Annotated in this window: 76 protein-coding genes and 2 pseudogenes (1 of these 78 running past the window's edge); 28 read left to right on the forward strand and 50 right to left on the reverse strand. The window is 58.7% G+C overall.

Annotated features, from left to right (window positions below):
* Positions 1-1731, forward strand: the 3' portion of a protein-coding gene (locus C0Z16_RS15295; RefSeq protein ID WP_102632963.1) for a DUF262 domain-containing protein. It extends 177 nt beyond the left edge of the window; 1731 of the gene's 1908 nt are visible here — the last part of the coding sequence; the start codon falls outside the window, past its left edge; it ends in the stop codon at positions 1729-1731.
* 87 nt (positions 1732-1818) lie between these two features.
* Here the strand turns inward: C0Z16_RS15295 and C0Z16_RS15300 are convergent, their stop codons facing one another.
* The 8 genes and pseudogenes from C0Z16_RS15300 to imuA form a co-directional block, all read right to left on the reverse strand.
* A complete protein-coding gene (locus C0Z16_RS15300; RefSeq protein WP_102632964.1) occupies positions 1819-4905 on the reverse strand; it encodes a type I restriction endonuclease subunit R in 3087 nt (1028 codons plus the stop codon).
* A gap of 8 nt (positions 4906-4913) precedes the next feature.
* Positions 4914-6254 (reverse strand): restriction endonuclease subunit S, encoded by a 1341-nt coding sequence (locus C0Z16_RS15305; RefSeq protein ID WP_244201242.1) that lies wholly within the window; start codon positions 6252-6254, stop codon positions 4914-4916.
* Positions 6244-7803 carry a type I restriction-modification system subunit M gene (locus tag C0Z16_RS15310; RefSeq protein WP_102632966.1) on the reverse strand — a complete coding sequence of 520 codons (1560 nt, stop codon included), beginning with the start codon at positions 7801-7803 and terminating at the stop codon, positions 6244-6246. The genes C0Z16_RS15305 and C0Z16_RS15310 overlap by 11 nt, the downstream gene beginning before the upstream one ends.
* Before the next feature lie 291 nt (positions 7804-8094).
* Positions 8095-8253 (reverse strand): annotated as a pseudogene (locus tag C0Z16_RS38715) (arsenate reductase (glutaredoxin)); the annotation flags it as partial.
* A gap of 113 nt (positions 8254-8366) precedes the next feature.
* Complete coding sequence (locus tag C0Z16_RS15320; protein ID WP_102632967.1) at positions 8367-9299, reverse strand: H-NS family nucleoid-associated regulatory protein; 933 nt, start codon at positions 9297-9299, stop codon at positions 8367-8369.
* A gap of 537 nt (positions 9300-9836) precedes the next feature.
* A pseudogene (locus C0Z16_RS15325) lies at positions 9837-10143 on the reverse strand (hypothetical protein).
* A gap of 133 nt (positions 10144-10276) precedes the next feature.
* A complete protein-coding gene (locus C0Z16_RS15330; protein ID WP_102632968.1) occupies positions 10277-11239 on the reverse strand; it encodes an SOS response-associated peptidase family protein in 963 nt (320 codons plus the stop codon).
* Between the two features lie 90 nt (positions 11240-11329).
* Entirely contained in the window at positions 11330-12037 is a 708-nt protein-coding gene (gene imuA, locus C0Z16_RS15335; RefSeq protein WP_102632969.1) for a translesion DNA synthesis-associated protein ImuA, read from the reverse strand.
* Positions 12038-12175: 138 nt separating this feature from the next.
* On the opposite strand from imuA, the gene C0Z16_RS15340 reads away from it, so the two are divergent.
* Both C0Z16_RS15340 and C0Z16_RS15345 read left to right on the forward strand, forming a co-directional pair.
* The gene (locus C0Z16_RS15340) at positions 12176-12385 is read left to right on the forward strand and encodes a hypothetical protein (RefSeq protein WP_102632970.1); all 210 of its coding nucleotides are present in this window, start codon (positions 12176-12178) and stop codon (positions 12383-12385) included.
* A gap of 26 nt (positions 12386-12411) precedes the next feature.
* Positions 12412-12630, forward strand: coding sequence for a hypothetical protein (locus tag C0Z16_RS15345; RefSeq protein WP_102632971.1), 219 nt, complete (start codon positions 12412-12414; stop codon positions 12628-12630).
* Positions 12631-12651: 21 nt separating this feature from the next.
* Here the strand turns inward: C0Z16_RS15345 and C0Z16_RS37750 are convergent, their stop codons facing one another.
* From C0Z16_RS37750 to C0Z16_RS15380, 8 genes are all read right to left on the reverse strand, one after another.
* Positions 12652-12816 (reverse strand): helix-turn-helix domain-containing protein, encoded by a 165-nt coding sequence (locus tag C0Z16_RS37750; protein ID WP_158244489.1) that lies wholly within the window; start codon positions 12814-12816, stop codon positions 12652-12654.
* Positions 12817-12851: 35 nt separating this feature from the next.
* A complete protein-coding gene (locus tag C0Z16_RS15350) occupies positions 12852-13061 on the reverse strand; it encodes a hypothetical protein (protein WP_102632972.1) in 210 nt (69 codons plus the stop codon).
* Between the two features lie 392 nt (positions 13062-13453).
* Positions 13454-14296 carry a tetratricopeptide repeat protein gene (locus C0Z16_RS15355; protein ID WP_102632973.1) on the reverse strand — a complete coding sequence of 281 codons (843 nt, stop codon included), beginning with the start codon at positions 14294-14296 and terminating at the stop codon, positions 13454-13456.
* A complete protein-coding gene (ku, locus tag C0Z16_RS15360; protein ID WP_102632974.1) occupies positions 14293-15243 on the reverse strand; it encodes a non-homologous end joining protein Ku in 951 nt (316 codons plus the stop codon). Before ku ends, C0Z16_RS15355 begins: the two co-directional genes overlap by 4 nt.
* Positions 15244-15428: 185 nt before the next feature.
* Positions 15429-17936 carry a DNA ligase D gene (gene ligD / locus C0Z16_RS15365; RefSeq protein WP_102632975.1) on the reverse strand — a complete coding sequence of 836 codons (2508 nt, stop codon included), beginning with the start codon at positions 17934-17936 and terminating at the stop codon, positions 15429-15431.
* Between the two features lie 181 nt (positions 17937-18117).
* Positions 18118-18339 (reverse strand): hypothetical protein, encoded by a 222-nt coding sequence (locus C0Z16_RS15370; protein WP_102632976.1) that lies wholly within the window; start codon positions 18337-18339, stop codon positions 18118-18120.
* A 563-nt stretch (positions 18340-18902) separates the two neighbouring features.
* On the reverse strand, positions 18903-19202 hold the full coding sequence (locus C0Z16_RS15375) for a putative quinol monooxygenase (protein ID WP_102632977.1): 300 nt from the start codon (positions 19200-19202) through the stop codon (positions 18903-18905).
* A 157-nt stretch (positions 19203-19359) separates the two neighbouring features.
* On the reverse strand, positions 19360-20217 hold the full coding sequence (locus C0Z16_RS15380) for a sugar phosphate isomerase/epimerase family protein (protein WP_102632978.1): 858 nt from the start codon (positions 20215-20217) through the stop codon (positions 19360-19362).
* 159 nt (positions 20218-20376) lie between these two features.
* Between C0Z16_RS15380 and C0Z16_RS15385 the strand changes: the two genes are divergently transcribed.
* The 5 genes from C0Z16_RS15385 (at position 20377) to C0Z16_RS15405 (ending at position 26751) form a co-directional block, all read left to right on the forward strand.
* A complete protein-coding gene (locus C0Z16_RS15385) occupies positions 20377-21546 on the forward strand; it encodes a sugar ABC transporter substrate-binding protein (protein ID WP_244201243.1) in 1170 nt (389 codons plus the stop codon).
* A gap of 89 nt (positions 21547-21635) precedes the next feature.
* On the forward strand, positions 21636-22757 hold the full coding sequence (locus tag C0Z16_RS15390) for a Gfo/Idh/MocA family protein (protein WP_102632980.1): 1122 nt from the start codon (positions 21636-21638) through the stop codon (positions 22755-22757).
* Between the two features lie 499 nt (positions 22758-23256).
* Complete coding sequence (locus C0Z16_RS15395) at positions 23257-24753, forward strand: sugar ABC transporter ATP-binding protein (protein WP_244201244.1); 1497 nt, start codon at positions 23257-23259, stop codon at positions 24751-24753.
* Positions 24746-25756 (forward strand): ABC transporter permease, encoded by a 1011-nt coding sequence (locus C0Z16_RS15400; protein WP_102632982.1) that lies wholly within the window; start codon positions 24746-24748, stop codon positions 25754-25756. Before C0Z16_RS15395 ends, C0Z16_RS15400 begins: the two co-directional genes overlap by 8 nt.
* A gap of 14 nt (positions 25757-25770) precedes the next feature.
* Positions 25771-26751 carry an ABC transporter permease gene (locus C0Z16_RS15405; protein WP_102632983.1) on the forward strand — a complete coding sequence of 327 codons (981 nt, stop codon included), beginning with the start codon at positions 25771-25773 and terminating at the stop codon, positions 26749-26751.
* Positions 26752-26845: 94 nt separating this feature from the next.
* Here C0Z16_RS15405 and C0Z16_RS15410 read toward each other — a convergent pair whose 3' ends face one another.
* The gene (locus C0Z16_RS15410) at positions 26846-28423 is read right to left on the reverse strand and encodes a hypothetical protein (RefSeq protein ID WP_102632984.1); all 1578 of its coding nucleotides are present in this window, start codon (positions 28421-28423) and stop codon (positions 26846-26848) included.
* A gap of 74 nt (positions 28424-28497) precedes the next feature.
* Here C0Z16_RS15410 and C0Z16_RS15415 point away from each other — a divergent pair, with 74 nt between their 5' ends.
* Positions 28498-29706: an AbiJ-NTD4 domain-containing protein gene (locus C0Z16_RS15415; protein ID WP_244201245.1), complete on the forward strand. Its 1209-nt coding sequence runs from the start codon at positions 28498-28500 to the stop codon at positions 29704-29706.
* Positions 29707-29931: 225 nt separating this feature from the next.
* Here the strand turns inward: C0Z16_RS15415 and C0Z16_RS15420 are convergent, their stop codons facing one another.
* The 6 genes from C0Z16_RS15420 to C0Z16_RS15445 form a co-directional block, all read right to left on the reverse strand.
* Positions 29932-30651 (reverse strand): SDR family NAD(P)-dependent oxidoreductase, encoded by a 720-nt coding sequence (locus C0Z16_RS15420; protein WP_102632985.1) that lies wholly within the window; start codon positions 30649-30651, stop codon positions 29932-29934.
* Positions 30652-30723: 72 nt separating this feature from the next.
* Positions 30724-31647, reverse strand: coding sequence for an ABC transporter permease (locus C0Z16_RS15425; protein WP_244201246.1), 924 nt, complete (start codon positions 31645-31647; stop codon positions 30724-30726).
* A gap of 86 nt (positions 31648-31733) precedes the next feature.
* A complete protein-coding gene (locus C0Z16_RS15430) occupies positions 31734-33227 on the reverse strand; it encodes a sugar ABC transporter ATP-binding protein (protein WP_102632987.1) in 1494 nt (497 codons plus the stop codon).
* Positions 33228-33255: 28 nt separating this feature from the next.
* Complete coding sequence (locus C0Z16_RS15435; protein WP_102632988.1) at positions 33256-34224, reverse strand: ABC transporter substrate-binding protein; 969 nt, start codon at positions 34222-34224, stop codon at positions 33256-33258.
* A 55-nt stretch (positions 34225-34279) separates the two neighbouring features.
* Positions 34280-35350: a zinc-binding dehydrogenase gene (locus C0Z16_RS15440; protein WP_102632989.1), complete on the reverse strand. Its 1071-nt coding sequence runs from the start codon at positions 35348-35350 to the stop codon at positions 34280-34282.
* Positions 35351-35688: 338 nt separating this feature from the next.
* Positions 35689-36612, reverse strand: a complete 924-nt coding sequence (locus C0Z16_RS15445) for a LysR family transcriptional regulator (RefSeq protein ID WP_102632990.1) — start codon at positions 36610-36612, stop codon at positions 35689-35691.
* A gap of 304 nt (positions 36613-36916) precedes the next feature.
* Between C0Z16_RS15445 and C0Z16_RS15450 the strand changes: the two genes are divergently transcribed.
* From C0Z16_RS15450 to dld, 11 genes are all read left to right on the forward strand, one after another.
* Positions 36917-37798: an intradiol ring-cleavage dioxygenase gene (locus C0Z16_RS15450; RefSeq protein ID WP_102632991.1), complete on the forward strand. Its 882-nt coding sequence runs from the start codon at positions 36917-36919 to the stop codon at positions 37796-37798.
* Entirely contained in the window at positions 37795-38145 is a 351-nt protein-coding gene (locus tag C0Z16_RS15455) for a Dabb family protein (RefSeq protein ID WP_102632992.1), read from the forward strand. The genes C0Z16_RS15450 and C0Z16_RS15455 overlap by 4 nt, the downstream gene beginning before the upstream one ends.
* Positions 38132-39208: a maleylacetate reductase gene (locus tag C0Z16_RS15460; protein WP_102632993.1), complete on the forward strand. Its 1077-nt coding sequence runs from the start codon at positions 38132-38134 to the stop codon at positions 39206-39208. The genes C0Z16_RS15455 and C0Z16_RS15460 overlap by 14 nt, the downstream gene beginning before the upstream one ends.
* Positions 39209-39264: 56 nt before the next feature.
* On the forward strand, positions 39265-39549 hold the full coding sequence (locus tag C0Z16_RS15465) for a YciI family protein (RefSeq protein ID WP_086910357.1): 285 nt from the start codon (positions 39265-39267) through the stop codon (positions 39547-39549).
* A 122-nt stretch (positions 39550-39671) separates the two neighbouring features.
* Positions 39672-40475, forward strand: coding sequence for an SDR family NAD(P)-dependent oxidoreductase (locus C0Z16_RS15470; protein WP_102632994.1), 804 nt, complete (start codon positions 39672-39674; stop codon positions 40473-40475).
* A gap of 471 nt (positions 40476-40946) precedes the next feature.
* Complete coding sequence (iolG, locus tag C0Z16_RS15480; protein WP_102632995.1) at positions 40947-41939, forward strand: inositol 2-dehydrogenase; 993 nt, start codon at positions 40947-40949, stop codon at positions 41937-41939.
* Positions 41940-42034: 95 nt separating this feature from the next.
* On the forward strand, positions 42035-42943 hold the full coding sequence (locus C0Z16_RS15485; protein WP_102632996.1) for a LysR family transcriptional regulator: 909 nt from the start codon (positions 42035-42037) through the stop codon (positions 42941-42943).
* Positions 42944-43968: 1025 nt separating this feature from the next.
* Complete coding sequence (locus C0Z16_RS15495; protein WP_102632997.1) at positions 43969-44187, forward strand: hypothetical protein; 219 nt, start codon at positions 43969-43971, stop codon at positions 44185-44187.
* Between the two features lie 233 nt (positions 44188-44420).
* Positions 44421-45305: a hydroxyacylglutathione hydrolase gene (gene gloB / locus C0Z16_RS15500; protein ID WP_102633038.1), complete on the forward strand. Its 885-nt coding sequence runs from the start codon at positions 44421-44423 to the stop codon at positions 45303-45305.
* A 100-nt stretch (positions 45306-45405) separates the two neighbouring features.
* Entirely contained in the window at positions 45406-46365 is a 960-nt protein-coding gene (locus C0Z16_RS15505) for a helix-turn-helix domain-containing protein (protein ID WP_244201247.1), read from the forward strand.
* Between the two features lie 331 nt (positions 46366-46696).
* Positions 46697-48460, forward strand: coding sequence for a D-lactate dehydrogenase (dld, locus tag C0Z16_RS15510; protein WP_102632999.1), 1764 nt, complete (start codon positions 46697-46699; stop codon positions 48458-48460).
* Between the two features lie 262 nt (positions 48461-48722).
* Here the strand turns inward: dld and C0Z16_RS15515 are convergent, their stop codons facing one another.
* The 13 genes from C0Z16_RS15515 to C0Z16_RS15575 form a co-directional block, all read right to left on the reverse strand.
* Positions 48723-49118 (reverse strand): VOC family protein, encoded by a 396-nt coding sequence (locus tag C0Z16_RS15515; protein ID WP_102633039.1) that lies wholly within the window; start codon positions 49116-49118, stop codon positions 48723-48725.
* A gap of 66 nt (positions 49119-49184) precedes the next feature.
* A complete protein-coding gene (locus tag C0Z16_RS15520) occupies positions 49185-49982 on the reverse strand; it encodes an SDR family NAD(P)-dependent oxidoreductase (protein ID WP_102633000.1) in 798 nt (265 codons plus the stop codon).
* 47 nt (positions 49983-50029) lie between these two features.
* Positions 50030-50857 (reverse strand): SDR family NAD(P)-dependent oxidoreductase, encoded by an 828-nt coding sequence (locus tag C0Z16_RS15525; RefSeq protein WP_244201248.1) that lies wholly within the window; start codon positions 50855-50857, stop codon positions 50030-50032.
* A 67-nt stretch (positions 50858-50924) separates the two neighbouring features.
* Positions 50925-51278: a nuclear transport factor 2 family protein gene (locus C0Z16_RS15530; protein WP_102633002.1), complete on the reverse strand. Its 354-nt coding sequence runs from the start codon at positions 51276-51278 to the stop codon at positions 50925-50927.
* Between the two features lie 69 nt (positions 51279-51347).
* Positions 51348-51785 carry a cupin domain-containing protein gene (locus tag C0Z16_RS15535; RefSeq protein ID WP_102633003.1) on the reverse strand — a complete coding sequence of 146 codons (438 nt, stop codon included), beginning with the start codon at positions 51783-51785 and terminating at the stop codon, positions 51348-51350.
* Positions 51786-52157: 372 nt separating this feature from the next.
* A complete protein-coding gene (locus C0Z16_RS15540; RefSeq protein ID WP_102633004.1) occupies positions 52158-52949 on the reverse strand; it encodes an SDR family NAD(P)-dependent oxidoreductase in 792 nt (263 codons plus the stop codon).
* A 46-nt stretch (positions 52950-52995) separates the two neighbouring features.
* Positions 52996-54081 (reverse strand): hypothetical protein, encoded by a 1086-nt coding sequence (locus C0Z16_RS15545; protein ID WP_102633005.1) that lies wholly within the window; start codon positions 54079-54081, stop codon positions 52996-52998.
* Between the two features lie 439 nt (positions 54082-54520).
* Positions 54521-54814 (reverse strand): putative phosphothreonine lyase domain-containing protein, encoded by a 294-nt coding sequence (locus tag C0Z16_RS39550; protein WP_407070673.1) that lies wholly within the window; start codon positions 54812-54814, stop codon positions 54521-54523.
* Positions 54815-55124: 310 nt separating this feature from the next.
* Positions 55125-55748 (reverse strand): RNA 2'-phosphotransferase, encoded by a 624-nt coding sequence (locus tag C0Z16_RS15555; RefSeq protein ID WP_102633007.1) that lies wholly within the window; start codon positions 55746-55748, stop codon positions 55125-55127.
* An 81-nt stretch (positions 55749-55829) separates the two neighbouring features.
* Positions 55830-56213, reverse strand: coding sequence for a hypothetical protein (locus C0Z16_RS38720; RefSeq protein ID WP_244201249.1), 384 nt, complete (start codon positions 56211-56213; stop codon positions 55830-55832).
* A gap of 176 nt (positions 56214-56389) precedes the next feature.
* Entirely contained in the window at positions 56390-57085 is a 696-nt protein-coding gene (locus C0Z16_RS15565; protein ID WP_132376172.1) for a hypothetical protein, read from the reverse strand.
* 11 nt (positions 57086-57096) lie between these two features.
* Positions 57097-57732, reverse strand: coding sequence for a hypothetical protein (locus tag C0Z16_RS15570; RefSeq protein WP_102633009.1), 636 nt, complete (start codon positions 57730-57732; stop codon positions 57097-57099).
* 178 nt (positions 57733-57910) lie between these two features.
* On the reverse strand, positions 57911-58294 hold the full coding sequence (locus tag C0Z16_RS15575) for a hypothetical protein (protein ID WP_146014314.1): 384 nt from the start codon (positions 58292-58294) through the stop codon (positions 57911-57913).
* Between the two features lie 198 nt (positions 58295-58492).
* On the opposite strand from C0Z16_RS15575, the gene C0Z16_RS15580 reads away from it, so the two are divergent.
* The gene (locus C0Z16_RS15580) at positions 58493-58825 is read left to right on the forward strand and encodes a helix-turn-helix domain-containing protein (protein WP_244201250.1); all 333 of its coding nucleotides are present in this window, start codon (positions 58493-58495) and stop codon (positions 58823-58825) included.
* Between the two features lie 400 nt (positions 58826-59225).
* Here the strand turns inward: C0Z16_RS15580 and ychF are convergent, their stop codons facing one another.
* On the reverse strand, positions 59226-60323 hold the full coding sequence (gene ychF, locus C0Z16_RS15590) for a redox-regulated ATPase YchF (RefSeq protein WP_102633012.1): 1098 nt from the start codon (positions 60321-60323) through the stop codon (positions 59226-59228).
* A gap of 256 nt (positions 60324-60579) precedes the next feature.
* Here ychF and C0Z16_RS15595 point away from each other — a divergent pair, with 256 nt between their 5' ends.
* The 4 genes from C0Z16_RS15595 (at position 60580) to C0Z16_RS15610 (ending at position 65268) form a co-directional block, all read left to right on the forward strand.
* The gene (locus C0Z16_RS15595; protein WP_102633013.1) at positions 60580-61752 is read left to right on the forward strand and encodes a UbiH/UbiF family hydroxylase; all 1173 of its coding nucleotides are present in this window, start codon (positions 60580-60582) and stop codon (positions 61750-61752) included.
* A 151-nt stretch (positions 61753-61903) separates the two neighbouring features.
* Complete coding sequence (locus tag C0Z16_RS15600) at positions 61904-62629, forward strand: DsbC family protein (RefSeq protein WP_102633014.1); 726 nt, start codon at positions 61904-61906, stop codon at positions 62627-62629.
* A 97-nt stretch (positions 62630-62726) separates the two neighbouring features.
* Complete coding sequence (locus C0Z16_RS15605) at positions 62727-64517, forward strand: M61 family metallopeptidase (RefSeq protein ID WP_102633015.1); 1791 nt, start codon at positions 62727-62729, stop codon at positions 64515-64517.
* A gap of 154 nt (positions 64518-64671) precedes the next feature.
* Positions 64672-65268 carry an FMN-dependent NADH-azoreductase gene (locus C0Z16_RS15610; protein WP_102633016.1) on the forward strand — a complete coding sequence of 199 codons (597 nt, stop codon included), beginning with the start codon at positions 64672-64674 and terminating at the stop codon, positions 65266-65268.
* A 291-nt stretch (positions 65269-65559) separates the two neighbouring features.
* Here C0Z16_RS15610 and C0Z16_RS15615 read toward each other — a convergent pair whose 3' ends face one another.
* The 8 genes from C0Z16_RS15615 to rpe all read right to left on the reverse strand — a co-directional run bounded on the left by C0Z16_RS15615 (position 65560) and on the right by rpe (position 72920).
* Positions 65560-66393, reverse strand: a complete 834-nt coding sequence (locus C0Z16_RS15615) for a uracil-DNA glycosylase (protein WP_102633017.1) — start codon at positions 66391-66393, stop codon at positions 65560-65562.
* A gap of 85 nt (positions 66394-66478) precedes the next feature.
* The gene (locus C0Z16_RS15620; protein WP_102633018.1) at positions 66479-67105 is read right to left on the reverse strand and encodes a CYTH domain-containing protein; all 627 of its coding nucleotides are present in this window, start codon (positions 67103-67105) and stop codon (positions 66479-66481) included.
* A 44-nt stretch (positions 67106-67149) separates the two neighbouring features.
* Positions 67150-67947: an indole-3-glycerol phosphate synthase TrpC gene (gene trpC, locus C0Z16_RS15625; protein ID WP_102633019.1), complete on the reverse strand. Its 798-nt coding sequence runs from the start codon at positions 67945-67947 to the stop codon at positions 67150-67152.
* A gap of 30 nt (positions 67948-67977) precedes the next feature.
* Positions 67978-69021, reverse strand: a complete 1044-nt coding sequence (gene trpD / locus C0Z16_RS15630) for an anthranilate phosphoribosyltransferase (protein ID WP_102633042.1) — start codon at positions 69019-69021, stop codon at positions 67978-67980.
* 17 nt (positions 69022-69038) lie between these two features.
* A complete protein-coding gene (locus C0Z16_RS15635) occupies positions 69039-69632 on the reverse strand; it encodes an aminodeoxychorismate/anthranilate synthase component II (protein WP_006052781.1) in 594 nt (197 codons plus the stop codon).
* 13 nt (positions 69633-69645) lie between these two features.
* Complete coding sequence (gene trpE, locus C0Z16_RS15640) at positions 69646-71139, reverse strand: anthranilate synthase component I (protein ID WP_102633020.1); 1494 nt, start codon at positions 71137-71139, stop codon at positions 69646-69648.
* Between the two features lie 366 nt (positions 71140-71505).
* Positions 71506-72222, reverse strand: a complete 717-nt coding sequence (locus C0Z16_RS15645; RefSeq protein ID WP_102633021.1) for a phosphoglycolate phosphatase — start codon at positions 72220-72222, stop codon at positions 71506-71508.
* A 14-nt stretch (positions 72223-72236) separates the two neighbouring features.
* Entirely contained in the window at positions 72237-72920 is a 684-nt protein-coding gene (gene rpe, locus C0Z16_RS15650) for a ribulose-phosphate 3-epimerase (RefSeq protein WP_102633043.1), read from the reverse strand.
* Positions 72921-73215: 295 nt separating this feature from the next.
* Between rpe and apaG the strand changes: the two genes are divergently transcribed.
* Positions 73216-73590 carry a Co2+/Mg2+ efflux protein ApaG gene (apaG, locus tag C0Z16_RS15655; RefSeq protein ID WP_020070703.1) on the forward strand — a complete coding sequence of 125 codons (375 nt, stop codon included), beginning with the start codon at positions 73216-73218 and terminating at the stop codon, positions 73588-73590.
* A 262-nt stretch (positions 73591-73852) separates the two neighbouring features.
* Positions 73853-75007, forward strand: a complete 1155-nt coding sequence (mltA, locus tag C0Z16_RS15660) for a murein transglycosylase A (protein ID WP_244201251.1) — start codon at positions 73853-73855, stop codon at positions 75005-75007.
* A gap of 91 nt (positions 75008-75098) precedes the next feature.
* Here the strand turns inward: mltA and paaK are convergent, their stop codons facing one another.
* The 5 genes from paaK to paaN form a co-directional block, all read right to left on the reverse strand.
* Entirely contained in the window at positions 75099-76403 is a 1305-nt protein-coding gene (gene paaK, locus C0Z16_RS15665; protein WP_102633022.1) for a phenylacetate--CoA ligase PaaK, read from the reverse strand.
* Positions 76404-76676: 273 nt separating this feature from the next.
* Positions 76677-77156, reverse strand: a complete 480-nt coding sequence (gene paaI, locus C0Z16_RS15670; RefSeq protein ID WP_102633023.1) for a hydroxyphenylacetyl-CoA thioesterase PaaI — start codon at positions 77154-77156, stop codon at positions 76677-76679.
* Between the two features lies 1 nt (position 77157).
* Positions 77158-77949: a 2-(1,2-epoxy-1,2-dihydrophenyl)acetyl-CoA isomerase PaaG gene (gene paaG / locus C0Z16_RS15675; protein ID WP_102633024.1), complete on the reverse strand. Its 792-nt coding sequence runs from the start codon at positions 77947-77949 to the stop codon at positions 77158-77160.
* A gap of 55 nt (positions 77950-78004) precedes the next feature.
* Positions 78005-79207, reverse strand: coding sequence for a 3-oxoadipyl-CoA thiolase (gene pcaF, locus C0Z16_RS15680; protein ID WP_102633025.1), 1203 nt, complete (start codon positions 79205-79207; stop codon positions 78005-78007).
* 127 nt (positions 79208-79334) lie between these two features.
* Entirely contained in the window at positions 79335-81035 is a 1701-nt protein-coding gene (gene paaN / locus C0Z16_RS15685) for a phenylacetic acid degradation protein PaaN (RefSeq protein ID WP_102633026.1), read from the reverse strand.
* Positions 81036-81168: 133 nt separating this feature from the next.
* Between paaN and C0Z16_RS15690 the strand changes: the two genes are divergently transcribed.
* Positions 81169-81945, forward strand: a complete 777-nt coding sequence (locus tag C0Z16_RS15690) for an enoyl-CoA hydratase (RefSeq protein ID WP_102633027.1) — start codon at positions 81169-81171, stop codon at positions 81943-81945.
* Positions 81946-82381: the final 436 nt, after the last annotated feature.

The following is an 82381-nucleotide window of genomic DNA, read 5'->3' on the forward strand; positions in this document are numbered from 1 at the left end:
TTGGAGACGGGGGGCGATGTTGAGTTCAAGCCCAGGCCAGTTGAGGGTGCCCCGCGCTCAGCTCAGTCGGCTGTGCCGCGGGCGTTGTTGCTTGACGGTCAACAGCGAATGACGTCGCTCTACCAAGTAACACTCCGCGGAAAAGTCGTGGAGACCGTTACACCGAAGAACAAGAAGGTTAAGCGCTGGTTTTACATCGATATTAGAAAGGCGATGGACCCCTCGTGTGACCGGGAGGATGCCATTGTTGGTGTGCCGGAAGACCGGGTCATACGTACGGATTTTGGGCGTTCCGAGGTTCTTGACCTGACGACTCCGGAACGCGAGTACGAAACGCTGATGTATCCCGTTTCACAAGTGTTCGACTGGGATTCATGGCAGGATGGCTTCCAGGAACATTGGCGCGGAGATGAGCACTCAGACGCGCGGAAGTTGTTCAAAGCATTCAAGCAGGCGATTCTGGAGAATTTCAAGGATTACCGGGTCCCGGTTATCGCGCTGGACAGGTCCACATCGAAGGAAGCAGTGTGCGTTGTGTTTGAAAAGGTCAATACTGGTGGCAAGCCGCTTGACGCATTCGAACTCGTTACCGCGATGTACGCCGCCGAAGGGCATGAACTTCGAAAGGACTGGTTCGGCAGCGAAAAAGCGAAGGGTCGGCTGAGCCGCTTCGTAGAGACGTTGCGTCCCGCAGATGCTACTTCGGGCATCATCGCGAACGTTACCAATACCGATTTCTTGCAAGCAGTTTCGCTCTTCTACACTCGTGAGAAACGCCGGGAGGCGGAGCAAGCCAATAAATCTGGAAAGGATTTGCCATCGGTCAGTGGAAATCGTCAGGCGCTTCTTAATCTTCCGTTGGCTGCTTATAAGAAGTATGAGGCGCAAGTCGAAACGGGGTTCATCCATGCAGCTAAGTTTCTTCACATGCTGCACATATACCGAGTGTTCGACTTACCCTATCAGTCACAAATCGTTCCGCTTGCGGCGATTCTTGCCGACATCGGAACCGCGTGGGAGCACGATACGGTTCGCACAAAACTGGTCCAGTGGTATTGGAATGGCGTCTTTGGTGAGTTATATGGTTCGGCGGTTGACTCGCGCTTCGCGCGAGACTTCTTGGAAGTGCCGGCTTGGCTGAACGGCGGACCGGAACCGACGACAATCAGCGAAACCATCTTTCGCGCCGACCGGCTAAAGACGATGCGGATGCGCCTATCGGCCGCGTACAAGGGTGTGAACGCCCTGCTCATGAGAGACGGTGCCCGCGATTTTCGTTCCGGGCAGAAATTCGACCATACCGTGTTCTTTGGTGAGAATGTCGACATCCACCATATCTTTCCGCAAGACTGGTGTAAAACCAACGGCATCAAACCCGCCATATACGATTCGATAATCAACAAGACCCCTTTGTCCTATCGAACGAACAGGATTATCGGTGGAGTGGCACCGTCCGAGTATCTCGCGAAGCTTGAGGGCGGTAATTCGGCAACCCCACCTATCAAACGGGAACGACTGGACGAGCATCTTGAGTCGCACTTCATCAATCCGGATTTGCTTCGAAGCGATTCGTTCGAAGCCTTTATGTCAGACAGACAAAAGCAGTTGTTGGCTCTGATTGAAGATGCGATGGGTAAGCGCGCGTACACCGGGGAGATTCGTGAGGAGGGTGAGGACTATGAGTCGGACGAGGCGACATTGGAAGCCGATTTGACGATGGATGCCGCATAGCTGCGACCGCAGTTGTAGCGCAAAAACAGGGTTTGGTGGAGACGAGAGCTAAGCTGCGCGGGAAGCGGCCGCTGAAGTTGAGGTTGGCTAGCGCCACGCTTCACCGAGCGCCTGTGCCTGCTGCAGGACCAGCTCCACCGCGCCGTCTTGCTGGTCCGGCGGGTACTTGTATTTACGGAGGATGCGCTTGACCATCAGCCGGAGTCTGGCTCGCACGCTTTCTCGTTCTGACCAGTCCACTGTTATGTTCTGGCGCAGGTTTTCGGTGAGCTCGTGCGCAATCTTCTTAAGCGTCTCGTCGCTCAGCTCGCGGACGGCTGACTCATTATTGGCGAGCGCGTCGTAAAAGCGGATTTCGTCTTCCGTCAGGCCCAGTTCCTCGCCCCGGGTCGCGGCAGCGCGGAATTTCTTGGCCATGTCGATGAGTTCTTCGATGACTTGGGCAGTTTCAATCGCCCGGTTCTGGTAACGAGTCACGACGTTGGCGAGCATCTCCGAGAACTTCTTCTCCTGCACTACATTGCTTGCAAAGCGGCTCTTGATTTCGCCTTCCAGCAGCCGCTCCAGCAGTTCCACGGCGAGGTTGCGTTCGGGCAGGTTACGGACTTCAGCAAGGAAGGCTTCATCGAGAATACCAATGTTCGGTTTTTCGAGCCCGACCGCCTCGAACACATCGACAACCTTCTCAGACACCACGGCCGAACTGATGATTTGCCTGATGGCGAGTTCGCGCTCTTCGTTGGTTTTCTTCTTGTCGCTCAGTTCGCGCTTGGTGAGGATAACCTTCACAGCCTGCATGAAGGCCACTTCCTCGCGCACATCCTTGGCTTCGTCGAGCGTGCAGCACAGCGTAAAGGCCTTGCTCATGGCGAGCGCCGTGTCGGCAAATCGTTTCTTGCCATCTTCAATGCCCAATACGTGATTGGCTGCACCAGCAAGGCACTTATGACCGCCGGTTAGAAACCCGCTGTAGTCGTAACCGTGAAGCATTCCGCGCAGGATGTCGAGCTTTTCTGCCAGCAAGGAATATGCCTCGGCCGCGTCGACCGTCGGACGACCTCGCCCATTGCTGGCGGTGTACTCCTTCAGCGCGCTCTTCAGCTCGTTGGCAATGCCAATGTAGTCGACTACGAGGCCGCCTTGCTTGTCCTTGAAGACGCGGTTCACCCGGGCGATTGCCTGCATCAGGTTGTGACCTTTCATGGGCTTGTCCACGTACAACGTGTGCACGCAAGGCGCGTCAAACCCCGTTAGCCACATGTCGCGCACGATGACGATGCGCAGCGGGTCAGCGGGGTCCTTGAAACGCTTTCCGAGCCGCTTCTTGACCTGGCCGCTGTAAATGTGTGGCCGCAGGAGCGCTTTATCGCTCGCTGAGCCGGTCATGACAATTTTGATGGCGCCCTTCTCAGGGTCCGGGTCGTGCCAGTCGGGGCGCTGTTTGATGATTTCGTCGTAGAGGTGGACGCAAATCTCGCGGCTCATCGCCACGACCATGGCCTTGCCCGTCTGCGCCTTGTTACGTTCCTCGAAGTGCATCACGAGGTCGGCTGCTACAGCGGCCACACGTGGTTCTGCACCGACGACCTTTTCGAGCGCGGCCCAGCGGCTCTTGAGCTTGGCCTGCTGGCTTTCCTCTTCGTCCTCGGCGAGTTCGTCCACCTCCGCGTCGATGTGCGGCAGGTCCTCCGCCTTAAGCGACAGCTTGGCCAGGCGCGACTCGAAGTAGATGGCGACTGTGGCCCCATCCTCCTTGGCCTGCTGCATGTCGTAGACGTGGATGTATTCCCCGAACACGGCGCGCGTGTCACGGTCCTCGCTCGATACCGGCGTGCCGGTGAAGGCCACGAACGTGGCATTGGGGAGTGCGTCGCGCAGGTGCTGCGCATAGCCCACCTGGTACTTTTCCTGGCCCGGTTTGCCCTTCAGTTGTGCCTCAAACCCGTACTGGGTACGGTGCGCTTCGTCAGCGATGACCACGATGTTGGTTCGGTCCGAGAGCACCGGGAACGTGTCTTCGTCCTCGCCGGGCATGAACTTCTGGATGGTGGCAAACACGATGCCGCCGGAAGGCCGGTTGGCGAGCTTGGCGCGCAAATCCTGGCGGGTTCCGGCCTGCACCGGCTGCTCTCGCAAGAGGTCCTGCGCCAGCGAGAACACGCCGAACAACTGCCCGTCAAGGTCGTTGCGGTCGGTGATGACGACGATGGTCGGGTTCTCCATCGCCGATTCCTGCATCACGCGGGCTGCGAAGCAGGTCATGGTGATGCTCTTGCCGCTGCCCTGCGTATGCCAGACCACGCCGCCCTTGTGGCTCGCGCCTGGGCGCGATGCCGTCACTACCTGCTGGATAGCAGCGCGCACCGCGTGGAACTGATGGTAGCCAGCAATCTTCTTGACCAGTGCGCCGTCGTCCTCGAACAGCACAAAGAAGCGCAGGTAGTCCAGCAGGTAGGTCGGTGCCAGCACACCGCGAATCGATGTTTGCAGTTCGTTGAACTGGCCGAGCGGGTCAAGCGTGACGCCCTCGATGGTGCGCCATTGCATGAAGCGTTCTGCATCGGCTGAAAGCGAACCCATGCGCGCCTGCGACCCATCCGAAATCACGAGGACCTCGTTGTACTGGAAAACGTCCGGAATCTGCGCCTTGTAAGTCTGAATTTGGTCATAGGCCTTCCAGATGTCGGCATTCTGGTCGGCAGGGTTCTTCAGCTCCAGCAGTACCAGCGGCAGGCCATTGACGAACAGCATCACGTCGGGGCGCCGTGTGTGGTGCGGGCCTTTGATGGCAAATTGATTGACCGCCAGCCACTCATTGCCTGCCGGCTTGGCCCAGTCGATGAGCCGCACGCAATCGCCGCGTGTCTCACCGTCGCGTTGATATTCCACCGGTACGCCACCGACCAGCAATTGATGGAAGCGTCGGTTGGCCGAGAGCAGCGCAGGAGTGCCCAAGTCCTGCACCCGTTGCACAGCATCCTCCCGCGCCTGAAGCGGAATTCCGGGGTTGAGCCGCGCAATAGCACTGCGCAGACGTTCGACCAACAATACCTGGCGATAGTCGGCACGTTCGGCACTAACGCCGTCAGGCGCAAGGTCCGGCCCGAAAACGCGGGTGTAGCCCACATCGGCCAGCCAGCCCAGTGTTTCCTGTTCGAGTTGGTCTTCTGTCATGGTCGTTCTCAGGCGACGAGCGCTGCGGCTTCGGACAGACTGAGTTCCCCAGAATTCAGGCGGAGCAGGAGCATGTCGCGAATGGAACTGAGTGTGGTTTCCAGCTTAGAGTTCGCCGTCAACTGTGCTTCCGTCGCGGAAACCGTATCTTCAAATATCTCTAAGACCTTGGTGTCGGGGACTAGCACCGGCACGGACCCGAGGATGGAAGTGTTCAAATTTGGCATCGTTGCACCAATCGCATGACGGACAAGCCATTGCCGTGCGCGCGGAGCGTCTAGCGTCATAGAGAGAAACGACGATGACAGAAACGACGGGCCAGAACGAACAAGCAAGCAGCCGGTGCCGCACAACCAACCAACTTCACGTTCGCTAATTAAGGCGTGTCGCTCGACATCACCGCGACGACTGAACACAATATCGCCCGACTTGAGTTTATGTTTTTGGAGTCGGTCCGCATCCTCGGGGCAAATACGCGCGGCTGTGGCAGCATCGACTCTTCGCCCCTGAATATCCTTCGGCATTACTACAGGAATTCCATGTTCTACATAGTCAGAAGCATGCAGTTGGCTACCGAAAGGCCCCGTTTGAATCGTGCCGTCGCAATCCTTCATTAAGTCCCCTAAGGTTGATGCGCGCCAACCCGTCGGCACCAGCCCCAGTTTCGACTCCTCGAACTCGTCGGGAAATAGCGCGGCGACGGTTTCGACCATCCTCTCGGGCGCACGCCCTTCCTGCTTGGCGCGGATAGGCTCGAAATCGACAAACCAGGACTTGAACAACGCCCGGCCGATGGCCTCCAGCGTCGCGCTGTTTTCCCGAAGCACTCGGCATCTACGCTCTATCTCTTCGAGCAAATCGACAAGATGCGCTCGAGGAGCGGTACACGGTGGGACGGGGTATGAAAGAAAATCCTCGCGACTTAGCGCGACGACCGCACTACCCATCGCTCGCCCCGCACAATACTCGCGGTATTGTGGTGTGCGAAGCAACCAATAAATATACGTTCTTGTGGCTTCGTGGGATTCAATAAACTCTAGCTTTACGGTGTCTTGGGTCAGGCGGCCGAACGGCACATGGTCCGGCACTCTTGCCACGGAGCCAATCATCTTGCCGTCCTTGGTAGCCCCCTTGAGTGCGGCAAATAAATCGCCGGGAAATAGCATTAGCTTTTCAGGACACTCTCCGCCGTATGTCTTAAATTCCGTTTCGCGAAATCCACCACCCGGCTCGATTGCTCCAAGGCCTAACAATGCAGGCCCTGGCGCACCTACGAGACTGCCTTTATACGTTGTGCCACGTACCAAGGTTACATAGTGGCCAAGGCAACGTGATGTCTCAGAATTCATACCCCAGCCTCCCCAGCTTCTGTCGGATTCGCTGGTCCAGTTCCACGCCCGTCGCTATCTGTTCGCTTAGTTGCTCGGTAAGCTTCTGCATCTTCGCGCTAAAGGCTTCATCGTCTTCCACGACTTCGTCGGCACCCACATAGCGTCCCGGCGTCAGCACATGACCATGCTTAGCAATTTCGGCGAGCGTCACGCTACGGCAATAGCCTGGAATGTCGGCGTATTCTCCGATACCTTCTTCCGCCTCATTGCGCCAGGCAGCAACGGTCTTTGCAATTCGCTCGATTGTTTCGTCGGTCAGTTCTGCTTGGACCCGGCTAATCATGGTGCCGAGCTTGCGAGCGTCGATGAACAGCACTTCGCCTTGGCGATTAGTCTTCTGCTTGGCAAGAAACCACAGACAGGCAGGAATCTGGGTGTTGAAGAAGAGCTGCCCTGGCAGAGCCACCATGACGTCGACCACGTCGGCGTCGACCATTGCACGGCGGATGTCCCCCTCCGAGTTCTGGCTGGAACTCATCGAGCCATTGGCCAGTACGATACCCGCGCGGCCATTCGACTTTAGGTGATACAGCATGTGCTGGAGCCATGCGTAGTTGGCGTTGCCCTGCGGCGGCGTGCCATACACCCAGCGCGGGTCACCCTCGAGGCTGCCATGCCACCAGTCGCTGATATTGAAGGGTGGATTGGCCAGCACAAAGTCGGCGCGCAGGTCTGGGTGCTGGTTGCGTACGAAAGTGTCGGCCGGTTCGCGCCCGAGGTTGTAGTCGATACCCCGAATGGCGAGGTTCATCGCCGCCAACCTCCAGGTGGTAGGGTTGGACTCCTGCCCGTAGATGGACACGTCCCCCAGCTTTCCTCCGTGGGCTTCGATGAATTTCTCGGACTGCACGAACATGCCACCGGAGCCGCAGCAAGGGTCGTAGACTTTGCCGTGGTGAGGTGCGAGCACAGCCACGAGCGTCTTGACGATGGAGGCCGGCGTGTAGAACTGCCCACCCTTCTTGCCTTCGGCACTGGCGAACTGACCGAGAAAGTATTCGTACACCCGCCCGAGCACATCGCGCGCGTGGCTGGCGTCCTCGCCAAAGCCGATGGTCGAAATCAGGTCGACCAGTTCGCCCAGCTTGCCATCCGGCAACTGCGAGCGGGCGTAGCGCTTGTCCAAGATGCCCTTGAGCTTGGGGTTTTCGGCTTCGATTTCCGCCAGCGCTTCGTCAATGCGCTTGCCGATGTCGGTCTGCTTGGCCGCGCTGCGCAGGCTCTCCCAACGCGCGGTTTCCGGCACCCAGAATACGTTGACCTCGCGATAGTAGTCACGGTCTTCAAGTTCGTCGGCGAGCAGTTCGTCGTCACAGCCGTGCAGGAAGTATTCGTCGCCTTCGTCCGAGAAGCGGCGGGTCAGTTCGGCGCGCCGGGCGGCAAATGTATCGGAGATGTACTTGAGGAAAATGAGGCCGAGCACGATGTGTTTGTACTCGGCAGCGTCCATATTGGCGCGTTGCTTGTCGGCGGTTGCCCAGAGGGTCTTTTTTAAGTCATCAAGCATCAGAACTGGTTCGTCCGGTCATAGTCAGGTGTATTTCCAGGCATAAAACCCGGGCATTTCGCCACCAAGAAATTGATAGCGATTCTATCTTGAATGACATTTGGACTCGCCAACGGGCTTAAGTATGGCACCACGGGGTGTCCAGACGTACGGTGAACGCTGGATTACGCCCGTAACCATGCCTGCCCATCCTCCTCCCGAATTGCAACGTGCACCATGTACGCGGCTCCAGCTTCTCAGTGTCCGGCGTGTCGAGCAATGGCAGCGTGGCGTTGCGGAGGCCCGACGACATCAGCGAACGCTTCGGCTATCGGCATCGATTAAGCGTTCGCCGTCTTCCTTCGTGAACTCACCCGATTGCGGATTGGGCAGAATGTCGAGAACCACTTCGGATGGCCTGCACAACCGAACGCCGAGCGGCGTGACCACCACAAACGGCCGGTTGATGAGCTGTTCACGGGTTGGGGGAAACGACGCCTTATTGTGCCTGCGCTGCCTGACGGTGCGCAGCTTGCTGTTGAGCGTGCTTTTTCGCAAGGTAACCGGGCACCTGACAACTACGTTTAAGTCGTCAACTCCGGACCAGACTCGACTGTGGCCACCGGAGCGGGCACGGCCACGCTCTTGCGTGGCGCTTTTTTCGCCAGCGCTTTCTTGGCCGGCACCTTCGCGCTCACGGCCTTCTTGGCAACAGGTTTCTTCGCCGTCGGGGCTTTCTTCGCAACAGCCTTCGTGACCACCGGTTTCGCATCGGCCGCCGCGCTGACGCCAATCAAAAACTTCGTCCGGTCTTTCGCACCGGCTAGCCACGCCGGAGCCGGACCGCGTCCGCTCCAGGTCGCGCCGGACTTCGGGTCGCGATACTTAGCCAGCTGGGGACCTTTCGGCTGACCCTTGCTAGAAGTCGCACCAACTTCCTTCGGGGCCTTCGTCACCGCAACCTTCGTCTTGCTCACCACAGCTGCGTTCGTCGCAACAGTTGCTTCAACACCGCCTGCAATCAGGAACTTACTCCTGTCTTTGGCTTCGGCAATCCATGCCGGCGCACGGCCGCGTCCGCTCCACGTCGCGCCCGACTTTGGGTCCCGGTACATCGCCGGCTGCGGCCCACGGACATAGTTGCCAGCCGCCTTCGCTTTGCTGGCAGGAGCCGGCTTCGCCGTCGCTGTACTTCCGTCAATCAAGAATTTGTCTCGGTTCTTCGCGGCGGCAATCCAACTTGGTGCCCGGCCGTGTCCGGTCCAGGTTGCACCACTCTTCGGGTCGCGATACTTGACCACAGCAACACTGCCTTTGCTCATGGTCTTAACAACTGCCTTCGTGGCGCGCCGCTTGCTGCCAACGCGCGCGTCAATGTCAGCGGTCGTCAGGCCGTGCTTCGCCATCAACTCGCGAATCTTTTCGATGACGCCGGACGATTGCTTTGCAATCAGCGCATCGGCTTGGGCCTGCAATTTTTTAATCTTCGCCTGCATTGCTTCCAAAGTCGTTGCCATCTAGTGGCCTCCTCATAAATGTGGTCGCAATATGCCACGGTCGCGCTAGAAAAGGCTAGTGCATTGACTAAAGCGGTGTATCACCAAAAATCACAACACCGCGTCGCCGCCCTCCCGGCTCTTCAATGGGGCCCGCTCACGGCTTGTCCTTGCCGCGAACATTCCCTGGTGGTTCTCCGGTACTTCCACCGCTCCTCCTTCGGCGTTGGAAGAGAGCGCCGAATCCAACCGCGACAAGCAAGGCCGTCATCAGGCCGGTGCTCATGCTGGTCGCGCTATGGGATTGACTTGCGCTAGAAGAGGCAGAAGCTAATGTTGTCGTCAAGAATCCCGATGTCTCCATTCTCAGGAAGATGTGGCAAGTCGCCCAGAAACTGGGCGCTCGGGTGCAGGGCGATGATTGCTAGATTTACGGTTCTGGCGGCAGCGTCGTCGCATAATGAGCCGCGATTCCTGACTTGGGCACTACAAGACGTCTGCCGGCATTACGCGATGAGATACGTTGATGAGGTAAGCGCATCGTTAGTGCTCACACCATCAAAAACGAACAACGAATCGATGTCTTTCGCGGTTAGCCCCAAACGGGTTGCCAGTGTTTTTCACTTCGGTATTGAGATTGTATTCCGCACGCACGGCCTTGAGCACGCCCTCGATGTCGCGCTCGAAGCCGACTGCATTACCGAAGTGAGTCATGTTCCAGTTGCAGCCGGTCTTTGTCAGCCTCTTGCAACTGCGGCCGCGGCACACGAATCTTCACGCCATCTTCGACGATTTCCTGCAGTCGATGGATTCGCCGGTTGACCTCCTGCTGAAGCTGCGAGGCATTGAGCGTCTTGCGTATCATCCAGGTCTCCTTCCAGGTGCTCAATCCAGTCTAACGCAGGTGAGGCGTTCTGTGACCTTGCGCTGAAATGCAAAATGTCTGAGAGGGGCAGGCGCCTTGGTTAGCCGGGGTACGATGTCTGCGTAGCCAATCGCTATGCCGCAAGTCGGTGCTCGTAGAATGGCCGGTCCCGGTCATCAAGAATTCCGTACATCGCCACCAGGTCCTTCGGGTCTGGGTTGAGCCATGCATCTATGTTTTCCGGCTTGATAGGAATGATGCACCGGTCATGTCCTGCGGCGGCTACCTCTGGAGGAGGTTCATCCGTGATGGCGGCAAATGAAAGCAGGTCCGGCTGCCCCGGCACGCTCCATCGTGACCACAGACACGCGACATGCATCAGCTCGCCGTTGCTCGGACGAAACTCGAGAACGACATTTTCATCGCGCTCGTGAGTCTCCAGTAACGTGCCTTCGAACTTCGCCTTGCTCACATTTTCGTAGAACACTTCAACGAGAAGGACAGCATGCGTGCGTCCAAAGCAAGGCGCCCAGAAGCCTTCGAGGCTATCCCGCCGCGCGTTGTACGTGCCTGGGTATTTGACATCATAAGACGCGGGCTTTCCAGCGATGCGGCACTGGTAACGCATCGGCTTGACCACCCGCCGTCCGTTTTCCATCACCATCACCGGAGCATAGTTGCCAGGAAAGATGCGTGAGTCGCGCGGTTGGGGCTCGGTTCGCCGCAGGTCCTCGAGCTTGCCCTTCGCCCAGGCGATTTTGTCGGTGGCGATTCGCTGGCTTTCCGTTGCGGCTTTGGTGACCTTCGTTTGCAACGTGCGCTCGGCGTCGGCCAGCCGTTTCCGTTGTTTGAACAGCTCCTGCTCGAGTTTGGTAGCCTGCACTGAAGCGTACTTGGCGATGAGAGCATTGATTTCGCGCTCTGCGTCATCTTGCGGTTCAGCAAACGCGTCTTCCATGGCTTTGGGTATCTTGGATTTGCTAATGCCCTCCGCTCGCTCAAAGAACAGACGCGCGAACTCGTGGATGTCCATAATGGCGCCAAACGTGCGCACAAATTTCCTATAGTCTGCGACGACTTGAGCCGAGTAGCACATAACTGCCTCCGTTCTTTGCGAGCATGATAAGCACTTACTGGGCCGCGGCCCTGCAACGCAACGTTAATGCACGACACTACCGTAATGAGTTCAGGCAAGCACTTCTTTCCGCTGACTTCCAGTCGCAACTTCGGCAGGCGACCCGCGCGAGACACGCGCATGCCGCGACAGCAGAACGGGGGTAGGTTGAAGGGCAACAGCCAAGGGTTCCGCGCATGAGGGCCCTCGTCGTTTCACAATGTCGACGGTCAGACCATCGGCAGACGGTTTGAGCGCCAGCCGCAATAGTGCTGGCGACGCGTCCTGTGCTGCGGCGAGCGGCCGGACCATCACGAAGAAAGTTTCCGATGACTGCGCAGCAAGGTGCAGGCGTCGAAGCGATGAAGACTGCGCGTACTGGGTCCAAAAAACGAGCGCCCCGCAACTTCCTGCCCGCAGTATCTGTTCTACCGACCAAAGCGCGTCCGCTGTCTTCGGTGCCTTGACTCGAAGCATCCGGTCCAGCGACAGGCCGATGTAGCTAAGTCCCAGCCCGTCTGGAGTGTGTGGCGGCTGCACCAATGCAATGGGCCTGTCGCCTGCGGCACTCAGCGCCGGCCTCAGCAGCCTAAGTTCACCGACGCCCGGGTGCTGCACCAGCAGGTCCACCAATGCGCCCACCGGCCACCCACCGCCCGGCAGTTCTGCCGACAAGGCCGGGTAGCCAGTCTCGATTACCCGACCTCGCCCATGGGCGAGCTGAGACGCCCGCCACAGGGACGGATGTATCGCTTCAGGAGACGCCGCCGCGTTGGTCATTGCTTGAAATACCTGTATGGATGTACAGTATCCTACAGGCGAAAACGGTATGTGTGAACCGCAGATTCCTCGCGCCGTCAGCCCGGCCATTGGCCGGCCCCAGGTGTGGAGTCGCAGGCTTGTTAAAGGAGGTGCAGGATGAGAGCGGATAATTGGGTCCGGGAGGCCCAGCGAGAATCGAGGCTTGTCGATGCGCTGTTTAAAGCGCGCAATCTGATTTCCATGCACAACGGCATCACTGTGCGGTGCGACGGCGAGGAATGGGCGCTGGACTTCGGTCAGGAGCTTGAGGCGATTGACGCAGCTTTAAAGACGGCCGGAATCGACGTCACACGCCTTCGGCAGTAAGAAACACCGCATGTAGAGGTCAAGTGATGCAAGCCGATGAGTTTCGTGGATACGCGCTATGGGGGCATGCGATAGAAGCGCATGAAAACGGCCGTCACTCCACTCGGTTCGCAGCGAGCGGCACCATCACGCGCGACAAAAAGTTCGTCGAAGCGTCGGGAGTTCTTGGTCTGTTTGATGCCGCGCAGGACGCAGAAGAAGCTGGGCTAGCATGGGCGCGCGCCTGGATTGACAGCCACGGATAGCGATGCGCGAGCAAGACCGATTTAGCCGACGAGCCGACGATAAGCGCTGAGATGCCGGACGAAGCCTTGCTTGTCCGACGCACACTGCGCGGACGGCTCTGTACCCATCTTGCCTCTCTCGAAGAGACGGGCCTTGAACATCTCTTCCATTTCCTGAACGAGCTTAGTCGGGCCAGGTTGCGTCATGTTTCCGGAACAGCCGGATGCGTCGAGTGCGGCAACTACTCTTCTGCCCCGTCCTGTAAGCCCTTCATCGCATCCGGGACTATGCCGAGCATGCGAAGCGTGTCTTGTATGACGTCGACCTCAGCCAGCATGCGCTCCATGGAGCCAATCGGAAGGTCCTCCGGCATCATCTTTCCTTGCGCTTTCCGAATGGCATCGACGGTCACGCACAATGCGAAGGCCGCTAGATAATCGTTGTCCTCCACGTCTTCTCTCTGTCGATAACTACAACAAGCTAAATATCGACCGAATTTCACGTTTCTTGATGGCACCGGAACGTTTACTCAAAGAGGTTCGGGCAATCCCCGTTCGTCGGGCAATGGGCGCTTGATTTCGGCCAGGAGCTCGAGGCGATTGCTCTGAAGACGGCCGCAGTCGACGTCGCGCGCATTGGGGACATGCAATAACGCAGCGGGAGGACATCCGCCACTCCGCTCGATTCGCAGCGGACGGCGCAATCAAGCGCGACAAATGGTCGTCGAAGCGTCGGGAGTTGCCGGTCTATTTGAGGCCGTGCATGACGCAGAAGAAGCTGGACTTAGCATGGGTGCGCGCCTCGATTGACAGCCGCGGATAGCGATGCGCGAGCAAGGCCGATTTAGCCGGCGAGCCGACGATAAGCGCTGAGATGCCGGACGAGGCCTTGCTTGTCGCCACGAATCTCGCTCAGTCTCGCGAGGTTGAAATGAGCGTCGGCATGCGTCGGGTCAAGCTCTATGCACCGCAGATAGGCCCCTTCCGCAGCTTCATAGCGCTTCAGTTCTTCGAGAACGACCGCCCGGTTGAAGTGCAGTAGCGCGTCATCGGGGAAGTGCTGCAAAGCCCCGTCGAAAATGGACAACGCCTCGTCGCAGCGCGTCTCTGCCTCGCATAGCAATACGCCCAAGTTGGTGTATGCGTCGTAGTGCGGTGCTGGCGAGAGTTCAAGCACTTTCCGGTAGGCCTGCTCCGCACCGACAGCGTCGGTTTCGGTCAGCTGTTCGGCCAGTGCGAACCATTCTTCCGCCTGTTCTTCGCGGCTCTCCTGGTTTCGCGGTACCGAGTCGAGAAACGCCACGTCGCCCCGGATAGGCGCGACCTCGAAGTCAAGCAGATGCTGGCCCGAATCAGCGTCCCAGTGCGCCTGTCCCGACCTCACGGCCACGGTCTCACCCACAGACGTAATTCGAATCCCGGACAGTGGAAGCTCGTCAGGGAGTTCGGCTTTCAGCTTGGCAAGCGCCCTCAGAATTTTACGTGCGGAGACTCTGGCCGATTGCAGCTGGAACGCAGTGCGCAGCAGCACAACATCCTGGAAGGAAAATCGAAGCTCGTTCCGTCGACCTCGCGACGGGTGGACGAATCCGGCGTCAATCAGCCCGGAAAGGACCCGACGCGACACGCCCAGCAGCGATTGAAGGCTGCGCAACGAGTAATCGTTTGACTGGCTCCGTCTTGTCACTTGCGTGCTCGGACCTTTGCTGGTGGCGCCTCTTTGACGTCCGGCTTCGGCGTCGCGCGCTTGACAGGCCGGCGAGGCTTGGCGGCAAGCACTTCGACATCGGCGGGCGAAGTCTTTTTCGTCACTGGCGCCTTGGCCGCTGCTGTCTTCACAGGTGCCTCACGTTTGTCCTTGTTGGCGCTGAGACTAGCCCGAAGGGCTTCCATCAGGTCAATCACCTGTCCGCCAGACTCTTCGGCTGGCGTCTCCGGCGACACAATCTGTTTGCCCGCAATCTTCCGGTCGATGGCTTCCAGAATCCGCTTCTTTTCTTCGTCTTCGTAAGCGGTCGGGTCATAGGCGTCTTCCGACACCTGGTCGATGATTTGCAGTGCGAGTTTCAGTTCCGTATCGCTGACGGTCACCTGTTCGATATGCAAATCGCTCAACGCGCGCACCTCATCGGCGAATAGCAGTTGCTGGAACACCATCCCGTCTTCAGCAGGCCGTATCTGGACGATTCGCGTTTTCCCCTTGTACGACCATTTTGCCAGCGCGCAGCGTTCGCTTTCTCGCATGGCCCGCTGAAGCAGGCTGTAGGGTTTGCCGCCGCGTTTGTCTGGAGCGATGAAGTACGCCTTGTCGTAGTACAGCGGGTCTACCGACTTTTCGGGGACGAACGAGACAATTTCCACGACGTGGCTCGCGCCTTCTTCGAGCGCTTTCAGTTCTTCGGGGGCAAAGACGACGAACTGCCCCTTCTCGAACTCGTATCCCTTCTTCATGTCCGCGCGGGCCACGACTGCGCCGGTGGCCTCGGATATGTACTGCTGCTTCACGCGGCCACCCTCCGGCGTCAGAAGGTTAAATCCGACTCCGGCAGCGCTATCCGTCGCCGAATACAGTTTCACCGGTATGGACACCAGTCCGAAGGACAGTGTCAGCGATGCGATGGACCGTGCCGCCATGTGAGCCTCCTGTGCGCGAGTGCAAGGCTTTACTTGCGCTGCCTGATACCAGTATCTGCGGCCAACGTTAGCGAACGCGCATCTCGTGTGCCGGTGAATCGGCTCGCTTTCGGCCATGTGGGCGCTCTGCCGCGCTCCAACGCTTATCACTTGTGGTCGCTACATCTGCCAGCGCCGGCCGTCTCTCACCGGAGCCGCCTGATTGCCGACGCCAACGACTGTTTTGCAAGCCAGTACGCTTCCCAAGGGTCCTGCGTCTGGAAGCTAAGATACTCTCTCGCCGTTTGCACCGTCCACTGCGCACCGCTTTTAAGGTCAGACAGTTGCTCCCATGACACGGGCATCGAGACGCCCATTCCCGGACGGGCCCTCACGGAGAAGGCGGCAGCCGTGGTCTGCGCCTTGCCATTGCGCAGATAGTCGACATAAATTTTGCCGATTCTGTTGGCGGCCCCTGATGTTGCTGAAAAGCGGTCCGGGATGGTTTTTGCGAGATGCCGGACGAACGCCTGCGAGAACACCTTTACAGGTTTGTAGTCCAGTCTTGGCGCAAGCGGAACAACGACGTGCAGCCCTTTGCCGCCGCTGGTTTTCAACCACGCTTGCAGGTCAAGCTCTTCAAGCAACGCCCGGACAAGAAGCGCGGCCTCCCGAATTTGCTGCCATTTCACTCCGTCGCCGGGGTCCAGGTCAAAAATGACCCTGTCCGGTTTATCGATGCGCTGTATTGTTGAGTTCCACGTGTGGAACTCAACAACATTCATCTGGGCTGCAGACATAAGCGCGTCTGCCGTGTCGACGGTGAGCAGCGGCGGATGATTCATCCACAGATTGCGGTCGTGCGCCGTCAAACCGGGCATCCCGGTCTTCTCCGCGTGCTTCTGGAAGAACGTCTGACCGGCTATACCGGCCGGCGCGCGAACCAGGGCAACAGGCCGGTCCACCAGGTGCGGCAGCATCCACTGGACAACGCTTTCGTAGTACCGGACGAGTTCCAGCTTGCTAACGCCGCTCGACGGGTCAACGACACGCTCGGGGTGCGTGACCTTGACCTGCGAGACAGGAGTTGGCTTCAGCGTTTCTCCGGACTCACGGACGACGCGTCGCGCGGGTTTGTCGACCCGCAAGCCTTTCAACGACGCCTGCCGGACAACACCTTCTCCGGTCCACTCCGCGAACTCGACCTCGGCAACCAGCTCCGGGTGTACCCAACGTTCGGCGCCGGCGGCCCGCCTTGACCAGCGGCTCGGCTTCGATACCGCAACGGCGAACGGACTCGTATCGCGTTCGAGCGGCTGCAGGCGTTCCCAGAGGTCCTGGCCCCTCCGAGCGTCCCAGCCGGTGCCCACGCTACCTGCATCGTGAAGCTTGCTGCCCACGTAGTAGCCGAGCAGCAAACTGCCGACTTCGCCGTCCTTGCCGCCCCTGGCGGTGAAGCCACAGATAACGAACTCCTGCCGCAGCCTGGACTTCGCCTTCAGCCACGTCTGCGTCCTTCCAGACTCGTAGCGAGCGTCGCGATTTTTCAGCATGAGCCCTTCGAGTCCCAGGCCCGCAGCGGCTTCAAATATCTGCGCGATAGGTGCGTCGAAGTCCTGGCTGAAACGTACCCGGTCGCCATCGTTTTCAAGCAGCTGCGCCAGTCGCGCGCGCCTCGCCCATAAAGGGACGCTCGTCAGGTCATCGCCGTCGCAGTATGGAAGGTCGAACAGGAAATAGACAATGTCGTCATTCGCGGCGCCGTCTATCGCGGCTTGTAGAGCGCCGAAATCCGGTAGTCCGTCCCTGAGGACCACTATCTCACCATCAAGCCATCCACTCGTGAGGGGGAGCTTCGCGACCTCAGTGGCCAGCGTCGCGAGTTTCTTCGTCCAGTCGTGGCCACCGCTCGTGAACAGCCGTACGCGCCCCTTGTCGACCCGAGCCAGCATCCGGTAACCGTCCAGCTTCGATTCGACTATCCAGTCGCCGGTTGTCGGTAACGACGAGGCCGTGGTCGCGCGCTGCGGCTCAAGCTTTGCGGGCAGCGGCGCGCTGACTGCGGCCGACAGGTCTATCGCTGCCACAGCGTCACGCGCGGGCCGGGCGACTTTCGGCTCACGCGCTTCGATGGGACCCAGTGGCTTTGCCGTGACGCTGTCAGGAAGCGCCTTGATAACGTCGTACTCGGCTAGCGGCTGCGCCCACTCGTCGCGCTTCTTGAAAAGCATCCACTGGTCCTGCTTGTCGTCTGGCTTCGAAATTCTGACGAGCTCCCACAGACCAGCGAGCTTCTCGCCGTGCAGATGAAAGACCAGCTTGCCAGCCTTCATTGCCTTACGGGGGTCCCCAACGGGCTCCCACGTTCCGCGGTCCCACACAATGACCGTCCCCGCCCCGTACTGCTTCGGTGGAATCGTTCCTTCGAACGTCGAATATTCCACCGGATGGTCTTCCACGTGGACGGCCATCCTCTTTTCCTTCGGGTCATAGCAAGGCCCCTTCGGAACCGCCCAAGAGACCAGCACACAATCGAGTTCCAGACGAAAGTCGTAATGCAGGCGGCTAGCCCAATGTTTTTGAACGACGAAGCTCAGAGGCGCGGGCTCGCGTGTGACTGGCTTGGCGGGCGTCGGTTCAGGCGTGACAGTAAAGTCCCGCTTTCTCTGATAGCGGCCAGGAGATGGAGTCGAAGATTCACGGGCGGTTACCATAGTTCCAGCCGGCAAAGAACGGTGTAATGGCGGACGATGGCGCCGGCACTGCTGTGCAAAGTCCAGCTCCGACGCCAACTACCTGCAAGCGGCCCGATTCCTGTAGCCGCAGGCGCGAATGAGGCAGGTTGTAGGTCCGCCCCAAGGTTGCCTTCGGATTATGCCGGTACCGGACAGCGAACTAGCTTCTGGCTTCTGTACCTTTAAGCTCGCCGTGTTTGTGCGAATGGGTCGCGGCATACTTAAGCTCGAAATGCGCGCCCTTGCCGCTACGCGTTGGCGGGAAGTGTTCGCCCTCGACGCATGTCACCTCGAACGTGTCTTTGCCATCGTCATGCACGACCGAGTAGATGCCGGACACGTTGACGATTTCGCCCGGCTTGTAAGAGTTGTCGCCTGCCATTTTATCTCTCCCTCTCTTTCGCTTTGTGAATGCAACGTCGGAGCAAGACGCATACCGCTTCGTGACAAGGCTGTGCGGTTCGAATTCCTCAGCGAAGAACACGACTTCAGAATTTTTTCGTGCGCAAATCTTCCACGCACGTGGCCAGATTCCTGCACGCAGTGTGTCCCATGCAAAATCATCACCCATGTTGCACGGTATACATACTGCTGCCCGCTTTGCGGTGCAGCCGCGCGACTGGTCGGACATCAACGGCAGCGGTCGCGGGAAAACCGGTACTGTGGGATAGCCTTGAGATACCGGACAGGGTGGCGAAGTTAGCGCCCTGAGGCGAACGGCTGACGGGCGACGCTGGCTCCGAGGGGCATCTCATGATGCTTGGAACGTGTCTGAAGGCCTCGCTCAGGATAAGTCGGGGCTCAACTTCACCAAGGGGCATTCTCAAAAGCAAGAGATGCATGCTAGAGAGAATGCACAAACATAGAAAGATAGAAAGGTGTAACCAAGGGGCTTACGGGGAAGGCGCGCTTGCGGCGCGACGTTCCGCCGTGAAAGCTGAAGAGTTAGTTTTGAACCACGATGGACGCCAGAAAACGAACTTCCTTGTCGGCGACAAAGTTCTTCGTTGCATCGTTGTAGGTGGCTCGGTACGGTTTCTGAGGCTGCTCGCTGAGCCACTCTTCCTGGGAGCCGTTCCATACTTCGAACAAGACCAATTCGTCTGCGTCCGCACAGTCTTCGCTGAGCACGGCGCTCACGAAAGTCGGCTCCTCCGCCATCGTCTTCATGAGCTCTGCGAGGTGTGGTACGAACAGCGCCTTGGTCGACGGAAACAGCTTGAAGCGCACGTAGAGAGATAGCATTGGACTGCCCTGGAATTGTTGCTTCGGAAGCGTGTCAGACGACTGCGCATCTCCAGTGAGAAGCGTTTCACGAATGACCGGCGCGTCGAAGTCTCAAAAGCAAGCGGCTGCAAGCATCGAGCCGCGGCCGTTCGGCTATTTATTTCAAGCGTCGCGCTTAATTCTCGAACTGGCGAATTGTCGCGTTATACGCACGTGTGGCCATCTCCTCGAGCGGAAGTTTGCGCTCGACTTCGGACAGGATTTCTACGCCCCACGGACCGTCAAAACCAGTCGCCTGGACTGCCTTGATGAAGCCCTGCACGTCGAGTACGCCTTCACCCGGTAGGCGGCGTTTGTGGCAGGTATCCATCCACAGCGGCTCGATTGCGTATCGGTCTGCGTCGTCGAGTTCGATGCCCTTGATGAATTCGGGCTTAATCGTCGCGATTTCCTTGAAGTCGACGTTGCCACGGCTCAGGTGCCAGATGTCGAGCAAAAGGCCGGCGTTCTTCCTGTTCGCTCCTTCGACGATGGCCTTACCGGTCTCAATCGTGCGCACGTTGCTGAACGGCATGATTTCCAGCATGACTTGCGTACCACGCTTCTCGGCATCATCAGCCAGCTTGCCGAATTCTTCGACCATGAGCGGGATATTTGCGGTTTCTTCGCCAATGCCAGGGCCGACCTTCACAATGCGCGCGCGGAGTTCTTCTGCAGCTTTGAGGTAGTAGTACCGCATGCTGTCGGACGTACGGCGGCGCTCACCGGTTTGATACCAGTCGACGAGGAATTCGAACTCAACGTGCTTGATGCCATTAGCTTCGAGGATTCGGCGCATCTCGGGGAAGCCAATCTTGTCGGCGGTAGCGTAGATGTCCGAGTGAATCATACCGATACCATCCCAGCCTGCTTTGGCTGCCGCTTCGACACGGTCCTTGAAGCTGAAGGGGCTGATTTCGGTCGGGCCAAACGGAAAGACGTCGCCAGACAGAGTGAAGTAAGCAGCAACAAGTTCGACTTTAGATTTGGACATGTAAACCCTCGTGAAGGAAGTAGCGACCAGCCCGACGCGGGTGTCGCATGAAGACCATGTCCCAAACTATTACGTAGAAGTGACGGCGGATAAACAGCCCTGAAATCAACTTACCGTAGAGTAAAAATCTACAATCTAGGCCAATGCAGGTCGGCCAATGTGTCGAAGGCAGCCAAAACGACGCGCAGCATGATTGTTCGAGGGCTGCGGGCCTATCGCAGTCCCGATGGTGCAATTTTTCCGGTGAGCGGAAATAACTTTTCGTTCTGTCGCATTTTTCTTTCTCATATCAAGCCTTACTGTGCCTCCTCGAGAACACTAAATTCCGGCTCAACCATCTCAGGGCCCTTCAGGAGACACAGCATGAGCATCCGTAAATCCGCTATTTCTTGCCTCGTTGTCAGCGCTATCACCAGCGCCTTCAGCAATGGCGCTCAAGCAGCAGACAAGCCGCGTGTCGCGTTACTTATGCCGACGCAGAGCGTTGAATACTGGGCGCTATATGCGAAGGGCTTCGGGAAGGAAGCGGCCGCTCAGGGCTTGAAGCTCGACGTGAAAGTGAGCAACTACGACGCAAACGAACAGGCCACTGTGGTCGACCAGACGCTTGCTCAGAAGCCCGATGTCATCGTTCTCATCCCTGTGGACTCGAGCGCCATGGTCCCCTCGATTCGCAAGATTGACCAAGCCAAGATTCCGCTGGTCATCTCGAACTCGATGCCCGACCAGAAGTATTCCCGCTACTGGAAGGTCTTCACGGGCCCGAACGACATTAGCAATGGCGAAGTCGCCGCGAAGACCATGATTCAGGGGTTCAAGGAAAAGGGATACGGCGACAAGGGCAAGGTCATCGTCATCAACGGGCCGATGGGCACGCCGCCTCAGGTCCAGCGCTACCAAGGGTTCGTGGACGGCCTTAAGAAGAATGCGCCAGGCATCGAAGTAGTTGGCTCGCAGCCGGCCGACTGGGATGCGGTGAAGGCGGAAGCCGCAGCGTCGGCACTCTTCACGCAGTTCAAGGACGTGAAGGGCGTCTACACCGAGAACGACTCGCAACTTCGCGGTGTTGTGACTGCCGCGCAGCGGCTCGGCCTCGACCCTTCGAAGCTCGTGATTGTTGGACACGGTTGTGACTCCGGCGCGGTGGAAGCTATCTCGGCCGGCAAGGCATACGCCACGGTCGAGCAATCTCCGTTCGACGATGGAGCTTATGCCGCGAAGGCCGCGAAGGAACTCGCCTCCGGCAAGGCTCCGCAAGCTGTGCAGTACCTGCCGAACCCGGCGGCTACCAAAGCCACTCTCAATGTTTGCTATTCCCAGAAGAAGTAAATCACGCGGCGGCTACTCAGTTACTGCGTAGCTGACTCGACGTAACTGCGACCCCACGGGGTCGCTTTCGCTTTGAAACGGAGACAAGGATGAGGCGCGAAATTGGCGTTGCGGTGATTGGAACTGGCTTCATGGGCAAAGCGCACGCGCTTGCGTACCGAGCCGTGCCAAGTGCTTTTCCGAATTCGCTGAGGCCGAGACTGGTTGCAGTTGCCGACGTGAGCGAGGCCGGTGCTCATCAAGCAGCTGAGCATTTCGGCTTCGAACGCGCGACGACCGACTGGCGAACGTTGCTCGATGACCCCGACATTCACGTTGTCTCAATTACGACGCCGTGCAGTCTGCATCGGGAGATGGCCCTGGCTGCGATTGCCGCCGGGAAGCACGTCCACTGCGAAAAGCCGATTGCGCCATCGGCCGCCGACGCGTTCGATATGATGAAAGCGGCCGAGGCCGCGAAGGTCATCACGCAAGTTGGCTACAACTACATCAAAAACCCCGTTCTCAAGCTGGCGCGGGAGATGATTGCCTCTGGTGAACTGGGGGAAATTACGAGTTTTCGCGGCGTCCACGCGGAAGACTACATGGCCGACCCTGAGATTCCGTATGGCTGGCGTGTTGACCCTCGGAACGGCGCCGGCGCACTTGCCGAAATCGGCAACCACATCGTCGGGACGTCTCGATTCCTCCTCGGGCCCGTCACTCAAGTGACCGCCCAGCTCGAGACAGTCAACAAGACTCGTCCAGTGGCGCCAAGTTCTTCAGAGCGGCGTGAAGTCAAAGTCGACGACATCGCCCGACTGATGGTGACATTTGAGCGGGGATGCTCAGGCTCCATAGAAGCGAATTGGGCGGCAACCGGCCGCAAGATGCAGCTTGAGTTCGAGGTCTACGGAACCAAGGGTGCGCTGTGCTTTTCCCAGGAGCGCTTCAATGAACTCCAATATTTCAAGGCCGGCGGCGACCCTCGGACATCGGGATTCACTCGAATTGAAGCTGGACCGGCTCATCCGCCGTACGAAAACTTCACGGTGGCTGGGGGGCATCAGCTGGGTTTCAACGATTTGAAAACCATCGAGATGGCTGAGTTCATCGCGGCAATCGAACATGGGACGCCTACTTTCCCGGACTTCCGGGAAGCGTGGGAAATTCAACGGATTGTCGACGCCGCCATCCGGTCTTCGGCCGAGGCACAGCGAGTCTCCTTGTAAGAGACCACCAGGCTCCAAGGTTGACGCGCGGTTTGGCAGGCATCACGTCCTGACACCCGCGCGTTTTTTACGACTCCAGCCGGACGCAGATATTTCCGGTGACTGGAAATATCATTTCGCGGCCACGCATTTTTCTTTTCCAGGCGAACGAATAACCTTTGTCTCAACGATAACGAAGCCGCTGAAGCGAGTTTCTGCTGGAGACGACCTGCATTCCTGCGCACGCAGCGATTCTTTGCGAATTCCTCTCCTCATAGACCAAGTTACCGCGTCAGCCTTGATGCAAGGTCTCGTTATTCGAAATGTATGCGTCGCCCAGTGCGAGCAATCGCGCGGATGAGCCAGGTGACGGTGACGGGCATCAACCCGTGGTAGCGGATGACCGAAGAGTGTCCGCGTATGGAGGAAGACAATGTCGCAAGACGCTAAAACAGTCGGCGAGACGCTCGCCGCTCAGAGTCTGCTCTGCGCTCGCAATCTAACCAAGCACTATGGTGGCGTGAAGGCGCTTACCGGCGTCAGCCTCGAACTGGCACCGGGTGAGATTCACGCACTGTGTGGCGAGAACGGTGCGGGCAAAAGCACGTTTATCAAGATTCTCGGTGGCCTCGTGCAGCCGGACGACGGTGAAATTATCGTCAACGGGCATCAACTGAAACTGGGACATCGGACCGACCCCCGACTCATCTCCATCGTTCACCAGGAGCTAGCTATCGTCCCCACGCTGTCGGTGCTCGACAACATTCTTCTCGGTGGCGCGGACCAAAGCGAAATCTACCGTCGTAGCCAATATCGGGATTCCGTTCGCGAAAATCTGGATTCAGTCGGACTGTCGCATGTCAAGCTCGACGCGCCGGCCTCGCGACTGAGCCTCGCCGAATGCCAGCTCGTCGAAATCGCTCGGGGCATGTCGCGCCACGCGAAAGTCCTGCTTCTGGACGAACCTACGGCGACCTTGTCGGATGCCGAGATTATTCGGGTCTTCGACGTCGCGCGCAAGCTACGTGACCAGGGGACCGCGATGATTTTCGTCAGTCACCGACTCGATGAAGTGTTTGCACTCACGGACCGGGTAACAGTCTTCCGCAATGGACAGCATGTGCTCACGCAGCGGACTGCAGATATGACGACCGCAGAAGTGGTCAAGGCAATGATTGGCCGCGAACTGGTCCATAGCAAGGTCATGCCGCCTGAGAACCGCACCAACGTGACGCCGCGTCTCTCGATTTCCAACCTGACGGTCGCGGACAAGGTCAAGGAACTGTCAGTCGACGTCGCGCCGGGGGAAATTCTCGCCGTGGTCGGTCAGTTGGGTTCGGGAGCGGAAGTCGTTGTTGAGGCTCTTGCCGGCCTTCGCGGTGACATTTCCAATGCTGTGAAAGTGGATGGTCAAACCGTCAAGCTCGACGGCATTCGGAACTCGCTGCGAGCCGGTATCGCTTACGTGGCGGAAGACCGTGCAGACAAAGGCGTGTTCCTGGATGCGCCGATTGCCATCAACATCACCGCGTCCGTGATGGCGAAGTTCACCCGAGCGGGAATCATGCGACGAGCCGGTGAACGGGACGAGGCACGACGTTTAGCCTCAATGTTCACCATCGACCCGAAGCGCCTTCCGCACGAAGTATCCACACTAAGCGGCGGCAACCAGCAGAAGGTTTCTCTCGCGAAGGCAGTAGCACTGGCTCCTCGTTTGCTGCTCCTGAACGAACCCACGCGGGGCGTTGACATAGGTGCCCGCAGCGAAATCTACACGACGCTGCGGAAGATGGCAGATGAAGGCCTGGCGATTGTCTTCTACTCGACGGACCTCGAAGAAATCCTGGAGCTCGCGGATACGGTTCTGACGGTGTTCAGAGGCCGGATGGTCCGTCATAAGCCGCGGTTCGAGATAAGTGGCGACACGCTTCTGCATGACATCGTGGCAGGCGACGGCGATGCATCTCATGCTCACGTCTCTTTCCGAAACCAGCCTGTGGAGGTGGGTAATGCATAAGACAGCTCTTGAGCCTACCGTGCAGGTATCAACGACTGCGCTACGACGTTGGGTCGCAGCATTGTTTGGGACGACAAGCATTCACGCTGCGTCAATTCGTATCGCAACCTTTGCTCTCATCGTGGTCGCTACAGCCGTCGTTCCGCACTTCACTGAGTTCGGAAACGTGCAGTCCCTGATGTACTCAGTGGCCGCAGTCGGGATTGGCGCTATCGGGATGGCGCTCGTAACCCTCAGTGGAAATCTGTTCATGCTTTCGATGGGCGCGACAGCGGCCGTTTCCACTGTGATGTTCGCTGCGCTCATTCACCTCGGTCTCGGCGCAACGCTGCTGATTGTCGTATTGAGTGGCCTTCTGATGGGGGCTGTCCAGGGTGGAATCATCGCATTCGGTAAAGCGAATCCCATCATCACCACGATTGCCACTTCGTCAATCATCATTGGCGCTGGAGTTATCTACACCGGAGGGCTGACAGTCATCGGAAAGGGTGACGCGACGTGGCTCGGTCAAGGAAGATTGTTTGGTTGGCTGCCCAATCAAATCCTGGTGCTGGCTATCTTTGCCGCCATTGCAAGCTTCATCCTGCAGAAGTCTCGTATCGGACGGGAGATTCGACTGATTGGTATGCGAGCTGAAGTCGCACGCATCGCGGGACTCCGGTTGATGGCAGCAACGCTCGTTTGCTATGGATTCGCGGGTGCCGCAGCTGCGCTTGCCGGTTCATTGATTGCTTCGTCGTCGGCTCAAGGAAACCTGACGTACGGTATTGACCTGGACTTCAACGCAATCGCTGCCGTGCTCGTCGGTGGAATCTCGATTCGTGGCGGACGCGGACAAATCTCGGACGCGGTCACGGGCGCAATCTTCCTTGCCGTCATCAGCAACATCCTCCTGGTCAGCGGTGTGAGTTACGAGTACCAGTTGGTAGCGAAGGGCATCGTCGTTCTCGCGGCCGTCGTGTTTGGAGCGTTGCTCGCTCGACTCGGCCCGGGACGGAAATAACAGGAGCTTTGAAAATGGAACAGTCTCAACGACTTCTCAATCTGGCCATCCGCCTCGTACTGCTCGTGGGAATGCCTGTTATCTTCGGTCTCTGCGTCGACCACTATTTCTCGCAGGCGAATCTCTACGCAATTTTCCAGGCGTTTGCGTTCCTCGGCATCATCGCGCTCGGTCTTTCAGTCACGATGATTGCGGGCGAGTTCGACCTAAGCATCGCTGCAATTTCGACAGTTGCCGGCCTTATCACGGTGAAGTTCGGTGGCGATAGTGCGATGCTTGGCATACTGTATGCAATCATCTTTGGCGTGGTGGTCGGCATCGCTAACGCAGCGCTGCTTCCGTGGCTTGGCGTCTCCTCGCTGGTGACGACAGTCGGCTCCATGATGTTCCTTACCGGCGTTGGCTACTGGATTGCTGGTGGTCGCGTATTGAGTTACGCCAACCTCGATGTAAGCGACTTCCTTGACCAGAATGTCGGTGCAATCTTTTCACCTCGTAGCCTCATCACAATCGTCTGCTTCGTCGTCGTATCACTTTTCCTGCGCTATACCACTCTCGGGCGAGACATCTACGCATCGGGTGGCCATCGGAAGGCGGCAATTCAGAGCGGCGCGCGCGTGGGTAAGGCGCTGACAGTCGGCTTCGTCGTCTCCGGCGGCTTGTCTGCACTCGGTGGAGGCTTGCTCTCGCTGAGCCTGGCGACTGCATCCGCAACGATGGGAAGCAATATCCTGCTTCAGGCGGCTTCGGCGGCGATTGTTGGGGGTGTCGCGTTGGGTGGGGGTATCGGCTCGCCGCTCGGCGTAGCAATGGGCGTTCTGATTCTAACGGTGCTGAACAATGGGCTCGGCCTGTTGAATGCAACGTCTACCCAGATTCTTCTCGTCAACGGCCTGTTGCTTCTGATTGTAGTTCTGCTTGATGGGCGCCTGGGTGCAGTCTTGGCGTCGCCGCTCGAGCGACTCGTTCGGCGAAAGACGGCAACGGCGGCTTAACGAAACAATACGGTTGCAGAGCAGACGCGTGAAAAGCATCGGCCGTCTTTGGAGAGCCTCTCTGGGCAAACACGCCATCATGTGCCGCGAACCTTCACGCGACACCACCCGTAGTTGCAGAGGCTTGTTCCAAGGTCAAAAACGCTGAAGGCCTATCAACAAGACGGGGCGTCCAGTGGTTACCGTCGACGGCGCGCATCGCTAGTTCAACTGTCATCCCGGGCTCGATAGTCGCCGGGCCAACCACGTGAATACCGACTGCAGGGCATGACACCTCCAAGTCAAAGGGACCATAGCTACTGCCATAAATCTCTAGGTCGATGCGGTGCTTGAGCGTCATTGCCTCCGGCGCCTGATTTGCGAGGACCGTTTTCAACGGCATGTCCTGGTCGGACAACGCCGCGAAAAACTTTATTTCGGTTTCTCCGGAGGCGTCGAGATTAATCAAACCGAGCAGCCAAGCCACGTCGCATTGGAGGAACACTACGTCGCTGATGTCGGCAGGCAGTTCGAGGTTTAGGTCGAAGAAGTCATCAATTCGACGAATAATCGCGATTTCATCGAAAAGCGCGCTCAGTGACCGAAACGTTTCATGCCCGTCGAACAAACCCGTCCCGAATTCAGATTCGAGACCTCCGTGCATGCACAGGATTTGAACGTGAACTTTCTTCGGTGCGGCGAGAAGCTCCACAAGCTGCTGTAGGCGAGAAAAATGAGGTAGTCGGCGGACCGGCTTGCTCGCCCACTGCTGCATATCGATGTTAAATATGAATTCCGTCAAAGCGCCCGAGAAGTCGGCGGTCAGGGTTGCCGTGAGCATTCCATTGAACGCTGTGCCTTGAAGCCTGACACCTTTGTTGCCTTGGGACCCGTTGCCGACGAATTCGACATACAGCGGCGGCATTGAACTCTCCGCTAGCACAACTGTCATCGAAACCGGACGTGGGGCTGATGATAACTGCCAGCGGATGGCGCCTACCTCTTCCGTCCGAAATAGGGGGGAGCCTTCCATTCGAAGGTCCGAGCCCTCCAGCACCAACTTGCCGCCATAGTTGAAGAATTCGCGTAATGCCTGAACTTTGCGCTCTTTGTCCTTTGCGGTCACTACGAGCCGGGCTTCAACTGCCTCCTTTGCGGTAACCTCGTATGTGGGGCCATGCTCGCCCATGCGCACACCGACCTTGAAACGCGGGTCGACGCGCTCTTGACGCGCCGACTCCCGACTGCAAAACACGTCGACCGCTCGCTTGATTGCGGTGGGGTTTGACAACGATGACAACTCGCTGCCTGGTGGCTTGCCTGCTCTTATGTTTGCGACCCACTCAGCATCCGCTTTGATGCGGAGCAAGTCCACCACCGAATACGCATCTTTGTCGCGGTCGATGATGTCCGCGCAGGTGGAGCAGGCCCACAAACCATTTTCGATGGATTTGCGCTCGGCTGGCGTCTGGTATTTGTCGTAACGCGGGCCGTTCTTCGCGGCAGCTTTGATGTGTGCCGCCTTGCCGACAAAAAACCGTTTGTCCGCTGTCCCAGTTTGTGGACCGAGAGTCGGCGCGTCGCAGACCGAGCAGTGGAAGTTGACTCGCTCGGCGAGCATCTGCTTCACCGGCTTACTGAAATCGTCTCTAGCGCTGGTTCCCATCTGGCTTACGCGGCCTTTTTCGTCCATGAATATGGCAGCATTCTAGCGCTGCATGTGAGGCAATCGTTGTTGTCCCGTAGATGGTTACCGCCAGGAAGATAATGTCGGTGTCGGGTTGGTGCTTGCAAAAATTTAGAGAAGCGGAAAGCGCTTGGTTCGTGGATGGCTTAGCATTCGAATTGCCGCCTAACTTCGACGTCGATTCCACGCCGAAGCGGCTCCAAATTCAGAGGATAAAACCTGCCGATATGCTAACCGACATCTTTGCGTATAGATATTTGAGGTATCCGGTTTGGTCTCAATATACCGAAGCAGAGCGTCGCCTGCTCAATCAAACAATCGGATTAGCCAAAGAAATATATCCGGTGTTTGACAACTCGGGGAACAAGATAGAGGCGAACGAAGCCAAGTGGAAAGAAGCTCACAATCGCCTTGCTCGAGAGTTAGGTGTGAACGAACTGGCTCAGCGCTACTACTCGTTCGCAACGAAAGGACCGATGGCGCAGGACTGGCATCAGTCTGGATATTGGACGTACGACTACGTCTGCGAGCAATTCGTAAACGCGATGCCGCAGGTTGGTCTTCAAGACGCCGACGGCTACATCAAGGAGCGGGTGAGCTTCGTTGAGCTGCTTATGCGTTTGCGCCACGAGGAGGTGTCAAAGGCGAACGCGGGCCTCCCTCAGGCTCTGCTCGCAGCGAAGCTCCACCCGACTTCGCAACGGGCCCTTCGCGTCCCCGGGCTGGCAGAGGACGGAGTTCGGGCGCTGAATGCATCGCTGAATCAGACGTTCCAGAGGCAGGTCGAAGAGCTGAATGAGCGGTTCCGCAGAGCGGGCGCTCCGTTGACGTTTCACAACGGATTCATCCAGGTGGCTACTGACGAGGTCATTGAGCGTGAGATAGCTTCTCCCTTCTGGCGTCTTGTCGCGCCTGCTATGTGGGAAAACGTGAGCATCGACATGGCTGAAGCACTTGACCGTCGCGACTCCAACGACAAGGACCCGGCATTCTTCGCTGGAAAGGCGCTCGAGAGTGCCATCAAAATTGTGTCGGATAGCAAAGGCTGGAGTCGCGGCAACGAAAATGGCGCGAGTGCCTACATCGACAATCTCGTGAGCAAGGACAATGGTGCCTTTTTGACTGTGTGGGAGGGGGAAATGCTCAGAGATTACTTCCGAAAGGTAAGGAATACGGTCGGGCATGGCCCCGGCTCTGAGCCGATGCCCTCGCTTACCCCTGTTCAAACCGACTGGGCGATTGAGACAGCCATGTCGTGGGTTCGCACCTTACTGCGTCGCATGCCGTAAAAACGAACGCAAGTTGTTGGCACGCTAAACCGAACTTGGCTAACGCATCTCCAAATTATTAGGCATCGGAACCTCAGAACCGAGGCTAGGCTCTTCAATAATCGTTGAGCCGCGTATTCCAGCTATTGCGGGACTCGACGAACCAGAGTTCGGTGAGCACTTCGTAGCGCTGGGATACGCGTGCCAGTTGAACCTATGGTTCGAGACGGTTAGCGCCGCCGGTGGCTACTGAGCTAGGTACCCGCCGTCGATGACGAGTTCGCTGCCCGTCACGAACGAAGACTCATCGCTCGCAAGGAACACGCATCCCGCGGCAACTTCCTCGGGCGTGCCCATCCTGCCCATCGGCGTGCTCTTGATGATTGCGCCATTCATGTCGTCCGACTGAGCTTCAACGAGTGGCGTCCGAATAAGGCCGGGATGAACTGAGTTCACACGGATATTTTCCGGCGCATACGTCACCGCCGCGTTTTTCGACATATTTCGCACACCGCCCTTCGCTGCGTTATACGCAGCCGCGCCGGGTACACCCACATTTCCCCAGATAGACGAGAAATTGAGAATCGAGCCACGCTTTGCTGCTCGCATCGACGGCAAGACGGCTTGCATGCCCAGGAAGCTCCCAGTGAGATTCACCGCAAGGACGCGGTCCCAGCTTTCCCTGTCGGTTCCATGAACAGGCTCGTAGCACGCCACGATGCCAGCGTTATTGACGAGGACGTCAATGCGTCCGTGCTTCGCAAGAATCCCATCAACGACGCGAACCCAGTCATCGTTCAACGAGACGTCGAGCTTCAGGTGCTCAATCCCCTCCGCCTCCGCGCCGAATTTGACGTCTCCTGCGATTACCGTCGCCCCTTCACGCGAAAATACCTGTGCCACCGCCAGGCCGATACCTTGTGCGGCACCCGTGACGAGCGCTACCTTGCCTTTAAGTCTGTCCATCTTCATCTCCGATTAAGCGTCGACGGTTTCTTGTGCTGACGATGGAGGCGTCAAGCGCATTCAGTTACTGTGCTAGCGACCCCTGCGACGCATCTGGTCAAGGAACACGATGACGATAATGAGGATGCCAGTCACGATTCGTTGCCAGAACGGGTCGATGTTCAGAAGGTTCGCGCCCTGCGCCAGCGTAGTGAGAAGGGCTGCTCCGATAATTGGGCCTTGGATGTTTCCGACTGCGCCGAAGAGACTTGCCCCACCGATGACGGCCGAAGCAATCGACTGCAGTTCCCAACCCTCACCGGTGGTCGCCATGCCGATGCTGAGTCGGCTCGCTACGAGGATGCCTACGAGTGCAGCGCATACGGCGGAGACAATGTAGGCGACGTAGATGACGAGGGAGACGTTTACACCAGACAGTCGAACCGCCTCTTTATTCGAGCCGACCGCAAACAGATAGCGGCCCCACTTCGACCGATGCAGCAGGAAGTATCCTGGTACCGCAACGACCAGGACCGTCCAGAAAAGCGTTGGTACGCCTAGGAATGCGCCGCGTGCGAATGATGTGAACGCCATCGGAAGACCCGCCACCGGTTCTCCACGCGTAATCAGGAGGGTGAAGCCGCGCAGCGAAGTGAGAGTCGCAAGCGTCGTGATGAAAGGCGGGAGTCCGAGTCTGGTTGTGCAGAATCCGTGAAAGGCACCAATCACGACTCCAATCAGGAGGGTCAGGAAAATTGCGACGCTGATTGGCAAGCCACTCTTAATGAGCATCGCCACAACGACTGACGATAGCCCTACGACGGCACCGACCGAAAGGTCGATGCCAGCCGTAATCATGACGAACGTCTGGCCAATCGCGATGATGGCCCAGAACGAGACTTGCCTCATCAGATTCGTGATGTTCTCTTCCGTCAGGAAGTTCGGTGTCGATAAGGACAACGCTATCCATAGCAGAATGAGGACAAGAAATAGGGTGAGGTCGAGCAGCCAGGTCATCCGACCGAGCCTTGACACTGTTGAGTGAGATTGAAGGGTCGACATTTTCATCCTCGATTGAATCCAGAAAATCGGCTGCGAAGCCGTTATGCGCCGATTGCAGCCGCGAGAATCGCCTCGTGGGAAGTTGAACTGGGGGCCGCACTGGCCGCCACCTTTCCCTTGCGGAAGACGTGTAAGTTGTCTGCCAGGTCGTAGACTTCCGGCAGATAGGAAGAAATCAGGATGATTCCTGCGCCTTCTTCCAGCAGCTTGGCGAAGAGCTTGTAGATTTCGCTCTTTGCCCCGACATCGACGCCTACGGTCGGCTCGTCCACGATGAAAAGGTCGGCGCCCGGAATCAGCCACTTGCCGAGGACGAGCTTCTGCTGGTTTCCACCGGAAAGTGACGATGCGTTGACTTCGATACCAGTCGTACGAATTGATAGCGCCTTGACCTGGCTCCTTGCGTTCTTATGCTCGTCAGCTCGACGAAGCAGACCGCCAAACGAAATCGATGAATAGCTGGCCAGATTGAGGTTCAATCGAACCGGCAGATTGAGGCACAGTCCTTGGTCCCGGCGGCTTTCGGGTAGCAGCGCGATGCCTGCCCTGACCGCGTCTCGCTCCGACCGGATACTCAACGATTCTCCGCGCCACGTGACCGTACCCGCCGTTCGCTTGCGACGGCCGAAAAGAGTCTCGACGAATTCGCTGCGACCGGAGCCAATCAGTCCGTAGAGTCCAACGATTTCGCCACGTCGAACCGACAAAGATATGTTCTCGAATCCTTCTCCGGAAAGCCCGTCTACCTTGATGAGCTCTTCGCCAATTGGCACGTCCGCCTTGTAGTGAACGTCGGCGACCTCACGAGCGACCATGTCTTTCACCAGGCGACCCGTGAGTTGCTGAGCATCAACTCCCTTGACGTCGTGGGTCGATATAAGGCTGCCGTCTCGCATAACGCTGGCACGGTCCCCAAGCTCGAGAATCTCCTCCATCCGATGGCTGATGTACACGACGGTGACGCCGCGCCCGTTCAGCTGCCGAATGAGCTTGAAGAGTTGGTCGGTTTCGCTTCGTGTCAGATACGCAGTCGGCTCGTCGAAGATGATGAGTCGCGTGTCGCCAGCAGCAGCTCGCGCCGTCGCGACGAGTTGCTGCTGTCCTATCGTCAAATCTCCCAGCCGGCGCGAAGCGTCAATATCGAAGCCGACGCGTTTGAGCAACGCTCGGCCATCGGCAAGCATCTTTCGCCGGCGCATCATGCCGAACGTCGTTTCCTCATGGCCGAGATACAAATTTGCAGCAACGCTCAGATGTGGGCAAAGCACGACCTCTTGGTGGATGGCCGCGATACCAAGACGCAACGCGTCTAGCGGGCCGGCGAACTCGACCGGCGTACCTTCCCAGACGAGCGAGCCGGTCGTCTTCTGCACGGCACCAGTAAGTATCTTGATAAGTGTCGATTTTCCGGCTCCGTTCTCACCTACGATTGCATGAATTTCGCCTTTGCGGAGTTCAAGGTCTATAGACTTCAATGCCGTCGTACCTGGATAGACCTTGCTCAACCCGTGTAGCGTGAACAGAGGTTCGTTCATGGCGCCTCTCCTTTTTTTCCCATGGGCCTCAACGACAGCTGAGGTCCGGATTGAGTAGGCGCTTTCCTTCAGGCGTATCGAGGTCAGTCGTTCGAATGACATGCGCTCCGGTGTCGATGAACGTGTTAACCTTCTCGCCCTTGACCTTCTTGACGGCAGCTTCGATGGACAGGTAGCCCATCTGGAAAGGGTCTTGCACAATCAAGGCCTTCATGTCGCCGCTGCGGACAAGCTTGATGAGCTCGTCGGTCGAATCAACTGTGACACCCATCACTCGGTCCTTCGCCTTTGTCTCTGCGATACCTTGACCGACACCAAGCCCGCTGTAGAACGTGTCGCCGAAAATTCCGCGAAGCTGCGGAAACGTTGAGAGCACATCGAGAGTGGTGTTGAGTGCACCGGTCACAGAGCCATCGCCGATGCGTGTGGTGACCACCTTGATGCCCGGATATTTCTTGGCCATCTGGTCCTTGAAGCCGTCAACACGGTCTTGAACTGACTTCACGCCTGGTAGAAACTGGAGCACCGCAACCTGTCCCTCAGCCTTGCCGTACTTCTTCTGAATTTCTTGCGCGAGGGCGTCCGCGCCCAACCGACCTGCTGCAACGTTGTCAGTCATCACGGTTGCCGCGACTTGCTTTGAATTGGATGGCGTGTCAGCGACAACAACCGGAATCTTGGTGGCCGCTTCGTCGATGGCAGGTCCCAGTGCTTCAGCTGAGACGGGCGTGATGACGATTGCCGCTGGCTTCCCGGAAACGGCGTTTTCGAAAATGCCGATTTGACCGGACATATCGGCCTCGCTGCTGGCACCGAGTCTGGGCACCGTCACGCCATATTTCTTTCCAGCGGTGCACGCGCCGGCGAAGACGGCCTGCCAGAACGGAACGCTGGTGTTCTTCACAATGACCGGGATAGTGATGGCTGGCGCCGCTGCCAGGTTCGATGACGCGAACACCGTGGTTACAACGGCTACGCCTGCGATGAATGCTTTCATGTTTTGTCTCCTTCAGTAATAAGTCTTTTGCGACTACTTTCAGCAACAGCGTCAATCAGCGGCTTATGCTGACGAGGACCTTCAGTTTTGCGCTTCCTGGCGCAAGCAACGCGTCAAACCCTTGCTCCTTAACTTCCTGCATATCGACTTCGGCGTCGACCACTTTCTCGACCGGAAAGAGTCCGCTGCGCATCATCGAGAAGATGCGTGGCCAGATAGTGATGGGATAGTTCAGCGAACCCCTGATGGTGAGGTCCTTGACCGTCCAGCGAAACGGGTCGGCTTCAATCTTTCCAGGCATCAGGCCGACTTGAACGACCACGCCTTGCGCGCGGACGGCATCAACACAAGTGCTGAAGGCTTGACCGTTGCCGGAACATTCGATAGCCGCATCCACCCCGACGCCTTCGAGAGTCATACTGCGAACATGCGCCCCGATGTCAGTTGATAGAGGGTCAAGAACGGTGACCCCGATGTCCATACGGTGCAATCGTTCGCGCCGATTTGCGTTGGGCTCACTCACAAAGATATTCGTGACACCCGATGCGCGTGCAGCGAGCGCTGCCATTGCACCGATGGTTCCCGCCCCTGTGATTAAGATAGAGTCGCCAGGCTTGATGCCTGCACGGTCGACTGCATGCACGCCCACGGCAGCTGGTTCGACAAGTGCGCCCTGCCGGTCGGTGATGTCCGATGGCAGCACAATCGCGTTCGATTCCTGGGTGACTGCTTTTTCTGCCATCCCACCCCACGGCCAACTCAGACCGACGACTGAGGCGTTTGGGCCAAGGAAAGGCAGATTGCAGCGCCCGAAATAGTCTTGGCGAGGACCAATCTGCGGTTGTATAGAAACTCGGTCACCCGGTGCGACGCTCGTCACAGCGTTGCCGACCGCGAGGACCTCGCCAGAGAATTCATGGCCGAGAATTTGCGGAAGCGCGGCGCCGCTGTAGGGATTCGATTCCGCGGATGTCCAGGTTGGTCCGTGGTCGTACTCATGAAGGTCCGTGCCGCAGATTCCACAGAACGTTGGACCTACAAGGACCTGGTCCGGACTGAGTTCGCCTGGCTCTTCAATGTCATCAATGCGAAGGTCGTGCTTGCCATGGAATCGGACGGCTTTCATATCTATCCTCAAAATGAAGACAACAACTCACCAGACGGACAAGACCGAAATGGTCTTCCGCAACAAAAGCGTGCGCTGTAGATTTGCTACCCGACCGACTATGAGCGAAGGGGGCAGAGGGAGCGCTCGGTGCGCGAGGCGAGAAAGATTAGATAGTTCAAGGGTGTCTCCTGGGCATCATTGGCTTCGGTTCCCTGAGCGGGATTTTGTTTTTATAGGGTATGGCCGCCTTCTATCGGGAAACATGCCTGATGCCGAAATCATATTTCCACCAGGCGGAAATATCGGCACGCGTTAATGGGCTCCAAGGCGGCGAAGCCCTGAGGTCCCGGCCTGCTTCAAGTCGCAAAGGTCATCCAGCGTTCCTCGAGATTGAGATTCTTCACGCGCTCCATTAGGAAATCAGTGAAAACTCTGATTTTCGCCGGCTGGTAACGCCTGCTTTGATAAGCCAGGTTGATGGTCAGACGTGGTAGCTGCCAGTCTTCGAGTACCGGAACGAGGCGCCCCGACACGATGTCATCGTGGATGATGTAAAGGGGCTGCACGACAATTCCGAGTCCCGCACGTCCGGCCGCCACGATGACCTGGCCTTCGTTTGAGTCCAGGGCACTGGTGATGGCGATATTGCGCTCTTCCTTTCCGCGACGGAGGTGAAGCAAACAGGGGTCAACAGCAAGGTTGTAGACGAGCATGTTGTGCTGCTCCAGGTCCTCCGGGTTCTGAGGACGACCGTGAGCCGCGAGGTAAGCTGGTGACGCGGCCAGCACTCGCCGGGTCTCAGCAAGACGTCGAATGGTGATGCCCGAGTCTCCCTCGTGCTCCTTGGTGCGAATGGCGATGTCTATCCCGGCTTCGATGAAGTTCTGGTACTGATTCGCCGCGACGATTTGCACCGACAGGTTGGGATAGCGCTTGAGGAACTCGGGAAGCGATGGAGCGATGTGCATCATTGCGAATGACACGGAACCCGTCACGCGAAGAACGCCCTTCGGACTGACCGCCTCTTCGGAAGCAATCGAGTCAGCCTCGGACAGTTCAGAGATAACTGCGGTGCAGCGACGATGATATTCACGACCGGCGTCAGTGAGCCACATGCGCCGCGTCGTCCGTTCTATCAACCGGGCGCCGAGGCGCTCTTCCAACGAGCTCAGCGTTCGGCTCGCCGCAGCGTTTGACATGTCAAGTTGCTCGGCCGCCTTCGACAGGCTGCCCAAATCGGCAGTGAGCACAAACAACTGCAATTGCGTCCAGCGGTCCATCGTCTACCTCGTCACATCCTGGTGGAAAAATCGGAAGGGATTCTTCCAGCCCTTCCGAGCCAAATATGCCGTAGACGAGAGGATTGATAAACCGCCTCTGGGTATTCGATTTGTAGACTGAATTTCTACAATCGAAGGGCGCTGACGGATGCGCTCGTATGCCGTCGCCCGCTGAAATGCGCGTTTACAACTCGATTCTTCCGGAGGAAGGAAATGTCATTTCACTTCGAGGCATTTTATTTACCCGGATGACCCATTACCTTTCGTTTTCAGACGCCTTGAGCGCACAACGGAGACACGCACGATGCGCAACATCAACGAAGACACCATCACTCAAGCCGTTATCGCCTCGCTCGCAGACTGCAAGAACGCGAGACTGAGGACCGTAATGACGAGCCTGGTTCAACATCTCCACGCGTTTGCCCGCGACGTTCATCTCACTGAGGACGAGTGGTTCAAAGCAATCAAATTTCTGACGGAAGTAGGACACATCACCGATGACAAACGGCAGGAATTCATTCTGCTGTCTGACACGCTTGGCCTTTCGATGCTGGTCATGTCGCAGAACAATCGGAAGCCATCAAATTGCACCGAAGCGACCGTGTTTGGGCCGTTTTATGTGAAGGGGGCGCCTCTCTACAACAACGGTGACGACATTTCAAATGGTGCGAAAGGTGCGCCTTGTTATGTGAGTGGGCAGGTTCGCGGCGCCGGAGGTGAAAGCATCGCAAACGCGCAAATTGACGTTTGGCAATCGGACGAAGATGGTTTCTACGATGTCCAGAACCTCGACGAGGCAGGCAACGCCATCCATCGTGGTCGCGGCCGATTGAAGGCAGATGCTGAAGGGTTCTTCAACTTCCGCTCGATTCTTGCCGAGGCATATCCCATCCCGCACGACGGGCCCGTTGGACGCATGCTGGCCGCTGTCGGTCGTCATCCGTGGCGGCCAGCCCACCTGCACTTCATGATTGAAGCGCCAGGTTACGAGACGCTCATCACGCATGTGTTCCGTGACGGAGACCAGTATCTGGACTCGGACGTCGTGTTTGGAGTGCGCTCATCGCTGATTTCCGAGTGGAAACGACATGAGCCGGGTGTGGCGCCGGACGGCCGCGAAATGACGGTCCCGTGGTACTCGCTTGAATACGACTTCGTGCTTAACCCTTCGGAGGTCCACGCATGATTCGGCATATCGTTATGTGGCGTGTCAGAGGCGACTCGCCTGCGGAGCGGCTAGCCGCTTCGAACCTTGTTAAGACCAGTTTCGAAGGTTTGCGTGGCTGTATCCCCGGCATGCGGCACCTCGAGGTAGGCCTTGACTACAGCCAGGTCGATTACGCGTGCGACGCCGTTCTCATCACCGAGTTCGACTCGCAGGAAGCGTTGGAAGCATATGCGTCTCATCCCGAACATCTGCGCGTTCGTAACGAGCTCAGCGACCTTCGCACCGCGCGGTTCCAGGTCGACTACCAGTTGGAAACGGAGTTGAGTTTCGAGCGTACAACGGAGCTACTTAATGCAAAAGCGTGAGTTTGTTTATCAGGCGCGTGCCGGTCGGGTTGTCTTTGGCCCGGGCAGTTTGCAGCATCTCGAGCGCGAAGTGCTTCAACTGAATTCGGAACGAGCGCTCATTCTGTGCAGCCCAGAACAGAAAGAGACAGGCGAATCCGTCGCTGGGCGCTTGGGGTCGCGAGCCGCTGCTGTCTTCGACCGCGCGGTTATGCACGTGCCACTCGAATTGGCCAAAGAAGCTCGCGCACTGGCAAGAGAGCTGAAGGCCGATTGCGCCATTGCTGTTGGAGGTGGCTCGACAATCGGTTTGGGCAAGGCAATCGCGCTCGAATCGGACCTGCCGATTCTCGCAGTTCCGACAACTTATGCGGGCAGCGAGATGACGCCTATCTATGGCATTACCGATGCGGGCCTGAAGAAGACAGGAACGGACCTGCGCGTGTTGCCGAAGACAGTGATTTACGATGCCGACCTGACGATGTCACTTCCCGTCGCGCTATCGGTCACGAGCGGCATTAACGCAATCGCCCATGCCGCTGAGGCGCTTTACTCGCGTGACGAGAATCCCGTAACAAGCCTGATGGCGGAAGAAGGTATTGCCGCTCTGGCGCGTGCTTTACCAGTCATCGTGGCCGACGCTCAAAACGTGGAGGCTCGGGCTGAGGCCCAGTACGGTGCCTGGCTCTGCGGAACGGTGTTGGGTAGCGTGGGCATGGCGCTTCATCATAAGTTGTGTCATACGCTCGGCGGAAGTTTCAACCTCCCGCACGCTCAGACACACACCATCGTTCTGCCACACGCGCTTGCGTATAACCGACAGGCCGCTCCGAAGGCCATGCAACGGATAGCCCGTGCTCTGGGTTCGGAAGACGCGGCATCGGGTGTGTATGAGCTCGCTAAACGTTGCGGCGCCCCCCTTGCGTTGAAAGACATCGGGATGACCGCTGAAGACGTCTCAAAGGCCGCCGACATAGCCAGCTCGAACCCCTACTGGAATCCTCGTCAAATTGAGCGTGATGCTTTGCTTGGGCTTCTGCAGGATGCCTTCAATGGCGTCGCACCGCGCGCCGCAATGTCCTGATACTCAGAAGAAAAGAAACGTGGTTCAAACACCTGAATCGAAGTAAGGAGACGAAAATGAACTTCACTGTCTACTGTCTTGACCACCCGAATATGGTCGAGCGCCGTCTTGAAAACTATGACGCACACAAGGCCTATCTGCAAACTGCACCTGTGAAGACGCTTATCTCCGGGCCGCTGACGAAGGCAGATGGTCAGACGATGATTGGCAGCTTCTTTCTCTACGAAGCCGATGGCATCGAAGAAATTAAGAGTTTCGTAGAAGCTGACCCGTTCAACAAAGCCGGAATTTGGGACACGGTCGACATCAGGCCTTTCATTAAGCGGGTCGACAACCGCTGAACTGTCGTTTCACAGCGTCGTTTATTTTCTACCTCGCAACCGCGAGGTGCGGGTCGCGCTTGTTCTCGAAAAACAGACGACATTGAACGCTCGCAAAATACAGAACATCGAACGGAGACATCATGGAGACAGGCCTGGAAGGGAAGATTGTGCTCATCACGGGCGGGGCACAAGGAATCGGACGCGCAACAGCATTAGGTTTCGCACGTGAGGGCGCACGTCTTTGCGTCATCGACATCGACGCGAATGCGCTCGAGGAAACCAAGTCGGAATTGCGCTCGCTCGGCACGAACGTCACGATTGCTCAGGCAGATTTGTCCACGGCCGATGGCGTGAAAAGCGGCATCGACGCGGCCCTCAAGTCACACAACGGGCAGGTGGACATTCTCGTGAACAACGTGGGCGCGGGAAAGGTCCGCACGTTCGAAGAACTCTCGGACGAGGAATGGGATTTCACGATGAATCTCAACTTCATGAGCTACGTCCGGACGTGTCGATACCTGCTGCCTGTGCTGCGCGCTCGCGAGAAGTCGGTGATTATCAACAACGCGTCTGACCTGGCGCGCCAGCCTGAGCCTGTTCCGATTGACTATTCCGCGTCCAAGGCTGCTGTCCTCGCGTTGACAAAGGGGCTGGCCCGAGCGGAAGCGCCCAAGATTCGCGTGAACGCGGTCGCGCCGGGTCCAGTGTGGACGCCGTTCTGGACGAAGGACGGGGGATTCGCCGACACGATGGGCAAATTTCACGGCATGGCTCCGAAAGATGCCGTCGAGCACGAACTGTCTCTGCGCCAGTTGCCGCTGAAGCGGTTGGGCCAGCCGGACGAAGTGGCCAACGTGATTGTTTTCATGGCTTCCGACCTCGCGTCGTTTGTCACGTCTGCCGTCTGGGGTGTCGACGGCGGCAGTATCCGCAGCCTGATTTGACGGCGACCGGACCGAGTTGCCGCTTCGTTTCCATGAGGGACGATAGCTCGGACCGATAGACCGCGTGGGGCGTCTTTTGGCGGTCGCATTGTTCTGGGGACCAGCGTATGTCTTCTTACGACCAAGTGATTGGAGCGCATGTATCGCAGAGGGAGCGCGCTTTTCTAGTCGAAGCACTCGACCTGTTGATGCGTGAGCGCTCAAACGCGCTTCGCATCGCGACGGACGTAGCGAAAGCGCGCGGAGAGCGGGTGCCGGAAGTCCAGGAGTTTGGTCTGGACGACATCTTGCGGCTCAGCCGACAGATTTCCGAGGTACCTTCTGCTGAACCAAGCGAGAGCAATGGGACGTCTCTCCACCTGAGACGCAAATAGTCAGTGTTGGCCGACGAAATCCGTATCGACGCTTACCGAATCAAGAGTGAATAGTCGGCTCGCCAAATGGCGCGCTGACGAGAAATAGGAGACTCATATGTTGCGTATCGCTGTTCTCGGTGCCGGGCGCATCGGAAAAATCCACGCGGCCAACGTTGCCGCTGACCGTCGGGTGAAACTCGTCGCCGTGGCGGACCCCAACAAGGAAGGTGTCGAAGCGCTCGCGGCAGAGCTGGCTTGCGACTCGTCAGTCGATTGCAAGTCGGTTGTCGACCGAGAAGATGTTGACGCAGTCATTGTAGGCACGCCGACGGACACACATATCGACCTGACGCTGCAGGCTGTCCGGTTGGGCAAGCCGGTACTCTGCGAGAAGCCCATCGACTTGGACATAAACCGCGCACTCGCCGCAGTCGAAGAAATCGAGCGTCTTAACGGGCGCGTGATGCTTGCCTTCAATCGACGCTTCGACCCGGACGCCATGCGGCTTAAGCAGGCTATCGAAGACGGTGAGGTCGGCGATGTTCGCCAGGTCGTCATCACGAGTCGCGACCCGGGCCTCGCGCCCCGCGAGTATCTACGGCACTCGGGCGGAATCTTCCGTGACATGACCATCCACGATTTCGATACTGCTCGCTGGTTGCTCGGCGAGGAGCCTGTAGAAGTGATGGCGATGGGAAGCCGGCTGGTCGACCCGGGTCTGGAAGAGCTTCCAGACTACGACAGCGTGATGGTGTTGTTGCGCACGGCGTCCGGCAAGCAATGTCATATCAACGGTTCGCGCCACGCGGTCTACGGCTTCGACCAACGTGTCGAAGTCTTCGGTTCGAAGGGAATGGTGCTGAATGACAACCATCGACCGTCCAGCCTGCGCCGGTGGACGAGCGAAAGGACGGAGGCGCGTGAGCCGCTGCTTAACTTCTTCCTTGAACGACATGCTGACTCGTACAAGGTCGAGCTGGACCGCTTCCTCACGGCGCTCGAAAACAGCGCACCGATGCCCGCGACGCCTCGGGACGGCATTCGCGCTCTGCGAATCGCGAACTGTGCCCTCGAGGCGGCAAACACGGGCTGCGCAGTCAAAATTTAATCGGGGCGTTCGTCCCGTTGACCTTTGCGCTTAAGGTTGACAATGCTCGTGGCCATGCCCTATATGTAGAACAAAAGTCTTCATCGGGGCATGACATGGCGCAGGTCGACACTTTCAGCGGAATCTTGATTTTCGTGACCGCCGCGAAGTCACGCAGCTTCACAGACGCGGCCGAAGAACTTGGGCTGACCAAGTCGGCCGTCGGGAAAGCAATCGCGAAACTGGAGGACCGCCTCGGCGCGCAACTGTTCCATCGCACCACGAGAAGCATCTCGCTCACGGCCGACGGCGATGCATATTTCGCAGCGTGCGCGTCCGCACTCGATGAAATCTCTACCGCGGAAACAGCTCTAGGCCCAGGCAACCAGCGACCCGTCGGTCGCTTGCGGATTGACATGCCTGCAGCCTTCGGTCGACGTATCCTTGTTCCGATATTGCTCGACATCGCTCGAAAGCACCCCGACCTGCAGTTCACGATGACCTTCTCGGACCATCTCATTGACCCGATTGAGGAAGGCGTTGACCTCGTTATTCGCTTTGGCGAACTTGAAAGCTCAAGTGGTCTGGTGGCCCGTCGCCTGACTAGCCAGCGCATGGTGATTGCGGCATCGCCCGACTATTTGGCGCAGCGCGGCACCCCGACCCGGCTTGAAGACCTGAAAAATCATTCATGCATTCTCGGCTATCGCCGTGGCCAGCCGCTTTCATGGCGAGTCAATGTCAATGGTGAACCCCACCGGATTTCGCCGCCTGCGACCTACCAGATTAGCGACGGTGACTCGATAGTTGAGGCCGCTCTGGCGGGGCTAGGACTTTGCCAGATGCCTATGTCACTCCTACGACCCCATCTGGAGTCGGGAGCACTACTGTCAGCTCTCGAAGATATTTCGAGTGACTTCATAGATGTGCACGCCGTCTGGCCGAAGGTGGCTCACCTTCGACCCAAGGTACGTCATGTGGTCGACACTTTTATAGAACTGGCCGAACAGGGCAAGCTGGATTGAACCTGCCGGTTTGCTAACCGCGAGAGAGCCTCGAAGCTATGAAACAGCTCCTCTCTTGTCACCGAAGGCAAACGCCTACGACGAGGTGAAGCATGTTCGTAACTTCGCCGAAGCTCACGGGGTTTCGGAAAGAGGAACACGAACCATGGCGCGAGCCGCATTGCTACGGTCCTTTTCTCGAAACTGTGCAGAGCGCAACCAAGGAGTGCGTTGAAGCACTGGCGACTTCCTGTCGCATGGCCGCGAATGTGGAATGTACGGGCGGCCGACTTCAATGGGGGAGGTAACTCGCGCGCTAATCCTTCGTCCTGGTTGCCCAATCTCCGCGTTTTGAAGTGAACAGCGATTGAAGCAATCGCACGAGAGATTTGGCAGGAGCGCTATCAATTGCAAGTAGCAAGAGACGCATCGCGCAAAGATAGCGAGTTACACAGATTAACGATTATAAGATTACCGGAGCGCTCGACCGCGAAAACGCCTTGCCTGCAGCGCAGTTTTCAGATGTGGATACCCATTTTCTGTGTGTGAAGTACAAGTAAAACGTGGGTGGAGGACAAGTTGCGCGTGGGTGGGGGACAAGTAAAACGTGGGTGGAGGACAAGTCCCGTCGATGAACTTCGACAGAACAGTTGCGTCACGGGAACGATGCCTGCCGAACGCAGCATCTGCAGCTTTGTACATTCTTGCATCAGGCCGTGGCCGGACATGCCGCAGTTTCAGCGTCCTCACGTACGAGTTGATTGGTCGAACGCCGTGCTCTGAAACACACGAAGCCGAACGGGAATCAAAGCCAGTAGATGCGTTGCACGCGGCACGCAACCTGATTTCGTTGCACAACGGCATGACCGTGCGCTGCAATGGGGAAGAGTGGCCGCTCGATTTCGGTCAGGAACTGAAGGTAATCGATGCTACCTTGAAGATGGCTGGCATCGACAACGGCGCCTCAAGCTGTAGTACTTGTCGAGCGGCCCGAACTCAGGCAATCATGGATGCGAGCGGTACACAGAACCGCCAGAGGTCGACTAATGCAAACCGAGAAGTATCATGGATATACACTGTGGGGCCATGCCATTCTGCAGCAAGAAGACATCATGCGACCGGAGCGCTTCGCCGGCAGCGGCACAATCATGCGCGACTCGAAGGTTGTAGTAGCGTCTGGAGTGCTCGGCGCGTTCGATACTGATGAAGAGGCAGAATCAGCAGGCCTTTCGTGGTGTCGCGCGTGGGTCGATGGCCACGGCTAGTGGGAACCGCGGCAAATAAATCGACTGCGGCATCGCGCTGCGGAATTCCGTTGACGAATCCATTTTCTGGTGACCGTCGACGCGCCTGCAGTTGCACGGACCTTTGCGCTGCTCATCAATTGGTCCTGCGCTCTCAGTCAAACCACGAGTGGCACGCAGCAGTATGTTAAGGGGCCGCCACTTCAGAAACAGGGTTCCAAGCTTCGCGCCGACGGCAACCCTGCTACATGAGCATGTCCAACGACCTCGAATACCTCCCGATTCCTTTTTCAAAGGACAACTACGCCTGGGTAATTGCAGACGGTATTTCCGCCGTCGTTGTCGACCCTGGCGTCGCGGAGCCAGTGGTCGCCTACATTCATTCGCGCAAGCTCATCGTCACCGCAATTCTGCTGACACACCATCACGGCGACCACGTCGGCGGCGTTGAAGAATTGCTTCGTTTCTGCGGCAAGAAAGAGACGCCAGTATTTGGACCTGCGCGCGAACGCATCGCATCTGTCACCTGCAAGGTTGGCGACGGGTTCGAAGTCACGCTTCAAGAGCCGGCATTCTCGGCGAAGGTCATCGCGACTCCGGGACACACGAACGGGCACGTCACTTACTATCAGCAAGGGGTCGCTGGCCTTCCGGGCCATCTATTTTCTGGCGACACGCTGTTTGCAAGTGGATGCGGGCGCTTGTTGGAGGGCACTGCCGCGGAGATGCTCGGGTCTCTGGATACGTTGGCGTCGTTGCCGCCAGCAACGCTAGTGCATTGCGCTCACGAATATACGCTTTCCAATCTGGAGTTTGCGCGGGTCTGCGAGCCAGGAAACAAACATGTACAAGGCTGGCAGGACGTGGCTGTCAAATTGCGGGAGCGCGGCCGTCCAACGCTACCGACAACAATTGCGCATGAACTATCGGTAAATCCTTTTCTAAGGGTCCATGAGCCTGCGATTCACGATGTGCTCGTTGAACGGTTTAACGTCCCCGTGCCTCACCGCCTTGCTGCCTTCATACTCCTACGCGCATGGAAAGACCTCTTTCAAGGCGAGTTTCGGGAACTGACGGAAAAGTGGGTTGAACTAGCTGGAGCTGGAAAACCCACAATATCCGCGCAAATAGGGCCATAAGGGTACGTCCTCTTGTTGAAAGCCACCTTGCGCGGTAGTGTAAATAGTCCAAAAGTGTGTCCTAACCCAGACAGGCGAGACACCAAGCAGGAGACAAGCGGTGCTGAAACCTTCGACAGACTGGAAAAGCAGCGAAGTGGCCGGCGACGATAGAACGGACGCCTGGCAAGAAATCCTAAGCGGGAGCTATCGTGAGTGGCAGGTCCCACAGCGCCTCCCCGCGACCTTCTATGCTCACCTGAGACGGCACGATTTCGCCGGCGCTGAAATCGTCGACACGACGTGCGACCCTTGTGTCGGGCGGCGCACACGCAGTCACGTTCGGCGTGACGACGACCTTTTCATTGGCGTTCAGCTGACCACCAGCGGGCGTGAACGCTTCAAGATTGGAGACAGCGGCGTGGAAGTGTCGTCAGGCGATTTGGTCGTCTGGACAAGCGAGCAGGAAGTTCAGTTTGAAGTGATGGAGCGCCTACACAAGGTAACCCTCATGATTCCATGGTCGCTCATGCGGGAGCGGCTTCCCGAGCGTAAGCAGCCGCCTTCCGGTGGCAGGATTGAAAGCAGAACCGGCGTCGGGTCGCTGTTGGCCGTCCATCTGCTCGCGTTATCTAACGAAATATCGACGCTGGACCCTACAGTCCAAGGGTCGGTCAGCCGGTCTACGCTCGAGTTGTTGGGGATTGCATTGTCCGGTCAGCAACACGCGGCCACGTTCGATGCCAGCGCGGCGATGTTCCGGAAGGTCCAGGATTTTATACTTCTGCACCTCCACGAAGACGACCTGACGCCGGCCCGCATTGCGGAAGCAAGCGGCATCTCCTTGCGCTACCTGCATATGCTTTTTCAGCGCAGTGACATGACAGTCTCGGAGTACATCCTGCACAGCCGGTTGCAGGCCTGCAGACGAGCATTGGCGGACCCGGCGTATCAACGCTTCCAGATTGGTGAGATTGCTTATCGGTGGGGCTTTAATTCGACCAGCCACTTTTGCCGCGCATTCAAGGAAAAATTTGGCGAATCGCCAAGCGATGCCCGACGCGCGGCAGTATCAGCATAATCAGGGCGACTCGCGTAGCGGCCAACCAGCAGTTCCTTCTAGCCTAAACCTGCAGACAACGCCTCGCCCCTCAACGGCGGGGCGTTTTGCTTGGCACCCTCTCAATGTTTCGCGGCGGCTTTGCGCCAACCCAGTTCGGCATACGCTGCTAGGCAACTGCGATTGCACGCTTGTTCAAATCGGGATGCGCCACGTAAGGTACTTTGACGATATGTTGCCTTCGCGCAATGCCGAATGAGCACAGCCTACTTATTTTTCGGGCTGTTCGACCGCTGTTCACTGCCATCACTTGCGAGCAATGATGTCAGTATCCTATCGACTGAAATCCAACATGCAACCGATAACTCACCTCGTGGACGATTCGGCCGCGTCGTCGAATTTGCACGTTCACGGCGACCGTGAACTCATCCGCACCCTCGAACAGGTCGTGGGCAGGCATCACGTCCTGACCGGATACCGAGCGACGAAACGCTATCGGACCGGAATGCGGTTTGGGGAAGGTAAAGCCCTTGCTGTTGTGCGTCCCGGCTCGCTTGTTGAGCAGTGGAGAGTGCTGAAGGCCTGCGTACAAGCGTGCGCCATCGTAATTCCTCAAGCATCGAACACGGGGCTCACCGGAGGCTCTACACCCGATGGAAGTTCCTACGACCGGCCAGTTGTGATTGTCAGCACAAAGCGGATTCGAGGCATCCATTTGATTGACGGCGGAGACCAGGCGGTCTGTCTTCCCGGCTCGACGCTTAACGAACTGGAGCAGCGCCTCCGACCACTTGGTCGCGAACCCCACTCGGTCATTGGTTCTTCATGCATCGGCGCTTCGATTTTCGGCGGCGTCTGCAACAACTCAGGTGGCGCGTTGGTGCATCGCGGACCGGCATATACCGAGCTGTCTGTCTTTGCATCGGTCAGTCAGACGGGACAACTCTCGCTCCATAACAAACTGGGCATCGACCTTGGCAACGAGCCCGAAGAAATCCTGCGGCGCTTAGAAGAAGCAAACTTTCCAGAAGACACCATTCATCGTGACGCCGGCGCGGCGTCCGATGGCGAGTATGCGCGCCACGTTCGTGATGTTGATGCGACCACTCCCGCCAGATACAACGCAGACCCAAGACGACTTCACGATGCGTCTGGTTCAGCCGGCAAGGTGATGGTATTCGGACTGCGACTCGACACGTTTCCCGCTGAAGCTGGAGCGAAAGTCTTCTACATTGGGACATCGGACGCGGCCGTGCTGGAGAAGCTGAGAAGGGATTTGCTCCGCAACCTGGTCGACCTGCCCATCGCCGGTGAATACCTGCACCGGGACGCGTTCGATGTGTCCGAAAAATACGGGAAGGACATGTTCCTTCTTATCAAGAGGTTCGGAACCGACCGGCTACCGATGTTCTTCGCGGCAAAGTCATGGCTCGATGGATTATCGTCGCGCAGCAGATTGATTCCACGACATCTCCCGGACCGTTTCCTGCAATTGGTCAGTAAATGCCTGCCTGGGCATCTTCCACCGCGGTTGGTCGAGTACCGAAATCGATATGAACATCATCTCATGCTGAAGGTCAAAGCGTGTAGCGTTCAGGAAACACGTGCATTAATCGAGCGCCAGTTAGACGGAACCCGCGACAGCTATTTTTTATGCTCCGAGGAGGAAGCGAAAGACGCTTTCCTAAACCGGTTTGTGACCGCGGGGGCAGCAATCAGGTATCGAACGCTGCACACGGACACAGTCGAAGACATTGTTGCGCTGGACCTAGCTCTGCGCCGGAACGAGCTGGAGTGGCTGGAAAAGCTGCCCGATGAACTCGACCGCGCCTTCACGATGAAGCTTTACTATGGTCACTTCCTTTGTCATGTGATGCATCAGGACTACATGGTACGAAAAGGCGGCGACTGCTTAGCGCTCGAGCATGAGTTGCTGGCGCTGCAGGACTCGAGAGGCGCCGAATATCCAGCGGAACACAACGTCGGTCATCTGTACGCGGCGAAGCACGCACTGCAAGCGTTCTATAGGCAACTCGACCCGTGCAACTGCTTCAATCCTGGAATCGGCAAAACGTCGAGAAACTGGATGTATCGCGACGACGAAGAGAACCAGTGAGAAAACTTGCGGGTGAGTCTGGCGGTCGGGTCCAGCTTGACCGTCCTCTTGGTTGCCACCCAGTGACTTGAAGTCGACCGACTTCTCGCGGCCGCAACAACAGCGTCATTTTGACCTTGCAACGCGCAAAAAAGCCCGCCTTGCTGGGCGGGCTTGAATCCATGCCTGGAAACACGGAGGAGACAACCATAATTTGGTTTGCGTCGGGGCAATCGTTAAGGGGAGCCCTCGCTAGGCGCCCAGGCAGCTACATAGACGTCGCTCAGACGTAGTGCCCGGCGCTTTCGAGCACTTCAATCTTGTAGCCGTCAGGGTCCCGAATGAAAAAGAAACGAGCGAGCATTTCATCGTCACGCTTGAATTCTTTGATTGCCATCGGATTGATGCCGAGGTTGGACAAGCGAGCGTGCTCTTCTTCTAGATTCGGTACCGCAACTGCTATGTGACCGTAGCCGTCGCCATGCGTGTAAGCCGGTTCCCGGCCCTTGTTCCAGGTCAGTTCTATTTCGACGTCGTTTTCGCCGTTCTTCAAATAGACCAGCGAGAAGTCAGGGAAGTCCAGTCGATGACTGGGCGTTAACTCCAACGCGTCCTCGTAAAACTTCAGGGATTTCTCGAGGTCGTGAACTCGAATCATTGAATGAATAATCTTGGGCAATTTCACACCTCTACGTCTAAATGCAAAGCGGCGGCCCGAAAACTCCGGGCCGCCAGCAACTAGGAACTAAACTGAGAACCGACAGAGCGTCTCGCCACCATCGATTCGGATGAGGTCGCCATGGATGTAGCTCGACTCGTCCGACGCGAGGAAGATGGCCAGATTGGCGATGTCTTCGACTTCACCCCAACGCTTCAACGGAATAACGTCAGTGAACGCCTTGTCGAAGTCCTTGTCGTCGAAGAGGGCGCGCGTCAACGACGTCTTAGCATAGGTCGGGCAGATGCCGTTGACGCGAATTTTTTCGTGACCATATTCAATGGCTAGACAACGCGTCAGATTGGCTGCTGCTCCTTTCGAAATGTTATAGACCGACTGCTTCGGGTGACCTTGCAGGCCGGCCGTCGAGACGATGTTGACGATGTTGCCGCCGCGCCCCTGCTTCAGGAATTGCTTGATGGCTTCCTGGCAACCGAACCACGTACCGCGCACATTGACGTCGAAACATGCGTCAAGGTCTTCGATACCAAATTCGTGAGCGAGCTTGCCCGCACGGTAGATACCGGCATTGTTAACGATGACGTCGAGTCCGCCGTACACACGGACCGTTTCCTGAATGAGGTTGGCAACTTCGCTCTGCTTTGTGACATTGCACGACACGTAGGTCGCTTCGCCGCCGGCTTCTCTGATGGCCGCGACGGTGGTGAGCTTCGCGTCACCTTCGAAGCCACCTTGATTCGGCTCTTCGTGAATGTCGCTCACGACGACTTTCGCCCCCTCCGCTGCATACGACATGGCGATGCCACGACCGAACCCCGAGCTCGCACCAGTAACGATGGCGACTCTGCCTTTCAGCCTGTCCATTTGATGCTCTCCTTTGAGTAGGTGAAGCCGACACTTCCGCGGACTACTTACCGGGCAGTGAAGGCACCGTCAACGGTGAGCATGGACCCAGTCATCCACTCCGCATCATCGGACGCAAGGAATACGGCGGCCTTGGCGACATCTTCCGCCGCGCCGACTCGCGGCCATGGCGTAAGGTCGTGCAGCAGCTTGTTGGTGTCATCGTTCTCAAGGAACGAGCGCACCATGGCCGTTGCGAGAAAGCCCGGACAAATCGCGTTGACGTTGATGCGCTCCGGAGCGAAATCCAGGGCAAGTTCACGCGTGAGATTGACCACGGCGCCCTTCGACGCACAGTAAGCCGGTTCGAGCGCGAGGCCGACCAGGCCGCCGATTGATGCGATGTTCACGATGCGGCCGCGGAGTTGCGCGCCGCTCGAAGTGGTAATCGGCTCCTGCTTCATAAACTGCGTGATAGCGTACTTGCAGCCAAGCCAGACGCCCTTTGCATTCACATTCATCGTGAAGTCGTACTGCTCTTCGGTTTCATCAATGATGTTGTGCAGCCCCGTAAAGACACCGGCATTGTTCACGATGATGTCGATTCGGCCGAACGTACTGACCGCATGGTCGATAACATTCTGGACATCGGCGGCCTTGCTGGCATCAGCGGAAAAGAAGGTGGCTTTGCCGCCTGCTTTCGTGATGACAACATCGGTGTCTAGCTCGATGTCTTTTTCGTATCCGCCGGCCAGTGCGCTCTTTTTCAAGTCCGAACAAACCAGGCGTGCTCCCTCGTTTGCGAGCGCGATAGCAATCGCGCGACCATTACCAGAGCTGGAGCCCGTAACGACTGCAACGCGACCTTCAAGTTTTCGTGCCATGACTGTCTCCATCAATATAAGAACTTGGTCGCCAGAATCCTCTAGCGATTGCTTGTGAGAATTGACCTGTGATGAGTGATTACGCTGAGAATGCCGTGAACGTCTGGACGACAATCTTTCGGTCCTTCACCAGAAGCGTGTCGGTGGCCATCGAGACGAAAGGTTTGGCCTCCCAAGCCAGATAACCGATTTCACCTTCTGTGCTCTTGCTTGTCACCTTGAACGCTTCCCAGAACGCGGGCTTTGCGCCGTCGAGAAATGCCTTGAAGAATCCGCGAATCTCGTCCTGTCCGCGAAAGGTCTTGTCCGGCGTGACGATGACGGATTTTTCGTCATAGTCCTTCATCAGTTCGTCAAGACCCTTTGCAAATGCGCCGAGATGATGGTCGAAGACTTCATTGGTGGCATCTGCCAGAACCGCTGCTGCTGTCATGTTGTGACCCCTTCGCTTAGTAGACGCGACCGCTGCCAAGGATGTAAGCGGTCCGCTGCATTTGCACGTTCAGGCGGCGTAAGCGCGCTGGGCTTCGTCCCACGAGACGTTGACGATGGGCGAACCGTCTTCGTTAATGAAGGCGAGCGGCCCGAGGAACGTCATGTAAAACTCGGAGTCGACTGGGAAAAAGGTCTTGTCATGACGAGCATTCGCCGACTCATACCCGTATGCCGGCGCGACAACCGTGTCACCACCGTTTTCTTTGCCGCCACGCACATCCATGCGACCCTTGGTCAACAGGTATTCGCCGGGGCCGACGTGAAAGTGTGCGTTGAACGAGGAGCCTGCAGGGCACTCGAAGATGGCTGCCCAAGCGCCCATCTCTGGCGAGGCGTGAAGCATCTTCCAGCGGATGCCACCCTGCGACAACGCGTCGGGGAAGGCCTTCCACGGAATCTCGTTAATCTGAACTGCTTCTTCATGAACCTTCGGTTTGATTTCCATCTTCGTCTCCTGAAATCTGCCCGGCTCCAACTGTCGGGCTGGGTTTGTGGGTGATTCAAGAATATGCGGATGACACTGACGACGGTTGAATGGCAGCGCAGGGCGAATTGAACGAAAGTGCAGTCGAAGCGCTTTCTACTTCCGGGATGAAACGGTTCCCGCTCCCCGCGTAGCTCGTGTCCAGCTTCACGGTTTGCGTAAAGGTGTAAACCCGAACGAAGGTGGCGAAACTAGACGCTCAAAAAAAGCCAACGCGACCTTGGGCTCACGTTGGCTCAAAACGCTCTCGCGCTATTGACGATGTGTTCCGACTGCAGCCCTGCGAACATCGGTAGGACTACAGTGGTCAAGGGGCTTCGCTAACGTAGACAGCTACAGGACGGACCAGCCTCCGCTAATCAGAAGCGATATTGAACTGACGTATCTACTTTCGTCGGACGCGAGATAAACCGCGCCCATCGCGATTTCGTAGGGCGAGCCCAATTGTCCAAGCGGAATAAGCGCATTGAAGGTCGTTCGCGCCGTGTCTGTGTCTGCGTCCGCCATTTCGCCACGTCGCTCAACGCCCTTGAAAATGGAATCCATCATGGCGCCGTCACCGGTCTCGATTCGTCCAGGCATGATGGAGTTGCAGCGAATTTTGTAGGGTGCGCCGTGCGCCGCATCCGACCAACTGAGATGCCGTACCGCCGCTTTGCTGATTCCGTAGCCGACTTTGAAAGGTGTCGCGATGGCAGCCGCAATCGACGAGATATTGATAATGGAGCCGGCACCTGCGCGCTTCATCGCCGGAATCGCGGCGCGGCAGCCAAGCATGACAGACTCGACATTCACCAATTGCAGCCGCCTGAAGTCTTCCATCTGCGTCGTTTCAGGATTCACGTTGCCGCTGGAATCCAAATTTTCCGGGTTGTTCACCAGCACATCGAGCCGGCCGTGCTGCTTCTCAATTCCATCAATCACATCAGCCCACTGCGCCTCGTTTGTAACGTCCTGCAGCACGGCCTGGCACCCAATCTCCTGCTCAGACGCATCTAGCAATCGTTTGTTGATGTCCGAAATTACGACAATCGCGCCCTCGTCCTTGAAAGCCTGTGCGGTCGCACGGCCGATGGCTCCCCCAGCACCGGTAATGAGGCAAACCTTATTCGCTAATCTGTTCATGCACCTCTCCTGTAAGCACCCAGGTACAGTGAGCGATTGCCGCAAATCAGTCCGCGCTTGCGAGACTGGCTTCGTTTCCTTCCCATGTTCCTGCCGACTTTTGCCCTGCCCACAGATACGGTCGACTAGAACCAAGCCCGAAAACCAGACACAGACCGATTGACCAGTTCACCCCCATGTAGGCGAAGCTCAGTGCCTCGTTCATGCTCGAAAACACCGGTCCCACCATCCGCGAGAGGACCACCGCAATCACGGCACCCAGAGCGATGTAAAAGACACAGCCGAGCAGGCCACCCCACGGCATCGCGATATATCGGAAGGGCCAGTTTTGGGTCAGTACCGGAAGCCCGAAGTTGATGGAGCAACCGACCATGAAGAACAGCAGCCAGACGTTGTCACTGGTGTAAGTGCCTGACGCCCAGAAGCGCGAGATTGGCGAGGCGCTGAATTCCCATACGCCGAGGATGTGCGAAACGCAGGTGCATGCAAGGATGACCAGCCAGAGCAGGCACATCTGTGCAACCGATTTTCCTGGCTGCTTCATGTCCCGCGTGAGATAAGGGAGGAGCCCTGTCGATACACCGATTTGAAGAAACGGGAACCACCATGCCGGCACCCAGCGGATGGAAGACGACGTTACAGCGTATGTAAGACCAGCGATAAGTATGAGGAGAACGCCAAACTTCCGGCGTGGCGGCATTCCCGCAACTATCCAGTTCTCACCAGTGAAGCTGAAGAACGCAAGGAAGAAGTAGATGGTCCCGATGATGGGAAACAGCCAGCCTGCGCCGAGACCGCCTACGTACACGGCCTTTGCTGTCAGCCACCCCAATATCCAACCGGTTGCAATGACAGCAATTCCTCGCGTCATTCCGGAGCGTATGCCAGCGAAAGGCCAAAAGTCGCTGACTGCGATGAGAATAATCCACCATAGTGCGAACAGCTGCCAGGCTATGTTATCAAGCCAGAAGAACTGCTCAATCTGCGGACCGACCCACGGTCCAATAGGAGCTGTGCGTACAATCCAGTTGACTACAATCGCAGAAAGAATCGTTACCCCATAAACCAGAACGATGTCACGTAATACACGGGGTAGGACCGGTGCTCTCGGTGTCGCGTTGACGCTTGCCATGATGTCTCCTCCTTGTTGAACAAGTTTCGGCGCCCGAGTTTTGAATTTAATATTTTGGGACGCGCGGACTCCCGCAACTGTGCAGCGTCGCGCTACAACTATCGGTAGCGGGACCGCACACAGTTACGTTGAGTCGTCTCCAAGACTGACAAATTGGCGGTGACTTAGTCGTCGCCGCCTTTGATGTTGGGGCGATGATAGACCCTGACCTGCGCGATGCTATTGCCTCACAGCGCAGCGTGCGTTGAACTCAAGTGCAGGTGCATTGCACAATCGGAAGGAAGGTGGAAGTCTCGCAACGGCTCGGAGCGCTTTCCGAAACATACGCGGACGCCAGCCGAGAGTCGCGGCAGCGCTCAGCAATCTTGAGATGCCCCTAGGCCTCGCAAACTGCATGTCACTAGCATTTGGGCAAGCTGTTGCTTTGATGGCCTATGGGCTACGCCCGCAAATGCCACTCGCCTACGCGGTAAATCCTGTTCTGAGTAACAATGTCGCGCTTGTAGCCGAGTTCCCCCACAAAGCCCAGCGACCGCAGAACTTCACGGATTCGCAAGAGCTCCCGTGTGTCTGTCCAGTCTCGCGTGTACACGCAAATAGCGTGACCATCACGCCCCTTGCTGCGCAGAGCCGTGGATACCTTGGCAGACAAGAGCTTATTGGCCTCCACGGCACCTTTAATTTTCGCCCATGCCTGGTCGACATCGGATGAAGCCGCGAAAACGCACACCACCTTGCCTGTGGTAGCCCCGAGAAAATGATGCCGCAGCTAGGGGGATTTCCTAGTCTGCCAGCTTCGACTGAAGTCTTCGAACGGCCTCTGTCCTTCCCGAGATAGTTGCTCGCCGATGGGCCGTTCAATTGGTGTGGTCATATGCTGTTCCGCCCATCGCCGAAATTCAGCCTCGCTATATACGCGTCCGGCTTTCGCATCTTGTAGGCCAGACAAGACGTCCGCGAGTACCAACTTTTTTCGCGCTGCCGACTCAGCTCGCGTCTTGGAAACCGTTGCGCCGTGAGAGATTTGACACGGAAACGCACCTTCATGAGCTTGGCCCGCGTTTGTCCGGCGTCCACTTTGACAGATATGCTGCCGGCACAACCAGAGTGAGCCACACTCCGTTATCCGAACGAGTGAAAGCATAGCCATCTGCATGCATCTGCGCGGCATCCACGACGAGTACCAATGGCGGACCGTGGCGAGTACCGACCCGCGTTGCCGTATCGGCGTCCGTGCTCAGATGAACTGCGTGCCGAGTTTGAGCCGTCAACCCTTCCACGGCGATATGCGTCCAGTTACTCCAGGCGGTGCCGTGATAGAGAACAGCTGGCGGTTCCTTTGCGGCATATCCAAGGTCCACGCCTATCGAGTGACCCTGTGCCGCGCGTATCCGCAGGCCATCCGGTGAGAGCGAAAAGCGCTGTTTGTCGTTTGTGGCCACGACCGCCAGGATGACATCTCGCGTGATTGCTGGCAAGGTCCTCAGTCGCTTCGACGCACCCGCCTTACGTGCGGTACGTTCTATTGCGCGTATCAGCTCATCGACAGATACCCAGCCCTGACGGTCGAGACGTATGCCAACCATCTCGGGCTCGTGGCGCAGAACTTTGGAAAGAAGTCTGCTAACTGCGACATAGTTTTCCGGTGACCGCGAATCGTTGTCCATGTTTATAGAGGTTACACGCCTGCAGGGCATCCAAGATGTACGGCGAAGCTAGCTCACAGCGGCCGCGGCATTGCGTTCGTTTCAATCCGGTCTCGGCCGCGTGGCGCGCAACTGCTCCAGCTCCTTGCTGAGTGCGTCTATTTGTGCTTGCATGCCGGCCGCTCGTTTCAATAGCTGTCCGACTGCATGCCAGTAGGCATATCCTAAGTCCCCGTCCTCTAGGCCCAATTCGTGAAGCTTGCGAAGCGCAATCTCAAGGTCAATATGGTTGTCCGAGTTCATCTCTTTTTCCGCTGATTTTGAGGCGTCGTGGTCGCGCTCTGTCGCAGGCTTGCGCCTGAACAAAATCCCTTCGTTCACGTATCTCCTTTTGATGCGCACCACGAACAGGCTGAGTACGAACCCGACTGCTGGCACGACCAGAAGTGCGGGGTTATTAAGCGCGAAGGTCAGGAGTTCTTTCATGGCGAGCAGACGTAAGAAACTGCGGTCTAGTGCCTACGTGAACAGCCGCGCGTATTGCTCTGCAAAGGTCGCGGCTTCCTCAACCACCGGCTCAACATTTTGGAGCCGATGCAGTAGCGGTAAGTTTCGGAGAACGAATTCCAGAATTTCTTCCACGGCCTCGAAAGGAGCTGTGCTCAGCGCTTCGTAAATTCTTCAGCGGCTTTCAGCACAGGCTTGACCTTTTTTATCGCGAGAAATTGGAGCGGCGTGGCGCCACCAAGAGCCTCTGTCGGAGTTGTGAAAAAATCCCATCTGCTCCAACCGGATGTATCGCCCAAGCTACGTAAGACCTTCGCGAAGTCGTTGTGATGAATCATGGGGGAGAGAAAAAATCCAGGGATGTACACCTCTCCTTCGAGCTCAACGCTAAAGACTTTCCCTGAAGCGAGAGATTTGCTCAGTTTCTTCTCTGTGACTCCTGCCGCTCCAATGTAGTCTTCCATACGTAGCAACTTTCCATGGTCCACGAGAGCGTGGCGCTCGGCATTTGCCGACTCACTCTGTATCGCATCCTCGTGTGTACGCAGTTTCGATTGCCGACGAATGCGCTTGCGTAAATTCTCGCCCTCTTGATGCAACGCGGGGAGGTCTAGGTTGAGTATCGTAGACACGCCGATGACTCTCCACAGCTGATTCTTAAACATACGCCCGAGCTCCTCATCGGGGAGCTCGAGAAGTGCGTTCCAGCCTATGGGGTCACATAGGAGGGCAGCGACAACTGCACGATGAATCGCATGGTCTATCAGTGCCAGCCGTGCTTCTTCAGGCGAAAGAGCTTCTCGTTTTTGACGAGAGTGCCGCAGTACTCCATTGGTTGCAATTGGATTCATGGCGGTAGGTGTTAGTCGGAGACCGGCGTCGTTCTTGTGATACTAGAAAACGTCGCACTTAGTGCTTTGAAATCTGAAGCTGCAGCTAGTGCTCGCTCCACTTCCTCGCCCATTAGAAGCCTCAGTGGCGTGAGCCCTCCTAGAGACTCTGATGGCGTCGTAAAGAATTTCCATTTGCCCCAACCGGTTGAGTCACCCAAGCGCCGTACGACCCTCGCGAAATCCTTAGGGCTAACTAAATTCGATAAGGCGAACGTTGGGTAATACTGCGTGAACTCGAATTCCACAGCAAACACTCTGCACGACGCAACTTCTTCGCTTAGCTTCTGCTCAGTGATGCCTGCGGCTTTGCAAAAGTCCTCAGCGGGAAGCAGCCTTCCTTGTAGAACAAGGGAGTACCGCTCTATGTTCGCCGCAGAGACATTGGTCAACCCCGGAAGTTCTGAAGCTCGGCGGTTGGTCAGCCGCCCTTGCTTCTCGTCTTCCTCACGAGTTGAACTTAAATCCAAGTTCGACAACGTAGCGGTGCCGATGACTTGGATGAGGTGTGCTTTGAAGAGGCGCCCGACTTCCGCATCGGATAGGAAAAGACTTGCTTCAGCGCCTGTTGGGTCCGACAGCATCGCCGCAACGGCTGCATTTCGCATGACTTGTCGCACATCAGTGCTCGTATTACTTCCGGACCGCGGCATATCCATCCCTTTGTATTGCTACTTCAAACCTGCCGGTGCAGGACAAAGTCGAACGTCCGCGCCTAACGAATGGCGGGCCTTCTCGGATGACCTCGTTCTGGTGCTCGACGCAGATTTCGAGTCTCGCTCGTACTCAGCCGTTTTCGAAGCTCAATACTTTCACTAACCGCGGTCTCTTAACACGCCTACCGGATGCCGCAGGCGAACACCGTCTTGTCTCTCCGTCGGTGGTCGAATACCAGTAGTGCACGACGTCCGAATCTTCGGCTTGAACCTCCTGCCACAGCCCACTCACTCGACAGAGCGTGACGGAAGCGTCAGCGTCACCGCGAGCCAACAGGTGAACCGAAAAGCTGACGTCGCCAAGCTGCAGTACCAGTTCAATCAGCGCCTCGGCACCGTCCACCACCCAACCGTCCGGGCTCGCGCAGTCCTCACCGCCAGCTGAGGCAACGACAAAGAAGTTAACCGTGAGGTCCGACCATCCAACGCAGCGCCACGGAAGAAGTGGTTGCATGAGCCTCTTCTTCATGGGATGTGGCTCTTCCCAACTGCTGTCAGTAAATAGCATCACACCCACCGACGAAATGTTTAAGATTGCAACGAGTCAACCGCGAGAGTTGCTATTAGGAGCCTAGTCGATTGCCGACTGCCGACTGCCGGGGCATCCACGCCTCGCCCGTTGACCGTGTTCACGTAGAAACTGTGATATGCGATGTTCGAATATGCGATGTTGGCATATACGAATTTGGACTGCAAGCTGTTCGCCTTGTGCCAGCTCGGTCCAACCGTGGAAAAATCTATTTACACACAACAGTACGGTCTCTTTCTTGCCACTCTCCGAGCGGCAAGGGAGTCCGCAGGCATCCTGCAAAGCGAGCTAGCCGCGAGGCTTAACGTCGACCAACCGTTCGTTAGCAAATGCGAGAGCGGGCAGCGCCGGCTCGACTTTATTGAAGTTCGAGAGTGGTGCGCCGCACTAGGAATCACGCTGAACGAGCTCACCGTGAGCTTCGAGGAAACTATCGCTCGCGTACAAAAGAAGTGAGAGGGGCTTCGGCGGGCATATGTCAGCCGCGATTGACGGGGGGACGCTGGATTCGTGCGCTCGTTAGTTCTTGGGTAACGCCACCGATATGGCGGGATAATTCCTCAGCGTATTGACCAAAAAACACGTGGCCCGCCACGGCCGTAGCAACCGTTTGGTCGCGTCGAGCGAAGTGCCATGCCCCGTGTGCACAACTTCGCTGCCCACACCACGAGGGCGTGGACAGCCGCCCTACGGGCGGTTCCGAAGTTGCACACACTTGAGGCTGACGCGCCGGCAGAGCCGGCTTGCCTTGATTTTATTTATGAGAGGAAGCCGCAACGGCCGGCGGAGTTCGACGTCGCGTTGAGAAGCCTGATGTCCATAGTCATCAGGTTCTGGGGTGGGTGTCCATACCCCCTTATGTGCGGGTGAACAGAAAGTTCATCACGTCGCCGTCGTGCACGACGTACTCCTTGCCTTCCGCGCGCATCTTGCCGGCTTCCTTCGCGCCTTGCTCACCCTTGTAGGTGATGAAGTCGTTGAAGGAAATTGTCTGCGCGCGAATGAAGCCGCGCTCGAAGTCGGTATGGATCGCGCCGGCGGCTTGCGGCGCCGTGTCGCCAACATGAATCGTCCATGCGCGCACTTCCTTCACGCCGGCCGTGAAGTACGTTTGCAGGCCCAAGAGCTTGAAGCCCGCGCGAATCACGCGGTTCAGGCCCGGTTCTTCCATGCCCATGTCGGCGAGGAACACTTCCATGTCCGCTTCTTCGAGGTCGGCGATTTCCGCTTCGATTGCCGCGCACACGGCGACCACCGGCGCGTTTTCCGACGCCGCGAACTTCGCGACCGCGTCCAGATGCGGATTGTTCGCGAAGCCGTCTTCCTTCACGTTCGCGACGTACATGGTCGGCTTGGCCGTAATCAGGCAGAACGGCTTGAGCGTCGCCTTTTCTTCGTCCGACAGATCGAGCGCGCGGACCGGTTTGGCCTGGTCCAGTTGAGCGCGCACTTTTTCCAGCACAGCCGCGTTCTTGATGGCTTCCTTGTCGTTGCCCGACTTGGCGGCCTTCGAATAACGCGCGAGCGCCTTTTCGACCGTTGCGAGGTCGGCCAGCGCCAGCTCCGTATTGATCACTTCGATGTCTGACAGCGGATCGATCTTGTTCGCGACGTGAATCACGTTCTCGTCCTCGAAGCAGCGCACCACGTGCGTGATCGCGTCAGTTTCGCGGATGTTCGCGAGGAACTGGTTGCCGAGGCCTTCGCCCTTGCTCGCGCCCGCCACCAGGCCGGCGATGTCGACGAATTCCACGACCGCCGGCAAAATACGCTCGGGCTTGACGATTTCGGCGAGCGCCTTCAGGCGCGCGTCCGGCACTTCGACAATGCCGACGTTCGGCTCGATCGTGCAGAACGGATAGTTTTCGGCGGCAATGCCCGCCTTGGTCAGCGCGTTGAACAGAGTGGACTTGCCGACGTTAGGCAAGCCGACGATGCCGCATTTGAGGCTCATGGAAATCCTTCAGTGATTCAGTAAATTGCGTGATGCGCTCGACGCTGCGTGCAGGATTCGGGAAGCCTTCGCGTTTGGCGGGCGGAGGAAACGCAGCGGAGCGGGACACGGCCAGATCGGGCGTAGCTCGACGATTCTGGGCGAGTTTTGTCACGGAAACCGTAATTGTAACCCGTTCCAATCGGCTTCTTGACGTGGCTTCAGAAAGCTGTACGCCCGGTCCGTCCCCGCGAACCCCCACGGCTATAATGCGCGGATGAACGCACACCATCAGACTTTTGATGCCGCCGTGATCGGCGGCGGGCTCGTCGGCAAGACCGCGGCGCTCGCGCTGACGCAAGGCGGACTGCGCGTGGCGCTGCTCGCGCAAGCTTGCGCGCCGCTGCCCGCCGGCGCTTCGTTCGACTCGCGGGTGTATGCGTTGTCGTCGAGTTCGCAGGCGCTGCTCGAGCGCTTGCGCGTCTGGCAGGCGCTCGATCTGTCGCGGCTCGGGCCGGTGTACGACATGCGCGTCTATGGCGACGCTCACGCCGAGCTGCATTTCTCCGCGTTTCAGGCTTCGGTGCCGCAACTGGCGTGGATCGTGGAGTCGTCGGTGATCGAAGGCGCGCTCGATGCAGCGCTGCGCTTTCAGCCGAATCTCACGTGGATCGACAGCCGCGCCCAGGCGCTCGATTTCACCGTCGATAGCGCCAGCGTCGGTCTCGCGAACGGCAACGTGCTCGCGGTTGATCTCGTCGTCGGCGCGGACGGCGCGCATTCCTGGGTACGCGCGCAGATCGGCTCGAAGATGAACCGGCGCGATTACCGGCAGACCGGCGTGGTCGCGAACTTCAAGGCGGAAAAGCCGCACGGCGAGACCGCTTGTCAATGGTTCAAGGACGGCGAAATCATCGCGCTATTGCCGATGCCCGATGGCCACGTGTCGCTGGTCTGGTCGGCCCGCACCGAGCACGCCGAGCAACTAATTGCGCTCGATCCAGCCCAACTCGCCGCTGAAGTGGAACGCGTCACCGGCGGCCAGCTCGGCGGCCTCGACTGCGTGACGCCCGCGCAGGGTTTTCCGCTCGCGCTCCAAACCGTCGACCGGCTGGTCGCGCCGCGCGTCGCGCTGGTCGGCGACGCCGCCCATCTGATTCACCCGCTCGCGGGGCAGGGCATGAACCTCGGTTTGCGTGATGTCGCGGCGCTCGCCGATACGGTGGCAGGCAAGGAATCGTTCCGCGACCTCGGCGACATGGTGCTGCTGCGGCGCTATGAACGCGCGCGTCGCGAAGATATCCGCGCGCTGATGATCGCCACCGACGGCCTGCAAAAACTGTTCTCCGTGCCTGGCCCGCTGGCAAAGATCGTGCGTAATACCGGCATGGCTTTCGTCGGCGCGCAGCCGTTCATCAAGCGCTGGCTCGTCTCGGCAGCGCTGGGCTAACAGCGGGCTGACGGGGGGCTCACAAGCGGCGCCGCATGCCGAAGCCGGTGAGACAGGTATCATGAACGTACGGATACCGTTCCCTTCTAACCGGAAACGTCACCACAATGCCCAATACGCGCTCAACGCGCGATTGAACCAGGAATTCAGCATGACAAAAATCTTCCGCATGGCGGCCGCCGTGCTCGCGATCGCCGCCGTCACGATCGGCTGCTCCGCGCAGGCCGACCAGACCACCGACAAACTCAAGGCCACACTGCAAACGCGGCTCGCCGACGTGACGATCAAGAGCGTGACGAAATCGCCGATCGCCGGGCTTTACGAGGTGAACCTCGGCAGCCAGATCGTTTATAGCGACGCGAACGGCGACTATCTGCTGCTCGGCGACATGGTCGACGCGAAAAGCCGCAAGAATCTGACCGAAGCGCGTCTGTCGGAAACGAATCGTATCGATTTCGCGAGCCTGCCGTTTGCGAACGCGGTCAAGGTCGTGAAGGGCAACGGCTCGCGCAAGATTGCAGTGTTCTCCGATCCGAACTGCCCGTATTGCAAGCAACTCGAAACCTCGCTGAAGTCGATCGACAACGTGACGGTTTACACCTTCCTGTACCCGGTTTTGTCGCCGGACTCGACCGCCAAGTCGAAGTCGATCTGGTGCTCGACGGATCGCGCAAAAGCCTGGGAGTCGTGGATGCAGGACCATCAGGCGCCCACCGCCGCCGGCACCTGCGACACCGCCGCAATCGACAGGAATCTCGCGCTCGGCCACGCAATGAACGTCGAGGGCACGCCGACCGTGTTCCTCGCCGACGGCCGCCGCCTGCCGGGCGCCGTGCCGGCTGATCGGCTCGACAAGGAAATGGCCGCGGTGCACTGAGCGCACGCTGAACATCCGAAAAAGGAGGCGCGAAAGGCGCCTCCTTTCGCATCAAGCTCCCACACATCCACGCCTGAAAAAATCCAAATCGCCGCCGATGAAGCCGATCCGCTACACCATCGTTCCAAAGCAACCCGCCGCCCATCTGTTCGAAGTCACCGTAACCGTCGCCGATCCGGATCCGGCCGGCCAGCGTTTCATGCTGCCGGTGTGGATTCCGGGCAGCTACATGGTGCGCGAGTTCGCGCGCAACATCGTCACGCTGCGCGCCTTCAACGATGCGGGCCGCAAGGTGCGTGTCGAGAAAACCGACAAGCACACGTGGCACGCGGCACCGGTGAAAGGCGCGCTGACGCTGCGCTACGAGGTGTATGCGTGGGATCTGTCGGTGCGCGCGGCGCATCTGGACGACACCACGGGCTTTTTCAACGGCACTAGCGTGTTCCTGTCGCCGCTCGGTCATGAGAAAGCTCAATGCTTGGTCGATATCCAGAAGCCGGAGGGCGCGGCCTATCGCAACTGGCGTGTCGCGACTGCGCTGCCGGAAGCGCGCGGCGCGAAGCGCTACAGCTTCGGCGAATACAACGCGCAGAACTACGATGACCTGATCGATCATCCGGTGACGCTCGGCCAATTTGAATTGGCGACGTTTAACGCGCACGGCGTGCCGCACGACGTCGTGATCGCGGGGCGCGTGATTGGGCTGGACATGGCGCGGCTTTGCGCGGACCTGAAGCGCATCTGCGAAGCGCAGATCGCGCTGTTCGAGCCGAAGTCGAAAAAAGCGCCCGTGGATCGCTACGTGTTCATGACGCAAGCCGTCGCAGATGGTTATGGCGGCCTTGAGCATCGCGCTTCGACGGCGCTGATCTGCAATCGCGGCGATCTACCGGTGCAGGGCCGCGACGCGCTCACCGAAGGCTATCGGACCTATCTCGGCCTATGCAGTCACGAATACTTCCACACCTGGAACGTGAAGCGCATCAAGCCGGCGGTGTTCGCGCCGTATGACCTCCGCGTCGAAAACTACACGTCGCTGCTGTGGCTGTTCGAAGGCTTCACTTCCTACTACGACGACCTGATTCTCGTGCGCAGCGGCCTGATTTCCACCGACGATTATCTCGGCATGCTCGGCAAGGTGATCGGCGGCGTGAAGCGCGGCAGCGGCCGTCTGAAACAGACCGTCGCCGAAAGCTCGTTCGACGCGTGGGTCAAATATTATCGGCAGGACGAGAATGCGCCGAACGCGATCGTCAGCTACTACACGAAAGGCTCGCTCGTCGCACTCACGTTCGACCTGGCCATTCGCGCGCAAACCGGCAACCGCAAATCGCTCGATGATGTGATGCGTCTGCTGTGGCAGCGCTTTGGCCGCGACTTCTATCGCGGCAAGCCGGTCGGCGTCGATGAGAGCGAGATCGAGGCACTGTTTGAGCAGGCGACCGGCGTGCAACTGGGCGAACTGTTCGCGCAAGCGGTGCACGGCACGCGCGACCTGCCGCTCGAAACGCTGCTCGAACCGTTTGGCGTGTCAATCGCGCCGGAGCTCGACAAGAACGGCAAACCGTCGCTCGGCGCGCGCGTGCGCGGCGGCGCGGAGTGCACGCTCGCGGCGGTCCACGAGGGCAGCGCCGCGCAGAAAGCCGGGCTCTCGGCCGGCGACGTGCTGATTGCGCTCGACGGCCTGCGCGTGACGGGCTCGAATCTCGACGCGCTGCTCGCGCGCTATCAGCCGGGCGCCAAGGCGGAAGTCCACGCATTCCGCCGGGACGAACTGCGCACCGCGCAAATCAAGCTGGACGGGCCCGAGGTGTCGCGCTACAAGCTCACCATCGACGACAAGCGGCCGGCCGCGCGCAAGGCGCGCGAGCGCTGGCTGACAAGCTGATCGTAATCCCGGCTGACGTCAATTGACGTTGCGAAGCGGCGGATTGTTCTACCAGTGCAACAATCCGTCGCTGCGGGATGGCTTTTTCCCGGCTCGGTAAAAAACCACAATGGCTCCACTCGCGCAACACAGCGCGCCCCTACTGGAGTCAACCATGACCACGATCCTGCAAATCAACTCGGCAGCCCGCTCGCAAGGCGCGAACTCGACGCTGCTCGTCAACGAGCTGACCGAAAAGCTGCAACAGTCGAATCCGGGCGCGCAAGTCGTCGTCCGTAACCTGCAAGCCGAACCGCTGCCGCACCTGGACGACGCCGTTCTCGGCGCCTTCTTCACGCCGGCTGACCAGCGCACCGCCGAGCAAGCTGCGATTGCCGCACGCAGCGAAGCGCTGATCGCCGAACTGCAAGCCGCCGACATCATCGTGATCGGCGCGCCGATGTACAACTTCGGCATCTCGTCGCAGCTCAAGACGTATTTCGACTTCCTCGCGCGCGCCGGCATCACGTTCCGCTACACGGCGAATGGTCCGGAAGGTCTCGTGACGGGCAAGAAGGTCTACGTCGTGTCAGCACGCGGCGGCAAGTATCTCGGCACGCCGAACGACAGCCAGACGCCGTATCTGAAGAGCTTCCTGGGCTTCCTCGGCATGACCGATGTGAGCTTCATCTACGCCGAAGGCCTGAATATGGGCCCGGACGCGGCAAGCGCCGCGCTGGCCGCCGCGCGCGAAGCGATCGCGGCTGCTTGATTTGGCTGTACCGCTTGCATGGCGCGTCTTCCTGCGAGTTGCCGTGTAAAGCGTTGGACGCAGTGACGAATGGTGCGGGGAAGCATCGCAAGCGCTGCATATTGAAAACGCCACGGGCTTTGAGCCGCGTGGCGTTTTTATCTTGTGCGACTGCGATTGCGACTGCGAATGCGACTGCGAATGCGAATGCGACTGCGACTGCGACTGCGACTGCGACTGCGACTGCGACTGCGACTGCGATTGCGATTGCGATTGCTTTGCGCTTACTCAGGTGCGCGGATATGACCGCCGTTACGCAAGCATTTGCGCGTCGTCAGGCAGACGCCAGTCGATCGGTTCGCGACCGTGCTTCACCAGATACTCGTTCGCCTTCGCAAAATGCCCGCAGCCGAGAAAGCCGCGATGCGCCGACAACGGTGACGGATGCGGCGCCTCCAGAACGTAATGTGACTTGCCACCGAGCAGCGCGCGCTTCGCTTGCGCATGCGCGCCCCACAGCATGAACACGAGACCGTCGTGGCGCATCGCCAGTTCGTGGATCAGCGTGTCCGTGCACTTTTCCCAGCCGCGTTTGGCGTGACTGGCCGCTGAATCGCGCTCGACGGTCAGCACCGTGTTCAACAGCAGCACGCCTTGCTTCGCCCATGTGTCGAGGCAGCCGTGACGTGGCGGCTCGTAGCCGAGACTCGCCGCGATTTCCTTGAAGATGTTGCGCAGCGACGGCGGAGTGCGGACATTCGGCGCCACGGAAAACGCGAGTCCGTGAGCTTGCGGCGTGCCGCGGTCTTCGCCGTGATAAGGGTCCTGGCCGAGGATCACGACCTTCACGTCGTCGGGACTCGTAAGCCGCAGCGCCCGGAATACATCGGTGGGATAGACCGTTTTACCGGCCGCGCGCTCCCCGTCGACAAAACGGCAGAGCGGCGCGTACGCGTCGCTTTCAATGAAAGGCTTCAGGTGCGCACGCCATGCTGCGGGCAACGCAGCGAACTGCGCTTCGAGCGTGGGTGGCGTGCCGTTGGTTTCTGGCTGCGGCTGGGCGGACGTGGCGCTGGCAGGCGCGGCGGCGTCGCCGAATAACGATGCCTGGGACGGCGCGGAGCGGGTACGAGATGCAGAAGTCATGGCGCAGAAGTGTCGCAGCAAATGCGGTGTTACTCAAGGTGAGGCGGCGGCAGGTCCGCATGGAACGCGTGGATGCCAAGCTCCGTCAGCCGACCCGCAATTGATACCCGCGTTGCGCTTTGCTGATGTTCTCCGGAGCAAGGCCGGCGATCTGCTTGCCGAGTTCGGTCGATAGCGCGTGCAGCGCCGCTTCGTCGCCGGACTTCAGTTCGAGCTCGATCTCCGAAATTGGCGCACGGCGCAGTTCGCTGTTCACCTCGGCGAGCACATTGCCCTGGTCGATCGCCGCTTCGACTTCCGAACCGTCGACATTCACATGCCACAGCGTGCGCCTGAAGTCGGTGCGAAACAGTTCGATTAATCGCGGCGCCGCTTCACGCAGTGCTTGGGCGGCCGTGGGCTCGTCGCATTCGCGCAGCAACGCGTCAATTTCGAGTGCCTCTCCCGCGACGGGCATTTCCCATTCGTGACGGCTGTGCAAACCATTGGTCGCGCTGCCCACTGTCTTGAACGTTTGCAGCCAGCCATCCGGCGTATGACGCAAACGCAGCGCGCTTTTTGAAGCTGCCAGCGAAAGTTGCGGCGTATCGAAGTAGATGTTCGACAGCTTGATCGCGCGGCCGGCGTCGCCGGTGCGCGCAGCGAACCACTGCGTAGCTGCCTTCACTTGCGTGGCCGGCAGCAGCAACTTGATCTCGCGTTCCATGCCCATGATGTGTTCCCGCTATCTGTTCCAATACGCGCGACGACGCGTCTTCACGCCGCGCCAGGAAAAAACATGCGTGCAAGTTCCACACCTGGCTCTTCGGCGCGCATGAACGCCTCGCCGACGAGGAACGTATGCACGCCCATCTCGCGCAGCCGCTCGACGTCGGCGCGGGAAAGAATGCCCGATTCCGTCACGACGATGCGGTCGTCGGGAATCGATTCGAGCATGCCGATGGTCGTCTCGATCGACGTCTCGAACGTGCGCAGATTGCGATTGTTGATGCCAATCAGCGGCGTCTTCAGCGTGAGCGCCTGCATCAGTTCGTCGCTGTCGTGCACTTCAACCAGCACCGCGAGACCGAGCGAGTGCGCAAGCGCTTCGAGGTCCTGCATCTGCGAGGTTTCAAGCGCGGCGGCTATCAGCAGGATCGCGTCGGCGCCCATCGCGCGGGCTTCGACAATCTGATACGGATCGACAATGAAGTCCTTGCGCAGTACCGGCAGCTCGCACGCGGCGCGCGCCTGTTCGAGATACGCGACGCTGCCCTGGAAGAACTGCACGTCAGTGAGCACGGACAGGCAAGCCGCGCCGTGCTTTTCGTACGAACGCGCGATCTCGTCGGGAACGAAGTTTTCGCGCAGCACGCCTTTCGACGGACTCGCTTTCTTCACTTCGGCGATCACCGCGGCGAGACCCGCCACGTGTTTCGCGCGCAATGCGCCGACGAAATCGCGAATGTCGCGCGACGACGCTTCGAGACGCAGCTCTTCGAGCGGCGCGCTTTGTTCGGCGGCGCGGACTTCTTCGCGTTTGACCGCGATGATACGGTCGAGGATGTCGCTCATGGGTGTCTCGCTACGTTGGATTGCTACTGATCACTGCTTGAATTGCTGCTTGAATTGCTGCGTGAAGCGAATGAGCTCGTCGACTTTCGCGCGAGCCTTGCCGCTTGCGATCGCTTCGCGTGCAAGCTGAATGCCGTCCGCAATCGACGACGCGACGTTCGCCGAATACAACGCCGTGCCCGCGTTCAGCGTGACGATCTCGCGGGCGACGCCCGGCTTGTTGTCGAGCGCTTCGAGCAGCATCGCTTTCGACTCCGTGGCGTTCGCCACTTTCAACGTGCGGTTCGAAACCATCTGCATGCCGAAATCTTCCGGATGAATCTCGTACTCGTGGACCTCGCCGTCGCGCAGTTCGCCCACTTGCGTGGCCGCGCCGAGCGAGACCTCGTCCATGCCGTCCATACCGTACACCACGAGCACGTGCTTTGCGCCAAGGCGCTGCATCACGCGAACCTGAATGCCGACCAGGTCCGCATGGAACACGCCCATCAGTTGATTGGGCGCGCCGGCGGGGTTCGTCAACGGCCCGAGAATGTTGAAGATGGTTCGCACGCCGAGTTCGCGGCGCACCGGCGCAATGTTCTTCATGGCCGGATGATGATTCGGCGCGAACATGAAACCCATGCCGGTTTCGGCAATCGACGCCGCGACTTGTTCCGGCTGCAAGTCGATATTTACGCCGAGCGCTTCGAGCACGTCTGCGCTACCCGACTTGCTCGACACGCCACGATTGCCGTGCTTCGCGACTTTCGCGCCGGCCGCGGCCGACGCGAACATCGTCGCGGTGGAGATGTTGAAGGTGTGGGAACCGTCGCCGCCGGTGCCGACGATATCGACGAAGTTCGAGTTGTCCTGCACCTCGACGTGCCGGGCAAATTCACGCATCACCGTGGCGGCGGCGGTGATTTCGCCGATCGTCTCTTTCTTGACGCGCAAGCCTGTGATGATCGCGGCCGACATGACGGGCGACAGTTCGCCGCGCATGATGAGTCGCATCAGATGCAACATTTCGTCGTGGAAAATCTCGCGGTGCTCAATGGTCCGTTGCAGCGCTTCCTGCGGCGTGATTGTCATGATGTTGTCTCGCTTCATCAGGCGGTGCGTTGGGCCGTCTTCGCTTTCGACTGCTTCACGAAGTTTTCGAGCAGCGCATGGCCGTGTTCGGAAAGAATCGATTCCGGATGGAACTGCACGCCTTCGACGGCCAGCTCTTTATGACGCACGCCCATGATTTCACCGTCGTCAGTCCATGCGGATACTTCGAGGCAATCCGGCAGCGATTCGCGTTCGATCGCGAGCGAGTGGTAGCGAGTCACGACGAAATGCTTCGGCAGGTCAGCGAACACGCCTTTGCAATCGGTTTCGATCGTGCTTACCTTGCCGTGCATGATGGTTTGCGCGCGCACCACACGGCCGCCGAACGCTTCGCCGATCGCCTGATGACCCAGGCACACGCCGAGAATCGGCGTCTTGCCGGAAAACTCGCGCAGCACGTCGAGCGTAATGCCGGCGTGTTGCGGATTGCTCGGGCCGGGCGACAGGCAGATGCGCTCGGGATTGAGCTTCGCGATTTCGTCGAGCGTGATTTCGTCGTTCCGGTAGGTGCGCACATCTTCGCCGAGTTCGCCGAAGTACTGCACCAGGTTGTAGGTGAACGAGTCGTAGTTGTCGATCATGAGCAGCATGGTGTGTCTCCGGTCAGAAGTCGCTATCGAGGCCGTCTTGAACCTGCTCGGCCGCACGCAACACGGCGCGCGCCTTGTTCTCGGTCTCTTGCCATTCGGATTCCGGCACTGAATCCGCGACGACACCTGCCGCCGCCTGCACATACAGATTGCCGTTCGCGATCACGCCGGTGCGGATCGTGATCGCCAGATCCATCTCGCCGGTGAACGACAGATAGCCGACTGCGCCGCCGTACAGGCCGCGTTTGACGGGTTCGAGTTCGTCGATCAGCTCCATCGCGCGAACCTTCGGCGCGCCCGACAGCGTGCCGGCCGGGAACGTGGCGCGCAGCACGTCGAAATTGGTCGTGCCGGGCTTGAGCTTGCCTTCGACCGAACTCACTATGTGTTGCACGTGCGAGTATTTTTCGATCACCATTTTGTCGGTCACGACCACCGAGCCGATCTGCGCGATACGGCCCACGTCGTTGCGCGCGAGGTCGATCAGCATCACGTGTTCGGCGACTTCTTTCGGATCATTCAGCAGTTCAGTCGCGAGTTCCGCGTCGCGTTCCGGCGTGTTGCCGCGCGGACGCGTGCCGGCGAGCGGACGAATCGTAACGATGCGATCCTCGCCGCGCTTTTCCTGACGCACCAGAATTTCCGGCGATGCGCCGACCACGTGGAATTCGCCGAAGTTGTAGTAATACATATACGGCGACGGATTCAGTGAGCGCAACGCGCGATACAGCGACAGCGGATTGTCGCGGTACGGCTTCGTCAGACGCTGGCCGACCTGCACCTGCATCAGTTCGCCCGCGGCGATGTATTCCTTCGCCTTGCGCACGGCGGCCAGATAGTCGTCTTTCCCAAACTCGCGGTACGTCTCGGTGCGCACGCTCGCCGACGTCACCGGCGGTTCGACCGTCGCACGCAAACGCTGACGCAGTTCGCGCAGACGCTGCTTCGCCTTCGTATAGGCCTCCGGCTGCGTGGCATCGGCGTAGATCACCAGGTACAGCTTGCCCGCGAGGTTATCGATCACAGCGACCTCTTCGGTCAGCAGCAACTGGATGTCCGGCAGATTCAGATCATCTTTCGGCGCGGTGTGCGCGAGCTTTTTCTCGATGTAGCGCACCGCGTCATAACCGAAATAACCGGCAAGGCCGCCAGCGAAACGCGGCAAGCCCGGACGTTGCGCGACCTTGAAACGGCTCTGGAATTGCTGGATGAATTCGAGCGGATCGCCCTCGTGCGTCTCGACAACCTTGCCGTCGCGCACCACTTCCGAGACGCCGTTGCGAGTACGCAGCAACGTGCGCGCCGGCAGTCCGATGAACGAATAGCGGCCAAAGCGCTCGCCACCCACCACCGACTCCAGCAGGAACGAGTTGGCGCCGTTGCGCTCGGTCTGCGCGAGCTTCAGGTACAGGGAGAGCGGCGTTTCCAGGTCGGCGAGCGCTTCGGCGATCAGCGGAATACGGTTGAAACCCTCGTTGGCGAGGGACTGGAATTCGAGTTCGGTCATGTTCCGATCCTGTTCGTAGGTCCGACGGCAGCGTGCGTCGGACAAAGCGGGGCATTGCGCGGCCGGTCAGCCGTTCGTTCGATTTTTTCGATGATGAACCGACCGGCGCGATTTTCCCATCGACGCAAGCACGGAGTGTCAACGCACCAGTGTACTTTGCGGGTACACGCAGGCGGAATCAACCGATGCAGCGAAACATGACGATGGAAAACGCGTAAGCGCAGCGAAGTAAAAAACGGTTGCCGAAGACGAGCTTCAGCGTACCTCAGGCGAGGTTAGCGCGACCAGCGACGCCAGGGCCAGGCTCCCCGGTCGATGCTAATCAGACTCCGTTTTTTATTCAGAAACATGAGGATGAGGGACTTTTCAAGTCGTGGAATGGTGCGCTGCGATCGCCTTGGCGGCATCGAACAGCGAGGCAACTATACCATCGGATTTTATTGTTTGTATAGCTTGGCCATGGTTGTAGCCGTACGGCACAGTCAGCGTCGACATGCCCGCCGCGCGGCCCGCCAGTGCGTCGTTTTCCGAATCGCCGATGGCGACCGTGGCGCGCGGTTCGACGCCCAGTTGCGCCGCGGCCGTGAGCATGGGCAGCGGGTCCGGCTTCTTTTTCGGCAGACTGTCGCCGCCGAGCACGACGCTGAAATACTGCGCGAGCCCGTACTGCTCGAGCAGTTCGACCGCAAAGCGATGCGGCTTGTTGGTCACGCACGCGAGCTTCAGGCCGGCGTCGCGCATCGCGGCGAGGCCGGCTTCCACATCGGGATAAAGGCGCGTGTGCAGGCCGTTGATCTTCGCGTACTCGGCCTGATAGATGGCGAGCGCTTCGTCGAAACGGTCTTGCGCGTGTTCCGCTTCGAAGCGCGGTGCGAGCACGCTGCGGATCAGATGCTCAGAGCCTTTGCCGACATAGCCGACCACTTCTTCGCGCGACGTTTCCATCGCATCGAGTTGCGCGAGCATGCCGTTCAGGCCGGCGGTGAAATCGTCGGCGGTATCGATCATCGTGCCGTCGAGGTCGATGATCGCGGCTTGCAGGCGTGGGCTGGCGAAAGTCGGGGCAGGGAACGAAGCGGTCATCTGGTGCGCGGCTCTCAGTGCTGAATGTTGGCGAGCGCCGCGCGCATCTTGTCGATCACGACCTTGTGGTCCGGCTGGCCGAAGATCGCCGAACCGGCGACGAAGGTGTCCGCGCCAGCCGCGGCAATTTCCGCGATGTTGTCGACCTTCACGCCGCCGTCCACTTCGAGATGAATCTCGCGGCCGGTGCGCTCCGTGTAGGCGTCGATCCGCTTGCGCGCTTCACGCAGCTTGTTGAGCGCTTCAGGAATGAACGACTGGCCACCGAAGCCCGGATTCACCGACATGATCAGCACGAGGTCGAGCTTGTCCATCACGTGATCGAGGTAATTCAGTGAAGTGGCCGGGTTAAATACGAGGCCCGCCTTGCAGCCGTGATCGCGAATCAGCGACAGCGTACGGTCGATGTGATCCGAGCCTTCCGGGTGAAAGCTGATCAGATTTGCGCCGGCCTTCGCGAAGTCCGGCACGATGCGGTCGACGGGGCGCACCATCAGATGCACGTCGATGGGCACGTCCACATGCGGACGCAGGGCCTCACACACGAGCGGACCGATGGTCAGGTTCGGCACGTAGTGGTTGTCCATCACGTCGAAATGGATCCAGTCGGCGCCGGCGGCGACGACATTGCGCACTTCTTCGCCGAGGCGGGCGAAGTCGGCGGACAGAATGCTGGGAGCGATGCGGAATTGCGTCATGGCGGCGGACGGATGCAAGCGGGAAAGCGCCATTTTACCGTTTTGCGCGCGCGGCAAGCGGCTCGTCGGCGGCTGACCGAGGCGAATGGAGGCCGGGCACAGCGTCGCGTTCCGGCCGCCAGGGTGACGAAACATCCGAACCGCCCTTGGCCAAAGGATTTGTCCGGTTGCGGGCGGGTCTCGCATGACGCAGAATGCCAAACCATGGCGCCGCGTTGGCAATGGGCTTGCAAACCATTGGCATGCGGCCCTTCCAGCGATTTGTCACACCGCGTTTCACCAGATTGGAATCAGGATGAGCCAGTACGAATTCAGCGTGTCGGCGCAGGTGCAATTTCTGCCCGAAGAGTCGGACCCGGAGCGCCGCCAGTATGCGTTCGCCTATACGCTGACCATCCGGAACACCGGTCAGGTGCCCGCGCAATTGATTGCGCGGCATTGGGTGATCACGGATAGCGACAAGACCGTGCAGGAAGTAAAAGGTTTGGGCGTGGTCGGACACCAGCCGCTGCTCAAGCCCGGCGAGCAGTTCGAATATACGAGCTGGGCGGTGATCGCCACGCCGGTCGGCACGATGCGCGGGGAGTATTTCTGCGTGGCCGAGGACGGCGAGCGTTTCGATGCGCCAGTGCCGGAGTTTATTCTGCGCATGCCGCGTACGTTGCATTGAACCGTGAGCGCGTTCCGCGGTCTTTAACGGTTCAATGCCGGTTCAGTGCGGGCTAAATGCAGATTCAATGCGCGGCCGGGGAGTGGGTGAATCGGCGCGCCGTCAGTGCGGTTTTTGCGGCTTCTGCGCTTCATTGCTGCTGGCGCGCGCCGCTTTCTTTTTACCGGACGACGTCCACACGACGATGAAGACGAGCAGGAACAGCGCGAGAAGCGATTCCAGCGCGAAGATGAGCATTGGGTATTCGTCGAACAGATCAGACATGGCGGTTTCCATCAAGAACGAACATTGTAGGCGTTTTGTCCGCGCGGCCGGAGCCTGGCTCGGAGCGCTTTCCGTTGCGGTGATGCTGGCTTCCTGCGGTGGCGGCGGCGCGGTCCGGCCGGTGGTTTCTCCGCCCACGGGCGCTGCGATCATACCCGGCCAGATTGCCGCGACGCGGCTCACGGCGGTCGCATGGCAGCAGGTCCCCGGCTGGCAGGACGACTCGCTGATCGGCGCAACGGCCGCCTTGCGGCAAAACTGTATGAGGCTCGCGCGTCAACCGAACTGGGCGCGGGCATGTGCGGCAGCGGCGCAACTCGACGATCTCGACGTCACCAGTGCGCGTGCTTTCTTTGAGGCGTATTTCACGCCTTTCCAGTTAGCCAACACCGACGGCACGCTCGACGGTCTCGTCACCGGTTACTACGAGCCGTTGCTGCGCGGTTCGCGGACACGGCACGGCGTGTATCAAACGGCGTTGTATCGCTGGCCGTCGAGTTATCGTGCGGGCGCGGCGCTTCCGCCGCGAGCGCAACTGGAACGCATGGGTGTGCTCAACGGCAATGAACTCGTCTGGGTCGACGACCCGATCGAAGCATTCTTCCTGCAGGTGCAGGGCTCCGGGCGCATCGTGATGGAAGACGGCAGCGTGATGCGCCTCGGCTTTGGCGGCACCAACAACCAGCCGTACAAATCCATCGGACGGTGGCTGCTGGATCGCGGCGAACTCACGCCCGCGCAGGCGACCATGCAAGGCATCAAGGCATGGGCGCGCGCGAACCCGGCCCGCGTGGATACGCTGCTCGATACGAATCCGCGCTTCGTGTTTTTCCGCGAGATGCCGTCTGCCGAAAGTGTCCCGAGCGGCGGAGCGGACGGTCCTATCGGCGCGTTAGGCGTGCCGTTGACGCCGGAGCGCTCGATCGCCGTCGATCCGACTTCCATTCCGCTCGGCACGCCTGTGTTTTTGCAGACCACACGTCCCCTGACGAACTCGCCGATGAACCGTCTCGTATTCGCACAAGACACGGGTTCGGCGATCAAGGGTGGAGTGCGCGCCGATTACTTCTGGGGTCTCGGCGACGACGCCGGCGATCTTGCCGGCAAGATGAAGCAGGGCGGCCGGATGTGGTTGCTGCTGCCCAATTCGTGACGCTGCCGATGAGGCAGTTGTACCCGCCGGCGGCGTTCAGGCCGAAAACGCCGCCGCCGCCACGCGGCTCTCGCCGCGGGCGCCGTCCGAGTTACTGCGCCGACTTACGCTTGTCGACCACTCGCCGGGCCTTTCCCACCGAACGTTCGATCCCGTTCACCGGCAGCACGTTCACGACAGCACTCACGCCAATCAGCGCCTTGATGTCATAGGCCAGCGCCTGCTTGGCCGTGCTGAGCGCGGCAGTGTCCGGAGCAGTTTCCGGACAAGGTTCGACGTTCAACGTCATTACGTCGAGCGGGCCTTCCTTGGTCAATACGATCTGATAGTGAGGCGCGAGCGCCTGTTGCTTCAGGAGCAATTCCTCGATTTGCGTGGGGAATACGTTGACGCCCCGCACAATCATCATGTCGTCGGAGCGGCCGGTGATTTTTTCCATGCGGCGCATGGTGCGGGCGCTGCCCGGCAAGAGACGCGTGAGGTCGCGAGTCCGGTAACGGATGATCGGCAACGCTTCCTTGGTCAGCGACGTGAACACCAGTTCGCCCAGTTCGCCATCAGGAAGAACTTCACCCGTTTCGGGATCGATGATCTCGGGATAGAAATGATCTTCCCAGATGGTCGGGCCGTCTTTCGTTTCGACGCATTCCGACGCCACGCCCGGCCCCATCACTTCCGATAGACCGTAGATGTCGACAGCGTCGATGCCCATGCGCTTTTCAATCGCCTGACGCATGTCGTTGGTCCACGGTTCCGCACCGAAGATGCCGAGGCGCAGCGAGCAATTCGCCGGATCGACGCCTTGCCGTTCAAGTTCGTCGGCGATCGAGAGCATGTAGCTCGGCGTCACCATGATGATGTCCGGCCGGAAGTCCTGGATCAGTTGCACCTGCTTTTCTGTCTGACCGCCACCGAACGGGATGACGGTGAGCCCGGCGCGTTCCGCACCGTAGTGGGCGCCGAGGCCGCCGGTAAAGAGGCCATAACCGTAGCTAACATGAACCTTTTCGCCGGGCTTCGCCCCAGCGGCGCGGATCGAGCGCGCGACGAGATTCGCCCACGTGTCGATATCGCGAGCGGTGTAGCCCACCACGGTCGGCTTGCCGGTCGTACCCGATGAAGCGTGAATGCGCGAGATCCGGTCTTGCGGCACGGCAAACATTCCGAACGGATAGCTGTCGCGTAAATCCTTCTTCGTCGTGAACGGGAAGCGCGCGAGGTCCGAAAGCGTTTTGAGTTCGCTCGGATGGATGCTGGCTTCGTCGAACTTGCGCCGATAGACCGGCGAATTTTCATAAGCGTGGTTCAGCGACCATTTGAGCCGTTCAAGTTGGAGCGCGGCGAGTTCGTCGCGGCTGGCGGTCTCGATCGGATCGAGCGGAAGGGCGGTGGTCATCGAATGTCTCCTTGCTGCCTCAATGCTTGGGTCTGATGTATGTTGCGCTCGCGCGCAAAATTCGGAAGGGCGGTGCGAGCGCCGCATATACGGGCTGCCGCTAAGGTGAATCTGTTGCCGGTTCACCGCTTATATATGCTGCGGACTCGCGACTGTCTTGTGGTGTGCTTGCTGTGCGTCTCTCTATCAACCGCAAGTGTCGATCAGAGTCGTGCTTTAGCGCGTTACTCTGGTGCCGTGCAGAGCAGTCGACCGAAGTTCACGCTTTGGCACTTACTCAGATCCGACTCCAGACGGTTGCTGCGGGATCACGCTACCCCTGATTTGCGCGGATTTGCCGCGAAACATTGCAACCGTTTCCCCGGTGCGATTGGTGACGCGAATATCGTAAATGCCGGTGCGGCCGTTCAACGTCTGCTCGATGGCCTCTGCGGTTAGCACGTCGCCGCCGTGCACCGCGCGCAGGAACTCAATCGAGCAGCCGGACGCGACGGTGTTCACGTTGTAAGAGTTGCACGCGAACGCGAAGCTCGAATCGGCAAGCGTGAAGATCAGGCCGCCATGACAGATCTGATGGCCGTTCAGGAAGTCGTCGCGCACGGCCATGCGAAGAAGCGCATAGCCGGCGCGCACGTCGAGGATTTCCAGGCCGAGCGCGCGGCTGCACGCATCGTTTTCATACATGGCGGCGGCGGTCGCGCGGGCGAGCTCGTCCGGCGTCATCTCAGCGGAGTATTCCGGTTGCGTCGACATATCAGCGGCCCTCGAAGCGTGGTGCGCGCTTGTCGACAAAGGCTTGCACGCCTTCCGCGTAATCATGCGATGCGCCCAGCTCACGTTGCAGGTCGCGTTCGAGATCGAGTTGCTGATCGAGCGTTTGCGTTGCGCCTGCACGCATCGCCTGCTTGATCGCGGCGATGGCGCGCGTGGGCTGCTGCGCGAGTTGTGCCGCGAATCTGGCCGCCGTGGCTGCGAGTTCCTGATCGTCGACCGCTTGCCAGATGAGTCCCCAGCTTTCGGCTTTCTCCGCGCTGAGTTTGTCGCCTGTCATGGCAAGCCCCATCGCGCGCGCCATGCCGATGCGCTGCGGCAAGAACCACGTGCCGCCCGAATCCGGCACCAGACCGATCTTCACGAAAGCCTGGATAAAGTTGGCCGAGCGAGCCGCAAGCACAATGTCGCAAGCGAGCGCGAGGTTGGCGCCCGCACCTGCAGCGGTACCGTTTACCGCGGCTATCACCGGCAACCGTAGCGCTTGCAAACGGCGGATCAGCGGGTTGAAATACCCGTCGATCAATCCGCCAAGGTCGGTCATCGCGCCGGGCGTGAAGTCGAGGTCCGCGAGATCCTGTCCGGCGCAAAATCCGCGTCCCGCGCCGGTCAGAACCAGCGCGCGGGCGCCGGACGTTTCCACCTCACCGAGTGCCGTCGCCAATTCCTCATGCATCGCGCGCGTAAAGCTGTTGAGCTTGTCCGGGCGGTTCAGGGTGATAGTTGCTACTCGGCTCGATGTGTCGATGTCGAGGCGAATCGCTTCATATGACATTGGGTGTCTCCTGAAAGTCTTTCGGGGGACTGCAGCGTTTGCATCGGAGCGGCGCTTACAGTCGCTCGATGACCAGCGCAATACCTTGCCCCACACCGATGCACATGGTGCACAGCGCAAAGCGGCCGTTGCTGCGCTCCAGTTGATACAGTGCGGTCGTGACAAGGCGCGCGCCCGACGCACCGAGCGGATGGCCGAGCGCAATTGCTCCGCCGTTCGGATTGACGCGCGGATCGTCGTCGCGCAGACCGAGCGTGCGCAGAACCGCAAGCCCTTGCGATGCAAATGCTTCGTTCAACTCGATGACGTCGAACTGTTCCAGTGTCATGCCGAGCTGCTTCAGCAACTTTTGTGAAGCCGGCGCCGGACCAACGCCCATGATGCGCGGCTCGACGCCCGCGGTTGCCATACCCACCACCCGTGCGCGGCGGCGCAGGCCGTATTGATCGGCCGCCTGCTGATTCGCGAGCAGGAGCGCGCAGGCGCCGTCGTTCACGCCCGATGCATTGCCGGCAGTTACACTGCCGTCCGGACGAACGACGCCCTTGAGCCTGGCCAGGCTTTCGAGAGAGGTTTCACGCGGATGTTCGTCGAGCGTCACGTGAATCGGATCGCCTTTTTTCTGCGCGATTTCGACGCCGACGATTTCTTGCGCCAGCGTGCCGTCACGCTGCGCACGGGCTGCCTTTTGCTGACTGGCCAGAGCGAATGCGTCCTGGTCGGCGCGGCTGATTCCAAACTCGACAGCGACGTTTTCCGCCGTTTCGGGCATTGAATCGACGCCGTACTGACGTTTCATCAGCGGATTGATGAAGCGCCAGCCAATGGTCGTGTCGTAGACGTCGGCTTGCCGCGAGAACGCGCTAGTTGCCTTGCCCATGACGAACGGCGCGCGTGTCATGCTTTCGACTCCGCCAGCGATCATCAGTCGCGCTTCACCGGCCTTGATGGCGCGTGCGGCCGTGCCGACCGCGTCCATGCCCGAGCCGCACAGACGGTTGATGGTCGAACCGGGTGCGTTCGTAGGCAGTCCCGCTAGCAATGCCGACATGCGGGCGACGTTGCGATTGTCTTCGCCCGCCTGATTCGCGCATCCGTAAATCACGTCGTCCACGGCGCGCCAGTCGACGCCGGGATTGCGCTCGATTAACGCCTTGATCGGTACGGCGCCGAGGTCGTCGGCCCGGACGTCTTTCAGGGTGCCGCCGTAGCGGCCAATGGGGGTGCGAATCGCGTCGCAGATAAAGGCGTCGTTCATATCGGGTTCCTACTGATGCGGATCGGCGTGCGATGCCGATCCGATGTCTCATGTTAGTTGGCGCGCACAGCGTGGTCCATTCGGCCAAACGGCATAGGACGAAAGCCGTGCGTTTGTCTTATGACGTTCAGCCAGCTACCGCCGGCGCCGCTTTCGGTTCAACATGGACCCGACTTTGAACTACGCGGAAGCGATTGGCGACGAAGGCCGCATCGGCGAGTGCGGCGTTTGCTGCCGGGTTTGCACCTGTGCCGTGGAAATCCGAAAAGGCTGCCGACTGGTTGACGAACACACTGCCCGTCAGGTTGATCGACAGCGCTACGCCGCCGCGGACCGATGCCTCGTGCGCCTGTTCGAGCACGGCTTCGTCCGTGCTGTAGACCGACAGCGTGAGCGCGCCGTGCTCGGCGGCGATAGCACCGGCGAGGTCGAGAGACTGGGCGGTCGAGTCGGTCGCGATAACGAACGAGACAGGACCGAACCATTCTTTGGTGAACTGCGCGCGGTCGGTCGAGGCGTTGAGTTGGAGCACTAGCGGAGTCCGAACGCGAGCGCCGGTAAAAGCCGGATGCTCGAGCGCCTGGCTCTCCACTAGAACGCGGCCGGATTTGGCGGCTTCGTCGATGCGTTGGATGACGCCTTCGTTCTGAATGGCTCCTAGCAGTTCCACGGCACGGGCTGGGTCGGCAACAAGTTTTTGCACAGCGCCAGCAATGGCTTGAGCCACTTCGTCGAAAGTCAGTGCGCCGTCTGCGGTCTGGATGCCGCCGCGCGGCACGTAGATGTTTTGCGGCGCGGTGCACATCTGGCCGGAGTACAGCGCGAGTGAGAAGGCGATGTTGCGAGCGACGGCTTTGATGTCGTCGGTCGAGTCGATCACGATCTGATTCACGCCGGCTTTCTCGGTGTAGACCTGCGCCTGGTGCGCATTGCGTTCGAGCCACGTACCGTTTTGTGTGCTGCCCGTGAAGTCGATGAGTTTGATCTCCGGGCGCAAGGCCAGGCTCTGGACGATGGCGCCGTCGTTCGGTTCAGTGGCCAGTAGCGTGACCACGTTCGGATCGAAACCGGCTTCACGCAGTACGTCACGCGCAATTCGCACTGTGACTGCGAGCGGCAGGATTGCGCCCGGATGCGGTTTGATGATCACCGTGTTGCCGGTCGCAAGGTCGGCGAAAAGGCCGGGATAGCCGTTCCACGTCGGGAACGTGCAGCAGCCGAGGACGAGACCAGTGCCTCGCGGCACAATGGTGTAGCGCTTGTGCATGGCGAGCGGCGGGTTCTTGCCTTGGGGCTTTTCCCAGTGAGACTCGGCCGGGATGCGGCGCAGTTGGTCCCATGCGTACACGACGGCTTCGAGCGCCCGGTCTTGCGCGTGCGGGCCGCCCGCCTGGAAAGCCATCATGAAGGCCTGGCCGGTCGTATGCATCACGCTATAGCCGATTTCGAAGCTGGCGCGATTCAGCCGCGCGAGGATTTCGAGCGATACGCCGACCCAGGCCTGCGGCCCTGCGGCGAGCCAGTCGCGTTGCGCGGTCGTGGCGGCGGCGATCAGCGCGTCAGGATCAGACTTGGGGTAACGGATACCTAGCGGGAATCCAAATGGCGACGCTTCCGCGCCAACAGTTTCTCCGGTAGACGGTTGGTCCAGTTCGAACGTCGCATTCAGATGCGCTTTAAAGGCGGCTTCGCCTTCCGTGTTGGCTGTTTCCCCGTACACTTTCGGACTGGGCATTTCGACGAACGGGCTCCAGTAACCGCGCGTTTCAACCGCGGCGAGCGCCTTTTGCAGCGTGTCTTCGTGCTTGGTGAATAACGGATGTGTCATGGCAGAGGGCTTGGCTGTACGTTGGGAAAGAGCCTGTCTAATAATTGACCGACCGGTTGGTTGGTGAATGTTAGCATTATTAAGATGGCCGCGCGAAGCGTTTTTCGCGCTCGATTAACCATTTGGAGGCGGCATGGCTTACGAGAACATTCTGGTTGAAACGCGGGGACGGGTCGGCTTGGTTACCTTGAATCGTCCCAAGGCGTTGAACGCTTTGAACGATGCTCTGATGGACGAACTAGGCGCTGCTCTACGCGAGTTCGAGGCAGACGACGCCGTCGGTGCGATCGTGGTGACGGGCAGCGAGAAAGCGTTCGCCGCCGGAGCCGACATAGGCATGATGTCGACGTATACCTACATGGACGTCTACAAAGGCGACTACATTACGCGCAACTGGGAGACGGTTCGCTCCATTCGCAAGCCGATCATTGCGGCGGTGGCGGGCTTCGCGCTGGGTGGAGGGTGCGAGTTGGCGATGATGTGCGACATGATCTTTGCCGCCGACACCGCAAAGTTTGGCCAGCCGGAAATCAAACTCGGCATCATGCCGGGCGCCGGCGGCACACAGCGGCTGCCGCGAGCGGTGTCGAAGGCTAAGGCAATGGACCTTTGCCTGACTGCGCGTTTCATGGATGCCGCCGAGGCGGAGCGTGCCGGATTGGTGTCGCGTGTTATTCCGGCTGCGTCTCTAATAGACGAATCGATTGCCGCGGCAGCGACGATCGCAGAGTTCCCGCTGCCGGCGGTCATGATGGTGAAGGAATCGGTCAATAGGGCCTACGAAACGACGCTCGCAGAGGGCGTGAATTTCGAACGCCGTCTTTTCCATTCGCTCTTCGCTACAGAAGATCAAAAGGAGGGGATGGCAGCATTCGTGGAGAAGCGCAAACCGGTTTTCAAACATCGTTAATACGCTTGTCAAAATAACGCTTGCAAGGCGCGGGCCGGCTCGCTAGAATCTCGCTCTTTCGTGCTCCGGACGCCGGGGCACGGGAAGCGGGAGAGCCAGCAGTGGCAAGGCTTCCAGCGGTGGCGGCAGGTTCGGTCAGTAAGAAAAACCTGTTGACGGCGCAGCGGAAGTTCTTCATAATCCCGCTTCTCTGCTGCAGATGCAGCGACGCAGAACGAAGTGGTGCCGGACAGGGTGGTAGCGGGCAGCGCGGGGAATGCGGACCGATCTTTAAAAATTAACAGCCGATAAGTGTGGGCGCTTGATGCACGACGCGAGGTGGATCCTTCGGGGTCTGCCGTAAAGCGGAAGTATCAAGTCTCACACAGTAATGAAAGGAAGGTCAGGCCGTTGAAAGATGGCTGGACACTTCGTCAGTACGTTGAGTGAGCGACCG

The organism is Paraburkholderia rhynchosiae (assembly GCF_002879865.1).
Taxonomy (GTDB): Bacteria; Pseudomonadota; Gammaproteobacteria; order Burkholderiales; family Burkholderiaceae; genus Paraburkholderia; species Paraburkholderia rhynchosiae.

Bases quoted from the DNA above. Each gene is read 5' to 3' on its own strand.
- iolG (WP_102632995.1), top strand. From the start codon at position 40,947: ATGTTGCGTATCGCTGTTCTCGGTGCCGGGCGCATCGGAAAAATCCAC.
- trpC (WP_102633019.1), bottom strand. From the start codon at position 67,947: ATGAGCGACATCCTCGACCGTATCATCGCGGTCAAACGCGAAGAAGTC.
- C0Z16_RS15445 (WP_102632990.1), bottom strand. From the start codon at position 36,612: ATGGACCGCTGGACGCAATTGCAGTTGTTTGTGCTCACTGCCGATTTG.
- C0Z16_RS37750 (WP_158244489.1), bottom strand. From the start codon at position 12,816: ATGACGCAACCTGGCCCGACTAAGCTCGTTCAGGAAATGGAAGAGATG.
- rpe (WP_102633043.1), bottom strand. From the start codon at position 72,920: ATGACGCAATTCCGCATCGCTCCCAGCATTCTGTCCGCCGACTTCGCC.
- C0Z16_RS15525 (WP_244201248.1), bottom strand. From the start codon at position 50,857: ATGGAGACAGTCATGGCACGAAAACTTGAAGGTCGCGTTGCAGTCGTT.
- C0Z16_RS15620 (WP_102633018.1), bottom strand. From the start codon at position 67,105: ATGGGCATGGAACGCGAGATCAAGTTGCTGCTGCCGGCCACGCAAGTG.
- gloB (WP_102633038.1), top strand. From the start codon at position 44,421: ATGTCCAACGACCTCGAATACCTCCCGATTCCTTTTTCAAAGGACAAC.
- mltA (WP_244201251.1), top strand. From the start codon at position 73,853: ATGGCGGTTTCCATCAAGAACGAACATTGTAGGCGTTTTGTCCGCGCG.
- C0Z16_RS15595 (WP_102633013.1), top strand. From the start codon at position 60,580: ATGAACGCACACCATCAGACTTTTGATGCCGCCGTGATCGGCGGCGGG.
- C0Z16_RS15615 (WP_102633017.1), bottom strand. From the start codon at position 66,393: ATGACTTCTGCATCTCGTACCCGCTCCGCGCCGTCCCAGGCATCGTTA.
- dld (WP_102632999.1), top strand. From the start codon at position 46,697: ATGCAACCGATAACTCACCTCGTGGACGATTCGGCCGCGTCGTCGAAT.
- C0Z16_RS15580 (WP_244201250.1), top strand. From the start codon at position 58,493: ATGTTCGAATATGCGATGTTGGCATATACGAATTTGGACTGCAAGCTG.
- C0Z16_RS15425 (WP_244201246.1), bottom strand. From the start codon at position 31,647: ATGACCTGGCTGCTCGACCTCACCCTATTTCTTGTCCTCATTCTGCTA.
- C0Z16_RS15405 (WP_102632983.1), top strand. From the start codon at position 25,771: ATGGAACAGTCTCAACGACTTCTCAATCTGGCCATCCGCCTCGTACTG.
- ku (WP_102632974.1), bottom strand. From the start codon at position 15,243: ATGGCGGCACGGTCCATCGCATCGCTGACACTGTCCTTCGGACTGGTG.
- pcaF (WP_102633025.1), bottom strand. From the start codon at position 79,207: ATGAACGACGCCTTTATCTGCGACGCGATTCGCACCCCCATTGGCCGC.
- C0Z16_RS38720 (WP_244201249.1), bottom strand. From the start codon at position 56,213: ATGAAAGAACTCCTGACCTTCGCGCTTAATAACCCCGCACTTCTGGTC.
- C0Z16_RS15465 (WP_086910357.1), top strand. From the start codon at position 39,265: ATGAACTTCACTGTCTACTGTCTTGACCACCCGAATATGGTCGAGCGC.
- C0Z16_RS15330 (WP_102632968.1), bottom strand. From the start codon at position 11,239: ATGTGCTACTCGGCTCAAGTCGTCGCAGACTATAGGAAATTTGTGCGC.
- C0Z16_RS15345 (WP_102632971.1), top strand. From the start codon at position 12,412: ATGCAAGCCGATGAGTTTCGTGGATACGCGCTATGGGGGCATGCGATA.
- C0Z16_RS15605 (WP_102633015.1), top strand. From the start codon at position 62,727: ATGAAGCCGATCCGCTACACCATCGTTCCAAAGCAACCCGCCGCCCAT.
- C0Z16_RS15565 (WP_132376172.1), bottom strand. From the start codon at position 57,085: ATGAATCCAATTGCAACCAATGGAGTACTGCGGCACTCTCGTCAAAAA.
- ligD (WP_102632975.1), bottom strand. From the start codon at position 17,936: ATGGTAACCGCCCGTGAATCTTCGACTCCATCTCCTGGCCGCTATCAG.
- C0Z16_RS15540 (WP_102633004.1), bottom strand. From the start codon at position 52,949: ATGAACAGATTAGCGAATAAGGTTTGCCTCATTACCGGTGCTGGGGGA.
- C0Z16_RS15380 (WP_102632978.1), bottom strand. From the start codon at position 20,217: ATGTCCAAATCTAAAGTCGAACTTGTTGCTGCTTACTTCACTCTGTCT.
- C0Z16_RS15470 (WP_102632994.1), top strand. From the start codon at position 39,672: ATGGAGACAGGCCTGGAAGGGAAGATTGTGCTCATCACGGGCGGGGCA.
- trpE (WP_102633020.1), bottom strand. From the start codon at position 71,139: ATGACCGAACTCGAATTCCAGTCCCTCGCCAACGAGGGTTTCAACCGT.
- C0Z16_RS15690 (WP_102633027.1), top strand. From the start codon at position 81,169: ATGGCTTACGAGAACATTCTGGTTGAAACGCGGGGACGGGTCGGCTTG.
- C0Z16_RS15370 (WP_102632976.1), bottom strand. From the start codon at position 18,339: ATGGCAGGCGACAACTCTTACAAGCCGGGCGAAATCGTCAACGTGTCC.
- apaG (WP_020070703.1), top strand. From the start codon at position 73,216: ATGAGCCAGTACGAATTCAGCGTGTCGGCGCAGGTGCAATTTCTGCCC.
- C0Z16_RS15610 (WP_102633016.1), top strand. From the start codon at position 64,672: ATGACCACGATCCTGCAAATCAACTCGGCAGCCCGCTCGCAAGGCGCG.
- C0Z16_RS15600 (WP_102633014.1), top strand. From the start codon at position 61,904: ATGACAAAAATCTTCCGCATGGCGGCCGCCGTGCTCGCGATCGCCGCC.
- C0Z16_RS15535 (WP_102633003.1), bottom strand. From the start codon at position 51,785: ATGGAAATCAAACCGAAGGTTCATGAAGAAGCAGTTCAGATTAACGAG.
- paaG (WP_102633024.1), bottom strand. From the start codon at position 77,949: ATGTCATATGAAGCGATTCGCCTCGACATCGACACATCGAGCCGAGTA.
- C0Z16_RS15310 (WP_102632966.1), bottom strand. From the start codon at position 7,803: ATGCTTGATGACTTAAAAAAGACCCTCTGGGCAACCGCCGACAAGCAA.
- paaI (WP_102633023.1), bottom strand. From the start codon at position 77,156: ATGTCGACGCAACCGGAATACTCCGCTGAGATGACGCCGGACGAGCTC.
- C0Z16_RS15305 (WP_244201242.1), bottom strand. From the start codon at position 6,254: ATGAATTCTGAGACATCACGTTGCCTTGGCCACTATGTAACCTTGGTA.
- C0Z16_RS15570 (WP_102633009.1), bottom strand. From the start codon at position 57,732: ATGCGAAATGCAGCCGTTGCGGCGATGCTGTCGGACCCAACAGGCGCT.
- trpD (WP_102633042.1), bottom strand. From the start codon at position 69,021: ATGACAATCACGCCGCAGGAAGCGCTGCAACGGACCATTGAGCACCGC.
- C0Z16_RS15415 (WP_244201245.1), top strand. From the start codon at position 28,498: ATGTCGGTGTCGGGTTGGTGCTTGCAAAAATTTAGAGAAGCGGAAAGC.
- imuA (WP_102632969.1), bottom strand. From the start codon at position 12,037: ATGACCAACGCGGCGGCGTCTCCTGAAGCGATACATCCGTCCCTGTGG.
- C0Z16_RS15455 (WP_102632992.1), top strand. From the start codon at position 37,795: ATGATTCGGCATATCGTTATGTGGCGTGTCAGAGGCGACTCGCCTGCG.
- C0Z16_RS15450 (WP_102632991.1), top strand. From the start codon at position 36,917: ATGCGCAACATCAACGAAGACACCATCACTCAAGCCGTTATCGCCTCG.
- C0Z16_RS15420 (WP_102632985.1), bottom strand. From the start codon at position 30,651: ATGGACAGACTTAAAGGCAAGGTAGCGCTCGTCACGGGTGCCGCACAA.
- paaK (WP_102633022.1), bottom strand. From the start codon at position 76,403: ATGACCACCGCCCTTCCGCTCGATCCGATCGAGACCGCCAGCCGCGAC.
- C0Z16_RS15485 (WP_102632996.1), top strand. From the start codon at position 42,035: ATGGCGCAGGTCGACACTTTCAGCGGAATCTTGATTTTCGTGACCGCC.
- C0Z16_RS15320 (WP_102632967.1), bottom strand. From the start codon at position 9,299: ATGGCAACGACTTTGGAAGCAATGCAGGCGAAGATTAAAAAATTGCAG.
- C0Z16_RS15575 (WP_146014314.1), bottom strand. From the start codon at position 58,294: ATGCAACCACTTCTTCCGTGGCGCTGCGTTGGATGGTCGGACCTCACG.
- C0Z16_RS15545 (WP_102633005.1), bottom strand. From the start codon at position 54,081: ATGGCAAGCGTCAACGCGACACCGAGAGCACCGGTCCTACCCCGTGTA.
- C0Z16_RS15520 (WP_102633000.1), bottom strand. From the start codon at position 49,982: ATGGACAGGCTGAAAGGCAGAGTCGCCATCGTTACTGGTGCGAGCTCG.
- C0Z16_RS15400 (WP_102632982.1), top strand. From the start codon at position 24,746: ATGCATAAGACAGCTCTTGAGCCTACCGTGCAGGTATCAACGACTGCG.
- C0Z16_RS15375 (WP_102632977.1), bottom strand. From the start codon at position 19,202: ATGCTATCTCTCTACGTGCGCTTCAAGCTGTTTCCGTCGACCAAGGCG.
- C0Z16_RS15390 (WP_102632980.1), top strand. From the start codon at position 21,636: ATGAGGCGCGAAATTGGCGTTGCGGTGATTGGAACTGGCTTCATGGGC.
- C0Z16_RS15645 (WP_102633021.1), bottom strand. From the start codon at position 72,222: ATGACCGCTTCGTTCCCTGCCCCGACTTTCGCCAGCCCACGCCTGCAA.
- C0Z16_RS15460 (WP_102632993.1), top strand. From the start codon at position 38,132: ATGCAAAAGCGTGAGTTTGTTTATCAGGCGCGTGCCGGTCGGGTTGTC.
- C0Z16_RS15530 (WP_102633002.1), bottom strand. From the start codon at position 51,278: ATGACAGCAGCAGCGGTTCTGGCAGATGCCACCAATGAAGTCTTCGAC.
- C0Z16_RS15340 (WP_102632970.1), top strand. From the start codon at position 12,176: ATGAGAGCGGATAATTGGGTCCGGGAGGCCCAGCGAGAATCGAGGCTT.
- C0Z16_RS15300 (WP_102632964.1), bottom strand. From the start codon at position 4,905: ATGACAGAAGACCAACTCGAACAGGAAACACTGGGCTGGCTGGCCGAT.
- C0Z16_RS15430 (WP_102632987.1), bottom strand. From the start codon at position 33,227: ATGAACGAACCTCTGTTCACGCTACACGGGTTGAGCAAGGTCTATCCA.
- C0Z16_RS15555 (WP_102633007.1), bottom strand. From the start codon at position 55,748: ATGGACAACGATTCGCGGTCACCGGAAAACTATGTCGCAGTTAGCAGA.
- ychF (WP_102633012.1), bottom strand. From the start codon at position 60,323: ATGAGCCTCAAATGCGGCATCGTCGGCTTGCCTAACGTCGGCAAGTCC.
- C0Z16_RS15410 (WP_102632984.1), bottom strand. From the start codon at position 28,423: ATGGACGAAAAAGGCCGCGTAAGCCAGATGGGAACCAGCGCTAGAGAC.
- C0Z16_RS15440 (WP_102632989.1), bottom strand. From the start codon at position 35,350: ATGAAAGCCGTCCGATTCCATGGCAAGCACGACCTTCGCATTGATGAC.
- paaN (WP_102633026.1), bottom strand. From the start codon at position 81,035: ATGACACATCCGTTATTCACCAAGCACGAAGACACGCTGCAAAAGGCG.
- C0Z16_RS15435 (WP_102632988.1), bottom strand. From the start codon at position 34,224: ATGAAAGCATTCATCGCAGGCGTAGCCGTTGTAACCACGGTGTTCGCG.
- C0Z16_RS15635 (WP_006052781.1), bottom strand. From the start codon at position 69,632: ATGCTGCTCATGATCGACAACTACGACTCGTTCACCTACAACCTGGTG.
- C0Z16_RS15495 (WP_102632997.1), top strand. From the start codon at position 43,969: ATGCAAACCGAGAAGTATCATGGATATACACTGTGGGGCCATGCCATT.